This is a genomic window from Comamonas sp. FG99 (genome assembly GCF_057808605.1).
Window position 1 is genome coordinate 1 of the sequence record NZ_JBMDII010000008.1, and the last position, 114279, is coordinate 114279.

The 114279-nt window shown below is 67.4% G+C and carries 100 protein-coding genes (1 of these 100 only partly in view); 51 read left to right on the top strand and 49 right to left on the bottom strand.

The genetic code is table 11. The annotated features are described in order from the left end of the window. On the bottom strand, nt 1-3052 hold a 3052-nt coding region (locus tag ACODRX_RS07205; RefSeq protein WP_488870559.1), incomplete at its 3' end, for a YhdP family phospholipid transporter. A gap of 96 nt (nt 3053-3148) precedes the next feature. Here ACODRX_RS07205 and glnE point away from each other — a divergent pair. Then, entirely contained in the window at nt 3149-5869 is a 2721-nt protein-coding gene (gene glnE / locus ACODRX_RS07210) for a bifunctional [glutamate--ammonia ligase]-adenylyl-L-tyrosine phosphorylase/[glutamate--ammonia-ligase] adenylyltransferase (RefSeq protein WP_488870560.1), read from the top strand. Between the two features lie 407 nt (nt 5870-6276). Here the strand turns inward: glnE and ACODRX_RS07215 are convergent, their stop codons facing one another. Beyond that, nucleotides 6277-6897, bottom strand: coding sequence for a glutathione S-transferase family protein (locus ACODRX_RS07215; RefSeq protein WP_488870561.1), 621 nt, complete (start codon nt 6895-6897; stop codon nt 6277-6279). A 126-nt stretch (nt 6898-7023) separates the two neighbouring features. Between ACODRX_RS07215 and purB the strand changes: the two genes are divergently transcribed. Next, nucleotides 7024-8403 carry an adenylosuccinate lyase gene (purB, locus tag ACODRX_RS07220; protein WP_488870562.1) on the top strand — a complete coding sequence of 460 codons (1380 nt, stop codon included), beginning with the start codon at nt 7024-7026 and terminating at the stop codon, nt 8401-8403. A gap of 102 nt (nt 8404-8505) precedes the next feature. Then, entirely contained in the window at nt 8506-9066 is a 561-nt protein-coding gene (locus ACODRX_RS07225; protein WP_488870563.1) for a YaeQ family protein, read from the top strand. On the opposite strand, the gene ACODRX_RS07230 is transcribed toward ACODRX_RS07225, so the two are convergent. Further along, nucleotides 9067-9480, bottom strand: a complete 414-nt coding sequence (locus ACODRX_RS07230; protein WP_488870743.1) for a DUF3717 domain-containing protein — start codon at nt 9478-9480, stop codon at nt 9067-9069. Between the two features lie 372 nt (nt 9481-9852). On the opposite strand from ACODRX_RS07230, the gene ACODRX_RS07235 reads away from it, so the two are divergent. The 3 genes from ACODRX_RS07235 (at nt 9853) to ACODRX_RS07245 (ending at nt 11737) form a co-directional block, all read left to right on the top strand. Then, nucleotides 9853-10596: a TerC family protein gene (locus ACODRX_RS07235; protein ID WP_488870564.1), complete on the top strand. Its 744-nt coding sequence runs from the start codon at nt 9853-9855 to the stop codon at nt 10594-10596. 77 nt (nt 10597-10673) lie between these two features. Then, nucleotides 10674-11108, top strand: a complete 435-nt coding sequence (locus ACODRX_RS07240) for a hypothetical protein (RefSeq protein ID WP_488870566.1) — start codon at nt 10674-10676, stop codon at nt 11106-11108. A gap of 272 nt (nt 11109-11380) precedes the next feature. Next, complete coding sequence (locus tag ACODRX_RS07245) at nt 11381-11737, top strand: phage holin family protein (RefSeq protein WP_488870568.1); 357 nt, start codon at nt 11381-11383, stop codon at nt 11735-11737. Here ACODRX_RS07245 and ACODRX_RS07250 read toward each other — a convergent pair. Then, nucleotides 11705-13444 (bottom strand): M48 family metalloprotease, encoded by a 1740-nt coding sequence (locus tag ACODRX_RS07250; RefSeq protein WP_488870745.1) that lies wholly within the window; start codon nt 13442-13444, stop codon nt 11705-11707. The genes ACODRX_RS07245 and ACODRX_RS07250 overlap by 33 nt on opposite strands. 66 nt (nt 13445-13510) lie before the next feature. Here ACODRX_RS07250 and moaC point away from each other — a divergent pair, with 66 nt between their 5' ends. The 3 genes from moaC (at nt 13511) to ACODRX_RS07265 (ending at nt 16609) form a co-directional block, all read left to right on the top strand. Further along, nucleotides 13511-13987 (top strand): cyclic pyranopterin monophosphate synthase MoaC, encoded by a 477-nt coding sequence (gene moaC, locus ACODRX_RS07255; protein WP_488870570.1) that lies wholly within the window; start codon nt 13511-13513, stop codon nt 13985-13987. Between the two features lie 212 nt (nt 13988-14199). Then, nucleotides 14200-15231 (top strand): UDP-glucose 4-epimerase GalE, encoded by a 1032-nt coding sequence (gene galE, locus ACODRX_RS07260; protein ID WP_488870572.1) that lies wholly within the window; start codon nt 14200-14202, stop codon nt 15229-15231. Nucleotides 15232-15280: 49 nt separating this feature from the next. Beyond that, a complete protein-coding gene (locus ACODRX_RS07265) occupies nt 15281-16609 on the top strand; it encodes a nucleotide sugar dehydrogenase (protein ID WP_488870573.1) in 1329 nt (442 codons plus the stop codon). A gap of 434 nt (nt 16610-17043) precedes the next feature. On the opposite strand, the gene ACODRX_RS07270 is transcribed toward ACODRX_RS07265, so the two are convergent. From ACODRX_RS07270 to sucC, 3 genes are all read right to left on the bottom strand, one after another. Continuing rightward, a complete protein-coding gene (locus ACODRX_RS07270; protein WP_488870574.1) occupies nt 17044-17724 on the bottom strand; it encodes a TerC family protein in 681 nt (226 codons plus the stop codon). 123 nt (nt 17725-17847) lie between these two features. Then, nucleotides 17848-18744, bottom strand: coding sequence for a succinate--CoA ligase subunit alpha (sucD, locus tag ACODRX_RS07275; protein ID WP_488870575.1), 897 nt, complete (start codon nt 18742-18744; stop codon nt 17848-17850). Nucleotides 18745-18760: 16 nt separating this feature from the next. After that, nucleotides 18761-19921, bottom strand: a complete 1161-nt coding sequence (sucC, locus tag ACODRX_RS07280; protein WP_488870576.1) for an ADP-forming succinate--CoA ligase subunit beta — start codon at nt 19919-19921, stop codon at nt 18761-18763. A 432-nt stretch (nt 19922-20353) separates the two neighbouring features. On the opposite strand from sucC, the gene argC reads away from it, so the two are divergent. The 3 genes from argC to ACODRX_RS07295 all read left to right on the top strand — a co-directional run bounded on the left by argC (nt 20354) and on the right by ACODRX_RS07295 (nt 22699). Beyond that, nucleotides 20354-21286 carry an N-acetyl-gamma-glutamyl-phosphate reductase gene (argC, locus tag ACODRX_RS07285; RefSeq protein ID WP_488870577.1) on the top strand — a complete coding sequence of 311 codons (933 nt, stop codon included), beginning with the start codon at nt 20354-20356 and terminating at the stop codon, nt 21284-21286. Nucleotides 21287-21437: 151 nt separating this feature from the next. Then, nucleotides 21438-22352 carry an aromatic amino acid DMT transporter YddG gene (yddG, locus tag ACODRX_RS07290; RefSeq protein ID WP_488870578.1) on the top strand — a complete coding sequence of 305 codons (915 nt, stop codon included), beginning with the start codon at nt 21438-21440 and terminating at the stop codon, nt 22350-22352. Between the two features lie 188 nt (nt 22353-22540). Further along, nucleotides 22541-22699 (top strand): hypothetical protein, encoded by a 159-nt coding sequence (locus ACODRX_RS07295; RefSeq protein ID WP_488870579.1) that lies wholly within the window; start codon nt 22541-22543, stop codon nt 22697-22699. Nucleotides 22700-22706: 7 nt separating this feature from the next. On the opposite strand, the gene ACODRX_RS07300 is transcribed toward ACODRX_RS07295, so the two are convergent. The 9 genes from ACODRX_RS07300 to ACODRX_RS07340 all read right to left on the bottom strand — a co-directional run bounded on the left by ACODRX_RS07300 (nt 22707) and on the right by ACODRX_RS07340 (nt 30968). Beyond that, a complete protein-coding gene (locus ACODRX_RS07300) occupies nt 22707-23543 on the bottom strand; it encodes an IclR family transcriptional regulator (RefSeq protein ID WP_488870581.1) in 837 nt (278 codons plus the stop codon). Nucleotides 23544-23568: 25 nt separating this feature from the next. Further along, nucleotides 23569-25095 carry a UxaA family hydrolase gene (locus ACODRX_RS07305; protein ID WP_488870582.1) on the bottom strand — a complete coding sequence of 509 codons (1527 nt, stop codon included), beginning with the start codon at nt 25093-25095 and terminating at the stop codon, nt 23569-23571. Further along, nucleotides 25092-26222 carry a mandelate racemase/muconate lactonizing enzyme family protein gene (locus ACODRX_RS07310; RefSeq protein ID WP_488870583.1) on the bottom strand — a complete coding sequence of 377 codons (1131 nt, stop codon included), beginning with the start codon at nt 26220-26222 and terminating at the stop codon, nt 25092-25094. The genes ACODRX_RS07305 and ACODRX_RS07310 overlap by 4 nt, the downstream gene beginning before the upstream one ends. Nucleotides 26223-26246: 24 nt before the next feature. Continuing rightward, a complete protein-coding gene (locus ACODRX_RS07315; RefSeq protein ID WP_488870584.1) occupies nt 26247-27053 on the bottom strand; it encodes a transporter substrate-binding domain-containing protein in 807 nt (268 codons plus the stop codon). Nucleotides 27054-27096: 43 nt separating this feature from the next. After that, on the bottom strand, nt 27097-27837 hold the full coding sequence (locus ACODRX_RS07320) for an amino acid ABC transporter ATP-binding protein (RefSeq protein ID WP_488870585.1): 741 nt from the start codon (nt 27835-27837) through the stop codon (nt 27097-27099). Continuing rightward, nucleotides 27821-28468 carry an amino acid ABC transporter permease gene (locus ACODRX_RS07325; protein WP_488870587.1) on the bottom strand — a complete coding sequence of 216 codons (648 nt, stop codon included), beginning with the start codon at nt 28466-28468 and terminating at the stop codon, nt 27821-27823. The genes ACODRX_RS07320 and ACODRX_RS07325 overlap by 17 nt, the downstream gene beginning before the upstream one ends. A gap of 13 nt (nt 28469-28481) precedes the next feature. Then, the gene (locus tag ACODRX_RS07330; protein WP_488870589.1) at nt 28482-29165 is read right to left on the bottom strand and encodes an amino acid ABC transporter permease; all 684 of its coding nucleotides are present in this window, start codon (nt 29163-29165) and stop codon (nt 28482-28484) included. A 120-nt stretch (nt 29166-29285) separates the two neighbouring features. Continuing rightward, nucleotides 29286-30143, bottom strand: coding sequence for a fumarylacetoacetate hydrolase family protein (locus ACODRX_RS07335; RefSeq protein WP_488870590.1), 858 nt, complete (start codon nt 30141-30143; stop codon nt 29286-29288). A 42-nt stretch (nt 30144-30185) separates the two neighbouring features. Next, nucleotides 30186-30968, bottom strand: coding sequence for an SDR family oxidoreductase (locus ACODRX_RS07340; RefSeq protein ID WP_488870591.1), 783 nt, complete (start codon nt 30966-30968; stop codon nt 30186-30188). Nucleotides 30969-31266: 298 nt separating this feature from the next. Between ACODRX_RS07340 and kdgT the strand changes: the two genes are divergently transcribed. Together kdgT and ACODRX_RS07350 are read left to right on the top strand one after the other, a co-directional pair. Then, nucleotides 31267-32244 (top strand): 2-keto-3-deoxygluconate transporter, encoded by a 978-nt coding sequence (kdgT, locus tag ACODRX_RS07345; protein WP_488870592.1) that lies wholly within the window; start codon nt 31267-31269, stop codon nt 32242-32244. 130 nt (nt 32245-32374) lie between these two features. Then, nucleotides 32375-33007 carry a LysE family translocator gene (locus ACODRX_RS07350; RefSeq protein ID WP_488870593.1) on the top strand — a complete coding sequence of 211 codons (633 nt, stop codon included), beginning with the start codon at nt 32375-32377 and terminating at the stop codon, nt 33005-33007. Between the two features lie 15 nt (nt 33008-33022). On the opposite strand, the gene ACODRX_RS07355 is transcribed toward ACODRX_RS07350, so the two are convergent. The 4 genes from ACODRX_RS07355 to recA form a co-directional block, all read right to left on the bottom strand. After that, a complete protein-coding gene (locus ACODRX_RS07355; RefSeq protein WP_488870594.1) occupies nt 33023-34084 on the bottom strand; it encodes a porin in 1062 nt (353 codons plus the stop codon). A 16-nt stretch (nt 34085-34100) separates the two neighbouring features. Beyond that, nucleotides 34101-35078 (bottom strand): Bug family tripartite tricarboxylate transporter substrate binding protein, encoded by a 978-nt coding sequence (locus ACODRX_RS07360; RefSeq protein WP_488870596.1) that lies wholly within the window; start codon nt 35076-35078, stop codon nt 34101-34103. A 96-nt stretch (nt 35079-35174) separates the two neighbouring features. Then, nucleotides 35175-35630, bottom strand: coding sequence for a recombination regulator RecX (gene recX / locus ACODRX_RS07365; RefSeq protein ID WP_488870597.1), 456 nt, complete (start codon nt 35628-35630; stop codon nt 35175-35177). A 9-nt stretch (nt 35631-35639) separates the two neighbouring features. Continuing rightward, on the bottom strand, nt 35640-36731 hold the full coding sequence (gene recA / locus ACODRX_RS07370; protein ID WP_488870598.1) for a recombinase RecA: 1092 nt from the start codon (nt 36729-36731) through the stop codon (nt 35640-35642). A 148-nt stretch (nt 36732-36879) separates the two neighbouring features. On the opposite strand from recA, the gene ACODRX_RS07375 reads away from it, so the two are divergent. Next, the gene (locus tag ACODRX_RS07375) at nt 36880-37380 is read left to right on the top strand and encodes a MarR family winged helix-turn-helix transcriptional regulator (protein WP_488870599.1); all 501 of its coding nucleotides are present in this window, start codon (nt 36880-36882) and stop codon (nt 37378-37380) included. Between the two features lie 5 nt (nt 37381-37385). On the opposite strand, the gene ACODRX_RS07380 is transcribed toward ACODRX_RS07375, so the two are convergent. The 4 genes from ACODRX_RS07380 to ACODRX_RS07395 form a co-directional block, all read right to left on the bottom strand. Next, the gene (locus tag ACODRX_RS07380; protein ID WP_488870601.1) at nt 37386-39011 is read right to left on the bottom strand and encodes a SpoVR family protein; all 1626 of its coding nucleotides are present in this window, start codon (nt 39009-39011) and stop codon (nt 37386-37388) included. Further along, complete coding sequence (locus tag ACODRX_RS07385; RefSeq protein ID WP_488870603.1) at nt 39008-40276, bottom strand: YeaH/YhbH family protein; 1269 nt, start codon at nt 40274-40276, stop codon at nt 39008-39010. Before ACODRX_RS07385 ends, ACODRX_RS07380 begins: the two co-directional genes overlap by 4 nt. Before the next feature lie 57 nt (nt 40277-40333). Beyond that, a complete protein-coding gene (locus ACODRX_RS07390; RefSeq protein WP_488870605.1) occupies nt 40334-42256 on the bottom strand; it encodes a PrkA family serine protein kinase in 1923 nt (640 codons plus the stop codon). A gap of 379 nt (nt 42257-42635) precedes the next feature. Continuing rightward, entirely contained in the window at nt 42636-43436 is an 801-nt protein-coding gene (locus ACODRX_RS07395) for an IclR family transcriptional regulator (RefSeq protein WP_488870606.1), read from the bottom strand. 281 nt (nt 43437-43717) lie between these two features. Here ACODRX_RS07395 and xsc point away from each other — a divergent pair, with 281 nt between their 5' ends. The 3 genes from xsc (at nt 43718) to pta (ending at nt 48281) form a co-directional block, all read left to right on the top strand. Then, a complete protein-coding gene (xsc, locus tag ACODRX_RS07400; RefSeq protein WP_488870608.1) occupies nt 43718-45526 on the top strand; it encodes a sulfoacetaldehyde acetyltransferase in 1809 nt (602 codons plus the stop codon). Between the two features lie 240 nt (nt 45527-45766). Beyond that, on the top strand, nt 45767-47224 hold the full coding sequence (locus tag ACODRX_RS07405) for an amino acid permease (protein WP_488870610.1): 1458 nt from the start codon (nt 45767-45769) through the stop codon (nt 47222-47224). Between the two features lie 70 nt (nt 47225-47294). Next, entirely contained in the window at nt 47295-48281 is a 987-nt protein-coding gene (gene pta, locus ACODRX_RS07410) for a phosphate acetyltransferase (protein ID WP_488870746.1), read from the top strand. 73 nt (nt 48282-48354) lie between these two features. On the opposite strand, the gene ACODRX_RS07415 is transcribed toward pta, so the two are convergent. Together ACODRX_RS07415 and ACODRX_RS07420 are read right to left on the bottom strand one after the other, a co-directional pair. Then, nucleotides 48355-50118: a cobaltochelatase CobT-related protein gene (locus ACODRX_RS07415; RefSeq protein ID WP_488870611.1), complete on the bottom strand. Its 1764-nt coding sequence runs from the start codon at nt 50116-50118 to the stop codon at nt 48355-48357. Nucleotides 50119-50145: 27 nt separating this feature from the next. After that, nucleotides 50146-51153, bottom strand: coding sequence for an AAA family ATPase (locus ACODRX_RS07420; RefSeq protein ID WP_488870612.1), 1008 nt, complete (start codon nt 51151-51153; stop codon nt 50146-50148). Nucleotides 51154-51340: 187 nt separating this feature from the next. Here ACODRX_RS07420 and ACODRX_RS07425 point away from each other — a divergent pair, with 187 nt between their 5' ends. From ACODRX_RS07425 to ACODRX_RS07465, 9 genes are all read left to right on the top strand, one after another. Beyond that, nucleotides 51341-52393: a YeiH family protein gene (locus tag ACODRX_RS07425; RefSeq protein WP_488870613.1), complete on the top strand. Its 1053-nt coding sequence runs from the start codon at nt 51341-51343 to the stop codon at nt 52391-52393. Nucleotides 52394-52530: 137 nt separating this feature from the next. After that, entirely contained in the window at nt 52531-54093 is a 1563-nt protein-coding gene (locus tag ACODRX_RS07430) for an aminotransferase-like domain-containing protein (protein WP_488870614.1), read from the top strand. A gap of 171 nt (nt 54094-54264) precedes the next feature. Further along, a complete protein-coding gene (locus ACODRX_RS07435) occupies nt 54265-54660 on the top strand; it encodes a nuclear transport factor 2 family protein (RefSeq protein ID WP_488870616.1) in 396 nt (131 codons plus the stop codon). Between the two features lie 39 nt (nt 54661-54699). Continuing rightward, complete coding sequence (locus tag ACODRX_RS07440) at nt 54700-56130, top strand: NAD(P)/FAD-dependent oxidoreductase (RefSeq protein WP_488870617.1); 1431 nt, start codon at nt 54700-54702, stop codon at nt 56128-56130. A 66-nt stretch (nt 56131-56196) separates the two neighbouring features. Then, the gene (gene tauA, locus ACODRX_RS07445; RefSeq protein WP_488870618.1) at nt 56197-57216 is read left to right on the top strand and encodes a taurine ABC transporter substrate-binding protein; all 1020 of its coding nucleotides are present in this window, start codon (nt 56197-56199) and stop codon (nt 57214-57216) included. 191 nt (nt 57217-57407) lie between these two features. Next, the gene (locus ACODRX_RS07450; RefSeq protein WP_488870619.1) at nt 57408-58187 is read left to right on the top strand and encodes a taurine ABC transporter ATP-binding protein; all 780 of its coding nucleotides are present in this window, start codon (nt 57408-57410) and stop codon (nt 58185-58187) included. A gap of 1 nt (nt 58188) precedes the next feature. Further along, complete coding sequence (locus ACODRX_RS07455; protein WP_488870620.1) at nt 58189-59052, top strand: ABC transporter permease subunit; 864 nt, start codon at nt 58189-58191, stop codon at nt 59050-59052. Between the two features lie 102 nt (nt 59053-59154). Then, complete coding sequence (locus tag ACODRX_RS07460) at nt 59155-59835, top strand: response regulator (protein ID WP_488870621.1); 681 nt, start codon at nt 59155-59157, stop codon at nt 59833-59835. Between the two features lie 3 nt (nt 59836-59838). After that, nucleotides 59839-61269, top strand: coding sequence for a sensor histidine kinase (locus tag ACODRX_RS07465; RefSeq protein WP_488870623.1), 1431 nt, complete (start codon nt 59839-59841; stop codon nt 61267-61269). 57 nt (nt 61270-61326) lie between these two features. On the opposite strand, the gene ACODRX_RS07470 is transcribed toward ACODRX_RS07465, so the two are convergent. From ACODRX_RS07470 to ACODRX_RS07485, 4 genes are all read right to left on the bottom strand, one after another. Next, entirely contained in the window at nt 61327-62895 is a 1569-nt protein-coding gene (locus ACODRX_RS07470) for a hypothetical protein (RefSeq protein WP_488870624.1), read from the bottom strand. 190 nt (nt 62896-63085) lie between these two features. Continuing rightward, the gene (locus ACODRX_RS07475) at nt 63086-63799 is read right to left on the bottom strand and encodes an SPOR domain-containing protein (protein WP_488870625.1); all 714 of its coding nucleotides are present in this window, start codon (nt 63797-63799) and stop codon (nt 63086-63088) included. Continuing rightward, entirely contained in the window at nt 63796-64647 is an 852-nt protein-coding gene (locus tag ACODRX_RS07480) for a biotin--[acetyl-CoA-carboxylase] ligase (RefSeq protein ID WP_488870627.1), read from the bottom strand. The genes ACODRX_RS07475 and ACODRX_RS07480 overlap by 4 nt, the downstream gene beginning before the upstream one ends. Nucleotides 64648-64661: 14 nt before the next feature. Then, entirely contained in the window at nt 64662-65183 is a 522-nt protein-coding gene (locus tag ACODRX_RS07485; RefSeq protein ID WP_488870628.1) for an SET domain-containing protein, read from the bottom strand. A gap of 124 nt (nt 65184-65307) precedes the next feature. Between ACODRX_RS07485 and ACODRX_RS07490 the strand changes: the two genes are divergently transcribed. Continuing rightward, nucleotides 65308-68220 (top strand): DNA topoisomerase III, encoded by a 2913-nt coding sequence (locus ACODRX_RS07490; protein WP_488870629.1) that lies wholly within the window; start codon nt 65308-65310, stop codon nt 68218-68220. 30 nt (nt 68221-68250) lie between these two features. On the opposite strand, the gene ACODRX_RS07495 is transcribed toward ACODRX_RS07490, so the two are convergent. Beyond that, nucleotides 68251-69810 (bottom strand): AMP-binding protein, encoded by a 1560-nt coding sequence (locus ACODRX_RS07495; RefSeq protein WP_488870631.1) that lies wholly within the window; start codon nt 69808-69810, stop codon nt 68251-68253. Nucleotides 69811-69821: 11 nt separating this feature from the next. Between ACODRX_RS07495 and ACODRX_RS07500 the strand changes: the two genes are divergently transcribed. From ACODRX_RS07500 to ACODRX_RS07510, 3 genes are read left to right on the top strand one after another with little or no spacing between them, the layout of a single operon-like run. Beyond that, nucleotides 69822-70109 (top strand): type II toxin-antitoxin system prevent-host-death family antitoxin, encoded by a 288-nt coding sequence (locus tag ACODRX_RS07500; RefSeq protein ID WP_488870633.1) that lies wholly within the window; start codon nt 69822-69824, stop codon nt 70107-70109. Further along, the gene (locus tag ACODRX_RS07505; protein ID WP_488870635.1) at nt 70109-70522 is read left to right on the top strand and encodes a putative toxin-antitoxin system toxin component, PIN family; all 414 of its coding nucleotides are present in this window, start codon (nt 70109-70111) and stop codon (nt 70520-70522) included. Before ACODRX_RS07500 ends, ACODRX_RS07505 begins: the two co-directional genes overlap by 1 nt. 45 nt (nt 70523-70567) lie before the next feature. Further along, on the top strand, nt 70568-71350 hold the full coding sequence (locus tag ACODRX_RS07510; RefSeq protein WP_488870636.1) for a tyrosine-protein phosphatase: 783 nt from the start codon (nt 70568-70570) through the stop codon (nt 71348-71350). A 280-nt stretch (nt 71351-71630) separates the two neighbouring features. Here the strand turns inward: ACODRX_RS07510 and ACODRX_RS07515 are convergent, their stop codons facing one another. Next, nucleotides 71631-72161: a GNAT family N-acetyltransferase gene (locus ACODRX_RS07515; RefSeq protein ID WP_488870638.1), complete on the bottom strand. Its 531-nt coding sequence runs from the start codon at nt 72159-72161 to the stop codon at nt 71631-71633. 145 nt (nt 72162-72306) lie between these two features. On the opposite strand from ACODRX_RS07515, the gene ACODRX_RS07520 reads away from it, so the two are divergent. The 3 genes from ACODRX_RS07520 to ACODRX_RS07530 all read left to right on the top strand — a co-directional run bounded on the left by ACODRX_RS07520 (nt 72307) and on the right by ACODRX_RS07530 (nt 74207). Beyond that, on the top strand, nt 72307-72693 hold the full coding sequence (locus ACODRX_RS07520) for a VOC family protein (RefSeq protein ID WP_488870639.1): 387 nt from the start codon (nt 72307-72309) through the stop codon (nt 72691-72693). A gap of 144 nt (nt 72694-72837) precedes the next feature. After that, the gene (locus ACODRX_RS07525; RefSeq protein WP_488870640.1) at nt 72838-73446 is read left to right on the top strand and encodes a class I SAM-dependent methyltransferase; all 609 of its coding nucleotides are present in this window, start codon (nt 72838-72840) and stop codon (nt 73444-73446) included. Then, the gene (locus ACODRX_RS07530; RefSeq protein ID WP_488870641.1) at nt 73443-74207 is read left to right on the top strand and encodes a tRNA-uridine aminocarboxypropyltransferase; all 765 of its coding nucleotides are present in this window, start codon (nt 73443-73445) and stop codon (nt 74205-74207) included. Before ACODRX_RS07525 ends, ACODRX_RS07530 begins: the two co-directional genes overlap by 4 nt. Nucleotides 74208-74215: 8 nt before the next feature. Here ACODRX_RS07530 and dinG read toward each other — a convergent pair whose 3' ends face one another. Next, nucleotides 74216-76483 carry an ATP-dependent DNA helicase DinG gene (gene dinG, locus ACODRX_RS07535; protein WP_488870642.1) on the bottom strand — a complete coding sequence of 756 codons (2268 nt, stop codon included), beginning with the start codon at nt 76481-76483 and terminating at the stop codon, nt 74216-74218. 272 nt (nt 76484-76755) lie between these two features. Between dinG and ACODRX_RS07540 the strand changes: the two genes are divergently transcribed. The 10 genes from ACODRX_RS07540 to ACODRX_RS07585 are packed head-to-tail and all read left to right on the top strand — an operon-like array spanning nt 76756 to nt 87994. Continuing rightward, complete coding sequence (locus ACODRX_RS07540) at nt 76756-77133, top strand: DUF2304 domain-containing protein (protein WP_488870643.1); 378 nt, start codon at nt 76756-76758, stop codon at nt 77131-77133. Then, the gene (gene rfbA / locus ACODRX_RS07545; protein ID WP_488870644.1) at nt 77130-78020 is read left to right on the top strand and encodes a glucose-1-phosphate thymidylyltransferase RfbA; all 891 of its coding nucleotides are present in this window, start codon (nt 77130-77132) and stop codon (nt 78018-78020) included. The genes ACODRX_RS07540 and rfbA overlap by 4 nt, the downstream gene beginning before the upstream one ends. Before the next feature lie 24 nt (nt 78021-78044). Further along, a complete protein-coding gene (locus ACODRX_RS07550) occupies nt 78045-79508 on the top strand; it encodes a mannose-1-phosphate guanylyltransferase/mannose-6-phosphate isomerase (RefSeq protein WP_488870645.1) in 1464 nt (487 codons plus the stop codon). Nucleotides 79509-79511: 3 nt separating this feature from the next. Beyond that, on the top strand, nt 79512-80693 hold the full coding sequence (locus ACODRX_RS07555; protein ID WP_488870647.1) for a glycosyltransferase family 4 protein: 1182 nt from the start codon (nt 79512-79514) through the stop codon (nt 80691-80693). Nucleotides 80694-80706: 13 nt separating this feature from the next. Beyond that, on the top strand, nt 80707-81630 hold the full coding sequence (locus tag ACODRX_RS07560) for a glycosyltransferase family 2 protein (protein WP_488870649.1): 924 nt from the start codon (nt 80707-80709) through the stop codon (nt 81628-81630). A 3-nt stretch (nt 81631-81633) separates the two neighbouring features. Further along, on the top strand, nt 81634-82818 hold the full coding sequence (locus ACODRX_RS07565; protein ID WP_488870651.1) for a glycosyltransferase: 1185 nt from the start codon (nt 81634-81636) through the stop codon (nt 82816-82818). Continuing rightward, nucleotides 82815-83726 carry a glycosyltransferase gene (locus tag ACODRX_RS07570; protein WP_488870653.1) on the top strand — a complete coding sequence of 304 codons (912 nt, stop codon included), beginning with the start codon at nt 82815-82817 and terminating at the stop codon, nt 83724-83726. Before ACODRX_RS07565 ends, ACODRX_RS07570 begins: the two co-directional genes overlap by 4 nt. Beyond that, a complete protein-coding gene (locus ACODRX_RS07575) occupies nt 83723-85471 on the top strand; it encodes an ATP-binding cassette domain-containing protein (RefSeq protein WP_488870654.1) in 1749 nt (582 codons plus the stop codon). Before ACODRX_RS07570 ends, ACODRX_RS07575 begins: the two co-directional genes overlap by 4 nt. After that, the gene (locus tag ACODRX_RS07580; protein WP_488870655.1) at nt 85468-86673 is read left to right on the top strand and encodes a glycosyltransferase; all 1206 of its coding nucleotides are present in this window, start codon (nt 85468-85470) and stop codon (nt 86671-86673) included. Before ACODRX_RS07575 ends, ACODRX_RS07580 begins: the two co-directional genes overlap by 4 nt. A 1-nt stretch (nt 86674) precedes the next feature. Next, entirely contained in the window at nt 86675-87994 is a 1320-nt protein-coding gene (locus tag ACODRX_RS07585) for a hypothetical protein (RefSeq protein WP_488870656.1), read from the top strand. On the opposite strand, the gene ACODRX_RS07590 is transcribed toward ACODRX_RS07585, so the two are convergent. Genes ACODRX_RS07590 through ACODRX_RS07605 form a run of 4 tightly spaced genes read right to left on the bottom strand, consistent with a single transcriptional unit; the run spans nt 87960 to nt 92937 of the window. After that, a complete protein-coding gene (locus ACODRX_RS07590) occupies nt 87960-89636 on the bottom strand; it encodes a glycosyltransferase (RefSeq protein WP_488870658.1) in 1677 nt (558 codons plus the stop codon). The genes ACODRX_RS07585 and ACODRX_RS07590 overlap by 35 nt on opposite strands. Continuing rightward, on the bottom strand, nt 89633-91603 hold the full coding sequence (locus tag ACODRX_RS07595) for a tetratricopeptide repeat protein (protein ID WP_488870660.1): 1971 nt from the start codon (nt 91601-91603) through the stop codon (nt 89633-89635). The genes ACODRX_RS07590 and ACODRX_RS07595 overlap by 4 nt, the downstream gene beginning before the upstream one ends. Nucleotides 91604-91641: 38 nt before the next feature. Continuing rightward, entirely contained in the window at nt 91642-92043 is a 402-nt protein-coding gene (locus tag ACODRX_RS07600; RefSeq protein ID WP_488870661.1) for a YkgJ family cysteine cluster protein, read from the bottom strand. Between the two features lie 45 nt (nt 92044-92088). After that, complete coding sequence (locus ACODRX_RS07605) at nt 92089-92937, bottom strand: LysR family transcriptional regulator (RefSeq protein ID WP_488870662.1); 849 nt, start codon at nt 92935-92937, stop codon at nt 92089-92091. Nucleotides 92938-93038: 101 nt separating this feature from the next. Between ACODRX_RS07605 and ACODRX_RS07610 the strand changes: the two genes are divergently transcribed. Both ACODRX_RS07610 and ACODRX_RS07615 read left to right on the top strand, forming a co-directional pair. Continuing rightward, nucleotides 93039-94535: a nitronate monooxygenase gene (locus ACODRX_RS07610; RefSeq protein WP_488870663.1), complete on the top strand. Its 1497-nt coding sequence runs from the start codon at nt 93039-93041 to the stop codon at nt 94533-94535. A gap of 72 nt (nt 94536-94607) precedes the next feature. After that, on the top strand, nt 94608-95831 hold the full coding sequence (locus tag ACODRX_RS07615; protein WP_488870664.1) for a class I SAM-dependent methyltransferase: 1224 nt from the start codon (nt 94608-94610) through the stop codon (nt 95829-95831). A gap of 124 nt (nt 95832-95955) precedes the next feature. On the opposite strand, the gene ACODRX_RS07620 is transcribed toward ACODRX_RS07615, so the two are convergent. The 3 genes from ACODRX_RS07620 to ACODRX_RS07630 all read right to left on the bottom strand — a co-directional run bounded on the left by ACODRX_RS07620 (nt 95956) and on the right by ACODRX_RS07630 (nt 97541). Then, complete coding sequence (locus ACODRX_RS07620) at nt 95956-96192, bottom strand: hypothetical protein (RefSeq protein ID WP_488870665.1); 237 nt, start codon at nt 96190-96192, stop codon at nt 95956-95958. Between the two features lie 4 nt (nt 96193-96196). After that, a complete protein-coding gene (locus ACODRX_RS07625) occupies nt 96197-96754 on the bottom strand; it encodes a ferritin-like domain-containing protein (RefSeq protein ID WP_488870667.1) in 558 nt (185 codons plus the stop codon). 136 nt (nt 96755-96890) lie between these two features. Continuing rightward, nucleotides 96891-97541 (bottom strand): DUF924 family protein, encoded by a 651-nt coding sequence (locus ACODRX_RS07630; RefSeq protein WP_488870669.1) that lies wholly within the window; start codon nt 97539-97541, stop codon nt 96891-96893. 159 nt (nt 97542-97700) lie between these two features. Between ACODRX_RS07630 and ACODRX_RS07635 the strand changes: the two genes are divergently transcribed. Then, nucleotides 97701-98792: a tetratricopeptide repeat-containing glycosyltransferase gene (locus tag ACODRX_RS07635; protein ID WP_488870671.1), complete on the top strand. Its 1092-nt coding sequence runs from the start codon at nt 97701-97703 to the stop codon at nt 98790-98792. Between the two features lie 144 nt (nt 98793-98936). Here the strand turns inward: ACODRX_RS07635 and ACODRX_RS07640 are convergent, their stop codons facing one another. The 3 genes from ACODRX_RS07640 to ACODRX_RS07650 form a co-directional block, all read right to left on the bottom strand. Continuing rightward, nucleotides 98937-100949 carry an exosporium glycoprotein BclB-related protein gene (locus ACODRX_RS07640; RefSeq protein WP_488870672.1) on the bottom strand — a complete coding sequence of 671 codons (2013 nt, stop codon included), beginning with the start codon at nt 100947-100949 and terminating at the stop codon, nt 98937-98939. A 58-nt stretch (nt 100950-101007) separates the two neighbouring features. After that, nucleotides 101008-101583 carry a hypothetical protein gene (locus ACODRX_RS07645; protein WP_488870673.1) on the bottom strand — a complete coding sequence of 192 codons (576 nt, stop codon included), beginning with the start codon at nt 101581-101583 and terminating at the stop codon, nt 101008-101010. Nucleotides 101584-102248: 665 nt separating this feature from the next. Next, nucleotides 102249-103328, bottom strand: a complete 1080-nt coding sequence (locus ACODRX_RS07650) for an acyltransferase family protein (protein WP_488870674.1) — start codon at nt 103326-103328, stop codon at nt 102249-102251. 439 nt (nt 103329-103767) lie between these two features. Here ACODRX_RS07650 and ACODRX_RS07655 point away from each other — a divergent pair, with 439 nt between their 5' ends. The 3 genes from ACODRX_RS07655 to ACODRX_RS07665 all read left to right on the top strand — a co-directional run bounded on the left by ACODRX_RS07655 (nt 103768) and on the right by ACODRX_RS07665 (nt 107130). Beyond that, nucleotides 103768-105783, top strand: a complete 2016-nt coding sequence (locus ACODRX_RS07655) for an acetoacetate--CoA ligase (protein ID WP_488870676.1) — start codon at nt 103768-103770, stop codon at nt 105781-105783. A gap of 144 nt (nt 105784-105927) precedes the next feature. Continuing rightward, nucleotides 105928-106416: a DUF1439 domain-containing protein gene (locus ACODRX_RS07660; RefSeq protein ID WP_488870678.1), complete on the top strand. Its 489-nt coding sequence runs from the start codon at nt 105928-105930 to the stop codon at nt 106414-106416. A 12-nt stretch (nt 106417-106428) separates the two neighbouring features. Next, nucleotides 106429-107130 carry a glutathione S-transferase N-terminal domain-containing protein gene (locus tag ACODRX_RS07665; RefSeq protein WP_488870679.1) on the top strand — a complete coding sequence of 234 codons (702 nt, stop codon included), beginning with the start codon at nt 106429-106431 and terminating at the stop codon, nt 107128-107130. On the opposite strand, the gene ACODRX_RS07670 is transcribed toward ACODRX_RS07665, so the two are convergent. Genes ACODRX_RS07670 through ACODRX_RS07695 form a run of 6 tightly spaced genes read right to left on the bottom strand, consistent with a single transcriptional unit; the run spans nt 107131 to nt 113830 of the window. Further along, nucleotides 107131-107568 carry a PaaI family thioesterase gene (locus tag ACODRX_RS07670; RefSeq protein ID WP_488870681.1) on the bottom strand — a complete coding sequence of 146 codons (438 nt, stop codon included), beginning with the start codon at nt 107566-107568 and terminating at the stop codon, nt 107131-107133. Next, on the bottom strand, nt 107565-107777 hold the full coding sequence (locus ACODRX_RS07675) for an acyl-CoA carboxylase biotin carboxyl carrier protein subunit (protein WP_488870682.1): 213 nt from the start codon (nt 107775-107777) through the stop codon (nt 107565-107567). Before ACODRX_RS07675 ends, ACODRX_RS07670 begins: the two co-directional genes overlap by 4 nt. Before the next feature lie 11 nt (nt 107778-107788). Continuing rightward, nucleotides 107789-109156 carry an acetyl-CoA carboxylase biotin carboxylase subunit gene (locus ACODRX_RS07680; protein WP_488870684.1) on the bottom strand — a complete coding sequence of 456 codons (1368 nt, stop codon included), beginning with the start codon at nt 109154-109156 and terminating at the stop codon, nt 107789-107791. Beyond that, the gene (locus tag ACODRX_RS07685) at nt 109153-111246 is read right to left on the bottom strand and encodes an acetate--CoA ligase family protein (RefSeq protein WP_488870685.1); all 2094 of its coding nucleotides are present in this window, start codon (nt 111244-111246) and stop codon (nt 109153-109155) included. Before ACODRX_RS07685 ends, ACODRX_RS07680 begins: the two co-directional genes overlap by 4 nt. 12 nt (nt 111247-111258) lie before the next feature. Beyond that, on the bottom strand, nt 111259-112257 hold the full coding sequence (locus tag ACODRX_RS07690) for a tripartite tricarboxylate transporter substrate binding protein (protein WP_488870686.1): 999 nt from the start codon (nt 112255-112257) through the stop codon (nt 111259-111261). Nucleotides 112258-112282: 25 nt separating this feature from the next. Beyond that, entirely contained in the window at nt 112283-113830 is a 1548-nt protein-coding gene (locus ACODRX_RS07695) for an acyl-CoA carboxylase subunit beta (protein ID WP_488870687.1), read from the bottom strand. 162 nt (nt 113831-113992) lie between these two features. Between ACODRX_RS07695 and ACODRX_RS07700 the strand changes: the two genes are divergently transcribed. After that, nucleotides 113993-114279: the 5' end (the start) of a sigma-54 interaction domain-containing protein gene (locus ACODRX_RS07700; RefSeq protein WP_488870688.1), read on the top strand. Its footprint extends 1402 nt past the window's final position; the window shows 287 of its 1689 coding nt (coding positions 1-287); its start codon is at nt 113993-113995; its stop codon lies off the right edge, out of view.

Here is a 114279-nt window from a genome sequence, read left to right on the forward strand (position 1 = left end):
CCCCGCCCCCCCCCCCCTCGGCCAGCTTCAGCCAATCGTCCACCTGCAGCCGAGCCAGGCGCAGGCGCGCCGCGACTCCCTGGGCCGGCAGTGGCAGCGCAGGGCCCTCGCCCACCCGGATCGCGCCCTGCAGCACCTGCCCGGCGCCCGCCTGCGCGCCGCCCTGGCCGGCCGCCAGCACATAGGCAACCGCGCCGTGCGCGCCCAGATCCAGCTCGATGCGCTCGCGCTGCCCGGTCTCGCCCTCGCTGCGCTGCACGAAGCGCAGCGGCCAGGCTTCGGCCGCGGGCTTGGCCAGCGGCGCGGGCAGCCGCCAGGCCAGGCCCTGCATGTCGCTGTTCACCTGGATCTGCGCACGGCCGTGCGCCACCCCCAGCTGCAGCTCGTAGCGGGCCTGGCCGTCGGCCCACTGCGCCAGCTGCGTCAGCGGCGCCAGCTGCGGCGTCTGCCGCAGGCCCTGGGCGGTGGCCAGGCCGGTGGCGCGCAGATCCAGCCTGTCGGCCGGCGGCCTGGATACATCCATGCCGCCGCTGAGCAGCACTTCGCCGCCCATCGCCTGCCCTTTCAGGTTCTGCAGCGCAAAGCCTTTTTCCGAGAAGCGCACCGCGCCGCTGACCGCCGCCACCGCCGGCGCATCCGGATGGAAATGGATGTCGTTGCCGGCCAGCTGCACCGTGCCATCGACCTTGGCGTCGTGCATGCGGTGCACCGGCAGGTCCAGGCGCAGCTGCAGCTGGGCGTTGCCGGTGGCAACCGTCTGCGCCATGGCATCCTCGGTGAGCGCCGCGATCTCCGAGCGCTTGACCGTGGCCAGCATGTCGGGCAGCGGCCCGCGCGCCTGGGCCGAGACGATCACCCGCGTGTCCTCCAGATCGGCGATGCGCGCCTGGGTCTGCTCCACGCGGATCTTGTCGTTGCCGTCCAGGATGCCGCGGGCATTCTTCACCTCCATCGAGGCCCCCTCGAACAGCAGCTCGCCCGAGAGCTGGGACAGCGCCGGCCAGGGCTTTTCGCCTGGCAGGAGCAGCGCTGCCGGCACATAGGCGTAGTGCACGCCCTGCACCTGCGCCGCAATGCGGAACCCCCCCGAGCCGGGCTTGCGAAACGGCATGTCGTGCAGGTCGCCCTTGAGCTGGAAGCGCACCGCGCTGGCGTCGCCGGCGCTGATGGCATCGCGCACATAGTGGCGCGCATCGGCCGGGATGGTGAGTGGCAGGTAGCGGTGCACCCGGTTGCCCTTGGCGCGGCTGAGCTGGCCGGACAGGTCGAGCACGCCCGGAAAGCGCGAGCCGCTGGACGAGCGCTTCTCGTCCGCGGTATGCCAGGCAAAGCGCGCCTGGCCCGCCGCATCGGCGTTGGCGAAGCTGAGCTTGTCCGATTCGAGCCGGATGGCATCGCCCGCCACCGTCCAGCGCAGCTCGCCATCGAGCTGGTCGAGCGGCAGCACCGCCTCTTCGAACACCGTGGGCAGGTACAGCGCCCCGGCCGCGCCGCCCGAGCCCATGCGCAGCCGCGCCTGCCCACCGGCCGCCGAGGCTTCTAGCGTGGCATCGAGCCCCTGCAGGCCCCACTGTGCAGGCGTTGGCGTGGAGCTTGGCGCCGACGGCGCGGGCCTGGCCCTGGCATGGCCCGCGCCCATGCCCATGGCGAGCTGCGCGACCTCGGCCTTGGCGCGCCAGTCCTGCGGCGCATCCATGTCGCCGCGCCAGTGCGCCGCCGCCTGCCGCACGGTGCCCGAGGGGGTGTAGTCCGCCAGCCAGCGCCGCAGCGCGGCCGGCAGCGGCAGGCCGCGGGCCAGCGCGCTCACCGCGGCGATGTCGATGCCGCTCAGCTGCACATCGGTCTCGCTGGGCAGCTTGCCCTGCGTATCCTGGGCATAGGCATGCTCCACCTGCAGCCGCCCGCCCGGCCAGTGGCGGCCATCGCCCATCTCCAGCGCCAGGTGTTCGGTGAAGAAGCGAAAGCCCTGGTCGCTGGTCTGCCCGCCCAGCCGCCCCTGCACCGAGCGCAGCGCCAGCGGCTCCTGCGGCAGCCAGGCTGCCTGCGACTTGGCATCCACGCAGGCCTCGACGGCGGCGGCATCCGGCCGGCTGCCTTTCTGCGCGCCCCGGGCACCCGGCTGGCCTGCGCCGCCTGCACCGCCACAGGACTTCTTCAGTATCTGCTGCGTGGGCCACTGGGCCAGCACGTCGCGCAGCGCCAGGTCGACCGTGCCGTCCTTGAGCTGCGCCTGGGCGATGTCGAGCCAGATGCGGGCCGAGCCCTGGCCCTGCTTGAGCGGCACCCATTCGGACAGGTAGGGCGCCATGCCGGCCGCATCGAGCCGCGTGGCCTCGGCAAAGAGCTGGCCCGACCAGCGCCGCACATCGCCGCCATGCAGCGCCAGCAGCGGCTGGCGAAAGCGCCCGCGCAGCACCATCTGCTCGCCCCAGGCCGCAGGCGGCGTGACGGAGACCTGCCATTCATGGCGCAGGCCGCTGTTGCGCAGCAGCAGCTGCAGCTGGCTGAAATCCACCGGCGGCAGCTGGCGCTGCGCGTCGGTCCAGGTGAGCTGCCCGCCCTCGATCACGATCTCGCGCTGGCGGAACAGCCAGTCGGCGGCGGCGCTGCCGCCGCCATCGGGGGCGGCAACCAGCGGTATGCCCGCCACGCGGATGCCGCCGTCGGCCTCGCGCCGCAGCTGCAGCCGGGGGGCGCTGATCGCGATCTGCTCGGCGCGCAGCGCCAGCAGCGAGCGCACCGACAGCGCGATCTGCACCCGGTCGAGCTGCAGGCCGGGATCGCCCTCGGGCCCCAGGCTCACCCCATGCGCCTGCAGCAGCGGCACCAGGCCGTTGCTGCTGCTGGCCTCGAGCCGCGCGATGCGCACCGGCACCTGCAGCGCCGCGGACAGCCGAGATTCCACACCCGGGCGAAAGTCATTGATACGGGGCACAATGCCCCAATGCAGCACCGCCACCAATGCCGCCAGAATCACGGCCCCTGCCGCCAACAGGCGCAGGGCCCAGGGCATCAGCCAGGCCAAAAGCTTGAGCGGGCGGGGCAGATGCACAGTCGATTCGAGCCTACAGCGTAAAAACAAAAAGATTATGACCCGCGGCCCCGGCGGAAGTTTGCCATCGGCCCTGGTGCAAATGTGACGATTTGAATGATGACCGGATCCAACGATACCACCCTGGCCGAACATTCCCGCTTCTTCCAGCGCCTGCATCGCCGCTATGAGGACCAGTTCGCGCTGCTGCCGCCCGGCGAGCCCAGCCGCGCCAGCATGCAGCAGACGCTGCAGGCGCTGCTGCAAAAGGGCCAGCCGCTGCCGGCGGCGCTGCGCATCCTGCGCCAGCTGGTGATGGAGCGGCTGATCCGCCTGGACTGCGACGCACAGGCGCCGCTGGCCGCCATCACCCGCGGCGTGACCGAGCTGGGCGAGCTGGCGCTGTCGGCCGCCTGCGACGCCGCCCGCGCCGAGCTGGACCAGCGCCACGGCGCACCGCAGGACGCGGATGGCCAGCCGGTGCAGCTGTGGGTCGTCGGCATGGGCAAGTTCGGCGCGCGCGAGCTCAATGTCTCCAGCGACATCGACCTGATCTACGTCTACGAGCACGACGGCGAGACCGCCGGCCTGCCCGACGGGCGCGGCCGCATCTCCAACCATGAGTACTTCTCGCGCGCGGTCAAGCTCATCTACCAGCTGATCGGCGAGACCACCGAGCACGGCTTCGTGTTCCGGGTCGACCTGATGCTGCGGCCCAACGGCAGCTCGGGCCCGGCCGCGATCTCGCTGCCGGCGCTGGAGGAGTACCTGCAGATCCACGGCCGCGAATGGGAGCGCTTTGCCTGGCTCAAGAGCCGCGTGGTCGCGCCGCGCGACTGCATCGCGCAGCCGCAGGTGCAGGCGCTGCGCGGCGTGGTGCTGCCCTTCGTGTTCCGCCGCTACCTGGACTACAGCGTGTTCGACTCGCTGCGCTCGCTGCACCGGCAGATCCGCGAGCATGCCTCCAAGCGCAGCGCCGGCCACCCGGAGCGCGCCAACGACGTCAAGCTCTCGCGCGGCGGCATCCGCGAGGTCGAGTTCACGGTGCAGCTGCTGCAGGTGGTGCGCGGCGGACAGTTCCCCGAGCTGCGCTGCCGCCCCACGCTGGAGGCGCTGGAGCGCCTCGCCCGCGCCAACCTGATGCCGCAGGACACCGCCCAGGCGCTGGCCGAGGCCTATACCTTCCTGCGCCGCGTGGAGCACCGCATCCAGTACCTGGACGACCAGCAGACCCATGTGCTGCCCACGCGCGACGACGACCTGCGCTGGATGGCGCAGACGCTGGGCTATGCCGACTGCTGCGCCTTCCTGCACCAGCTCGACGCCCACCGCGAATTCGTGGCCCAGGAGTTCGACAAGCTGCTGGGCGGCAAGCCCGGCTGCAAGCATGGCCAGTGCGGCGGCCCCAAGGCCAGCGCGGCCGCGGCGCCCGATTTCGACGGCGTGCTCAGCCGCCTGCCCGAGGCGGTGCGCGAACGCGTGCTGCAGTGGCAGAGCAACCCGCGCTTTTCCTACCTGAGCGAGTCGGGCCGCAACCGGCTGATCCTGCTGGTGCAGCGCACCGGCCAATGGCTGGAGCAGGGGCAGGTGAGCGAGATCGCCGCGCTGCGCCTGGCCGACTGGATGGAGCCGCTGTTGCGCCGCGAAAGCTATCTGGCGCTGCTGCTGGAGCGCCCGGCGGTGCACGAGAAGCTGCTGCACCTGCTGGGCGCCGCCAAATGGCCGGCGCGCTACATGCTGCAGCACCCCGGCGTGATCGACGAGCTGGCCAGCGACGCGCTGATGCACGAGCGCTTCAGCGCCGCGGATTTCGAGACCGAGCTGGAGCGCCGCCGCGAATCGCTGCAATCCACCGGCGAGGACGATGACGAGAACCTGCTGAACCTGCTGCGCCGCGCCCACCATGCCGAGACCTTCCGCACGCTGGCGCGCGACGTGGAGCGGCAGATCAGCGTCGAGCAGGTGGCCGACGACCTCTCGGCGCTGGCCGACGCGGTGCTGCGCATCACCTCGCGCTGGTGCTGGCAGCGGCTGAAGAGCCGCCACCGTGAAGAGCCGCAGTTCGCCATCATCGGCTATGGCAAGCTCGGCGGCAAGGAGCTGGGCTACGGCAGCGACCTGGATATCGTCTTCGTGTTCGACGACGAAGACGAGCGCGCGCCCGAGGCCTACTCCGCCTTCGTGCGCAAGCTCATCAGCTGGCTCACCGTCAAGACCGGCGAGGGCGACCTGTTCGAGATCGATACCGCGCTGCGGCCCAATGGCAATTCGGGCCTGCTGATCACCAGCTTCGAGTCGTATGCCAACTACCAGCAGCAGCGCGGCAGCAACACCGCCTGGACCTGGGAGCACCAGGCGATGACGCGGGCCCGCTGCGTGCTCGGCGCGCCGGGGCTGGCGCAGCGCTTTGACACCGTGCGCGAGGCGGTGATCACCGCGCCGCGCGATGCCGCCGCGCTCAAGAGCGAGATCGTCGCCATGCGCGAGCGCGTGCGCGCCGGCCACCCCATCGCCGCCGGGCGCTTCGATGTGAAGCACAGCGTGGGCGGCATGATGGATGCCGAATTCGCGGTGCAGTACCTGGTGCTGCTGCACTCCGGCCAGCACCCGGAGCTGATCGCCAACCTGGGCAATATCGCGCTGCTGCAGCGCGCCGAAGGCGCCGGCCTGCTGCCCGCGGGCATGGGCCACGCCGCCGCCGACGCCTACCGCGAACTGCGCCGGGTGCAGCACATGGCCCGGCTCAACGAAATGCCCACCCAGGTGCCCAATACCGAGCTGCTGGCGCAGCAGCAGGCCATCCAGGCGCTATGGAAACAGGTGTTCGGGCAAGCATAGGCGCAGGAGTTGCCTTGTGGCACAATACTCTCAATAACTCACAAATCCAAAAATTCGTAGCATGCGACACTTGTAGAGCAAGCCATTCCAGCCAGCACCACGGCCAGATTTTACAATTCTTCATAGTGCAGGCGGTGGAACTTTCGAGAAATGGACCTACTCTACTCGCAACGAATGCATGGCTTTGAAGGATTTTGAAGGAACCGAAACCGCCGCATTGCCGAATCAGTTTATTGCTGCGAAGCCTTTCACTGCGTGACTGCAAGCCTGAAGTGCTTCTCCTCCCTCCCTCTCTATCATTCGCTTCGGGACGCTTCGCAGCATTTTTCCACCCCAGACCCAGCCTTGCGCTGGGTTTTCTTTTGCCGGCAGCGCTCCGGGGCGGGCGTGGGCGCAGCGGCCCGCGCTCAGTCCGGACGGGTGGAGGCGAAGCTCGGCCGCTCTTGCAGCCGGTGCAGCAGCTGCTCCAGGTTGGGATAGGGGCTGCGCCAGTCGAGCTCGGGAAAGCGGAAGTCCAGCCAAGCCAGGGTGCAGCCCACCGCCAGGTCGGCCAGGCTGATGTGGATGCCATTGCCCACGCAGTACGGCTTCTTGCCCAGGCCGTTACCCATGAACTCCAGCCCGGCGCGGATCTTGCCGGTCTGCCGCTCTATCCATGCCGGGCTGCGCTGCTCGGGCGCGCGGCCGTCGAAGGTGTTCTCCAGGCGCACCAGCACCGCGGCATCGAGCACGCCGTCGGCCAGCGCCTCCCAGGTCTTGACCTCGGCGCGCTCGCGGCCCACGCCGGGAATCAGCCTGCCCACGGGCGACAAGGTGTCGAGGTATTCGACGATCACGCGCGAATCGAACAGCGCCTCGCCGTCGTCCAGCACCAGGCAGGGCACCTGGCCCAGCGGATTGACCTGGCCGACCCGGGCATCGGCCGACCATACGTTGTCCAGCACCATCTGGTAGTCGAGTTTCTTTTCCGCCATCACCACGCGCACCTTGCGCACATAAGGGCTGGCCTTGCTTCCAATCAGTTTCATGATCTGGGGGCTGGATCGTAGGGCTTGGCAGTCGCTGCTCCAAAGGCGACGGCCTGGATGACGATTCTACCGATGGATGGCCGTGCGCCTGCGTCAACCTGGGGTCAGCACCTACAATAGCGGGCCATGAGCCTCACGTCCCTTACCGCCCTTTCCCCGCTGGACGGCCGATATGCCGCCAAACTCGCCGATCTGCGCCCCATCATGAGCGAATTTGGCTACATGCATCGCCGCGTGCAGGTGGAGATCACCTGGTTCATCGCGCTGTCCGATGCCGGTTTCGCCGAGTTCCCGCCGCTCTCCGAAGGCGCTCGCAGCTACCTGCAAGGGCTGGTGAGCCATTTCTCGGAGGCCGACGCCCAGGCCATCAAGGACATCGAGAAGACCACCAACCACGACGTGAAGGCGGTGGAGTACTGGATCAAAGCCAAGTTCGACGCCCGCCCCGAGCTGCTCAAGGCCGCCGAGTTCGTGCACTTCGCCTGCACCAGCGAGGACATCAACAACACCAGCCATGCGCTGCAGATCCGCGCCGGGCGCGACCAGGTCGTGCTGCCGGGGCTGGACCGCATCAGCCTCAAGCTGCGCGAGATGGCGCACCAGTACGCCGCCGTGCCCATGCTCAGCCGCACCCACGGCCAGACCGCCAGCCCCACCACCGTGGGCAAGGAGGTGGCCAACGTGATCGCCCGCCTGCAGGGCGCGATGGACCGCATCGCCGGCGTGAAGATCCTGGCCAAGATGAACGGCGCGGTGGGCAACTACAACGCCCACCTGTCCGCCTGGCCCGAGTTCGACTGGGAGGCGTTCAGCCAGCGCGTGGTCGAGACCCATGAGCCCGCGGGCCTGGGCCTGGGCTTTCAGCCCTACTCCATCCAGATCGAGCCGCACGACTACATGGCCGAGCTGTTCGACGCGGTGGCCCGCGCCAACACCATCCTGATCGACCTGTCGCGCGATATCTGGGGCTATGTGAGCCTGGGCTACTTCAAGCAGCGGCTGAAGGCCGGCGAGATCGGCTCGTCCACCATGCCGCACAAGGTCAACCCCATCGACTTCGAGAACGCCGAGGGCAACCTGGGCCTGGCCAACGCGCTGCTGCGCCACCTGGCCGAGAAGCTGCCGCTCAGCCGCTGGCAGCGCGACCTGACCGACTCCACCGTGCTGCGCAACATCGGTGTGGCGCTGGGCTACGCCGCGCTGGCCTACCACTCGCTGATGACCGGCCTGAACAAGCTCGAACTCAACGAAGAGCGTCTGGCCGAAGACCTGGACCACGCCTGGGAAGTGCTGGCCGAGCCGATCCAGACGGTGATGCGCCGCTACGGTGTCTCCGGCGCCTACGAAAAGCTCAAGGAAGTCACCCGCGGCAAGAGCGTGCGCGCCGAAGACCTGCACCGCCTGATCCAGAGCCTGGAGATCCCCCAGGCCGACAAGGAGCGCCTGCTCGCCATGACACCCGCGAGCTACACCGGCAAGGCCGCCGAGCTGGCCCGCCGCATATAAAAGCATAGCTGCCAGCGCTTGCTGGCAAACAACCCTAGATATAAAGAGCTGCCAAAACAAGCAATGGCTTGCGCGGGCAGCTCTTGTTTTTGAGAACACCGCATGGCGCTCAAGTCCACCATCTTCAAGGCGAACCTCGCGATCGCCGACATCGACCACGGCTACTACGCCGACCACGCGCTCACGCTGGCGCGCCACCCCAGCGAAACCGACGAGCGCATGATGGTGCGGCTGGTGGCGCTGGCCTTCAACGCCCACCAGCTCAGCGACATGTGCAACGGCGACGGCACGCTGGCCTTTGGCGCCGGCCTGTCCGACCCGGACGACCCGGACGTCTCGCTCACCGACTTCACCGGCGCCAAGCGCCTGTGGATCGAGGTGGGCCAGCCCGAGGAAAAGCCGCTGGCCAAGGCCTGCGGCAAGGCCGACAGCGTGGTGGCCTATGCCTTCCACCATGCGGCCGAGGTCTGGTGGAAAGGGCTGGAGAACAAGGTCAGCCGGCTGGACAAGCTGCAGGTCTGGCGCATTCCCGCCGAAACCTCGCAGGCCCTGGCGCAGCTGGCCGAGCGCAGCATGCAGCTGCAGGCCACGGTGCAGGACGGCGCGCTGCTGCTCAGCAGCACCCGGGGCGACGTGCACATCGAGCCCCTGCGCTGGAAGTGACTACCGGCCCAGCTCCCGCGCCCGCTCCGCATAGCGGTTGAAGCGCCAGGCCGTGCCTGATTCGGTGATGCGCCGCCACACCATGCGCTTTTGCACCGGCGTGTAGGCCAGCCAGTGCTGCACCTCCTCGAAGCTGCGCCCGCAGCCCTTGCAGTCGGCGTCCCCCTGGCTGGTGGAGCAGATCGCGATGCAGGGCGTATCGGGCGTGGTCTCGTACCAGGCCAGCCAGGCCCACATGGCCTCATCCGGCATCCCGGACTCGGGCCAGGCATCGAGCCGCAGATGGACCATGCGGGCATACACCTCGGCCAGCGCGCCGACCTCGGGCGCCAGCGCCAGGCCCGCGCCGGTGGGCGCGCGCGCGCGCCAGTGGTTGATGGCGGCCTCGATATCGGTGATGTGGATGCTGGGCATGGCGAAGCCCTTGATCATAACCACGCCGCCATGCCAGCCCTGGAACACCTAGGGGTTTTTACCAGCGGCCAAACGCCCGTTGTGTGTTCCAATCCTGACTTGCGAAGGGGAGTAGTTCTCGCTTGGCAGCGCCAGCCACCTGGCTCCGCCAAGATGTCATGGGTCGTCAATCCGTAGCCTTGATGGCTTCCGGCCCATGAAGTCCGCCGCCCGGCGAGCTGAACAAGACCTTCGAAAACCCGTTGTGCTGAATGCAGGGTCTTTCGAAGCCGCTCCTCCACGGCCTGTTTGCTATGCGATACAGGCGTGTCCGCAGCCTCCACAGCCCCTCGTCCAGCCCTGCATACATAGCATTGGTTTCGAGGTGTTTCGATGGACCTGGATTTCTTGACGCATGCCCCCTTCTGGATCGCACTGGGGCAGATCATCATCATTGACATTCTGCTCGGCGGCGACAACGCGGTCGTGATTGCGCTGGCCTGCCGCAGGCTGCCGCCAGACCTGCGCAAGCGCGGCATCATCTACGGCACCGCGGGCGCCATCGTGCTGCGCATCATCCTGATCGCATTCGCCATGTACCTGCTGGCGCTGCCCTTCCTCAAGTTCGTCGGCGCCATCTTGCTGATCTGGATCGGCGTCAAGCTGCTGGTGCCCGAGGAAGACGGCCACGGCAACATCGAGGGCAGCGAGAAGCTGCTGGCGGCGATCAAGACCATCATCGTCGCCGACCTGGTGATGAGCGTGGACAACGTGATCGCCATCGCCGGCGCCGCGCAGACCGCCGGCCAGGACCACCAGATGCTGCTCGTGGTGCTGGGCCTGCTGATCAGCATCCCGATCATCGTCTGGGGCAGCCAGCTGGTCATCAAGCTGATGGAGCGCTACCCCCTCGTCATCACCGCCGGCGGCATGCTGCTGGGCTGGATCGCGGGCGGCATGCTGGTGACCGACCCGGTCTTCGCCAACCCCGACAAGTGGACCTGGATGTTCAAGCTCGACCAGAGCAAGGCCCTGCACTACGGCGCGGCGATCGCCGGTGCGCTGCTGGTGCTGGCCCTGGGCAAATTCGCCGCTGCGCGCAAGGCCCGGGAACTCCCGGCCGGCGGCGGCGCCTAAGGCTACTGGGGAAAACCGGTTCGACCCGAATGGGCCGAACCGTTATCCTCTCTACACCCCGCTCCAGGATTGGACCCATGCAAGTAAAAATTGTCTTCGTCGACGACTCGGCCCACGCCCTCCAGCACTGGAGCGCGCTGCCCGCGCAAGCAGACACCCACTGGGTCCTGGTGGCCTGCGCCCCCAAGATCACCCGGCGCGCCAGTCGCTGGGGCAACCGCAGCACGCTGGACAAATGGCGCAACAAATGGGCCAAGAACCTGTTCGATGACCTGCTCGGCCGCAGCCAGCACCTGCAGCGCGGCCGCGTCACCACCCAGGTGGCCGAGGCCGCGCTGCAGCAGATCGTCATGCAGCTGCATGCCGACTACCCCGATGCCGAGCTGCTCGACTGGCGCCGCCCCAAGGCGATCTCGGCCCCGCCGGACGCCACGCCCCAGGGTGGGGGCCGCCTGGCCTCCGCCCTGGCAGGCCTGTTCGGCCTGTGCCTGACGCTGGGCTGGGATGGCTAGGGCCTGTTCACACCAATACGGGGTCGCGCAAGCCCGACAGGGCTGTCAATGCTAGGCACGCGACGCCGTGCGTGTGCCCACCCACACAAGGAGCGCAACGACGCAGTGGCGGCCCTGCCGCACTTGCCCGAAGGGTTGCCGTCTGCTGCGTTGCTGCCCCTCCCAAGAGGACTCAACGCGATCCCCGTGCTTTGTGTGAACAGGCCCTAGAATGGCTCGCATCACCAACCAAGATTGACTGCGCTGGCACCCTGGCGCAGTCTCGCTGCACCATGAACCTGCTCATCAAATGGCTGCTTTCCGCGGTGGCGCTGCTGTGCGTTGCTTACCTGTACAACGGCGTCGAAGTGCACAGCTTTGGCGCGGCGCTGCTGGCCGCGCTGGTCATCGGCCTGTGCAATGCCATCGTGCGGCCGGTGCTGGTGGTGCTGACGCTGCCGGTCACGCTGATCACGCTCGGGCTGTTCCTGTTCGTCATCAACGCGCTGATGTTCTGGGCCGCCGCCTCGCTGCTGGGCAGCGGCTTCCAGGTGCACGGCTTCTGGGCCGCGCTGATCGGCTCCATCCTGTACTCGCTGATCTCGCTGGTGATCGAATCACTTCTCGGCCGCCTGCTCCTTCGCCAGTAGCTGCATCTCGCGCAGCCGCGTGTCGATGATCGAGGCCTCGAAATAGTCCCCCGGCCCGCCCTTGCGGGCCAGATCCTGCCCGGCCTTGAGCCGGTCCACCGCCGCCGCGTAGTCGTACTGCGCGGCCCGGGCCTCGGCATCGGCGCGTATCGCGCGCAGCGGCTGGCCCTGCAATTGCCACAGCGCCGCGAGCGCCTGCCAGGCCGGCGCATCGCGCTGCTGCGTGGCGGTGATGGTCTGCAGCCCGCTGGTCAGCGACTTGAGCAGCGCCTCGTGCTGCGCCGCAGCGCCAGGCCCGATCCGCACCAGTGCCTGGGTGGCCAGCAGCCAGTCGGTGCGGCGCTGGCCGCCGCCTGCGGCCGGAGCCGAAGCGGCCGCCGCAGCCGTCGGCGCCCTGGGATCGGTGTCGGAGATCGACAGCGACTGGTCCGCCCCGCGTGAAATCACCGCGGAAGACACCGTGCCGGTCATCGCGTTTTCCACCGCCGTCACCTGCACCCCCGCCACGGCCGGGCTGGCCGCATCGGCCTGCACCATGGACTCCAGCGCCTGCAGCGCGTTGGCCGGCTGGCCGGCGGCCAATGCAATATCGGCCTGCAGCAGCTGCACCTGGCGCAGCGCCGCCGGCTGCGCCTGCACCAGCGGCTGCAGCCGCGCCCAGCTGGCCTGGGCCTGCAGGTGCTGCCCCAGCTGGCTGTAGGACAGCGTGGCCGCATACAGCTCGGCTGCCTGCTGGGCCGGTGGCTTGCCGGCAAAGCCGATCGAGCCCGGCAGGGCCGTCCATTGCCGCAGCACATCCGGCCCGGGACGCGAGAGCACGCGCGCCCGCGCGCCCATCATCTGCGCCACCATGCCGATGTCCTGCCCCTGCATCGTCGCCCGCACGCCCGGCGGCAGGCGCGACTGCATGTCGGCGATGCGCTGCGTGGTCAGCGGGTGGCTGCGCAGGTAGGGCCAGCTGCCGTTGTCATTGATGCGGTTGGCCTGCTCCAGCTTCTGGAACATGGTCACGAAGCCACTGGGCGCGAAGCCGCCGGGCTGCATCAGGCCGAAGCCGGTGCGGTCGGCCTCGCGCTCCATGTCGCGCGAGAAATTGAGCTGCGACTGCACCACCGCCGCCGAGCCGCCAATGGCCAGCGCCTGCGCGGCGGCCGGATTCCTGCTGGCCGCCAGCGCGCCCAGGATCATGCTGCCGATCATCAGCGGCGTCATGCGCTTTTCCTGCGCGATCATGCGCGCGATATGGCGCTGGGTGATGTGGCTGAGCTCGTGCGCCAGCACCGAGGCCAGCTCGTCGCGGCTGCCCACCACGCCGATCAGCCCGGTCTGCACTCCCATGAAGCCGCCGGGCAGCGCAAACGCATTCACCGTCGGGTCGCGGATCAGCAGCACCTGCCAGGCAAAGCGCTCGGCCTGCTCCTCGCCCAGGTTGCCGCGCTGCTTGGCCGCCGCCACCAGGTGCTGCCAGACGCCGTTGACATACTCGTACAGGATCGGATCGTCGATATAGTCCGGATCGCGGTAGATCTGCTGCATGATGCGGTTGCCCAGGCGGCGCTCGTCGCTGGTCGTCATCTCCGCCCCCTCGCCCATGGCCGGCAGATTGGCCTGCGCATGCGCGGGCCACACGCCAACCGCCGCACACGCTCCTAGAAAGAGAGCTGCAAGTGATTTCTGCAATTGGGTTTGATGGCGCTTTTTCATCATATCCATAAGAATCGGGATGCTCCCTTATGATGCACCGCACCGGCAACAGTTTCGCAGTGGATACACATGAACACCCTTACCCATTTTGATGCCCAGGGCCAGGCCCACATGGTCGACATCGGCGCCAAGGCCGCCACCCACCGCATTGCCGTCGCCCAGGGCCGCATCGAGATGCAGCGTACCACCCTGGACATCATCGCCGGCGGCTCCGCCAAGAAAGGCGATGTGCTCGGCATTGCCCGCGTCGCCGGCATCATGGCCGCCAAGAAGACGAGCGAGCTCATTCCACTGTGCCATCCGCTGGCGCTCAGCAAGGTGTCGGTCGAGTTCGAACTGCTGCCCGAAGCCTGTGCCGTGCAATGCACCGTGCGCACCGAAACCACCGGCCAGACCGGCGTGGAAATGGAGGCGCTGACCGCAGTGCAGGTCGCGCTGCTCACCATCTACGACATGTGCAAGGCGGTCGACAAGGCGATGGCGATGACCGGCGTGCGGCTGCTGGAGAAGCACGGCGGGAAGTCGGGGAGCTTTGTGGCGGAATGAGCAGGCCTTGAACCCAGCTTGAGCGCCCGGGACGGCCGCTCAGCCTCGCCCCGATAGCAAAGTCCTCGCGGGCACAAAGCCCTGATACGGCCTCTGCTCACGCCATTCTCACCATCTGCTTTGCAACAAACTCACAAAAATATACGCTTTCATTCGAGTTTGCTCGCATAATTCGCTCGCTCTAACACTACCTCACCGAGAGTGGGCGACACATGCATGTGCTTGTGACCGGAGGGGCTGGCTATATCGGCTCGCACACCAGCCTGCATCTCCTGGAAAACGGGATCGACGTCAGCGTCATCGACAATTTCTGCAATAGCTCGCCCCAGGCGCTGCGGCGCGTGCAGGAGCTTGCCGGCCGCAAGCTGCGCGTGATCGAGGGCGATGTGCGTGATGCGGCTGCGCTTGACGGCGCTTTTTCCGGGCCGGCCCCCATCGATGCGGTACTGCATTTCGCCGGCTTGAAAGCCGTGGGTGAATCGACTGCCGCGCCCATGCGCTATTACGACAACAACCTGGGGGGCACGCTCAGCCTCATCCAGGCCATGCAGCGGGCCCAGGTGCATACCTTGGTGTTTTCCTCCACCGCCACCGTCTATGGCGATCCGGTGCCAGAGCACCTGCCGCTAACGGAAGCCGCCCCTTGCGGCCACACCCGCAGCCCCTACGCCACCAGCAAATGGATAGTGGAGCGCTGCCTGGCCGACCTGCATGCAGCCCACCCCCACTGGCGCATAGCCCGCCTGCGCTACTTCAATCCGGTGGGCGCCCACTCCAGCGGCCGCATCGGAGAGGACCCGCGCGGCACACCGAACAACCTGATGCCCTTCGTCAGCCAGGTGGCATGTGGCGCCCGCCCCATGCTGTCGATTTTCGGCGGGGACTACCCCACGCATGATGGCACCGGTGTACGCGACTACATCCACGTCATGGACCTTGCCGCAGGCCATGCGGCCACGCTGCAATACCTGGCACGCAAAGACAATGGCGAACTGCTCACGCTGAACCTTGGCACCGGGCAGGGCCACTCGGTGCTGGATGTGGTGCGCAGCTTCGAAGCCGCCAGCGGCCGGGCCGTGCCCTACCAGATCGTGGCCCGCCGCGCCGGCGACGTGCCGGCCTACTACGCCGACGCCACCCTGGCCAGGAAATTGCTTGCATGGCAAGCCACCCGCACCCTGCAAGACATGTGCGCAGACACCTGGCGTTGGCAATCAGCCAACCCCTGGGGCTATGCGCAGTGAACATGTCCAGCAGCTCCGCGCCCGCGCCAAACCGACCCTTGCCTCGCCCATGCCCTCAGACACCGTACCCAACGATCCGCTTGCCGCACTGGAGGAACGCATCGCCAGCCGCCAGGCCACCGTGGGCATCTATGGCCTGGGCTATGTGGGCCTGCCGCTGGCGCTGCGCTTTGCCGAAGCGGGCGTAAAGGCCCTGGGCTTTGATATCGACCCGCGCAAGGTGGAACTGCTCAACGCAGGGCAAAGCTACATAGAGCGGCTGACGCCCGCACGAATCCAGGCGGCCGCCGGCCAGGGCTTTGAAGCCACCGGCGACTTTGCCCGCAGCCGCGAGGTGGATGCGCTCATCATCTGCGTGCCCACGCCACTCGATGCCCACCGCGAGCCCGACCTGAGCTTCATCATCAACACCATCGAGGCCGCGCTGCCCCACATGCGCGCCGGCCAGCTCGTCAGCCTGGAAAGCACCACCTGGCCCGGCACCACCGATGAGGTACTGGCCCCGCGGCTGCGGGCACGCGGGCTGGAGCCGGGCAAGAGCTGCGCACTGGTCTTCTCGCCCGAGCGCGAAGATCCCGGCAACCCCCACTACGGCACAGAGAATATTCCCAAGGTCATCGGCGGCACCACGCCACGCTGCCTGGGGCTGGGCCTGGCGCTGTACCGCCACGCCATACAGACCATGGTACCGGTCAGCAGCACCCGGGCAGCAGAGATGACCAAGCTGCTGGAGAACATCCACCGCAGCGTCAATATCGGCCTGGTCAACGAGATGAAGATCGTGGCCGACAAAATGGGGATCAACATCCATGAGGTGATCGATGCCGCCGCGACCAAGCCCTTCGGCTTCACGCCCTATAGGCCAGGCCCAGGCCTGGGCGGGCACTGCATTCCCATCGACCCGTTCTACCTGGCCTGGAAAGCCCGCGAATTCGGCGTGAACACCCGCTTCATCGAGCTGGCCGGCGAAATCAACCACTACATGCCCCACTGGGTCGCGGGCAAGGTGGCCGACGCGCTCAACGACCGGGGACGGGCGGTCAAAGGCAGCCGCATCCTGGTGCTGGGGCTGGCCTACAAGAAGAACATCGACGACACGCGCGAGTCTCCGGCCGTCGAGATCATGGACCTGCTGCAGGCCAAGGGCGCGCACATCGACTACAGCGACCCGCATGTGCCGGTGTTCCCGCGCAAGCGCAACTACCACTTTGAGCTGCAATCGGTGCCGCTGAATGCGCAAACACTGGCAGCTTACGACTGCGTGGTGCTGGCCACCGACCATGATGGATTCGACTATGGCCTGCTGCAGGCGCATGCAAGATTGCTGGTGGATGCACGGGGACGCATGGCGCCCGGACCAGGCATCGTCGCCGCCTGAGTGCGCATGGCAGGCTCAATGCCCCGCAAACGCATGCACGATCCCGGCTCGCCGTGGCGCAAGGGCCGGGTTTCGATGCCCAGCTGACATTTGCCTGCCCGCGGGGCGGTGCGGGGCATCCGGCAGGGGAAAGCAAAAAAAGCCCCCCACGCTTGCTCACTGCGTGTAGCCGCTGCCCCCCCCAGGGGGGCGCTTTTTGCCTTGGGGCGGCCCGGCGGCAAAAAAAGACCCCCACGCTTGCTCACTGCGTGTAGCCGCTGCCCCCCAGGGGGGCGCTTTTTGCCTTGGGGCGGCCCGGCGGCAAAAAAAGACCCCCACGCTTGCTCACTGCGTGTAGCCGCTGCCCCCCAGGGGGGCGCTTTTTGCCTTGAGGCGGCCCGGCGGCAAAAAAAGCGCCCGAAGGCGCTTCCCCACTGGAGAGTGAAGGCTTTGCGCTAGGCGGGCTGGGCGTGGCGCTTCTTGAGCATATTGCCCACGACGATCACCAGGATGGCGCCCACGGCCGCGGCCACGTAGTGCAGTATCGGGTAGGACTGCAGCGTGCCCTGCAGCAGCCGGTCGCTCATGATGGTTTCGCCGGCCACCCAGCCGATCAGCGCCGCGCCCAGCGTGACGATGACGGGGAAGCGCTCCATCAGCTTGATCATCAGCGTGGAGCCGAAGATCACCAGCGGGATGCTGATGGCCAGGCCCAGGATGAGCAGCACCATGTTGCCTTGGGCCGCGGCGGCCACGGCGATCACGTTGTCCAGGCTCATCACCAGGTCGGCGATCAGGATGGTGCGGATGGCGACCATCATGCTGCTCTGGCCCTTGGAGGCGCCTTCGTCCTCCTCGTCGCCGGTAAGCAGCTGCAGGCCGATCCACAGCAGCAGGCAGCCGCCCACGATCTGCAGGAAGGGCAGCTCCATGAGCTTGGCGGCCACGACGGTGAGCACGATCCGCAGCACCACCGCCGCGCCCGAGCCGAACATGATGGCCTTCTTCTGCTGCTCGGGCGGCAGCGAGCGCGCGGCCAGGGCGATGACCACGGCGTTGTCGCCCGAAAGAATGATGTTGATCCAGATGATCTTGACCAACCCGATCCAGAAGTCGGGAGTACTCAGAAACTCCATATTTGCTCTCCGCTGTTATCAGAATACAAAGACGCCAGCATCCGAAGACCTGGCGTCTTTTTTTATGCAGATCCGCAGTGTAGCGAGGCGGCCTGCCTCGCGCATGCGTAATTCCGCGTATCTTTACTTCAGCAGCGCTTGCAGCAGGCGGCCCATCTCGGACGGGTTGCGCGTGACCTTGAAGCCGCACTCTTCCATGATGGCGAGCTTGGCATCGGCCGTGTCGGCGCCGCCGGAGATCAGCGCGCCAGCATGGCCCATGCGCTTGCCGGGAGGCGCGGTCACACCGGCGATGAAGCCGACCACGGGCTTCTTCATGTGTTCCTTGCACCAGCGGGCGGCTTCGGCCTCGTCGGGGCCGCCGATCTCGCCGATCATGATGACCGCGTCGGTTTCCGGGTCGTCGTTGAAGGCCTTCATCACGTCGATGTGCTTGAGGCCGTTGATCGGGTCGCCACCAATGCCGACCGCCGACGACTGGCCGATGCCCAGCTCGGTCAGTTGCGCCACGGCTTCATAGGTCAGCGTGCCGGAGCGGCTGACCACGCCAACGCGGCCCTTCTTGTGGATGTGGCCGGGCATGATGCCGATCTTGATCTCGTCGGGCGTGATCAGGCCGGGGCAGTTGGGGCCCAGCAGCAGGGTCTTCTTGCCGCCGGCGGCTTCCTTGGCCTTCATCTTGTTGCGCACTTCGAGCATGTCGCGCACCGGAATGCCTTCGGTGATGCAGATGGCCAGGTCCAGGTCGGCCTCGACGGCTTCCCAGATCGCGGCGGCAGCGCCTGCCGGGGGCACGTAGATCACCGAGACGGTGGCGCCGGTTTCCTTGGCTGCGTCCTTGACCGAACCGAAGATCGGGATGTCGAAGATCTTCTCGCCCGCCTTCTTGGGATTCACGCCGGCCACGAAGCAGTTCTTGCCGTTCGCGTATTCCTGGCACTTCTCGGTGTGGAACTGGCCGGTCTTGCCGGTGATGCCCTGGGTGATGACCTTGGTGTCTTTGTTGATGTAGATAGACATGTTGCTGCTCCTGGGCTTACTTGACGGCGGCGACGATCTTGGTGGCCGCTTCGGCCATGGTGTCGGCGCTGATGATGGGCAGGCCGGATTCGGCCAGCATCTTCTTGCCCAGTTCCTCGTTCGTGCCCTTCATGCGCACCACCAGCGGCACGCTCAGGTTCACGGCCTTGCAGGCGGTGATCACGCCGGTGGCGATGGTGTCGCACTTCATGATGCCGCCGAAGATGTTGACCAGGATGCCCTTGACCTTGGGGTTCTTGAGCATGATCTTGAAGGCTTCGGTGACCTTCTCGGGGGTGGCGCCGCCGCCCACATCGAGGAAGTTGGCCGGCTCGCCGCCAAACAGCTTGATGGTGTCCATGGTGGCCATGGCCAGGCCCGCGCCGTTCACCAGGCAGCCGATGTTGCCGTCCAGGCTGATGTAGGCCAGGTCGAACTTGGAGGCTTCGATTTCAGCCGGGTCTTCCTCGTCCAGGTCGCGCAGGGCCACGATCTCGGGGTGGCGGAACAGCGCGTTGGAGTCGAAGTTGAACTTGGCGTCCAGCGCAACCACGTTGCCCTTGGAATCGCGGTTGAGCGGGTTGATTTCCACCAGCGATGCATCGGTGTCCATGTAGCACTTGTAGAGCTTCTGGCAGATGTCGATGAATTGCGCGACCGAGTCCGCGGGCATGCCGATGCCCTGGGCCAGGGCTTCGCCGTTGGCCTGGGTGAAGCCCTGCAGCGGGTCGACCATCACGGTCACGATCTTCTCGGGCGTGGAGTGGGCCACTTCCTCGATGTCCATGCCGCCTTCGCTCGAGGCGATGAAGGCCACCTTCTGGGTGGCGCGGTCGGTCACGGCGGACAGGTAGTATTCCTTCTGGATGTCGGCACCGTCCTCGATGTACAGGCGGCGCACCTTCTGGCCTTCGGGGCCGGTCTGGTGGGTGACCAGCTGCATGCCCAGGATCTGGCCGGCCAGCGCCTTGACGTCGTCGATGCTCTTGGCAACCTTCACGCCGCCGCCCTTGCCACGGCCACCGGCGTGGATCTGCGCCTTGACCACCCACACCGGGCCGCCGAGCTTCTGTGCGGCTTCTACCGCCTCTTGCACAGTGAACGCGGGAATGCCACGCGGCACGGGCACACCGAACTGACGCAAGATTTCCTTGCCTTGGTATTCATGAATTTTCATGATTTCTCTCTCAAACGATGGGGAAAACCTGGCGGGGCCATGGCTGCGAAAACCTGCAGCACACAGGGCGCAGTGGCCTGGCAGTGCGCGAATTTACCATGTTGCACCGCGCCAACGCCGGCGGCTGCCGCATCGCCGGCCCGCCAGCACCTGCCGCCTTGCAAGGACATTTACGTAATTACTATCTTATTGATAGCTATATGCACTGATCTTCATTAAGAATGAGGCCCATTCCATACAGGAATATGGCAATCACGGCGGCCTGCGCCTACTGCAGTCCCGGCCATGCGAATGCCCCACTAAACCACGAAGCCATGCAGGGACTTTGGCAGCATCGCAACAGCGATCCGTGGCAGCGCGATACGGCGGTAACGCATTTGCCGCACAATAAGCGTTTACTTCGGCAACAGGTTGTCCCCCAGGAGCGTAGCAATGGCAAAAGTGTTCATCGACGGCGAAGCAGGCACCACCGGTTTGCAGATCCGCGACCGCCTGGTCGATCTGCCCGGCGTGGAGCTGGTGAGCATCGCGCCCGAGCTGCGCAAGGACCCGGCCGCCAAGCGCGCGCTGATCGCCGGGGTCGACCTGGTCATCCTCTGCCTGCACGACGACGCGGCCCGCGAAACCGCTGCGCTGGTCGACTCCATCGAGCAGGAAACCGGCCGCGGCATCAAGATCATCGACGCCTCGACCGCGCACCGCACGGCCGACGGCTGGGTCTACGGCTTTCCTGAGCTGGGCGCCGGCCAGGCCGATGCGGTCAAGAGCGCCCGCCGCGTCTCCAACCCCGGCTGCTACGCCACCGGCGCGATCGCCATCCTGCGCCCGCTGGTGGATGCCGGGGTGCTCGCGGCCGATGCGGCGGTGTCGCTGCCCTCGGTATCGGGCTATACCGGCGGCGGCCGCAGCATGATAGAGGCGTACGAGGCCGGCACTGCCGCGCCCTACGAGGCCTATGCGCTCACACTCACGCACAAGCACATTCCCGAGATCCTGAAGTACACGGGCCTCAGCCGCCGCCCGGTGTTCATCCCGGCCGTGGGCAACTTCGCGCAGGGCATGCTGGTGCAGCTGCCGCTGCACCTCGAGCTGCTGCCCGGCGCGCCCACCGCCGGCGCGCTGCACGAGCTCTACGCGCAGCACTACCGCAAGACCAACCTGCCCGAGCAATGGGTGAAGGTGCTGCCGCCCACCGACGACGGCAAGCTCGCCGCCGACACGCTGGCCAACACCAACAACCTGGAGATCCGCGTCTTCGCCAACGAGCAATACCGCCAGGCGGTGGTGATCGCCCGCCTGGACAATCTGGGCAAGGGCGCCAGCGGCGCCGCGGTGCAGAACCTGAAGCTGATGCTGGGGCTTTGAGCAGCGCCCTGCATCTGCCCGGAAGCGGCCTGCTGGCCGATTTTTATTGATAGCATTTAGTGCCCGTCATACAATGATTTCAGATAGTTTTATATTTGAAAACGTTTAAAACAAAGCGCTTACAGCTCCTATTTTTGATAACCCTGCCGCCATGACCGCCGCCGACCGCACCCCCGACGCGATGCGCCGCGCCACCGCCATCGGCCTGGTGGCGGTGCTGTGCTGGAGCAGCACCGTGGGTTTGATGCGCTCGGTCTCCGAATCGCTGGGCGCGCTCGGCGGCGCGGCCGTGCTCTTCAGCGTGAGCGCCACCCTGGTGCTGCTGGTGCGCGGCCTGCCGCCGATGCAGCGGCTGCGCCAGGCCTCGCGCATCTACCTGCTGGGCTGCGGGCTGCTGTTCGCGCTGTACGAGATCTGCCTGTCGGTGGCCATCGGCCTGGCGCACGACCGCCAGCAGACCATGGAGCTGGGCATGATCAACTACCTCTGGCCCAGCCTGACCATCGTGCTGGCCGTGCTGTGCCGCCAGCAGCACGCCCGCTGGTGGCTGTGGCCCGGCGTGCTGCTATGCCTGTGGGGACTGTCGCTGGTGCTGGGCGGCGACGCCGCTCCCGTGGCCGCCGATGTGGCCGCCCACATGGCGGGCAACCCGCTGGCCTATGCGCTGGCCGCAGGCGCGGCGCTGATGTGGCCGGCCTATTCGGTGCTGGCGCGCATGCATGGCGGCGGCCTCAACGCCGTGGGCCTGTTCCTGCTGCTCACGGCCGCGCTGCTGTGGCTGCAATGGCTGGCGCTGGCGCCGCCGCCCATGCGCTGGAGCTGGGGCGTGGCCGCCCAGGTGCTGGCCGTGGGCGCCAGCACCGCGCTGGCCTATGCGTGCTGGGAGCATGGCATCCAGCACGGCCACCTGGCGGTGCTGGCGGCGGGCTCGTACTTCACGCCGGTGCTGTCGGCGCTGTGGGCCAGCCTGTGGCTGGCGGTGCGCCCGGGCTGGAGCTTCTGGCAGGGCGTGGCGCTGGTCACGCTGGGCTCGCTGGTGTGCTGGTGGGCCACGCGGCGCCAGTGACGCAGGCCGCCGTGTAGGAGAGATCCGGACAGCCTGCGCGGCGGCAAATTGAGCTGGCGCCGCCAAGACCTGCCATGGCGGATGGGCATGGGCCGCCGTGCCTGCGCCGCGGCCGGCGCCTGCGCTACAGTCGCAGCACGCTGCGGCATCCGCCGGCCGGCCGACCAACGACCAATGGAGACAAGAACATGGATTACACCCGCCCCAACCACATCCCCACGCCCGAGGAAGAGGCCGCCGAGGAGCAGACCGAGTACCTGATGCTCAAATGGTTTGCCGTGGTGGCGGTGATCATCGTCGTGGCCACCTCGCTGATGTTCGGCGCCAAGATCTCGGGCGCGGCCTGAGGCCGCGTCACGCCATGGTGCCGCCGTCGAAGCTGCTGTAACCCATCAGCCCCGAAATCCGGGCCGCGATGCTGCTGACGATGGCCTTGACCTCTTCCTGCGGCGGACTGGCCTGCTCGTCGATCCGCTCGATGTAGGGCACGTTGAGCGCCGCGATCACCTGCCCCGCGCTGCCCATGACCGGATAGGCCACATTGGTGACGCCGCGGATCTGGCGGCTGGCCATGACCGCATGGCCGCGCTCGCGCACCTGGCGCAGGATCTCGAACAGCTCGCCCGGGTCCAGCGCCAGCTCGCCATCGACCTTGATGTGCGCCGCCAGCATGCGGGCGCGCTCCACCTCGTCGCGAAAGGCCAGCAGCACATGGCCGGACGAGGTATCGGTCAGCCCCATCATGACCCCGACCTTGAGCCCGAAGGACCAGCGCTCGGGGCTGTCCACCTGGGCGATCACCACCACGCGGCCGCCCTGGTACATGGCCAGGTGGCAGGACTGGCGCGCGCGGTGCGCCAGCTCGCGCAAGAGCGGCAGCGCCACCGCGACCAGCGAGCGCAGCGGGCGCTGGCGGTGCGCCAGCTCGAACAGCTTCAGCGACAGGCTGTAGCGGTCGTTGACATCCACCATCACATAGCCGCGGCGCTCCAGCGTCACCGCCATGCGGAAGATCTCGCTCACGCTGCGCCCCAGCTTCTGGGCGATCTCGTTGAGGGTATGGCCGTCGAGCGAGTCGGACAGCACCTCCAGGATGTCCAGGCCCTTGTCCAGCGCCGGCGCGCTGTAGCGCGGGCTGCCGCGCTCGGCGCCCGGGTCTTCGTCTGCGGAGTCTTTGGCGGGTGTAGTCATGCAGGGGGCGATGATACCCGCGCGCCTACATCACCGCGCCGATCTGCCACGGCACGAATTCGCTTTGGCCGTAGCCGTGGCGCTCGCTCTTGCTCTGCCGGCCCGAGGCCGTGGCCAGCACCAGCTCGAAAATGCGCCGGCCCATCTCCTCGATCGAGGCCGTGCCGTCGACGATCTCGCCGCAGTTGATGTCCATGTCCTCCTGCTGGCGCTGCCACAGCGCGCTGTTGGTGGCCAGCTTGAGCGACGGCGAGGGCGCGCAGCCATAGGCGCTGCCGCGCCCGGTGGTAAAGCAGATCAGGTTGGCGCCGCCCGCCACCTGGCCGGTGGCGCTGACCGGATCGTAGCCCGGCGTGTCCATGAAGACGAAGCCATGCGCGGCCACCGGCTCGGCGTACTCGTAGACCGCCTCCAGGTTGGTGGTGCCGCCCTTGGCCACCGCGCCCAGCGATTTTTCGAGAATCGTGGTCAGGCCGCCGGCCTTGTTGCCGGGCGAGGGGTTGTTGTTCATCTCGCCGTCGTGGATAGCGGTGTAGTGCTCCCACCAGTGGATGCGGTCCACCAGCTTCTGGCCCACGGCGCGCGAGACCGCGCGGCGCGTGAGCAGATGCTCCGCGCCGTAGACCTCCGAGGTCTCGCTCAGGATAGCGGTGCCGCCGTGCGCCACCAGCAGGTCGACCGCCGCGCCCAGCGCCGGGTTGGCGCTGATGCCGCTGTAGCCGTCCGAGCCGCCGCACTGCAGGCCGATGGTCAGGTGCGCCGCGCTGCAGGGCTCGCGCCGCACCGCGTTGGCGCGCGGCAGCATCTCGTTGATCAGGGCGATGCCCTTGTCCACGGTCTTCTGCGTGCCGCCCGCGTCCTGGATGTTGAAGACGCGCAGGTTCTCGCCCTCCGCCAGCTGCCCGGTGGCCAGCCAGGCATTGATCTGGTTGGCCTCGCAGCCCAGGCCCACCACCAGCACGCCGGCGAAGTTGGCATGCGTGGCATAGCCGGTGAGCGTGCGCGACAGGATGTCCATGCCCAGCCCTTCGGCGGCCATGCCGCAGCCCGTGCCATGCGTGAGCGCGACCACGCCATCGACATTCGGGTACGCGGCCAGCGCGGCCGGGTTGGTGCGGCGCGAGAAATGCTCGGCGATGGCGCGCGCCGCGGTGGCCGAGCAATTCACGCTGGTCAGTATGCCGATGTAGTTGCGCGTGGCCACGCGGCCGTCGGCGCGGCGCAGCCCCATGAACACGGCCTCGCGCCGGGCAGGCGCGGGCTTCAGGTCCGCGCCAAAGGCATAGTCGCGCGCGAAGTCGCCCTTGTCGGGGCCCATGTCCAGGTTGTGCACATGCACGTGCTCGCCGGCTGCGATGGGCTGGCTGGCGAAGCCGATGATCTGGTTGTAGCGCCGCACCGGCTCGCCCGCGGCAATGGCGCGCACGGCAATCTTGTGGCCCGGCGGGATCAGGCCCCGGCTGGTGACGGATTCGATGGGCGTGCCGCCGACGAGCTGGCTGCGGGCGATGACCACGTCATCGGCGGGGTGGAGTCGGATGAAAGGAGTCATGGTGGGAAAGTCTTTGCTCGGTTCTTGACGATCAGGGGGCTGAATTTCCGGCGCGCGCGCAGCATGTCGTGGTCCCAGGCAATGCCCAGCCCGGGAGCGGACGGTGCCAGTGCATGGCCATCCTCGATGCGCAGCCGGCTCGCGGCCACCTCGTCGAGCTGCGGGATGAACTCGACCCAGCGCGCATTCGGCACGGCCGCGCACAGGCTCACATGCAGCTCCATCAGAAAGTGCGGGCAGATGGCGATGTTGTGCGCCTCGGCCAGATGCGCGATCTTCAGCCACGGCGTGATGCCGCCGACCCGCGCCACGTCGGCCTGCACGATGGAGCAGGCATCGCGCCTGAGGTATTCGGCGAACTGCGCCAGGTGGTACATGGACTCGCCCACCGCAATGGGCAGCGTGGTGCTGGCCAGCAGCTGGGCATGGCCCTGCACTTGCTCGGCGGGCATGGGCTCTTCGAACCACGCGAGGTCGAAGGCCTCGTACTGGCGCGCCCGCCGGATCGCCTCAGACAGCGTGAAGCCCTGGTTCGCGTCCACCATCAGCTCGAAGCCGCTGCCCACCGCCTCGCGCACCGCCGCCAGCCGGCGGACATCCTCGGCCACATGCGGCTTGCCGACCTTGAGCTTGGCACCCAGAAAACCCTCGGACTGCGCCTGCAAGGTCTGCTCCACCAGCTGCGCCGGCTCCAGGTGCAGCCAGCCGCCCTCGGTGGTGTAGACCGGCACGCGCGGCTGCGCGCCGCCGGCCAGCTGCCACAGCGGCAGCCCTGCCACCACGGCATTGCGGTCCCACAGGGCGGTGTCGATGGCGGCCAGCGCCAGGCTGGTGATCGCGCCCACGGCCGTGGCATGCGTGTGAAAGAACAGGTCGCGCCAGATGGACTCGAGCTGCTGCGGATCGCGGCCTATCAGGCGCGGCGCCAGATGGTCGTGCAGCAGCGCCACGACGGACGAGCCGCCGGTGCCGATGGTATAGCTGTAGCCCACGCCTGTGGAGCCGTCGTCGCAGCGCAGCGTGACCATGACGGTCTCCTGCGTCACGAAGGACTGGATGGCGTCCGTGCGGCGGACCTTGGGCGCGAGGTCGACTTGCGACAGCTCGACTTGCTCGATGCGGCTCATGGCGGCGGCCCGTTTCCGTGGTCTTCAGTTGGCGTTGGCCAGCACATCGGGTGGCAGATCCGCGCCATGGAACTTGCGGTAGATGGCGTTGAGCTCGCCGGACTTGAGCCGCGCCTTGATCACCTCGTCCAGCCTGGCCTTGAGCCGCGGCTCGTTCTTGCGCAGGCCCACCGCCAGCATGTTCACCTTCATGGTGAACTTGGGCTCCATCTGCTTGGCCGGATTGCGCTCGTTGATGGCCTTGAGCAGCGGCGGCGCCGTGGCGAAGATCTCGGCCTGGCCACTCACCACCGCGGTGATCGAGGTGGCGTCGTCGTCGAAACGGGTGATCTGCGTGCCGGCAGGCGCGATCTTGGTCAGCTCCTGGTCGTTGGTCGTGCCCCGCGTGGAGATGACTTTCTTGCCCGCCAGATCGGCCGGCCCGGCGATCTTCATGCCCTTGGGCGCGCCGACCACCGCCAGGATGGCCGCATAGGGAATGGAGAAATCGACCACCTTCTCGCGCTCGGGGGTGACCGAGAGGCTGGAGACCACGATGTCGGCCTTGTCGGTCTGCAGGAAGGGGATGCGGTTGGCGCCGGTGGTGGGCACGATCTCCAGCGCCAGCCCCAGGTCCTTGGCCAGCAGCTGGGCGGTCTCCACGTCGGAGCCGGTGGACTGGAGCTTGTCGTCCTTCATGCCATAGGGCGGCACGGCCAGGTCGATGGCCACGCGCAGCTTCTTCGCGGCCAGGATGCTGTCGAGCTGGTCCGCGTGGGCCGCGCCCGCGCACAGCGCTGCCGCGCCCAGCAGCACAGCGCCAAGCCGGCGGGGAATGAAAGAGGTATGCATGTCTCGCTCCTTGTTCAGGTGGGTGGTGGTTGTGGTATCGGCTTCAAAGCCCGCTGCCGACGAACTGGCACAGCTCGGGCGTGGCTGGTGCCTGCAGGATGCCCGGGCCGCCCTGCTCCCAGACCTGGCCCTGATGCATGAAGATGACCTGGTGGGCCACGTTGCGCGCAAAGGCCATCTCGTGCGTGACCAGAATCATGGTCATGCCTTCGGCGGCCAGCTTTTCCATGACCTTGAGCACCTCGCCGGTCAGCTCCGGGTCCAGCGCCGAGGTCACCTCGTCAAACAGCATCACCTTCGGCTGCATGGCCAGCGAGCGGGCAATCGCCACGCGCTGCTGCTGGCCGCCCGAGAGCTGTTCGGGATAGGCATCGGCCTTGTCCGCCAGGCCCACGCGGGCCAGCACTTGCAGCGCCAGCGCGCGCGCCTCGCCGGCCGGCATGCGCTTGACCGAGGTCGGCCCCAGCGTAATGTTCTGCAGCACCGTCAGGTGCGGGAACAGGTTGTAGCTCTGGAACACGATGCCCACATCGCGCCGCAGCGCACGCAGATCGAGCTGCGGGTCGTGCACCGCATGGCGGCAGACCTGGATCGTGCCCTCGTCCACCCGCTCCAGCCGGTTGATGCAGCGCAGCGCCGTGCTCTTGCCCGAGCCGCTCTTGCCGATGATGGCCACCACCTGCCCTTTGGGAACGGAGAAAGACACCCCGCGCAGCACGTGCAGCGCACCGAAGCGCTTGTGCACCGATTGCAGCTGGACGACGGGGTCAACGGCGGCTTGCATGGAGTTTCCTTTCGAGCGCCAGGCTCCAGCGCGACAGCGGGTAGCACAGGGCGAAATACAGCAGCGCGGCGCTGCCGAAGTAGACGAAGGGCTGGAAGGTGGAGTTGTTCAGCACCTTGGCGTTGTAGGAAAGCTCGGCAAAGCCGATCACCAGCGAAGCCACCGAGGTGTTCTTGACGATCTGCACCGCAAAGCCCACGGTGGGCGGCGTGGCGATGCGCAGCGCCTGCGGCAGCACCACCTGGCGCATGCGCTGCCAGCGCGTCAGGCCCAGGCATTCGGCCGCCTCCCACTGGCTCTTGTGCACCGACTGGATACAGCCGCGCCAGATCTCGCCGAGAAAGGCGCTGGCATAGATGGACATGGCGACAGCCGCGGCCAGCAGCGCCGGCACCGAGCCCAAGCCCGCGATGCTGGGGCCATAGAAGCACAGCCCCATCAGCACCAGCAGCGGCGTGCCCTGGATGAGCTGGATCCAGGCGGCCGCGGCCATCCGCAGCGGCCGGGCCGGCGAAATGCGCGCCATGGCCAATGCCAGCCCCGCCAGCCCGCCGGCCACGAAGGTCAGCGCGGACAGCAGCAGCGTGCCCCAGGCACCCTGCAGCAGAAACGACAACTGTTCTTGCGACATGCGGCCAGCCCCTTCACAACGGCGTGCCGAGCTTGCGCCGGCGCGTGAACACCATCTGCCCCAGCAGCCAGAAGCCGGCACGCATCAGGTAGGACAGTGCCAGGTACACCACCCACAGCACCAGGAACACCTCGAAGTTGCGGAAAGTGTCGGACTGGATGCGGTTGGCCACGCCCAGCAGCTCCTCCGCCCCCACCGAGGACATGATGCTGGAGGCCAGCATCAGCAGCACGAACTGGCTGGTCAGCGCCGGCCACACGCGCTCCACCGCCGGGCGCAGCACCACATGCCACAGCACCTGCGCCCGCGACAGCCCCAGGCACTCGGCCGCCTCGATCTGGCCGCCATGGATGGACTCGATGCCCGCGCGGATGATCTCGCAGGTGTAGGCGCCGATGTTGATCACCAGCGCCAGCACCGCGCCCGCCATGATCGGCATGGTGACGCCCACCGACGACAGCCCGAAGATCAGGAAGTAGCTCTGGATCAGCAGCGGCGTGTTGCGGATGGCCTCCACATAGGCGCCCACCAGGCGGCGCAGCCAGCCAAGGCGGCTGCCGCGCCCCACGGCGCACAGCGCCCCCAGCACGAAGCCCAGCACCGTGGCCAGGAAGGACAGCTGCACCGTGGTCCAGGCGCCATCCAGCAACAGCGGCCATTGCGCCAGCACCGCTGCGAAATCGAATTGGTATTTCATGAAAACAGCCTGTCTCCATTGCGTAGCATGCGCTGGCCGCTACGATTTTTATTCTGTTCTCGATGATGCGGCGCCCGCCATGGGCGCCGCCCCCGGCGGCCCGGCCGCTCGGGGCTTGGCCTAGGCCAGCTCGCGCGACCAGGCGCGCGTGGCCTGCTGCTGCTCGCCCAGGCCCTGGATGCCCACGCGCATGGTGTCGCCGGCCTTCAGGTACAGCGGCGGCTTCTGGCCCAGGCCCACGCCGGGCGGAGTGCCGGTGCTGATGATGTCGCCCGGCAGCAGCGACATGAACTCGCTGATGTAGCTCACCAGCTTCGCCACCGCGAAGATCATGGTGCGGGTGCTGCCGTCCTGGAAGCGCTTGCCGTTCACATCGAGCCACAGGCCGAGGTTCTGCGGATCGGCCACCTCGTCCTTCGTGACCATCCACGGGCCGATGGGCGAGAAGGTGTCGCAGCCCTTGCCCTTGTCCCACTGGCCGCCGCGCTCAAGCTGGTATTCGCGCTCGGACACATCGTTGACGATGGTGTAGCCGGCCACGTAGTCCAGCGCCTCGGCTTCGGTGACGTACGAGGCCTTCTTGCCGATCACCACGCCCAACTCCACCTCCCAGTCGGTCTTGACCGAGCCGCGCGGGATCACCACCGTGTCGTCGGGCCCGATGATGGACGAGCTGGGCTTGAGGAACAGGATGGGCTCGGCCGGTATCGGCGCGCCGGTCTCGGCCGCGTGGTCGGCATAGTTCAGGCCCACGCAGATGATCTTGCCCACGCCCGCGACCGGCGGGCCATGGCGCACCGGGCCGCTGACCGCGGGCAGGCCGGCGGCATCGATGGCGGCGAGCTTTTGCAGCGACGCGGGCGACAGCGCGGCGCCGTCGATGTCCGCCACCTGGGCCGACAGGTCGCGCAGCTGGCCCTGGGCGTCGATCAGGCCCGGTTTTTCCTGGCCGGGCTGGCCGTAACGTACCAATTTCATGTTCAATCTCCTGGAGCAATCGGGTGAATCAGGCTGGCGGCCTCAGTTGGACCAGCCGCCGTCGATCATATGGATGGTGCCGGTGGTGAACGACGATTCGTCGCTGGCCAGGTAGACCACCAGCGCCGCCACTTCCTCGGCGCGGCCCACGCGGCCGATCGGCTGGCGCGCGACGAAGGCGGCGCGCACCGCAGCCTCGTCGGCGCCAGCCTGCTCGGCCTGGGCGCGGATGCGGCCCTGCAGCGAAGGCGACTCCACGGTGCCGGGGCAGATAGCGTTGCAGCGTATGCCCTGCTGCACGAAGTCGGCCGCCACGGCCTTGGACAGGCCGATCACCGCCGCCTTGGATGCGCCGTAGACGAAGCGGTTGGGCACGCCCTTCACGCTCGACGCGGCCGACGCCATGTTGATGATGGAGGCGCCGCCGCTGCCCGGGCCGCCCGCCAGCATGGACGGCAGGTAGGCGCGGATGGTGCGGTACATGGCCTTGGCATTCAGGTCGAAGCTGAAGTCCCAGTCCTTTTCCTCGCAGTCGAGGATGCTGCCATGGTGCACGAAGCCAGCGCAGTTGAACAGCACGTCCACCTTGCCGGTGCGCTCGGCAAAGGCCTGCACCGCAGCGCCGTCCAGCACATTCAGGCGGGCCGTCTTCAAGCCGGCCAGCCCCTCTGCCTGCGCCGCGGCGGCCAGCTCCGCCAGCGCCTGCTCATCCACATCCGTGGCCCATACCGTGGCGCCCTCGCGCGCCAATGCCAAGGCACTGGCACGGCCAATCCCCTTGCCCGCGGCGGTGACCAGGGCCAGCTTGCCTTCTACACGCTTCATTGCTGCTCCTTTGGCATCTGCGATTCATCACACATGAAAATTACTTTTTTAAGTGAAATCATATTTCATCCAGATCACGACTCTACTCACGCAAAAAATCGTGCAAATCAGTGATTTCCCTTATATTTATCAGCCACATACATGCATACAAGGGTAAATACTGTTATTTCTATGAGTGAAAAATGATTTCATATAAAAAATAAACCAACTGCGCAACATTGCGACCTGCATCGCCGCACCATGTGGCAAATCACAGGCTCGGTACGCGCTGCATGCATTCCATCCATCGGAGACTGTTATGAAAATCAAACGCACCATTGAAAATATACCGGGCGGCCTGATGCTGGTGCCTCTGCTGCTGGGTGCGGTACTGCACACCTTCTGGCCGGGCACCGGCAAGTACTTCGGCTCGTTCACCAACGGGCTGATCACCGGCGTGGTGCCCATCCTGGCGGTCTGGCTGTTCTGCCTGGGCGCATCGATCCATATCCGCGCCACCGGCACGGTGCTGCGCAAGTCGGGCTCGCTGATCGGCGCCAAGATCGGCATGGCCTGGCTGGTGGCCTTCCTGCTGTCGCGCTGGCTGCCGGTGGAGGGGATCCAGGCCGGCTTTTTCACCGGCCTGTCGGTGCTGGCCGTGGTGGCGGCCATGGACATGACCAATGCCGGCCTCTATGCATCGCTGATGGAGGAATACGGCAGCAAGGAAGAGGCCGGCGCCTCGGTGCTGATCGGCATGGAGTCCGGCCCGCTGGTGACCATGCTCATCCTGGGCTCCACCGGGCTGGCCGCATTCGAGCCGCACCTGCTCGTCGGCGTGCTCATCCCCTTCCTGCTCGGCTTCGTGCTCGGCAACCTCGACGAGGAGCTGCGCGAATTCTTCGGCAAGGCCACGCGCATCCTGATTCCGTTCTTCGCGTTTTCGCTGGGCAATACCATCGACCTGGGGGTGATCGTGAACACCGGCCTGCTGGGCGTACTGCTGGCCGTCGCGGTGATGGCCGTCTCGGGCCTGGCGCTGATCGTGGCCGACATCGTGCTGGGCGGCGGCCGCGGCACGGCCGGCATCGCGGCCTCCAGCACGGCGGGCGCCGCGGTCGCCACGCCCCATCTGGTGGCCCAGGCCGCGCCGCAGTTCGCCCCCGCCGCCCCGGCCGCCACCGCGCTGGTCGCGGCCTGCGTGGTGGTGACCGCCATACTCACCCCCATCGTGACCACGCTATGGGCATCGCGCATGGCGCCCGCCCTGGGGCGCGGCGCCCGCATGCCCGGGTAATCGCCGGCGACTACCCTGCGCCCGCATCACTGCGCTGCGGAAATTGCATCAAGCCCGGCACCAGGGAATGGAACAATCCCAGGTGTCGGACGCCACCTGGGCGTCCCCGTCCCTCTGGAATGCTCCAACCATGGCATACGCCGCTTCGCTCCTGCTCATCGCCGGCATCTACCTGGCCGTGCTCGCCAGCCCGGGCCCCAACTTTTTCATGCTGAGCCAGATGGCCATGGAAGGCCGCCGCCTGCAAGCGCGCCATGTGGTTCTGGGGCTGGTGACGGGATCGATTTTCTGGGTCACGGTGGCACTGGCCGGGCTGTCCACGCTGCTGGGGCAGCACCCCTGGCTAACCGCCGGCGTGCGCATGCTCGGGGCGGCCTATCTGGTGTGGTACGGCATGCAGCTGCTGCGCTCGGCGATGGCGCCACGCCCCGTCGCCGCGAGCACCCCCGACAGCGGCGGCCGGCACGTATCGCCGCTGGCGGCCTACCGCATGGGCTTGTTGACGGGCATGACCAATCCCAAGGGCGCCGCATTCTGGACCAGCGCTTTTGCCGCCGTCTTTCCGGTGGCCGCGCCAGCCTGGTTTTATGCGGCAACCATCGTGCTGGTCGCGCTGCTGTCCCTGGGCTGGCATTGGGGCATCACCGCCGTGTTTGGCACCCAGGCTCTGCGGGCTGGCTACCTTCGCGTGCAACGCGGCGTCAACGCCCTGGCGGGCACGGCCTTGATTGCGCTGGGCATCCAGCGCTGCCTGGCCCGTTGACGCCTCACTTCACCATCAGAAACGATGGCGTATGCCGGCGCCTATGCTGCCTGCCGCATCGTGGCCCGAGAGCCGGTCGCTGAGGTAGACGGCATACAGGTCGGTGCGCCGGGACAGCTGATGGTCGTAGCCCACGGCCCAATCGGTGCGGCGGCTGCCCGCAGCACCCGCGATGTCGCGCCTGGTATGCGCCACCGAGGCCATCAGCTTGCCTGCCGCGCCCACCGGTATGCCCACGCCCAGCTGCGCGGTGTCGGCCCGCATGTCCAGGTCCGGCGTGCGCGCCCGCTGCCACTGGCCATAGAGCTTGGCGACCCCCAGGTCGTAGGAGGCCGCCGCGAGCACCGCCGTCTGGCGGGTGATGGCGGTGCCGTCCAGGCCCGGCCCATACTGCACGCTTTGCACTGCCAGGGCAGCCGCGAACGGCCCCTTCGCGTAGTTGACGGCCAGGCTTTTGTTGCCGTGGCCGCCGTGGCCCGCCTGCTCGCCGAAACCATAGGAAACATCGGCGCGCAGCCCGCCGACGGTGGGCGTGGTGTATTGCAAGGTGTTGTTCCACACACTGTCGCCCAGCACCGCGCGGTCGTATGACGCCTGCCAGGTCTGGAGCATGACGGGAGAGAACTGCAGCGAGCCGCCGAACGGATCGAACTGGCCGCTGGCCACGAACAGCCGGTTGGTCTGGCGCCCGGCGGATACCTGGCCGAAGCCGCCCGCCAGCCCCACCCAGGCATTGCGCGACAGGAAGGGGTCGGTGCTGTTGCGGCCGTTCGATCCGGTATCGGTCTGGAAGAAGCTTTCCAGCACGAATACCGCCTTGAGGCCGCCACCCAGGTCTTCGCTGCCGCGCAGGCCCCAGTACGAGGTGGTCATGCCGTTGCTGTTCACGGCCGTGGTGCGCGCCGGCTGGTCGCTGCGCCGCATCGAGCCGGCATAGGCATCCACCAGGCCGTAGAGCTGCACGCTGCTGCCAGCGGTGGCCTGGGCCTGCGCGGGGCCCGCAGTCGCGCAGCCGGCCATGATGGCGAGGGCGGCTGCGTATGCGCGGCGGGGTGGTGCAGTGAGAGAGATTCGCATGGACATATGCGCCTCTTCACTGCTTGGGGATGCCGGCGCGCTGGATCACGGCGCCCCAGCGCTTGATCTCGCTGTCCAGCAGCGCCGCCTGCTGCTCGGGCGTGCTGCCGCGCGCCTCCACACCCAGGCTTTGCAGGCGCTGCCTCACGTCGGGCGCGGCCAGCGCGGCATTGGCGGCCTGGCTGAGCCGGGCGATGATGGCCGGCGGGGTTCTGGCCGGCGCGGCCAGGGCATTCCACGAGGCAACACCAAAGCCCTTGGCGGCCGGATCGCTCTCGGCCACCGTGGGCACCTGCGCCAGCCCGGGCGCGCGCTTGTCGCCCATCACCGCCAGCGCGCGCAGCACTTTGCCGCTGACCTGCGCCATCACCGGCGCGAGAATTTCCACCGCCGCATCCACCTGCTTGCCGCGCAGCGCATTGAGCACCGCAGGCGAGCCGTTGAAGGGCACGATCTGCACGTCGATGCCCAGCGTGGTCTTGAGCAGCTCGGCCGCCAGGTGCTGGGTGCTGCCGATGTTGATGGTGCCGATGTTGAGCTTGCCAGGCCGCGCCTTGGCCTGCGCGACCAGGTCCTGCAGCGAGCGGATGGGGCTCTCCTGCGCCACCAGCACCGCCAGGTCGAAATAGCCCAGCATGGAGATCGGCGCGAAATCCTTGGCCGCGTTGTAGGAAAGCGACTTGAACAGTCCCTCGGCCACCGCATTGGCGTTGGACATGAGCAGCAGCGTGAGCCCGTCGGGCGCGGCCCGGGCCACCTGCTCGGCCGCCACCACGCCGCCCGCGCCGGGCTTGTTGTCGACGATGATGGACTGGCCGCCCATCAGCTCGGTCATTTTCTGCGCCACCATGCGCACGGTGAGATCGGCCACGCCACCGGGGCCGAACGGCACCACGATGCGGATGGGCTTGGAGGAAAGTGCCTGCTGCGCGCCCGCGGCCAGCGGCATGGTTCCCAGCGCCAGCAGGGCGCCGGCGAACTGTCGTCTTTGCATGTGAAGTCTCCTGTGGAGCCCACACTGTGGCTGCAATCGGCGGCGGCCGGCACTGCCGCAGGCATCTAGCAGCTATGCCGCTGCGGCATGGAGGCGCTACGCATCCTCGTCGCCGGCCCCGCCCAGCACCTTGCGCACCACGTCGCCGCCAAAGCCGCGCCCGAACAGAAAGCGCATCTGCCGCGCCCGCTCCTGCGGCGTGGCCGGCGGCACATCGAAGCGGCGGCGCCAGACCTCGCGGGCGCGCTGCAGCTCGGTGGCGCGCAGCTGCTCGAGCGCATCGCCTATGAGCTGGGCATCCAGCCCCTTGCTGCGCATCTGCTGCGCGACGCGGGCCGCGCCGTAGCGCTGCGCCTTGCTGTGCACGATGGACTCGGCCACGCGCCGCGGGTTGATGAAGTCGCGCGCCTCAAGCTCGTCGAGCAGGGCCGGCAGGTCCTCGCCCTCCTGCACATGCGGCGCCAGCTTGGCCTGCAGCTCGCTGCGCGAGTGCTCGCGCAGCGCCAGCAGGCGCAGCGCGCGGCCCTTGAGCGAGAGCCTGGCAAACGACATGCGCGGGCCTTACTTGGACTTTTCCTTCTCTTGCGGGTCGGGAATGACGCCGTCGGTGGGCATCAGGGCAATGCCCAGGCTGTCGCGCACCTTGTTCTCGATCTCCACCGCCAGGTCGCGGTTCTCGCGCAGGAATTCGCGCGCATTGTCGCGGCCCTGGCCGATCTTCTCGCCGCCATAGGCGTACCAGGCGCCGCTTTTTTCGATGATGCGCGCATTCACGCCCATGTCGATGATCTCGCCCTCGCGCGAGATGCCCTCGCCGAAGAGAATGTCGAACTCGGCGGTCTTGAACGGCGGCGAGACCTTGTTCTTCACCACCTTGACCTTGGTTTCGTTGCCGATGGCCTCGTCGCCCTTCTTGATGGTGCCGGTGCGGCGGATGTCCAGGCGCACCGAGGCGTAGAACTTGAGCGCATTGCCGCCGGTGGTGGTTTCGGGCGAGCCGAACATCACGCCGATCTTCATGCGGATCTGGTTGATGAAGATGACCATGCAGTTGGTCTTCTTGATGGTGGCGGTGAGCTTGCGCAGCGCCTGGCTCATCAATCGGGCCTGCAGGCCGGGCAGCTGGTCGCCCATCTCGCCCTCGATTTCGGCCTTGGGCGTGAGCGCGGCCACCGAGTCCACCACGATCAGGTCCACGGCGCCCGAGCGCACCAGGCTGTCGACGATCTCCAGCGCCTGCTCGCCGGTGTCGGGCTGGCTGATCAGCACCTCGCCAAGGTTCACACCCAGCTTCTGGGCGTAGCCGGTGTCGAGCGCGTGCTCGGCGTCGATGAAGGCGCAGGTGCCGCCCTGCTTTTGCATTTCGGCGATGACCTGCAGCGTCAGCGTGGTCTTGCCCGAGGATTCGGGGCCGTAGATCTCGATCACGCGGCCACGGGGCAGGCCGCCCACGCCGAGCGCGATGTCGAGGCCCAGCGAGCCGGTGGACACGACCTGGATGTCCTGGATGGCTTCGCCTTCACCCAGGCGCATGATCGTGCCCTTGCCGAACTGCTTTTCGATCTGGGCCAGCGCGGCCTGCAAGGCCTTGGCCTTTTCGCTGTTGTCGGTGGATTTATCGGCGGATTTGGCGTTCTTGGTGACGGCGTCCATGGAAGCACTCCTTGTAGGCTGAGACTTGAGAGGGTTTGCATGCCACCTGAATGGATAACCAGGCTGGATGCTTGAACAGTAGTTTATGCGACCCATACTTTTCCAGGAACCCTGTTTTTAGTCAGTTTAGCTGACTAAAATCAGCTCCATGCAAGCATTGCAAGCCACCGCGCCGGCCTCGGATGCCTGGCGCCAGACCCACCTGGGCCGATTGCTCGGCCATGCGATGCGCCGCTTCGACGCGCGGGTGCTGCAGCTGATGGCGCACGATATCGATGTGCCGCTGGCGCTGTCGAACCTGGCGGCGCGCGACCAGGTGAGCGCCGCGCACATCCACATCACGCGGCATTTATCGCTGGCCGGCGACCGGCTGAGCGCGCTGGCCGCCCGCGCGGGGATGAGCAAGCAGGCCATGGCCAGCCTGGTCGAGCAGTGCGAGGCCTGGGGCCTGGTGACCAAGGAGCCCGATCCGCACGATGCGCGGGCGCGGCGGGTGCGCTTTACCAAGACCGGGCTGCTGTGGCTCAAGGCCTTCGAGCTGGCGGTGGCACAGGCCGAGGCCGAATTCCGCGCCGAGGTGGGCGGGGACGTGGCGGCGGTGGTGGCCCTGGGGCTGGAGGCCTATGCGGGCGGCGCGCCCGGCTTTTGAACCGTTCAGGATGGTGGCGGCACCGCGTGCAGCAGCACCGGCGCCTCGCCGTCGGCATTGACGGTTTCGAGCTGCACGCCAAAGCCCCACAGGCGCGCGGTGTGCTTGAGCACTTCCAGCGCATCGTCGGCCAGCGGGCGCCCCTGGTACTGGGTGTGGCGCAGCGTGAGGCAGCGGTCGCCGCGCAGGTTCACGTTCCAGACCTGGATGTTGGGCTCGCGCACGCCCAGGTCGTACTGCTGCGACAGGGTCTGGCGCAGGCTGCGGTAGCCGTCCTCGTCGTGGATGGCGCTGACCAGCAGCTCGCGCTCGCGCGCATCGTCGTGGATGGCGAACAGCCGCATGTCGCGCATCAGCTTGGGGCTGAGGTACTGGCCGACGAAGCTCTCGTCCTTGAAGTTCTGCATGGCATGGTGCAGCGCCGGCAGCCAGGGTGTGCCGGCCATGTCGGGAAACCAGCGCCGATCCTCCTCGGTAGGCTGCTGGCAGATGCGCCGGATGTCGCGGTACATGGCAAAGCCCAGCGCATAGGGGTTGATGCCGCTGTAGGCGCGGTGCCCGGCCGGCGGCTGGTAGATGACATTGGTGTGCGAGGACAGCCACTCGATCATCACCCCGTCGGTGAGCCAGCCTTCGTCGTATAGCGTGTTGAGCAGGGTGTAGTGCCAGAACGTGGCCCAGCCTTCGTTCATCACCTGGGTCTGGCGCTGCGGGTAGAAGTACTGGGCGATCTTGCGCACGATGCGCACGATCTCGCGCTGCCAGGGCTCCAGCAGCGGGGCGTTCTTCTCGATGAAGTACAGCAGGTTTTCCTCGGGTTCCTTGGGAAAGCGCTCGCTCTCCGGCACCGCGCTGTCCTTGCCCGGGCGCGCCGGCAGGGTGCGCCACAGCTCGTTGACCTGCTGCTGGGCATAGGCTTCGCGCTGCTCGCGCTCGGCGCGCTCGCGCGCCAGGGTCTTCTTGGACGGGCGGCGGTAGCGGTCCACGCCCAGGTTGGCCAGCGCATGGCAGGAGTCCAGCCATTGCTCCACCGTCTCGATGCCGTGCCGCTCCTCGCACTGGGCAATGAAGTCGCGGGCATAGACCAGGTAGTCGATGATGCTGCCCGCATCGGTCCACATGCCGAACAGGTAGTTGCCCTTGAAGAAGCTGTTGTGCCCGTAGGCCGCATGGGCGATCACCAGCGCCTGCATGGCGGTGGTGTTTTCCTCCATCAGGTAGCTGATGCAGGGGTTGGAGTTGATCACGATCTCGTAGGCCAGGCCCATGTGGCCGCGGCGGTAGCGCCGCTCGGTCGCGAGGTATTCCTTGCCGTAGCTCCAGTGGCGGTAGCCCACGGGCATGCCCACGCTGGCGTAGGCATCCATCATTTGCTCGGCCGAGATCACTTCGAGCTGGTTGGGGTAGGTGTCCAGGCCATAGCGCTCGGCCGTGGCGGCAATCGCGCCGTGGTAGCGCTCTATCAGCTCGAAGGTCCAGTCGCTGGGGTCGGGCAGCGGGCGCGTCGGGCGCTTGCCGGCCGGCAGCGGATCGGGCGGCACGCCGCGCGGCGCGCGCTCGCCGGCGAAGGGCGGCTTCTTGTGGTGCCCGCCCGCGCGGCGCGCCAGCACGGGGTATTGGGAGGGATTCATACCGATACGCCCTCTTTCTTGAACAGGTCGCGGAACACGGGATAGATGTCGCCCGGCCCAGACACCTTGCGCATGGCGAAGTGCGGGAACAGCGGCACCAGCTGGCTGTACTCCTGCCACAGGCTTTGCTCGTCCTGCACCACCTGCACATAGGCGAAGTAGCGCACCAGCGGCAATATCCGGTCGGCCAGCAGGTTGCGGCAATTGCCGCCGTCGTCGCCGAAGTTGTCGCCATCGCTGGCCTGGGCCACGTAGATGTTCCAGTCGGCCACCGGGTAGCGCGCGCGGATGATCTGCTCGAGCAGCACCAGCGCGCTGCTGACCACGGTGCCGCCGCTCTCCTGGGAGTGGAAGAATTCGTCCTCGCCGACCTCGGCGGCCTGGGTGTGGTGGCGGATGAAGACGATGTCGATCTTCTCGTAGTGCCGCGTGAGGAACAGGTACAGCAGGATGAAGAAGCGCTTGGCCAGGTCCTTGCGCTCCTGGTCCATGGAGCCGGAGACATCCATCACGCAGAACATCACCGCCTGGCTGCTGGGCTCGGGCACCTTGGTGCGGCTGCGAAAGCGCAGGTCCAGCGGATCGAGGAAGGCGACCTTGCCCATGCGCGCCTGTAGCGCCTCTATGCGCTGGCGCAGCTCGGCCACGGCTTGGCTGCTGCCGTCTTCGCCCTTTTGCAGCAGGGCCGCGAGTTCGGCCTCCAGGGCGGCGAGCTCGCGGTGCGGCGCCTTGGTCAGCGCGATGCGCCGGCCCAGGGCGCCGCGCATGGTGCGCAGCACCGCCAGGTTGTGCGGCGTGCCGTCGTGGCTGTAGCCGGCGCGGCGCGTCTTGTACTGCAGCGTGCTGGCGATGTGGGTGCGCAGCAGCCGCGGCAGGGCCAGGTCCTCGAAGAAGAGTTCCATGAACTCTTCCTTGGACAGGGTGAAGCTGAAATCGTCCTCGCCCTCGCCGCTGTCGCTGGCCTGGGAGCCTCCGCCCGCGCCGCCCTGCGGCCGGGCGATGCGGTCGCCGCGCACATGCTCGCTGTTGCCCGGGTGCACGGTGTCGCGCACGCCGCCGGAGCCGTGGTGGAACACCGGCTCGCGGATGTCCTTGCGCGGGATGGTGATGTTCTCGGCCTCCTCGATGTGGCGGATGTCGCGCTGGTTCACGGCGCGGCGCACCGCCTCGGCGATTTGCTCCTTGTAGCGGCGCACGAAGCGCTCGCGGTTGCCCACCGACTTGTTCTTGCCGGCGAGCCTGCGGTCGATGATTTGCAATGCCATCTGTGCCCCCCATGCATGGCGCGGCGCGCCCGATGCCGGCGCGCCGCGCCAACTGCCTCAGCTGCTCTTGCGCACGCGCAGGTACCACTCGCACAGCAGGCGCACCTGCTTAGGCGTGTAGCCCTTGGCTTCCATGCGGGTGACGAAGTCCTCGTGCTTGCGCGCGTCCTCGGCGCTGGCCTTGGCATTGAAGCTGATCACGGGCAGCAGCTCCTCGGTGTTGGAGAACATCTTCTTCTCGATCACCAGGCGCAGTTTCTCGTAGCTGGTCCAGCTTGGGTTCTTGCCCTGGTTGTTGGCGCGCGCGCGCAGCACGAAGTTGACGATCTCGTTGCGGAAGTCCTTGGCATTGGCGATGCCGGCGGGCTTCTCGACCTTCTCCAGCTCGGCATTGAGCGCATTGCGGTCGAACACCTCGCCGGTGTCGGTGTCGCGGTACTCGCTGTCCTGGATCCAGTAGTCGGCGTAGGTGACGTAGCGGTCGAAGATGTTCTGGCCGTATTCGCTGTAGCTTTCCAGGTAGGCGGTCTGGATCTCCTTGCCGATGAACTCGGCATAGTGCGGCGACAGGTATTCCTTGATGTAGCTGGTGTACTTGGTCTCGAGCTCGGCCGGGAACTGCTCGCGCTCGATCTGCTGCTCCAGCACGTACATCAGGTGCACCGGGTTGGCCGCCACCTCGGTGCTGTCGTAGTTGAAGACCTTGGACAGGATCTTGAACGCGAAGCGCGTGGAGATGCCCGACATGCCTTCGTCCACCCCCGCATAGTCGCGGTACTCCTGGTAGCTCTTGGCGCGCGGATCGGTGTCCTTGAGGCTTTCGCCGTCATAGACCTGCATCTTGCTGAAGATGCTGGAGTTCTCGGGCTCTTTCAGGCGCGTGAGCACCGCGAACTGGGCCATCATCTTGAGCGTGCCGGGCGCGCACACCGCGCTGGCCAGCGAGGATTCGCGGATCAGCTTCTCGTAGATCCGCACCTCCTCCGACACGCGCAGGCAGTACGGCACCTTGACGATGTAGATGCGGTCCAGGAAGGCCTCGTTGTTCTTGTTGTTGCGAAAGGCCTTCCACTCGCTTTCGTTGCTGTGCGCCAACACCAGGCCATCGAAAGGTATCGCGCCAAAGCCCTCGGTGCCCTTGTAGTTGCCCTCCTGCGTGGCGGTGAGCAGCGGGTGCAGCACCTTGATCGGCGCCTTGAACATCTCGACGAACTCCAGCAGGCCCTGGTTGGCCAGGCACAGGCCGCCCGAGTAGCTGTAGGCGTCGGTGTCGTCCTGGGCGAAGTTCTCCAGCTTGCGGATGTCCACCTTGCCCACCAGGCTGGAGATGTCCTGGTTGTTCTCGTCACCCGGCTCGGTCTTGGCGATGCCCACTTGCTTGAGGATGCTGGGGTAGCGCTTGACGACGCGGAACTGGCGGATGTCGCCGCCCAGCTCCTCCAGGCGCTTGACGGCCCAGGGCGAGAGCACGCGGCTCAGGCAGCGGCGCGGAATGCCGAACTGCTCCTCCAGGATCGGCCCGTCTTCCACCGGGTCGAACAGGCCCAGCGGCGACTCGTTGACGGGCGAGCCCTTGAGCGCGTAGAACGGCACCTTCTGCATCAGGTACTTCAGGCGCTCGGCGATCGAGCTCTTGCCGCCGCCCACCGGCCCCAGCAGGTAGAGGATCTGCTTGCGCTCCTCCAGCCCCTGGGCCGCATGGCGAAAGAAGCTCACCACCTGCTCGATGGCGTCTTCCATGCCGTAGAACTCGGCGAAGGCGGGGTAGCGGCGGATGACCTTGTTGGCGAACAGCCGCGACAGGCGCGGATCGTTGCGCGTATCCACCATCTCGGGCTCGCCTATGGCCGCCAGCATGCGCCGGGCGGCGCTTTCGTAGACCATGGGATCGCTCTGGCACAGGGCGAGATATTCGTCGAGCGACATCTCTTCTTCGCGCAGGCGAACGTAGCGGGCAGCGGAGTTGCTGATGACATCCATACGACCTCCATGGCGGCACCCAAAGCGAACAGTGCCGCAAAATTAGTTGCAAGGCATACGTTATCGTAGAGTTCGTTGTAGCACCTTAGGCCAGGTTTGAACAGACCAGCAGTCCTACATCCACACTGCGCGTGCAGGTGCACAATAAGAGGGTTGCGGCGCGTGCGCGGGTACAGGCGCCGCTTATGTGCCCCTTACTCGCATCCCTTTCAAGGTGTTGTGCCGTTGCGAGTGCCCATGGCGCTGCAGGCAGTTGAGCGTTGAGGGTTGTGCGTTGAGCGTGAAACCCGCAAAACCCAAAACGCACAACGCACAACGCACAACCTCTTCACTGGGTACAGGGCGCCTATTCAACTCAAGACCTTGAAAGGGATGCCCCTTACTCGCCCTCCAGCCGGGCCAACGAGCGGGCCGCCTTCTGCAGCGCGGGCAGGTACTTGTCCACCGCATCGACCGGCAGACGCATCGACGGCCCCTGCATCGCCACCCCCAGGTGCGACAGCCCGCCGGGCGCCGGCACCAGCACCGCAAAGCACACCAGGCCGGGCAGGAACTCCTCGTTGTCGATGCCGTAGCCGCGCTTCCTGGTGCGGGCCACCTCCTGGTACAGCGCCTCGGGCGTGACGATGGTGTTGGCGGTGTAGCGCTCCAGCGACGCCGCCTCGATCAGGTGCTTTTGCTGGCGCGGCGGCAGCTGCGACAGGAACAGCTTGCCGGTGGCCGAGCAGTGGGCCGGCACGCGCGAGCCCTGCTGCAGGAAGAAGCGCAGCGGCGCCATGGTCTCCACCCGGTCCAGGTACAGCACCTCGCCGCTCTGGAACGCGGTGAGGTTGCAGCTCTCGCCCACCGCCTCGCGCAGCTCGCGCAGCACCGCATGGCGCGCCGCATAGAGGCTGTCGCGCGCCAGCAGGTCGTGGGCGATGCGGCGCATGCGCGGTGCCAGCACGTAGTGGCGCTCGTCGCCGTCGCGCTGCACGATGCCGGCCGACTCCAGCTGCTGCAGCACGCGGTGCACACTGGGCTTGGGCAGCCCGGTCTCGTTGACGATCTCCTGCAGCGTGAAATAGCAGGACATGCGCGCTATGGCCTCCAGGAACAGGAAGATCCGCACCGTCGGCGTCGCGTTGTAGGAGCCGTTGTCGTCGTCGCTGTCGTCCCTGGCCATCTCTTGTCTTTTCATGCGGTGTTGCCTTTTCGGGGTTGATCGTTGCACACAACTCCAAAATCGTAGCTGCCTGCGCTCTAGATTCGTCGATCTCACATGGTTTTATACCCAAAAACCTTGCCCATCAAGCGCTGGCAGCTCTCAAAAATTGCGCCTCGCCGCTGCCGCCGGATACGCCTGGGCACTGGTTCCTAGGATGCAAGCGTACTGGTTCTAGACAAGGCCCTGCATCTTCGTAAAAATGGCTTTGCATGCAAAATGCAGAACATTTTGTTCCATTTTTTAAAGGAGATGCCATGAGTCAAGACCAGCGCAGCGCCGTGCAGGGCGTACAGAAGATGACGCCTTCCGAGGCTTTTGTGGAAACCATGGTGGCCAATGGCGTCACCGACATGTTCGGCATCATGGGCTCGGCCTTCATGGATGCGATGGACATCTTCGCGCCGGCAGGCATCCGGCTGATCCCGGTGGTGCACGAGCAGGGCGCGGCCCACATGGCCGACGGCTATGCGCGCGCCAGCGGCCGCCACGGCGTGACCATCGGCCAGAACGGCCCCGGCATCAGCAACTGCGTGACCGCGATCGCCGCCGCCTACTGGGCCCACAGCCCGGTGGTGATCGTGACGCCCGAGACCGGCACCAACGGCATGGGCCTGGGGGGCTTCCAGGAAGCCAACCAGCTGCCGATGTTCCAGGAGTTCACCAAGTACCAGGGCCATGTGTGCAACCCCAAGCGCATGGCCGAGTTCACCGCGCGCTGCTTCGACCGCGCCATGAGCGACATGGGCCCGACCCAGCTGAACATCCCGCGCGATTATTTCTACGGCACCATCGAGTGCGAGATTCCCAAGCCGATCCGCATCGAGCGCGGCGCGGGCGGCGAAGAGAGCCTGAACGCGGCGGTGGAGCTGCTGTCCACCGCCAAGTTCCCGGTGATCCTGGCCGGCGGCGGCGTGGTGATGGGCGATGCGGTGAAGGAGCTGCAGGCCCTGGCCGAGCGCCTGGGCGCGCCGGTGGCCACCGGCTACCTGCGCAACGACGCCTTCCCCGCCAGCCATCCGCTGTGGGCCGGCCCGCTGGGCTACCAGGGCTCCAAGGCGGCGATGAAGCTCATCGCCCAGGCCGACGTGGTGATCGCACTGGGCTCGCGCATGGGCCCGTTTGGCACGCTGCCGCAGCACGGCATGGACTACTGGCCCAAGAACGCCAAGATCATCCAGGTCGAGGCCGACCATACCAATATCGGCCTGGTCAAGAAGATCACCGTCGGCATCCATGGCGATGCCAAGGCAGTGGCCAAGGCGCTGGTCGAGCGCCTCGCCGGCAAGACCCTGGCCGCGGACGCGACCAAGGCCGAGCGCGCCCAGGCCATCAAGGCCGAGAAGGACGCCTGGGAGCAGGAGCTGGACGGCTGGACGCACGAGAAGGACCCGTACAGCCTCGACATGATCGAGGAGGCCAAGGGCGAGAAGCCCTTCAGCGGCGGCGAGTACCTGCATCCGCGCCAGGTGCTGCGCGCGCTGGAGAAGGCGATGCCGCCGCGGGTGATGGTCTCCACTGACATCGGCAACATCAACTCGGTGGCCAACAGCTACCTGCGCTTCGAGGAGCCGCGCAGCTTCTTCGCGCCGATGAGCTTCGGCAACTGCGGCTATGCGCTGCCGACCATCATCGGCGCCAAGCTGGCCTGCCCCGACCGCCCGGCGGTGGCCTATGCCGGCGACGGCGCCTGGGCCATGAGCATGGTGGAGATCATGACCGCGGTGCGCCATGACATCCCGGTGACCGCGGTGGTCTTCCACAACCGCCAGTGGGGTGCGGAGAAGAAGAACCAGGTCGACTTCTACAACCGCCGCTTCGTCGCCGGCGAGCTGGACAACGAGAGCTTCGCCGCCATCGCCAAGGCCATGGGCGCCGAGGGCATCGTGGTCGACCGGCTCGAGGACGTTGGCCCCGCGCTGCAAAAGGCCATAGACATGCAGATGAACGAGGGCAAGACCTGCGTGATCGAGGTCATGTGCACCCGCGAGCTGGGCGACCCCTTCCGCCGCGACGCGCTGGCCAAGCCGGTGCGCATGCTCGAAAAGTACAAGGACTACGTCTAAGCCGTAGCGGGGCGCCCGCAGCCGGCGCCCCCATCCGAGCCGCCGGGCGCCTGCCGCCCGCGGGGCCGCCCCGACCCCGGTGCATTCCCCTTCCCTTCGAGCGCCCGCATGCGCCATGCCGGGCGCCGGGAGGGGTTGTGCCCCACACTTGCGCGCCTGGCCGAGCACGGCCGCGCGGATGCGACCCGCCAGCAGCCCCAGGCACAAGAGCTGCAGCGAGGAAAAACCTAGGAGACTCCCATGCAAGTCGATTCCTCGACATCGAAACAAGAAGGCTCGGGCGACGCGCTCAAGCACACGCTCAAGCAGCGCCACATGAGCATGATCGCGCTGGGCGGCGTGATCGGCGCCGGCCTGTTCGTGGGCAGCGGCGTGGTCGTCAAGTCGGCCGGCCCGGCGGTGGTGCTGTCCTTCCTGCTCACCGGCTGCCTGGTGATCCTCGTGATGCGCATGCTCGGCGAGATGGCCGTGGCCCAGCCCATCGTCGGCTCGTTCTACCAGTACGCCCGCATCGCCTGGGCCGACCGGCCCAGGGTGGGCGACCTGGCGGGCTTTCTCACCGGCTGGATGTACTGGTACTTCTGGGTCATCGTGGTGGCGCTCGAAGCGGTGGCCGGCGCCGACCTGGTGCGCTTCTGGATGCCCGAATGGCCATCGTGGATCATCAGCCTGGCGCTGCTGCTGCTGCTGACGCTGACCAACCTGTTCTCGGTCAAGTCCTTCGGCGAATTCGAGTTCTGGTTCGCCTCCATCAAGGTGGCGGCGATCGTGGTCTTCCTGTTCCTGGGCACGCTCTACGTCTGCGGGCTGTGGCCCGGCGTCAGTGCCGATTTCAGCAACCTCAGCGCGCATGGCGGCTTCATGCCCAAGGGCATCGTGCCGGTGCTGACCGCGGCGGTGGCGGCCACCGGCTTTTACTTCGGCGCCGAGATCGTCACCATCGCCGCCGCCGAGACCTCCGAGCCGGAAAAGGCGGTGGCCAAGGCCACGCAGTCGGTGATCACCCGCGTGCTGGTGTTCTATGTCGGCTCGGTGCTGCTGGTGGTCTGCCTGATCCCCTGGAACTCGCAGGGCATCGCCACGCCCTACGTGAGCGCGCTGCAGTCCATGGGCATTCCCTATGCGCCGCACATCATGAACGCGGTGGTGCTGACGGCCGTGCTGTCGGCGCTCAACTCGGGCATCTACGCCTCGTCGCGCATGCTGTTCGCGCTCACCCAGCGCGGCGATGCGCCCATGGCCCTGGCCAAGCTCAGCAAGAACGGCGTGCCGGTACGCGCCACCTTGTTCGCCACCCTGTTCGGCTATGGCGCGGTGGTGATGTCCTATGTCTCGCCCGACACGGTGTTCGCCTTCCTGGTGAACTCCTACGGCACGGTGGCGCTGATGGTCTACATCTCGATCGCCATCGCCCAGCTGCGCCTGCGCCGCTACCTGGAGCGCACCGCGCCCGAGCGCCTGCGGGTGAAGATGTGGTGCTTTCCGTGGCTGACCTACCTGGCCATCGCCGGCATGATCGCGATCATGGTCGCCATGGCCTTCATCCCCGAGCAGCGCACCCCGCTGGCCCTGGGCTTCGTGAGCCTGGTGCTGCTGCTGGCGGCCTATGCCGTGCGGGTGCGCTGGGGCCATGGCGAGATGGCCCGCACGCGCCAGCAGGAAGTCCTGCTGGCGGGCCAAAGGAGCAGCCGTGGCTGAAGCGCTCTCCCTGCCCTACCCGGTGGCCGCCGGCACCGACCTGCTGCCGCCCGCGCTGCTGGCCAGCCCGCTGCTGCGCGGGCTGTTCGAGCGGGCCGCGCGGCAGCGGCGCCGCATCGTGCTGTGCGAAGGCGACGACGAGCGCGTGGCCCGCGCCGGCGCGCTGGCCCAGCAGGCCGGCGTGGCCGACATCGTGCTGCTGTCCACCCAGCGCAAGGACGCTGCCGACCCCGCCGGCCTGCAGCGGCTGCACCCCGCGGACCTGCCCGCGGATGAGGCCGAGGCGCTGGCCCAGGCCCTGTTCGAGCTGCGCCGCCACAAGGGCCTGGCGCTGGAGCAGGCCCGGCTGCAGGTGCGCGAGCCGCTGGTGCTGGCCAACCTGATGGTCGCCACGGGCCGGGCCGACGGCTGCGTCTCGGGCGCGGTGCACACCACGGCCGACGTGGTGCGCGCCGCGATCCAGATCATCGGCAAGCAGCCGCAGGCCAGCCTGGTGTCGAGCTTCTTCCTGATGATCACCCGGCCGGGCGCGCTGGCCGGCGCGGGCCAGCAGCCGCATGGGCTGATCTTCACCGACTGCGGCCTGGTGGTCAGCCCCAGCGCGAGCGAGCTGGCGGAGATCGCGCGCGCCGGCGCGCACAGCGCGCGCCAGCTGCTGGGCGAGGAGCCGCGCCTGGCCATGCTGTCGTTCTCGACCAATGGCAGCGCCAGCCACCAGCTGGTCGACAAGGTGCGCGAAGCCACCGCGCTGCTGCATGCCAGCGACCCCGCGCTGAAGGCCGACGGCGAGGTGCAGCTTGACGCCGCGCTGGTGCCCGACATCGCGCGCCGCAAGGTGCAGGGCAGCGCCGTGGGCGGGCATGCCAACGTGCTGGTGTTTCCCGACCTGAACGCCGGCAACATCGGCTACAAGCTGGCCGAGCGCATCGGCGGCGCCACCGCCATCGGTCCGCTGCTGCAAGGACTCAGGCGGCCGGCCAACGACTTGTCGCGCGGCTGCAGCATGGAGGATGTGCTGTGCGCGATTGCGGTGACGGCATTGCAGGCGGGGGAGTAGGAACAGGCTCCAGGGCGGCGGTTTTCGGCAGCTCTTTCCCGATGGCAGGGGCCGGTTTTCGGCCCCTGCCTTTCTATCGCCTTCTGCCGCCTTGCCGCATGAGCCGCATCAGCTCCACCAAGGTGCGCGTCTTGAGCAGCGCATCCGGCTCCACCGGCAGGTTGAGCGGATAGAACGGCGACAGATCCAGCGCAATCCCAATGCCGATGATGTCCACCCCGCCCCACTCCTGCCGGGCCACCACCTCGCGCAGATGGTGTTCGAGGTAGTGCGGTGCATTGAGCTGGTGGGTGGCGGTCTCGGTCGGGCAGCCGTCGGACATGACCAGCAGCACACGCCGCGCCGCGCCTTCACGGTGCAGGCGTTCGCAGGCCCATTCGATGGCTTCGCCATCCAGCCCTTCCTTGTAGATATCGGCCTTGAGCAGGGCCGCGATCTCGCGCCGCGCCCGGCGCGCGCGCATGCCGGCGGGCTGCAGCACCAGGTGCAGCCGGTCGGCCACGCGGCCCGGCTCCGCATCCCGCTGCTTGCGCCACAGCGCCCGGGCCTTGCCGCCGTTCCAGCTCGATGTGGTGAAGCCCAGCACCTCGAAGGGCAGTTGGGCCAGCTCGGCCATGCGGCCCAGCACCATCGCGAACAAGGCCGCCTGTTCGGCATGCGCCTTCATGGAGCCCGAGCAGTCGATGAGCAGCGTGAGCGCGGCATCCACCCGGGCCTGCTCGGCCTCCTGCTTGAACAGCCGCCTCTCGTGCGGCGAGGCCACGATGCGCGGCAGCTGCCGCCCGTCGATGCGGCCCGCCTCCTGGTCGAACAGCCAGCCGTCGCGCTCTTGGCGCTGCAGCGTGAGCGCCAGCTCGCGCGCCAGGCGGCGCACCGGCAGCTGCCAATGGCGCAGGCTGTGCTCCAGCTGCTGCAGGTAGCCGTCGAGCGCGGCGGCGCGCACCAGCTCCGAGGCCACCCGCTCCTGGTCGAAGCGCTGCGTGAACACGCGGTAGCGCTCGGCATCCGCGGCCAGCAGGCGCTGCGCGCCGGCCGGCGCCAGCGGCAGCGCGTCGTCATCGCGCGGCGAAGGATCGAACCAGAGGTAGAACGCGGAAGACCAGCTGCCGCGCCGCGCCTTGCCTGCGTTGCGCTCGCCGCCCTCCTGCGCGGCAGCGGCAGCGAGCGCGGCCACCTCGCGCGCCAGCGCCGCCGAGGCCGGAGCGAACAGCGCCGGCGCGCGCAGGTGCCGGCTCATCGCGTAGAGCGGCCCGCCCAGCAGCGGCGCCAGGCCGGCGCGCGTGCTCTCCATCGTGTCCTGCAGCGGCTCGTCGGGCGCCACGCGGCACAGGCGCGACCATACCGATACGCTCACCGAGAACAGCAGCAGCCCGAGCCGGGTTTCGATGAGCGGCGAATCGTGGTAGCGCCGGCTCCATGCCTCGAAATGGCGTCGCAGGTTGTGTGCGCTGCCGGGCAGGGTCTCGGGCGCCAGCGCTTCGACCCGCAGATGCTCGAACCATTCGTAGAGCATGCGCGCCAGCACGGTGTCGGACGTGGCCTCGGGCGCATGCCGCGCATGGGCCGCCGGATCGCCCAGGCGCTCGCGCAGCGCCAGGCTGTCGGCAATCGCGCGGTAGGTGAGCAGGCCGTCTTCCTCGCCGCTGAACAAATGCGGCGGCAGCCAGGCGATGGGCTCGCCGCCGCGCCAGGCATGGGGCGCGCGAAAGCCCAGCGCCGGGTTGCCGGCCAGCGCGCGCAGGGCGGCGGCGCTGAGGTGATCGAGCTTTTGCTGGCGGCGCGCGCGCGCCGGCGGGCTCAGCGGCGGTGCGGCCGCGGCAGTGGTGGATTCAGACATGCATGCCTCCTGCGTATGCGCGGCCCGTCAGGCCGCCGCCGGCAAGCGGCCGCTGTGCGGGCCGTGGGCGCAGGATTCGGCCAGCTCCGCATCGAAGCAGCGCTGGAAATACTCCGCCACCACGATGCGCTCCTCCTCCTCGCATTTGTTGAGGTAGGTGAGGCGAAAGGCCTGCGCCACGTCCTGGAAGAAGCGCAGGTTCTCGGCCCAGGTGATCACGGTGCGCGGCGTCATCAGCGTGGACACGTCGCCGGCGGCAAAGCCCGCGCGGGTGAGCGCGGCCAGCGCGATCATGCGCTGCACCGTGAGGCGGCCGCGCTCGTCACCCAGCTCGGGCGCATGCGCCAGCACGATGCGCTCCTCGACCTCGGGCCTGAGGTAGCTCAGCTGCACCACCAGGCTCCAGCGGTCGAGCTGCGCCTGGTTGAGCCGCTGCACGCCGTGGTACAGGCCAGTGGTGTTGCCCAGGCCCACGGTGTTGGCGGTGGCGAAGATGCGGAACTGCGGGTGCGGCAGCAGCACCCGGTTTTGCTCCAGCAGCGTGAACTGGCCGTCCTTCTCCAGCAGGCGCTGGATCACGAACATCACATCGGGCCGGCCGGCGTCGTATTCATCGAACAGCAGCGCCATCGGCTGGCGCAGGGCCCAGGGCACGATGCCGTCCTGGAAGCGGGTGACCTGCTGGCCCGCGTCGAGCACGATGCTGTCCTTGCCCACCAGGTCCATGCGGCTGATGTGGCCGTCCAGGTTGACCCGCACGCAGGGCCAGTTCAGGCGCGCCGCCACCTGCTCGATATGGGTGGACTTGCCGGTGCCGTGCAGTCCCTGGATGAGCACGCGGCGGTTGTGCTCGAAGCCAGCCAGCAAGGCCAGCGTCACCTCGGGATCGAACTGGTAGTCCGGGTCCGGCGTAGGCGTGAGATCGCTGGGCTGCGCCAGCGCGTGGACCTGTAGCGAAGAGGCAAAGCCGAACACTTCATCCACTCGGACGAGTTGCACGGGCGAAAGGCTGGAGCAGTGGGCGGGGGCGGTCATGGGCAGGGGCCGGGCGTAACCGGTGTGGCGTCGACAACAAAGGCGCCTCAATCGAGGACGGTTTTAATTTTAAAAAAACGAGACAAAAAAGTCCAATAAATGTATTATTCAACCCATCGAAGCCTTGCTTCACCAGCCACAGGCCATCCGCCGCCGCACGCCCCACACCTGTTTCACGAGGCCCCCTATGCCGACTTCCGCCGCCACCCCGTCACGCCTGCCCGCCTGGATGCAGGCCTGGACCGCCCTGATTCCCGGCCTGATGCTGGCCGTCGTCGTGGCGCTGGCGGCCACCTTCGTGTCGGACCACTACGGCGGCCCCAAATTCCTGTATGCGCTGCTGCTGGGGGTGGCGTTCCACTTTCTGTCGGACAATGAGCGCTGCAAGGACGGGGTGGAGTTCGCCGCCAAGAAGCTGGTGCGTTTCGGCGTGGCCCTGCTGGGCTGCAAGATCGTGATGGCCGACGTCACCGACCTGGGGCTGGCCGGCATCAGCGCGCTGGCCTGCGCGGTGGTGCTGACCATAGGCTTCGGCCTGTTCATGGCGCGCGCGCTGGGCCTGCCCTACAAGCTGGGGCTGCTGTCGGGCGGCGCCACCGGCATCTGCGGCATCTCGGCCGCCATGGCCATCTCCTCGACCATGGTGCAGGATGACGAGAACGAGCGCTACACGCTGATGACCGCGATCGGCATCGCCAGCCTGTCGACCACCGCGATGGTGCTCTATCCGCTGTGGGTCAAGACCATGGGCCTGAGTGCGGCGCAGGCCGGCTTGTTCCTCGGTGGCTCCATCCACGACGTGGCGCAGGTGGTGGGCGCGGGCAACATCGTCTCGCCCGAGGTGGCCAAGCTGGCGACGCTGGCCAAGATGTTCCGGGTGGCCATGCTGGTGCCGGTGGTGCTGGTGCTGGCGCTCTATTTTCGCGCCGATGTGGCGGCCTCGGCGGCCCGTGGCGGCAAGGCTGGGCAGAAGGCCAAGCGCCCGCCGGTGCTGCCCTTCTTTCTGGTGGCCTTCATCCTGCTGGTGATCGCCAACAGCCTGGGCTGGGTGCCGCCGGTGGTGCAGCATGCGGCCAACGAGACCTCGGGCTGGGCGCTGGTGATCTCGATCGCCGCGCTGGGTGTCAAGACCTCGTTCGAGAAGATCGTGCAATTGGGCTGGCAGCCGATTGCGCTGCTCATCAGCGAGACCGTCTTTATCGCGGTGTTCATGGCGCTGGTGAGCTGGCTATTGAGGTGAGGCACCCTCGGTGCGGGGCGGCCCTTTCTCGGTGCCCGCACATGGGGCTGCGCCAGTTTCATGGAACATGGGCTGCGCTCGGCGAGGTGAAACAACTGAGATGGGGAGTCCCCTGCGAGGCGCCAAGGAGAACTGAAATGACGGAATACGGGAAGATCGACGGGGCGCTGTGGCCGGCCCTGTGGGCGCCCTACCGGGACCCTTCGCAGTCGCTGCAGACCCAGGTGCGCCGCATGCTGGTGGCGGCCATGCTGGACGGCATGCTGCCGCCTTCCACCTACCTGCCCTCCACCCGCGACCTGTCGCGCGCGCTCAAGGTATCGCGCAACACCGTCATCATCGTCTACCAGCAACTGGTGGACGAAGGTTACCTGTGCGCCGAGCCCCGCATGGGCTACTGGGTGGCCGAGACACTGCCAGGCAAGGGCGCGGGCGCGGCGGCCGCTCCCGCGGCAGCGCCGCCACCGCCGGCCGCCGCCATGCCTGCGCCGGGCAACGGCCAGCCCGACTGGGACACGCGCATCCGCTTTCGGCCCAGCACCCAGCGCAATATCGAAAAGCGCAGCAACTGGCGCAACTACCGCTATCCCTTTCTGTACGGCCAGTTCGACGCCCGCCTGTTTCCGCTGGCCGACTGGCGCCTGTGCTGCCTGCGCACGCTGAACCTGCTCGAATCCTTCGAATGGGGGCAGGACATGTTCCTGCGCGACGACCCGGCGCTGATCCAGCAGATCCGCACCCGGCTGCTGACCATGCGCGGCATCCACGCGCAGGAGGACGAGATCATCGTCACCGTGGGCTCGCAGCAGGGGCTGTACCTGCTGGCCGACCTGCTGATGGAGCCGGGCGTGTGCGTGGGCATGGAAGACCCGGGCTACCCCGATGCGCGCAACATCTTCGTGCAGCGCCGGGTGCACCTCACCGGCCTGGCGGTCGACGAGGAGGGCGTGGTGGTCAACGAGCGCATGCGCGGCCAGCAGTATGTGTACGTCACGCCCAGCCACCAGTGTCCCACCTCGGTGACGCTGAGCATGCCGCGGCGCCAGGCCCTGCTGGCCATGGCGCGCGAGTCCGACTTCGTGGTGATCGAGGACGACTACGAGACCGAGGACGGCTGGGCCGGCGAATCCATCCCCGCGCTCAAGAGCATGGACCAGAGCGGCCGCGTGATCTACATCGGCAGCATGTCCAAGAGCCTCGCGCCGGGCCTGCGCATCGGCTACGTGGTCGCGCCGGCCGAGCTGGTGCAGGCGCTGCGCGGGCTGCGGCGGCTCAACATCCGCCACCCGAATGCCTATGGCCAGCGCGCGCTGGCCCTGTTCATCGGCCTCGGGCACCACAACACCTTGCTGCGCAAGCTGGCGGCCGAGCATGCGCTGCGCGCCGCCGCGCTGATACAGGCCATGCAGCGCCACCTGCCCGACTGGCATGCCGGCGCGGTGAGCGGCGGCTCGGCGCTGTGGGTGCAGGGGCCGCCCGGCCTGGACGCGCGCCGCCTCAGCGAGGTGGCCGAGCGCCATGGCGTGCTGATCGAGCCCGGCGACGTGTTCTTCATGAGCCCGCTCGAAGGCCACTGCAGCGCAGACCATGCGCGCTTTTTCCGCATGGGCTTCACCTGCATCAGCGTGGCCGACATCGAGCCAGGAGTGCAGGCGCTGCGCTGCGCCTACCTCGAACTGCAGGGCAGCGGCGGCCGCTAGCCAGGGCCTCTGGGCGGCCCGATGGCGGGCCGCGGCGCATGCCATGGTTTACCAGCAGGCCGCGCAGGTGGTACCAAAAATTGCAGAAGGCTGGACCTAAGCGTATTGCAGGCCAAGGCATACGCTGGCAGCCATCGCATTTTCATTTACCACCGCACGGAAGACACGCATATGCCATCGAACCAATCCCCCGAAATCCAAATGCTGGTGGCCTTCAACCAGGCCTGGAACGATCACGACATCGAGGCGCTGATGGGCTTCATGGCCGACGACTGCTCGTTCCACGCCGTGGGCGGCCCCGACCTGCTGGGCCTGACCTACACCGGCCGCGACGAGGTGCGCAAGGGCTTCGAGGCCGCCTGGCTCAACTTCCCCGATGCGCAGTGGCTGGACGGCGACCACTTCATCTGCGGCAACCGCGGCGTCTCCGAATCCACCTTCGTGGGCACCGCCAAGGACGGCAGCCGCGTCGAGGCCCGCATGGTGGACGTGTTCACGTTCCACAACGGCAAGATCGCGATCAAGAACGCCTTCCGCAAGAGCCGCCCCGCGCAGCCCGCCCGCTGAGGCCGCATCGCCCTGCTCCAACGCCACGAGAACCGCGCGATGCCCGACTACACCACCTCCCCGTCCCAGGCCACGCCGGCCCGGGACAGCTACGACCCCGCCTATGATCCGCTGCTCGACCCGTCCCCGGGGCGCGGCCGCGACTATGCCCCGACCTACTGGATCGGCACCGCCGGCGAGCCGCCGCCGGACGACGGCCCGGTGCAGGGCGACATGGATGCCGACGTGGTCATCATCGGCTCGGGCTTCACCGGGCTGAACGCAGCCATCGCGCTGGCCCGCGACCACGGCATCAAGGCCGTGGTGCTGGAGGCCAACCGCGCCGCCTGGGGCTGCAGCACCCGCAACGGCGGCCAGGCCCAGTGCGCCTCGGGCCGCCTGTCGCGCTCGCAGTGGATCGCGCGCTGGGGCATGGACACCGCCCAGCGCATGCACCAGGAATGCGTCGATGCGATGGACTATTTCAAGCAGATGATCGCCGACATCGACTGCGAGCAGCAGCCCGGCGGCCACTGGTACATCGCGCACAAGCCCAGCGTGATGCCCAAGCTCGAAAAGGAAGCCAGGCTGCTGCGCGAGACCTTCAACTACGACGCCCGCATCTACGACGCCGCCACCGTGCGCCGCGACTGGGTGGACGATCACGAATGCGCGGGCGCGATGCACGAGCCCGAGGGCATCGGCATCCACGCCGCCAAGCTGGCCTTCGGCTACCTGAAGAAGGCGCGCGCGCTGGGTGCCCGGGTGCATCCGGCCAGCCCCGTCATCGGCTGGGAGACCAAGGGCGGCATCCACCACCTGAAGACCCCCGGCGGCACGGTGCGCGCCCGTGCGGTGGGCGTGGCCACGGGCGGCTACACCTCGCAGACGCTGCACAAGGAGCTGAAGAACCGCCTGCTGCCCATCCTGTCGAACTCCATCGCCACGCGGCCGCTGACCGACGCCGAGATCCGGCAGGCCGGCATCCGCACCACGCAGTTCTTCACCGACACCCGCGTGCTGCGCCACTACTACCGGCTGATGCCCGACCGCACGCTGCAGATCGGCAGCCGCAGCGCCATCACCGGCCGCGCCGCGCCCGAGCGCAAGTACGAGGACATGCTGGTGCGCGACCTGCACCGCAAGTTTCCCTCGCTCGCCCATGTCGAGGTGAAGTACTCGTACTGGGGCTGGGTGGACGTGAGCCACGACATGATGCCGCGCATCGTGCAACCCGACGGCCGGCAGTCCATCTACTACGCGCTGGGCTATGGCGGCAACGGCGTCATGTACTCGGCCCAGGCCGGCCGGCGCCTGGCCATGCTGATAGCCGGCAAGCCCGATGGGGCGTTCGACCTGCCCATCTTCCAGGACCGCCTGCCCTTCCCGAACGTGCGCGAGATGGTGACCTCGGAAGTCTTTGCGCCCTTTCGCCGCTTCGGCCAGCGCTTTCTCTACAAGTGGTACCACCTGAAAGACGAGGTGCTATGACAGCTACGCCCTGAGCTCCCGCCCCCCGTTTCAATCATCCCCCTATTCATACATCAGGAGACAAGCATGGGATCGACCAAACGCAATCTGTTGCAAGCCATGGCCGCCGCAGCCGCCATCACCCTGGCCGGCGCGGCGATCGGCACCGCGCATGCCCAGCCCAAGACCGTGACCTTCGCGCACCAGGACATGCAGGTGCCGCTGCGCCTGGTCATGGAGTCCGGCGAAGTCGAGAAGGCCACCGGCTACAAGATCAACTGGCGCATGTTCTCGGGCGGTGGCGACGTCATCCGCGCCATGAGCTCGGGCGACGTGCAGATGGGCGAGGTGGGCTCCAGCCCGCTCACCGCCGCCGCCAGCCAGGGGCAGGACATCAAGATGTTCTGGGTCTCGGCCGACATCGCCGATGCCGAGGCGCTGGTGGCCCGCAACGGCACGGGCATAGCCGCCATCAAGGACCTGGTGGGCAAGCGCGTGGGCGTGCCCTTCGTCTCCACCGCGCACTACCAGCTGATCGCGGCGATGAACAAGGAAGGCGTGGACGCCCGCAAGGTGGACGTGCTGAACATGCGCCCGCCGGAAGTGGCCGCGGCCTGGGAGCGCGGCGACATCGACGCCACCTTCATCTGGGACCCGGTGCTGGCCAAGGTCAAGGCCAAGGGCAAGGTGATCGCCACCTCGGGCAGCATCGGCAAGATGGGCTTCCCCACCTTCGAGGCCATCGCGGTCAACGCCAAGTGGGCGGCCGAGAACGAGGCCTTCATGGTGGCCTTCGTCAAGGCGCTCAACCGCGCCAGCGCCCAGGTGCGCGACAACCTGGCCCGGTGGACGCCCGACTCCCCCGAGATCAAGGCCGTGGCCAAGTGGACCCGCGCCGACCCCAAGGACGTGCCCGCGGCCATGGCGCTGTACCGCTTTCCCAGCGCCGAGGAGCAGCTGACGGCCACCTGGCTGGACGGCGGCGTGGCCCAGGCCATGGGCAACACCGCGGCGTTCCTCAAGTCGCAGGGCCGTATCCAGGAGGCCAAGCCCAGCTACGCCGGCAACGTCACCGACATCTACGTGCGCAAGGCCCTGGGCCAATAAGAGCCGCTAACACAACCCTTGATACGTCGTTGCTCCGCCTTGTCGTACTAGCGTACTGCCTGCGGCTTCGCGCCTCGTCTCAACCGCAAATCTTCGATTTGCTGGGTTGTGTTAGCAGCTCTAAGGCCCGCATGTGGCGGGGCCTCGCGCCCCGCCTCCCGATCCCCATTTTTGGAGAGGAGGCTAGCACCGTGCCTCAACTGGAAATCCGCGACCTCACGGTCAACTACGAAGTCAAGGGGGGCACGCTGCAGGCGCTCGCCCCGGTCAACATGAGCATGCAAAGCGGCGATTTCGTCGTCGCCCTGGGCGCCTCGGGCTGCGGCAAGACCACGCTGCTCAACTGCATGGCGGGCTTTCTGGCCCCGTCCACCGGTGCCATCCTGCTGGACGGCCAGCCGGTGAGCGGCCCCGGCGCCGATCGCGGCGTGGTGTTCCAAAAGCATGCGCTCATGCCTTGGCTGAATGTGCGCGACAACGTGGCCCTGGGCCTGCGCCTGCGCGGCGTGGACGCCAGCACGCGCCATGCCATCGCCGAGGAAAAGCTTGGCCTGGTGGGGCTGCAGAAATATGCCCAGCGCGCCGTGTACGAACTGTCGGGCGGCATGCAACAGCGCGTGGGCATTGCGCGCGCGCTGGCCAACGACCCGGCGCTGCTGCTGATGGACGAGCCCATGGGCGCGCTCGACGCCTTCACGCGCGAGCAGGTGCAGGAGATTTTGCTGCGCGCCTGGAAGGCGACGCAGAAGATGGTGTTCTTCATCACCCACTCGGTGGAGGAGGCGCTGTTCCTCGCCACCCGGCTGATCGTGATGAGCCCCAGCCCCGGGCGCGTCTCGCATGTCTACGAAGACCTGCCCTTCTCGCACGAGTTCCTGGACACCAACGACGCGCGCGCCGTCAAGTCGCGCCCGGACTTCATCCGCCTGCGCGAGGAAGTGCTGGGCCTGATCCACCACCGGGAGAAGTGACATGGCCAACACCACCACGACCGCCACCGCCGCCAGCACAGGTGCCATCCCGGCCGCTGCGGCCGGCCCCGTCAAGACCAGCAAGTTCAAGGTGCCGGGCGAAGGCTCCAGCCTCACCATCAGCATCGTCACCGTCGCCGCACTCATCGTGCTATGGTTCGCCGCCACCAACCTGGGCTGGATCAAGCCGCTGTTCCTGCCCAGCCCGCAGGCGGTGTTCCAGCAGTTCTACGAATACCTCACCGGCCAGACCAACGACAAGCCGCTGTGGCAGCACTTCTCGGCCAGCCTGCTGCGCGTGACGGCCGCCTTCTGGCTGGCCTTCGTCACCGCGGTGCCGCTGGGGATAGCCATGGGCATGTCGCGCGTGGTGCGCGGCATCTTCGATCCGCCAATCGAGTTCTACCGCCCGCTGCCGCCGCTGGCCTACCTGCCGCTGATCATCATCTGGTTCGGCATCGACGAGCTGCCCAAGATCCTGCTGATCTTCCTGAGCTGCTTCGCGCCGCTGGCCCTGGCCGCCCGCGCCGGCATGCGCAGCGCCGCGCAGGAGCAGATCAACGCCGCCTACTCCATGGGCGCCAGCTATTGGCAGGTGATACGCCACGTGATCCTGCCGGCGGCCATGCCCGACATCCTGATCGGCATGCGCATCGCCATCGGCTTCGGCTGGACCACCCTGGTGGCCGCCGAGATGGTGGCGGCCAACGTGGGCCTGGGCCAGATGGTGCTGAATGCGTCGAACTTCCTGCGCACCGACATCGTCATCATGGGCATCGTCGTCATCGGCGTGGTGGCCTATGCCTTCGATCTGTTCATGCGCTGGGTGGAAAGAAAGCTGGTGCCGTGGAAGGGCCGGATGTAGGCCGGCCGCGCGGGAACCCCAGCAAAACCCTCGGCGCATAACGCACGAAAGCCCGGGCCCGCCGTCCTAGAATCTCTCACCACGAGATCCTAGGAGACACCGATGCGCATCCTGATAGCCGAAGACGACCAGGTGCTGGCCGATGGCCTGCTGCGCAGCCTGCGCGGCTCGGGCGCGGTGGTGGACCATGTGGCCAGCGGCACCGAGGCCGACGCGGCGCTGATGACCAATACCGAGCTGGACCTGCTCATCCTCGACCTGGGCCTGCCCCGGCTGCACGGCCTGGAGGTGCTCAAGCGGCTGCGCGCGCGCGGCTCCAGCCTGCCAGTGCTGATCCTCACCGCCGCCGAAAGCATCGAGGAGCGCGTGCAGGGGCTGGACCTGGGCGCCGACGACTACATGGCCAAGCCATTCGCCCTGTCGGAGCTGGAGGCCCGGGTGCGGGCCCTCACGCGCCGCGGCATGGGCGCCACCAGCAGCACCATCCGGCACGGGCCGCTGGTGTACGACCAGGCCGGCCGGGTAGCCAGCATCGATGGCAAGATGCTCGAGCTGTCGGCGCGCGAGCTGGGCCTGCTCGAAGTGCTGCTGCAGCGCGCGGGCCGCCTGGTGAGCAAGGACCAGCTGGTGGAGCGCCTGTGCGAATGGGGCGAGGAAGTGAGCACCAACGCCATCGAGGTCTACATCCACCGCCTGCGCAAGAAGATCGAGAAAGGCCCGATCCGCATCGCCACCGTGCGCGGCATCGGCTACTGTCTCGAACGCATCCAGAGCCCGTCCTGAAGCATGTTCCGCAGCGAGCAGCGCTCCCTTTTCGGCGAGATCCTCGACTGGATGCTCACGCCGCTGCTGCTGCTGTGGCCGGTTTCGCTGGCGCTGACCTGGCTGGTGGCGCAGAACCTGGCGAACAAGCCCTTCGACCGCGCGCTGGAATACAACGTCCAGGCGCTGGCCCAGCTCATCAGCGTGCGCGGCGGCCAGGTCCACTTCAACCTGCCGCAGCCGGCCAGCGAGATCCTGCGCGCCGACGACTCCGACGCGGTGTACTACCAGGTGCTCACGCCTTCCGGCCAGTTCCTCTCGGGCGAGGCGGCGCTACCGCCGCCGCCCGAAGACGGCAACCACCTGCCCGGCGAGGTACAGCTGCGCGACGCCGACATGCGCGGCGCCGACCTGCGCGTGGCCTGGCTATGGGTGCGCCTGTCGCTGCCCGAGCCCAACCTGGCGCTGATCCAGGTGGCCGAGACGCGCGAGAAGCGCAGCGTGCTCGCCACCGAGATCATCAAGGGCGTGATGCTGCCGCAGTTCGCCATCCTGCCGCTGGCGGTGCTGCTGGTGTGGCTGGCGCTGGTGCGCGGCATCAAGCCGCTGCACCAGCTCGAAGAGCGCATCCAGGCACGCAAGAGCGACGATCTCTCGCCCATCAACCACCGCGGCGTGCCGCTGGAGGTGGTGCCGCTGGTGGACTCGGTCAACGGCCTGCTCGAACGCCTGCAGGATTCGCTGGCCACGCAAAAGCGCTTTCTCGCCGATGCCGCGCACCAGCTCAAGACCCCGCTGGCCGGCCTGCGCATGCAGGCCGAGATCGCGCAGCGCGAAAGCGCCAGCGCCGACGACCTGAAACAGTCGCTGCAGCAGATCGGTCGCGCCAGCATCCGGGCCACGCACACCGTCAACCAGCTGCTGTCGCTGGCCCGCGCCGAAAGCCGCGGCGGCACGCTGCACAGCAGCCGCTGCGACATGGCCGCCATCGTGATCGACGCGGTGCACGACTGCGTGGACCGGGCACTGGCCCGCGGCATCGACCTGGGCTACGACGGCCCCCAGCCCGGCGACGGCCAGGCCGCCGTGGACGGCAACGCCACGCTGCTGTCCGAGCTGGTGCGCAACCTGCTGGACAACGCGGTCAACTACACGCCTTCGAGCAGCGAGTCGCCCGGCGTGATCAATGTGCGCCTGCTGGCCGACCCCTTCGGCCATGTGCTGGCGCTGCAGGTGGAGAACACCGGCCCCGGCATTCCCGAGGGCGAGCGCGAGCATGTGTTCCAGCCCTTCTACCGCGTGCTCGGCACCGGCGTGGACGGCTCGGGCCTGGGCCTGCCCATCGTGCAGGAGATCGCGCGCCAGCACGGCGCCAGCGTAGTGCTCGAAGACGCTTTTGCACAGCGCAGCCAGCGCGGCGTGCTGGTGACAGTAAGGTTTCGCAGCGCGGCGTAGTGACACCAACCCAATCAGCTAGGCGCGCTTTCTTTCTAAGCGCCAGCGTCTATGACTTCAGCGCAGCGGCCCCAGCCCGGTCTGCACGCCATGCTGGTCCACCACACGCAGCCCCTGCAGCGACTCTGCCTCGATCTGGGAATCATCAGCTGCCATGCCGTTTTCGGGCACCTGCCAACCCTTGGGCATGGCCTTGCCCAGGGCCAGGTCTCGGTCCACCACGAAGCGATAATCCTTGGCATACACTTCGGTACCACCTTCCAGAGCAACGGTCTGGGTACAGCGCACCTTGCGCGCTGCAGCGTCCATATAGCTACACCACACACCATCAGCCGACGCAGCCCCATCGCCCGCCAATTGGCTCAGTCTGAGCGTCACCGCTTGCTGATTGGTCGCATCGTACAAAGCCCAAGTTCCCAGCAGACTCGTGGGATCGGGTGCCTGCGCGCCGAAGCGATAGCGCTGGATAGTGCGAGGCTCTTCACCCGGAAAGCGCAGCACGCCCCTGGTGGGCGTATCGAAGGCCAGATAGACCATACCCGCATCCGAGATCTCGGTTCCCGAGCGTGGACCACTGCCAAAATAGCGCCCCCCTACATAGCTCTTTAGCGCGCCCGCGGCCTGAACGTAGGCATAGGGACTCATGGCCAGATGGAATGTGGCGTCACCAGTGGAATCGTAGTTGTACACCTGCATCATCAGCGTGCCGCCTTGCGTATCTATGGCCATGCCTCGGCCCGGTTTACCATCAAGCTCGGCACTGACGATCCAGGTGCCGTCGTCCGGAGCATAGCTCAGCACATCGGAGCTGAGGCCGATATCGGTGTCCAAGCCGCCATTCTTGTAATCGCTTAGGCGCAGCGCCACCATACGGTAGGTTTTGCCGCCCCATTGCAGCGTACCAGTCAACTGGCGCACATATTCCTTGAACTCGCCGGCTGCTACCGTACCTCCTACGCCTTGGCAGCGGAAGGTGTATGACGCCAGCGCGTACTGGCATCCCAGCGCCAGGTCTTCCTGCTGTTGGGTCTGAATGTTCAGTGCCTTGATTTGCAGTCCGGTGCCCCCTCCAAACAGGGCACTGCTTTGCGGTTCATCGGAACCGGTAAGCGCGATACCCACCGATGCGGTATCGCCGTTTTCGTCAAGCAGTGCGAGCATCCAGCTCTTGGGGTTCAGCTTGCCCTCGGGCGCATTCTCGAAACGATAGCGCTCCATCTTCACTGGCTGCTCACCAGGAAATTGGACCATTCCCGTGCTTCCGCTCGTGAAAGTGATGTTCACGGGGCCAGCGTCATCTACCTCATCTCCCGAGCGTGGGCCACTGCCAAAATAACGGCCGCCACGGTACTGCTTGAGCGGAGCGCTCACCTGATTGTCCACCACGGTACCAGTAGCGGCATGGAAGGTCGCGGCACCATCGGCACGGTAGCTGTAGACCTGCATCACCATGATGCCGTCCTGTACGTCGATAGCCATGCCACGGCCGGGCCTCCCGTCCAGTTCTGAGCTCACTATCCAGGTACCGCTTTGCGGGGTGAATCCAGTGTCGGCATGAGCAGCCAGGCCGCATGCCAGAGCCACGGCCGTGACGCCAGCGCGTGCGTGGTGGTAGATACGCTGCATGAAGATCTCCTCTCTGGGTGGTTGACATTGCCTCGCCGCTCTGTACTACGGCAGGCCGGGGTCGCGACCTTTCGATATAGCCGCTTTTAATGACAAATGTTGCAAGGGCACTGATGGGAACCCGCACAAATTGCTATGGTTTATATAACAAACCAGCACCCACTCCAAGCACCAATGCGCACCAACCGCTCTACGAACAGCGCTCCAACTCCCGACCCTGCATCACACGCCAGCTGTTCACGCGCTTGCTGACGGCGCTATCGGCTTGGGGCAGGCGCAGGGTGTAGCTGGAGACCGCGGGGCGTTCGACCACCACCTTGGCGCTGACGCCCTTGCGCGCCAGCATGGCCTGCTGGCGCCCGGCGGCCTCTTCGCTGGAAAAGCGGCCCAGCGAGATGCCTGGCTCCAGCGCCGCCAGGCGGGCGCGGTCGGTGGGGATGTCAAGCGCGCGCAGCTCTTCGCGGCGCCTGGCCAAGGCCTCGGGGCTGCTGAACTTGCCCAGGTACACCATCCAGCGCCCGGCCGAGGCGCTGGACTCAAGCTGCCACGAGCCTTCGGGCAGCCCGGCCAGCTGCAGCCGCAGCGCCTCGGCCTGCCGGGCGTCGAAGCCGCCGGCCTGCAGGCATTCGCGCCGCTCGGGTTTCTCGGGCCGGCTCTGCTGCGCCGCGGCGACGGGCGCCGGCGCCTCTGCCCCGATGGGCTCGGGCGCCGCTTGAGGCGCGGCCTCGGCGGCCGCCTCCTGCGGGGACAGGAGGCGCAGTTGCCCGGCCCGCACCTGGCGCTGCATGCGCTCGGGCTCGGACGGGTCTGCGGGCGCCCAGCCCAGGCTGCGCAACATGCCCTGCGAGAAAGCGTAGTAGCCCAGGTTGGCCAGCAGCAGCACGAGGATGGCGACGCGGATCACGGCTGGGCCTGGGCGGGCCGCACGCTGACCTCTGAACTGGTCACCGCCACCATGCCCTGCGCGCTGCGCACCAGCAGCGCGCCGTCGGCGCGCAGGCCCTCGGCCATGCCGGCCGTGCCATCGCTGAGCGTGACCGGTCGCCCCAACAGCGCATCGCGCTGCGCAAAGCGCGGCAGCAGCGGCGCGAAGCCCTGCACGGCAAAGGCCTGCAGCGTGCCGACCAGCGGCGCGGCGATCGCGGCCAGCGCCTGCGGCGCATCCCAGCGGGCATCGAGCATCTGCAGGCTGCCGGGCGTGGTGGACAGCCCATGCGCTGCCGGCGCGCGCACATTGATGCCGATACCGATCACCACGTAGCGCTCTGCAGGGTTTTGCGCTGCAGCGCCCACGCCATCGGTGCCAGCCGCCACAAAGCTCGCAGTCTCGACCAGGATGCCCGCGAGCTTGCGGTCGCCGCTGAGCCACAGGTCGTTCGGCCACTTGAGGCCGATGCGCGGCGCGGCGCTGCCCGGCTCGGGCGGCACGGGCTGCAGGCTTTCGGCCACGCTCACGCCCACGGCCAGCGACAGGCCGGACCAGTCCCTTGGTGCCAGCGGCAGGCCCAGCGAGAAGGTGAGCGCATCGCCCACCGCGCCGTGCCAGGGCCGGCCCAGGCGACCGCGGCCAGCGGTCTGCCGCTCGGCCACCAGCAGGATGGGCTCGGTGCGGCCGGCGCGGGCACGGCGCATCAGCTCGGTGTTGGTGGAGTCGACGCTGGGCAGCACCTCGACGGTGAAGCCGGGCAGCCGGAGGCAGAGCGCCTCCCAGATGGCCTCGGCGGGCCAGCGCAGGGGTGTGGAGTCGCGCATGGTTTTATCGGGGGTCATCGGCCGCGGGAGTTGTTGCTGTCGCCCGGCATCGGCGGCCGCCAGCCGCGCTTGGGCGCCAGCATGGTGCCGCGGCAGCCGGCGTTGCCGCAATAGCAGGCGTACTCGGCCTTGAGCTGCTTGGTGTAGCGCTCCTCCACGATCAGGCCGTAGTCGTAGTTCAGCTCCTCGCCGGCCCCGATGTTGCGCAGCGCGGTGATGAAGATGCGGCCGTCGCGCTCCTCGGCATAGCAGTTGGGCGCGCAGCTGTGGTTGATCCAGCGCGCCGCGTTGCCCCGGTCGCCGCCGTCGATCACGCGCTCGCCGTCGATCTGGAAGAAGAAGGTATGGTTGGGGTTGGCCGGGTCGTGCGGATGGCGCTCCTGGCTCTCCTCCCACGAGATGACCTGGCCCTTGTACTCGATGACGGTCTCGCCCTCGGCAATGTCCTGCAGCGCGAACACCCCCTTGCCGTGCACGCCCGAGCGGCGCACCTGGATGCGTCGGCCAGGGGAAAAACGAGGGACATTGCTCGGCATGGCGAAATCTCTGCTAAGTTAAATAAGCACACGTGTGCGCGTAGGCGCGCGCACGCGAAGAGACGCATTGTAGAAGCGCCAGCCCCGCGTAGGGGGCGGCACCACGAATGAGACGAGTCCGTTCATGACAAAAACCCTGGTAATTGCAGAAAAACCTTCCGTCGCGCAGGACATCGTGCGCGCACTCACGCCGGTGGCCGGCAAGTTCGACAAGCACGAAGACCATTTCGAGAGCGAGCGCTATGTGGTCACCAGCGCCGTCGGCCACCTGGTGGAGATCCAGGCGCCCGAGGAGTTCGACGTCAAGCGCGGCAAGTGGAGCTTCGCGCACCTGCCGGTGATCCCGCCGCATTTCGACCTCAAGCCGGTGGACAAGACCAAGAGCCGCCTGAACGCGGTGGTCAAGCTGGCCAAGCGCAAGGATGTGGACGCTCTCATCAACGCCTGCGACGCGGGCCGCGAGGGCGAGCTGATCTTCCGCCTGATCGAGCAGTACGCCGGCGGCGCCAAGGGCACGCTGGGCAAGCCGATCAAGCGCCTGTGGCTGCAGAGCATGACGCCGCAGGCCATCCGCGACGGCTTCGCGCAGCTGCGCAGCGACCAGCAGATGCAGGGCCTGGCCAATGCGGCGCGCAGCCGCTCCGAGGCCGACTGGCTGGTGGGCATCAACGGCACGCGGGCGATGACGGCCTTCAACTCGCGCGATGGCGGCTTCTTCCTGACCACCGTGGGCCGGGTGCAGACGCCCACGCTGTCGCTGGTGGTGGAGCGCGAGGAAAAGATCCGCAAATTCGTCAGCCGCGACTACTGGGAGATCCATGCCGACTTCGCCGCCCAGGCCGGCCACTATCCCGGCAAGTGGTTCGACCCCCAATGGAAGAAAGGCGAGGACCCTGAGGCCCGCGCCGACCGCCTGTGGAACCTGCGCGACGCCGAGGCCATCGCCAACGCGGTGCGCGGCAAGCCCGCCACCGTCAGCGAAGAAAGCAAGCCCACCACGCAGGCATCGCCGCTGCTGTTCGACCTGACCAGCCTGCAGCGCGAGGCCAACGGCAAGTTCGGCTTCTCGGCCAAGACCACGTTGTCTCTGGCCCAGGCCCTGTATGAAAAGCACAAGGCGCTGACCTACCCGCGCACCGACTCGCGCGCGCTGCCCGAAGACTATTTGCCGGTGGCGCGCCAGACCTTCGAGATGCTGGCCAGCAGCGGCATGCAGCAGCTCGCGCCATTCGCGCAGCAGGCGCTGGGCGCGAACTACATACGGCCGTCCAAGCGCATCTTCGACAACAGCAAGGTCAGCGACCACTTTGCCATCATCCCCACCACGCAGGCGCCGGGCGCGCTGTCCGAGGCCGAGCACAAGCTGTACATGCTGGTGGTGCGGCGCTTCATGGCGGTGTTCTTCCCCAGCGCCGAATACCTGGTGACCACGCGCATCAGCCAGATCGAGCAGCACCACTTCAAGACCGAGGGCAAGGTACTGGTCAAGCCCGGCTGGCTGGCCATCTACGGCAAGGAGGCCGCGCACGAGGTCGAAGACGCCAAGGACGGCGACAAGGGCCAGAACCTGGTGCCGGTGCAGCCCGGCGAGAAGCCGCCGGCCGAGCAGGTTCAGGCCAAGGGCCTCAAGACCAAGCCGCCGGCCCGCTACTCCGAAGCCACGCTGCTCGGCGCCATGGAAAGCGCCGGCAAGCAGGTGGAGGACGACGAGCTGCGCGAAGCCATGCAGGAAAAAGGCCTGGGCACGCCGGCCACGCGCGCGGCCATCATCGAAGGCCTGCTGACCGAGAAATACATGCTGCGCGAAGGCCGCGAGCTCATCCCCACCGCCAAGGCCTTCCAGCTGATGACGCTGCTGCGCGGCCTGCAGGTGGAAGAGCTGTCCAAGGCCGAGCTGACCGGCGAATGGGAGTACAAGCTGGCGCAGATGGAAAAAGGCCAGCTCTCGCGCGATGCCTTCATGGCCGACATCCAGGCCATGACCGAGCGCCTGGTCAAGAAGGCCAAGGAATACGACCGCGACACCATTCCCGGCGACTACGCCCAGCTGTCGACGCCCTGCCCCAACTGCGGCGGCGTGGTCAAGGAAAACTACCGCCGCTACGCCTGCACCGGAGCCGACGGCAACGGCGCGGGCTGCGGCTTCTCGTTCACCAAGTCGCCCGCTGGCCGCACCTTCGAGACCGCCGAGGCCGAGGCCCTGCTGCGCGAGCGCCGCATCGGCCCGCTGGAGGGCTTCCGCTCCAAGGCCGGCTGGCCCTTCACCGCCGAGGTGGCCATAGCTCGCGACGAGGACAGCAACAACTACAAGCTCGAATTCGACTTCGGCGACGACAAGGACGAGGAGGACTCCGGCGAGCTGGTGGACTTCGGCAGCCAGAACCCGCTGGGCGCCTGCCCCAAGTGCGGCGCGCCGGTGTTCGAGCATGGCGCCAACTACGTGTGCAGCCGCGCGGTGCCCACCGCGCAGCAGGCCAAGCCCAGCTGCGACTTCAAGAGCGGCCAGGTCATCCTGCAGCAGCCGATCGAGCGCGAGCAGATGGCCAAGCTGCTCAAGGACGGCAAGACCGACCTGCTCGACAAGTTCGTCTCCAACCGCACGCGCCGCAGCTTCAAGGCCTTCCTGGCGTGGGATGCGGCGGCCGGCAAGGTGGGCTTCGAGTTCGAGCCGCGCGACTCCAAGTACCCGCCGCGCAAGGGCGCTGCCAAAACTGCAGCCGCTGGCGCTGGCACCACGGGCACCGCGGCCAAAAAGGCCACCAAGACCGCGAGCAAGACCACCGCCAAGGCCCCGCGCAAGACCAGCGCCGCCTCGGGCAAGACACCCAGCGCCGCGCTGGCCGCGGTGATTGGCAGCGAGCCCGTGGCCCGCCCCGAGGCGGTGAAGAAGATGTGGGAGTACATCAAGGCCCACAACCTGCAGGACCCCAAGGACAAGCGCACCATCCTCGCCGACGACAAGCTGCGCCCGGTGTTCGGCAAGGACAGCATCGGCATGTTCGAGCTGGCCGGCGTGCTGGGCGGGCATCTGGGCTGACACAGCGGGCGCAGGCCCCTGCGCCGGCGCTCACCCCACCTGCCGCGCCTGCCCATCCCAGAAGCGCGCGCGCAAGGCCTTCTTGTCGATCTTGCCCAGCGAGGTCACCGGCAGCTCGGCCTCCAGCCACAGCTGCTTGGGCGTGTTGACCGCGCCCTTGCGCGCCTGCACGAAGTCGATTAGCTCCTGCGCCTCGGCACTGGCGCCGGGCTTGAGCACCACGACGGCGGCCACCGCCTCGCCCCACTTGGCATCGGGCACACCGATGACGGCGGACTGCGCCACGGCGGGGTGCAGCGCCAGGCAGCCCTCGACCTCGCTGGAATACACGTTGAAGCCGCCGGTGATGATCATGTCCTTGGCCCGATCCACCAGGTACAGGTAGCCCTCGGCATCGCAGCGCGCCAGATCGCCGGTGTGCAGCCAGTCGCCGGCGAAGACCTTGGCGGTCTCCTCGGGCCGGTTCAGGTAGCCGGCCATGGTCAGCGGGCTGCGCACGCACAGCTCGCCCACCTCGCCCACGGCGACCTCGCGGTGCTGCCCATCCAGCAGCCTGACCTGGTTGCCCAGCAGCGGCCGGCCGCAGGACTGCAGCCGCTCGGGCCGCGCCGCATCGTGCTCGTGCTTGCGCAGGTAGCTGATGGTCATCGGCGATTCGGCCTGGCCGTAGAGCTGGCCGAAGATGGGGCCCAGGCGCCGCACCGCCTCGGCCAGCCGCGCCGGCGCAATGGGCGAGGCGCCATAGAGCACGTATTCGAGGCTGGACAGGTCCCACTGGTCCAGCCCGGCGTGGTCCAGCAGCCCGTAGATCTGCGTGGGCACCAGGAAGGTGGCGGTGATGCGGTGCTGCTGCACGGCCTGCAGGAAGGCCTCGGGCCGGTACTGCTCCAGCAGCACCAGCGTGCCGCCGCGCAGCAGCGTGGGCAGCACCATGGAGCCGCCGGCATGCGAGATCGGCGTGGCGATCAGAAAGCGGGTCTCGGCCGGCCATTCCCAGCCGGCGAGCTGCTGCAGGGTCATGGTCAGCGTGGTGCGCTGGCGGTGGATCACGCCCTTGGGGCGGCCGGTGGTGCCGCCGGTGTAGCTGATCTTGACGATGTCGTCCGGTTGCGCCGCGATGGGCAGCGCCCCGCCGTCGAAGGCAGCGCTGGCCGAGATCACGTCCGCGCCCAGGTCCGAAGGTCCGATGCTCAGCACCTGCCGCACCAAGCCGCGCGCCTTGAGCTGCGCGCCGCGCTCGGCGAAGCGCGCGCCCACCACCAGCGCGGCAATGCCCGCGTCCTGCAGCACGAAGGCCTGGTCGTCCAGCGCGCCCATGGGGTGCAGCGCGGTCTGGCGCAGCCCGAGAAAAGCGCAGGCGATGATGACGGCCAGCGCCTCGGGCTGGCTGCCGGTGAGCACGGCCAGCCCGTCCTGGCGCTTGAGGCCCAGCGACGCCAGGTAGCGCGCCATGCGGTGCACGCGCTGCTCCAGCTCGGCATAGGTCCACGAGCTGCCATCGGGCATCACCAGCGCCACGCGCGCGGGAAAGGATTGGAAAGCCGAGCGATAGGCGTCGGCCACGGTGCTGCCTGCGTAGAGTTCTGTCATCGGGATTCCCAGTGGAGGATGCCCTTGATGATCCCCGGCCCGAGCCCCAAGCGAAAGCCTGGCATGTAGCTATCGCGACAAGGGCAGCGGAATGTCGGCATGACAGCATCGTCATCAACAAGGATGGCAAACCCGTTGCCGCCCTGGTGGATGCCGAATTGTTCGCCCGCATCCGGCGCATGCAGGAGCGCTTTGACGCGCTGAGCCAGCGCATCGCCGACGCCTATGCCACGGTGCCTGCCGATGCCGGGCTGGCCGAAATCGACGCGGCCGTGGCGGCAGAGCGTCGCCAGCGCTGATGCCCGCGCTGCGCGTGGTGCTCGACACCAACGTGCTGGTATCGGGCTTGGCCTACCCCGGCAGCATGCCGGGGCGCATCGTCGGCGCCTGGCGCCAAGGCGGTCTGGACGTGGTGCTGTCGCGCCACATCCTGGATGAGCTGGCCCGGGTATTGCCGCAGCTGCCCCGCATCGGCATGACAGCCACCGAAATCCGCGACCTGGCCGACAGCCTCATGCTGCTGGCCGATGTGGTCGATCCGCAAGGCATACCGGACGCCGACCTGCGAGACCCGGCCGACCAGCCCGTGCTTCTCACGCTGCTGGCGGCCCGTGCCGACTGGCTCATCACCGGCGACAAGGATTTGCTGGCACTCGCGGGCCGCTATCCCATCGTGGCTCCGGCGCAATTCTGGGCGCGCCACGGCCATTGAGGGCAAGACACAGGGGCGAAGCATGCATAGGCTATAACCCTGCTCATGTCTCTCACCACTCTGGCCGCTTCGGCCGACCACGCCATGCCGCCGCGCCACATCGCGCTGCCCGGCACCACCAACTTCCGCGACCTGGGCGGCTACCAGGGCCATGGCGGGCGCAGCGTGCGCTGGCGCAAGCTGTTTCGCTCCGACCACCTGGCGCATCTCACCGCGCAGGGGCAGCAAAGCCTGCTGGGCCTGGATGTGCGCCGCTCGGCGGATTTTCGCGGCGCGCGCGAACAGGAGCAGGACCGCTACGCCATCGACGGCCTGCTGCACCATTCGCTGGCCATCGAGCCTACCGTGGTGCAGCGCGCCTTCACGCTGCTGCGCGAGGGCGCCGAGCTGACGCCCGAGCACACGGTCACGCTGATGCAGGACACCTACCGCGGCTTCATCCACGACAATGCCGCGCAGTTTGCGCGCTTCTTCGAGATGCTGCTGCAAAGCGATGCGCCCATCGTGTTCCACTGCACCGCCGGCAAGGACCGCACCGGCTGGGCCGCCACCTTGCTGCTGATGACGCTGGGCGTGCCGCGCGAGGTGGTGCTGCAGGACTACCTGCTCACCAACCGCTACTACGAGCGCCCCGCCGAGGCCCGCGCCGCGGCCAGCCACATCCGGCCCGAGATCCTCGATGTGCTGTGGCGCGTGCAGGAGCCCTTCCTCACCGCCGCCCTCGATCCGGTGCTGGCCGAATACGGCAGCGTGCCCGCCTATATGGACCGGGTGCTGGGTGTGGACGCCAAGGCTCAGCAGCGGCTGGGGGAGATGTATCTGGAGTGAGCGCCGGCGGCCCCCTAGGGTGTGTCATCAATTGCTTACCCGCGCGCTGGCGCGGCCATGCGGATGGATGCGCGAAGCGTGGCGCAGCCCATAGTCATCTATGGGCAAGCCGCGCGACAAAGCAGACGCCGCATGGCCGCCCAGCCCGAAGGGAAAGCCCTGCGAGCGGCGCATTGCGGCGTTGCCCCTCGCTCATGTAGCAGGGCTACACCGCGCTCAGGGCGCCTTGCACTGCACCGCCCGCAGAGCTTTCGCGCAGGCAAGCAATTGATGACACACCCTAGTCCGGCACCAGCGAGAACACCGACGCCGCCACCGCGTGCCCGTGCAGGTTCAGCCGGTTGCGCGCCACGCATTCGAGCAGGGCGCCGTACTTGCGGGCCAGGTTTTCGCTGGCGGTATTGCCCACGGCCACCACGATCTCCACGCGCTGCAGGCCCAGGGTCTGGAAGGCATAGGGCACCAGCGCCTGCACGGCGCGCAGCGCAATCCCGCGGCGCTGCGCCGACTGCCGCACCCAGTAGCCCAGGTTGCCGTACCGGTGGCCCTGCTCGATGGTATTGAGGCCGGCGCCGCCCAGCAGTTCGCCGCTGCCGGAGAAAATGCCGAACTCGTGCGCGCTGCCACTGGCGAGGCTTTCACGGCAGGTGGCAAACCAGTCCAGCGCCGTCTGCTCGCAAAAGCCGGCGTGGCACCAGGGCAGCCAGCGGCCCACGGTTGCTATCGACTCCAGCACGGCGGCGGTCATGGCCGGCGCATCGCGGTCTTCGAAAGAGCGCAGGCTCAGGTCTTCAAATGCAATGCTCGGCATGCGATGGTCCCTCCTTTTCTTGTGATGAATGCACTGGCTGGCGATGATATAGGGGCATGGGCATAAGTGACAGGGATGCGGGCAAAGGCGGATACCATGGCAGCCGCAGTCTTTGCCTGATGGCAGGCGATCCAAGGAGGATGCGATGTTCAGCCATATCATGCTGGGTGTGAATGATCTGGAGCGCGGCAAGCGCTTCTACGACGCGCTGCTGGGCCAGTTGGCCATTGCACCGGGCGTTGCCAACAAGAACCGCTATTTCTACCGCAGCCCCACGGGCACCTTCGCGATCAGCACGCCCATCAACGGCCAGCCGGCCACCCACGCCAATGGCGGCACCATCGGCTTCGCCTGCGCCTCGCCCGAGCAGGCCGATGCCGCGCATGCGGCCGGCGTGGCCGCGGGCGGCCTGAGCTGCGAAGAGCCGCCCGGCTGGCGCGGCGAAGGCGCGATGCGCCTGTACCTGGCCTATCTGCGCGATCCGGACGGCAACAAGATCTGCCTGGCGCATCGCCCGCCCAAGGCCGGTTGACCTAGCAAAAAACATAGCTGGTAGCGCTTGCTGCTATTGAATTTTCATATGATTTATATTCAAAATCATTTGCAGGCAAGCGCTGGCAGCTACTGTTTTTGATGACTGCGCATTGCGCGATACTCCCTAGTTTCAGGAGCATGCGTGCAATCAGCGAGTGAACAGTGGTTCGACGAGGCGTATTACCAGCGCTATTACTTCGACAAGAAAACCAGCGTGGTGGATGCCGCGCATGTCGAGCGGCTGGGCGCCTTCGTCTGCTCATACCTCGGCTACCTGCGGGTGCCGGTGCGGCGCGTGCTCGACATGGGCTGCGGCATCGGGCTGTGGCGCGACACGGTGGCGCGGCATTTTCCCGGCGCCAGCTACCACGGCGTGGAATACAGCGAATACCTGTGCCGGCGCTACGGCTGGGAGCGCGGCTCGGTGGTGGACTACAGCTGCGCCGAGCCGTTCGACCTGGTGATCTGCCAGGGCGTGCTGCCTTACCTGAGCCCGTCCGATCTCAAGCAGGCACTGCACAACCTGGCCCGCCTGTCGCGCGGCGGCCTGTATGTGGAGGCCGTGGCGCGCGAGGACTATGAGCGCGACATCATCGACGACCAGCTGACCGACCCGCGCCTGCTGCGCCACCGCGCCGAGCTGTACCGGCGCGGCCTGCGCCCGGCCATGCGCGAGCTGGGCGGCGGCGTGTGGCTGAGCCGCGATTGCGCCGTGCCGCTGTTTGCGCTGGAAAGCGTGGATGCCGGATGACGGCGCCCGCCACCCCCGCGCTGGCGCCCCACGCCGTGGCACGGCTGCGCGCCCAGCGCCTGGCCCGCAGCACGCGGCCGTTCCTGGCGCGCGGCGGCCCCAAGGGCGAGCGCTGCGAGGGCTGCCGCCTGCGACCCTCGCACTGCATCTGCCAGTGGCGGCCGCAGCTGGCCACGCAGGCCGGCATATGCCTGCTGATGCACGACGCCGAGCCGCTCAAGCCCAGCAACACCGGCTGGCTGATCGCCGATGTGGTGGCCGACACCTTTGCCTTCGGCTGGGCACGCACCGAGGCGGATGCGCAGCTGCTGGCCCTGCTCGATGATCCGCAGTGGCAGCCGTATGTGGTTTTTCCCGGCGAATTCGTGCAGCCGCCCGAACGCGTGGTGCACACGTTGGCGCCGCAGCCCGGCAAGCGCGCGCTGTTCGTGCTGCTGGACGCCACCTGGTCCGAGGCGCGCAAGATGTTTCGCAAGAGCCCGTACCTGGAGCGCTTTGCAGTGCTGAGCCTGCACCCCGAGCAGATCTCGCGCTACCGGCTGCGCCGCTCGTCACGCGGCGATCATTTCTGCACCGCCGAGGTGGCGGCGCTGTGCCTGGAGCTGTCGGGCGATACCCGGGCCTCGGCCGCGCTGTCGGCCTGCCTGGATGTGTTCACCCACCACTACCTGCAGGCGCGCAACCAGCTGCCGGCGGATGTGGCCAGCCCCGCGCACCGGCAATTGCAGGCGCTGCTGGGCCAGGCGCAACACCACGAATGACGCCGGTCTCAGGAATGATGGGCGGCAGCCCGGCGCTGCAGCGCAAACGGCGGCAGGCTTTTAAGCAGGCGCTGGCCGTAGCTGGTGCGCACCAGGCGCCGGTCGTAGCAGTAGACATGGGCGCGGTCGGATTCGGTGCGGATCGCCCGGCCCACCCATTGCGCCAGGCGGATCGCGGTGGCCGGGATCACCAGCTCCACGAACGGGTCGCGCCCGCCCCCCTTGAGCCATTCGGCCCGCGCCTCGCCCACCGGGTCGTCCGGCGGCGCGAACGGCAGCTTGGTGATGAACAGCGATTCGCACAGCGCGCCGGGCAAATCCAGCCCCTCGCCAAAGGACTGCATGCCGAAGATGATGGACGGCAGGCCGGTGAGCACGCGTTCGCGGTGGGTCTGCAACAGCTGGCTGCGCGGCAAGGTGTTTTGCACCAGCACCACGCTGCGCATGGCGGTGGGCAGCGCATCGACGGCCAGGCGCATCTGCTCGCGCGAGGTGAACAGCACCAGCCCGCCGGCCTCGACCTGGGCCAGGTCGGCGAGCAGCGCATCGATCATCTCGGCATTGAACTGCTGCGGCTGGCGCGGGTCGGCCATGGTCTCGGTGGCGATGAGCGCGCCCTGCGAGGCATAGTCGAAGGGGCTCGCGACCGCCAGCGTGCCGACCGCGGCATCTCCCGCCAGGCCGCTCTCGCGCAGGAAATAGTCGAACGGGTCGGCGCCGCCGGCGCCCCCACCGGCACCAGTACCTGCGCCCGCACTCGTGAGCGTGGCCGAAGTCAGCACCGCGCCGCGCACCTTGCTCCACAGGTGGTGGCGCAGCGTGGCGCCGGGCAGCACCGGGCTGGCATGGGCCTTGATCACGGCCAGCTCGCCCGACACCTCCAGCGTGAACCACTTGGCCGCCGGCACGCCGTCCTCACGGCTTTGCGGCGGCGCGGACAGCAGCAGCTGCGTGGCATCGTGCACCGCCTCGAGCCGCGGCGCCAGCATGCCCACCTGGGCATAGAGCGTGGACAGGCGCTTGGCCTCGTCGGGCTTGTCGCGCATCTCGGCGCGCAGCGCTTTCGATATGGCCTGCAGCGCCTGCAGAAAACCCGACGCATGGTGCGCGGCCTGCGCCAGCGGCTCCTGCATGGCCGGCGGCAGCTCGCCCCGCGGCAGGCGCACGCGGGCCGGCAGCGCAGCGGCATTGCGGCTTTGCTGCAGCTGCTGGCGCAGGCCTTCGCCGTATTCGTCCATCACCAGGCGGGCCGCATCCTGCAGGTGCTGGCGCAGCTGGCTGGCGTGCGTGGCGATATCGGCCACCTCGCCCACTTCCATCAGCGTGCCGACGCGGGTGGCGCGGCTGGCAAGCTTGTCGATCCAGCCCAGGCGGCTCAGGTCCATCTCACTGGCGAACTGGTCGAGCGCGGTGCCGGGCAGGTGGTGCGCCTCGTCGAGCACCAGCAGGCAGTTGTCCAGCTCGGGCAGCAGGCGCGCCCCCAGCGACGACAGCAGCAGATCGTGGTTGGCCACCACCACCTGGGCCTGCACCAGCTCCTTGCGCCGGTCGTAGTAGGTGCAGCTGCCGAACAGCGGGCAGTGCTTGCCGGTGCAGGAGCTGGACTCGGCGGCGATCGGGCTCCAGACCTCGGGCTCGGGCGGCGAGTCGAGGCTGTCGCGGTCGCCGTCCCAGCGGCGCGTGGCCAGCGCATCGGCCATGCGGGTGTAGAACTGCAGGCGCGCCGCGCTCAGCTGCTTGCTGCGCGCGGCCTGCTGGGCATCGGCCATCTCGTCGGGAAAGAAATCGTCGAAGGCTTCGCCGTCGGCATCGGCTGAATCGCCGCCATGGCCTGGCCCCACGCCCGCCAGCCGCTCCAGCTTGAGCTTGCACACATAGCGCCCGCGCCCCTTGGCCAGCGCGTGGCGAAACGGCGCCCCGCCCTCGCCGGCCATGCGCGCCGCCAGCGCTGGCAGGTCCTTGTTGACCAGCTGCTCCTGCAGCGCCACGGTGGCGGTGGAGATCAACACCCGGGTGCCGCGCGCCAGCGCGATCGCAATGGCCGGCACCGCATAGGCCAGCGACTTGCCCACGCCGGTGCCGGCCTGGATGACGGCTATCGCCCGCCGCGGCTGCCCTGCCTCGTCCTCGAGCTTGCCCAGCTCGGCGGCGGCAAAGGTCTCGGCCACGCGCGCGGCCATGTGGCGCTGCCCCTCGCGGCTGCGAAACCCCTCGGTGGCGCTGACGACGGCGTCAAAGGCAAGCAGCGCATCCTGCGCCCAATGTGGTTCTGGCATAGGTTGCTAGTGTGGCACGGCAATCGGGGAGCATGGCGGCCATCGGCCCGGCAACTGGCGGAATAATCCCCCATCCACAAGCAGCGCCCATTCATCCAATAATATGCACAACTCACCAAAATACATAAAATGCACCAATAACATCCTATTTAGTGCACAACTTAAGAGTACTCCATACAGCCCGCAGGCTGCCGGGACCGCCCATGCAACAGCGGGCGTCATTGACTGGCTGATCCAGTGCCGGGTGCCATGGCGCCGCGGGCAATGTACCTATGGCTCCCTACCAGATCACGACCACCGTACTAGGCATAGGCTTCGCCGCCGCCATCCTGCTGCTGATAGCCCGCGATCGGCTCAACGTGCGCCACGGCCTGTTCTGGTTCATGCTGGCCCTGCTGGCCATCGTGCTTGGCGTCTGGCCCAGGATAATCGACGGTTTCGCCAACCAGGCCGGCATACGCTATTCACCCGCGCTGCTGCTGGTGGGGGCGGTCATCATCCTGTTCGTCAAGGCGCTGCATGCCGACATCGTCAACACCCGCATCGAGCGGCAGGTGCGCCGCCTCAACCAGAGCCTGGCCTTGCTGTACCTGAAGGAATCTTCAGCCGCGGCACCACCTGAAACCATTTCCTCTTCCGAGCATTCATGACCAAAGCACGCAAAGGCATCATCCTCGCCGGTGGCTCCGGCACCCGCCTGCACCCGGCCACGCTGGCCATCAGCAAGCAACTGCTGCCGGTGTACGACAAGCCGATGATCTACTATCCGCTCAGCACACTGATGCTGGCGGGCATCCGCGACATCCTCGTCATCAGCACGCCACAGGACACGCCGCGCTTCCAGCAACTGCTGGGCGACGGCAGCCAGTGGGGCGTCAACCTGCAATACGCGGTGCAGCCCAGCCCTGATGGGCTGGCCCAGGCCTTCCTGATCGGCGAGGATTTTCTGGACGGCGCGCCCAGCACCCTGGTGCTGGGCGACAACATCTTCTATGGCCACGACTTCGAGCATCTGCTGGCCAGCGCCGACCAGCGCGCGCAAGGCGCCTCGGTCTTCGCCTACCATGTGCACGACCCCGAGCGCTATGGCGTGGTGGCCTTCGACCGTGAAGGCCGGGCCGTCTCCATCGAGGAAAAGCCCGCCAGGCCACAGAGCAACTACGCGGTCACCGGCCTGTATTTCTACGACAGCCAGGTGGTGGACATCGCCAAGAGCGTCAAGCCCAGCCCCCGCGGCGAGCTGGAGATCACCGCGGTCAACGACGCCTACCTGCAGCAGGGCCAGCTGAACGTGCAGATCATGAAGCGCGGCTATGCATGGCTTGACACCGGCACGCACGACAGCCTGCTCGAAGCCAGCCAGTTCATTGCGGTGCTGGAAAAGCGCCAGGGCCTGAAGATCGCCTGCCCCGAGGAAATCGCCTTCCGCAAGGGCTTCATCGGCGCGCAGCAGTTGCAGCAACTGGCCGAGCCGCTGAAGAAGAATGGCTATGGGCAGTACCTGCTGCACATTCTGGCGACCGAAGCCACGAAGTAGGCCGACGCAGCCCCCAGTACTCCCATGCCTGCACTCACTCCCGTCATCCTGTGCGGCGGCAGCGGCACGCGGCTGTGGCCGCTCTCGCGCGAGCACTACCCCAAGCAGTTCCTGGTGCTCCAGCGCAGTGGCCTGTCCATGCTGCAAGACACCGCCAAACGCATGGAGGGGGTGGGCCGCCACATAGCGCAGGCCGCGCCCATCGTGGTGTGCAATGCCGAGCACCGCTTTCTGGCCGCGCAGCAGCTGCAGGAGGCGGGCATCGCCGGCGCCCGGCTGGTGCTGGAGCCGGCGGGCCGCAACACCGCGCCGGCCCTCACCCTGGCGGCCCTGGCGGCCGAGCCGCAGGCAGTGCTGCTGGCCATGCCCGCCGACCACGCCATGAGCCGGGTGGCCGAGCTGCACCGCGCGGTGGACATCGCCTGGCCCCTGGCGTGCGGCGGCGCCATGGTCACGTTCGGCATCGTCGCCAACCGGCCCGAAACCGGCTATGGCTATATCCAGAAAGGCGAGGCAGCTTGGGATGGCGGTGCATTCGCCATCCAGAGCTTTGCAGAAAAACCCAGCCTGGAGCTGGCACAGAGCTATCTGGCCAGCGGCCGCTACCTGTGGAACAGCGGCCTTTTCATGGTGCGGGCGGACCAGTGGCTCCAGGCCATGCAGGCCTTGCAGCCCGAGATGCTGCAGGCCTGCCGCCAGGCCATGGAGCAAAGCCGCACGGACCTGGATTTCATCCGCCCCGACGACGCTGCCTTCGCCCGCTGCCCCGCCGACTCCATCGACTACGCGGTGATGGAGCACCTGCCCCGCCGCAGCGAACTGGGCATTCCCGCGCGCGTGGTGCCGCTGGACGCCGGCTGGTCCGACCTGGGCGCCTGGGACGCGCTGTGGGACCTGCTGCCGCGCGACGCGCAAGGCAACGCCACCGCCGGCCAGACGCTGGCCGTGGATACGCGCGACAGCCTGCTGTTCTCGCAGACCTGCCTGGTGGCCACGGTAGGCGTGGACAACCTGGTGGTGGTGCAGACCCCGGACGCGGTGCTCGTTGCCCGCAAGGACAGGACGCAGGACGTGAAGAAGATCGTCGCCGAACTCAAGGCGCAGAACCGCAAGCTCACAGCCTCCCACCGCAAGGTGCACCGCCCCTGGGGCTGGTACGACAGCATCGACGGCGGCGAGCGCTTCCAGGTCAAGCGCATCGTGGTCAACCCCGGCGCCCGGCTCAGCCTGCAGATGCACCACCACCGCGCCGAGCACTGGATCGTGGTGAAGGGCACCGCCGAGGTGACTACCGGCGACAAGACCTTCTTGCTGGCCGAAAACGAATCCACCTTCATCCCGCTGGGCCACATGCACCGCCTCGCCAACCCTGGCAAGGTGCCGCTGGAGATCATCGAGGTGCAATCGGGCAGCTACCTGGGCGAAGATGACATCGTGCGCATCGAGGACACCTACGGCCGCGCCCCCGGGCTGCACACCGCGGGGTAGCGCATGGCCGCAGCCGCTGGACTCGACGTCATTCTCGCAACCGATGCCCTGCGCCCCCCGTTGACCGGCATAGGGCGCTACACCTACGAGCTGGCCAAGCGGCTGGCGTGCGATGAAAACATCGCCCGGCTGCGCTATTTCTCCATGGGGCGCTGGGTGGCCGCGCCGGCGGACGCGCTGGAGCGGCCCATGCCAGGCAACGCGCCCGCGCTTGCGCAACCGATCTCGCTGCGCGACCGGCTGGCGGGCAACCGCCTGGCCGTGCGCCTTTACACCGCGGCCGCCCCCACGCTGCTTGGCTGGCGCCTGCGCGGCAACCGGCAATCGATCTACCACTCGCCCAACTACATCGTGCCCCCGTTCAAGGGAAAAACGGTCGGCACCGTGCACGATCTCTCGCATATCCAGTGCCCGCAGTTCCATCCGCAAGCGCGGGTCGACTACCTCAAGCAGGCACTGGCCTCCAGCCTGGCCCGCACCGGCCATGTGATCACGGTGTCCGAGAGCGTACGCCGCGAAATGCTTGAATACGGCCTGATGCCGCCCGAGCGGATCACCGCCATCCACCTCGCGGCGGACACGATTTTCCGGCCCCATGCGCCGCACATGCTGGCGCCGGCCATGCAGGCGCTAGGACTGCGGGCCGGCCAATACAGCCTGTTCGTGGGCACGATGGAGCCGCGCAAAAACGTGGCGCGGCTGGTCCAGGCCTACGAGATGCTGCCCGAAGCCTTGCGGCGCGAATGTCCGCTGGTGGTGGCCGGCGGCCGGGGCTGGAACTCCGCGGCCGTCCATGAGCGCATGGCCCGGGCGCAGGCACAGGGTTGGCTGCGCTACCTGGCATTCGTCGACCAGCGTTGGCTGCCTGCGCTGTATGCTGGCGCCCGATTGATGGCCTACCCCTCGCTCTACGAAGGCTTCGGCCTGCCGATCGCCGAGGCCATGGCCAGCGGCACGCCGGTGCTCACCTCCAATACCTCGTGCATGCCGGAAGTCGCGGCGGGTGCCGCCCGGCTGGTCAATCCGCTCGATGTGGAAGAACTTGCCCAGGCCTTGCGCGAGTGCCTGGCCAGCGAGGCCTGGCTGGCCGAGGCCCGGGCCAAAGGGCTGGCGCGCACGGCAATACTGTCATGGGACCGCTGCGCGCAACAGACGGTCGCGGTCTATCAACAGCTGGTGGCCTGATCGCCGGACATGCTTGAACATACAGCAACCGCCGTTTCAAACTCTCAACACAAAGACGACTTCGATGGCCTCTGGAATTTACATTTCCCTGATTATTGCGACTTTGCAGGATGAAGGGGACTTGCGGCTATGCCTCGAAAGCCTCTGCCAGCAAGATAATGCTCCCGATTTTGAAGTCATACTGGTTGACCAGAACAAGGCTGGCTATCTGGATGGAATTGTGCAGGATTACCGCACGCGGCTGCGCCTGATCCACCACCATGTTGATTTCCAAGGCGCATGCCGTGCAAGAAACCTGGGTGCGGATCTGGCCCAAGGCGAGTGGCTTGGCTTTCCAGATGATGACTGCAGGCTCCTGCCCAATACGCTGGCATTGGTGGAGAAATTCTCCCGGGATCTTCCCGATGTGAAGGTCATCACCGGCAGAACCGTCAATGACGAAGGAAAATCAAATGTATTGCGCTGGTCCGAGCAAGATCGCTTCTTCAACCGCAAGAACATGTTCGGCTCGCTGACCGAAGCCACCTTCTTCGTGCATCGCGCCGTTTTCATGGAATCTGGTGGCTTTGATATCCTCTTTGGCCCAGGCAGCCAATTTCCCGCCGCCGAAGGCGTCGATCTGATGAACCGGATTTTCAACCACATCCAGGTCGGCCAGGCATATTACAACCCGGGCATCATGATGCTCCACCCGACCAAGATACCCCCTTGGAACCGCTGGGCCGTGTCTCGCTTTCACAGCTACGCCATCGGTGACGGGGCACTCATTGCCAAGAGTCCGCAACCACATATTCTCAACTGGGGCTTCAGGACCCTGGCGGTTGCAATGCTCTACATGTGCAGTTTCCGTGGCTGGCAGAGCCTGGCCTATGGAGCGCGGTTCATCGGCTTGTTTCGCGGATTTACATCCTACCTTCTGCGCGGCACAAAGCGATAGCAAATGCGTGGTCTAAAATATATTTCCTGGGGTGATACCACCGGCTATGCAACTGCGGCGAAGTCCTATGTCGCAGCACTGGCCGATGCGGGTGCCAACATCAGCTGGTCTCCGATGGTTCCCGGCCCTCGTCTCTATGAGCCGGCTCTCGGCAAGGCGTCTCCAGCCCCTTCGCTGCAAAACATTTATCACCGCGATATTGAATACGACCGCGTCATTATTCACACCGTACCGGAATACTATCCAGAATGGTTGGAGCGCGAAAGAAAACCTGGCCGGCGCATATATGGATATACTGTTTGGGAGCTGGAAAGGCTTCCACGGCATTGGCCGGAAATATTGAACCAGCTCGACGGAGTAATCGTTCCTTGCCAATGGAATGTATCCGTCTTCCGCGATAGCGGCGTCCATGTTCCCATTCACGTCGTGCCGCATCTCTCCCAATTCGAAAGCATGCCCGAACCGTCCCCTGCGGATAGAGGCCGCCTTCTCGACCACCTGGGGGATTACCGAAAAAGCATCGACAACCGGTTTGTTTTCTATACGATTGGTTTCTGGTCACATCGCAAAGCCCCCTATTTGGCAATAGAGGCATATTGGAAAGCCTTTGCGCATGACGATCCAGTCTTGATGGTCGTCAAGACCTCGAACAAAGATATTACATGCTGGCATCGCAGCTGGCGCAATGGGTTTCGCCTGCGCCACCCTTCTCCGGCGCTCAGCATAGAGCGGATGATACAGAAATCCGGCGGCAAGCTGGCGCCTATCGCCCTGATTGCCGATGAGCAGCTCAGTGACGGAGAAATGCAATCGCTGCATGCCTTGGGCGATTGCTTCGTCTCATTGACCCGAACCGAAGGCTGGGGCCTGGGTGCTTTTGAAGCAGCCCGTCTGGGAAAGCCCGTGGTCATGACGGCCTATGGCGGGCAACTGGATTATTTGGCGGGTAACAGAAGCAAGCTGATCGACTATAAAATGATTCCGGTGCATGAGCCCACCTGGGCTTCCAGCTATACCCCCCAGGATTACTGGGCAAACCCAGATGTCAACCAGGCCGCGGCATGCATGCGAAATATATTTGACAAGCCAGATGCAGCGAGAGCCGATGCAGCACAGCAAGCGCTGCATATTGCACAGAAATTCCCACAAGACTCCATCGTTCGCCTTCTGTTGGAGATCCTGAATTGACCCGCAGCTCCATCCCCAATATTTTTCATTTTGTCTTTGGCTTAAGAGTACAGGATGAGCCATTTCACCTGATGTACTACCTTTGCCTGGCTTCGTGCATAGAGGTCAACCAGCCCGACGAAGTTCATTTTCACTACCACAACGAACCCTATGGCCCTTGGTGGGAGAAAATCAAGCCCAAGCTTGTCCTAAGAAAATTCAACCCAGACTACGCCATATCCAACTACCAATACAGCGATCCGGAAATTGCCAAGTTCCGCTATGCGCATCTTTCGGATTTCGCCAGGCTGGAGATACTGCTCAAGGAAGGCGGCATCTATGCCGACATAGACAGCCTTTTCCTTCGCCCCATTCCCAAGGATTGGCAAAGATCCCAATTCATTCTCGGCCATGAGAAGCCTACTCCCGAGGCGCCCGAGGGCGGCTCGCTATGCAATGCCTGGATCGCCAGCGCGCCGGATTCGGATTTCTGCCGCCTGTGGCTGGAAGAAATGGAAACCGCCTTCGATGGCAGCTGGAGCGCGCACTCCACTTTTCTGCCCTATCGCCTGGCCCGGCAGCATCCCAGCCTGATCCAGGTGCAGCCAGCCAGCTCGTTCTATGCACTGGACTGGAGCGCAGGCAATATCGCGGATCTCTTCCTGCGCGAAGTGGAGCTGCCTGCCGATGCCTACAGCCTGCACCTCTGGAATCATCTGTGGTTCGATCCCAAGCGCCTTGACTTCAGCCATTTCCATGCCAATATGCTGACGCCTGACTATGTAGCCTGGGCCCGGACCACGTATGCCCATTGGGCCAGGCCGTTCCTTCCCGCAGAAGCACCCACCAGCCGCGCCCGCTATCTTGCGCAGCGGGGCTGGAATGCGCTGCGCCACCCGCTGTGCAGCCTGCGCAGCTTTCTGAGATGAAATTTCCTGTTCCCGGCACCATCCAAAGCAGCATGAAGGAGCTGTACCGGCTGATTCAGGTCATGCGGCAGCTTCTGTCTGCGGAGCACAAGAAGAAGCTCTGGCTGGTCTCCATCTGGGCCTGCCTTTTTTCGCTGCTGGAGATGGGCGTGACCGCTGCCTCCGTGCCCTATGTGCAGTGCCTGGGCGGAACCTGCCCTGCGCCGATGGTCCGGCTGTCCGCACTCGCCGGCATCCATGTCATTGCGCTTTTCAGCATCGCCCTGTTCGCGCTGGTGGCTGTCAAGCTGCTGATGGAGGGCACTTTCAACTGGTTTGCCGGCAGCCTGCACCAGCAGGTGCAGCGCGACCTCGTGGTCCAGTTGCTGAAAGGCTATTTCCACATGGATTGGCAGGCGTTTCGGGGGCAGCACCACACGCATTACATGCACCGCTGCACCATCACCGCAGTGGACGCGGCCTATGTCAGCCAGCAATGCGTCGTCTTGATATCGACGACATTGCAGATTCTCTTCATCGCCGGGCTGATGCTGCTGCAATACCCTACCGCCTCCATACTGCTGGGCATAGGATTCCTGGTTTTCAATTTCATCGTCTACCGGATCGTCGACATCCCGCAAAAGCATACCTCGGCGGTGCGCGAGCGGGCCTTGAAGCGATTGAGCCTGGGCATGTCGGATTTCTTTGGCTCGTTCCGGGAGCTGCGCATCTATGGGATCGAGGATTTCTGCCTCAGAAACCTGAATGCGCCCATTCACCAGATAGCGAAGGCAAACAAGCGGATCGGCTTTCTGCCATCCCTGCCCCGGCTGCTGCTGGATTTTTTTGTTTTCGGCATCATCCTGGTTGCGGTCACCGCATGGCTTTATTTTGACAAGCCGATCAAGGACCTCATTCCCTATCTGATCTTCTATGCGATTGCGGCCCGGGCCATCTTGCCTGCGATGATGAAGCTGCTGAGCACGCGCTCCATCATCTTTGGCTCCATCATCAATGTGGAGCTGATACTGCAAGAGCTGCAGTGGGCCAGGTCCAACAGGCGCGACAGCATTCATATCCCGGTGCAGCCCAGCGACCAGCCCTCCTTCACGATAAGCAATGTGTCGTTTGCGTATGAGCCGGCAGCGCCATCGATCCTGGACGATGTCAGCCTCGCGCTGCCGCATCCCTCCTGGATGGCGGTGGTGGGCCCATCCGGCGCCGGCAAAAGCACCTTGCTGGAGCTGATGTGCGGCATCAGCCGCCCACAGTCGGGGCAGGTGCTGCATCTGTGGCCGGCAGACTCGGCCCGCCCACGCCCGCGGATCGCCTATCTGCCGCAGCAGGCCTCGTTCCTCGACGGCACGGCCATGGACAACGTGGTGTTCGGCTTTGACGCAGGCGACGAAGAGCGTGCCGCGCGCGCGCTGCAGCTGGCCCATTTGCCGGCTGGCGGACGCGCGCTGCCCGATGGACTGCAGACCCAGGTGGGTGCGGCGGGCAGCCGCCTGTCCGGTGGCGAGCGCCAGCGGCTGGCGCTTGCGCGCGTGCTCTACCGCGAGCCCGACCTGCTGCTGCTGGACGAGGCGACCTCCGGACTGGATGCGCAAACCGAGGAGCGCATCCTGCATGCGGTGCGCCGGGCCCGCCCCGACATGAGCGTGCTGTTCATCACCCACCGGCATGGCAGCCTGCGCCATGCCGATGCGATCGTGCAGCTGCAGGATGGCAAGCTGCTTGCCATGCAGCCCCCACAGGAGCCATGAGCACGCAGCACCAGCCCGTCGCGGTACTGGTCACCCCGGTATGGCCCAGCCCCGGCGGCTCCGGGCGGGCGCTGCGCGCCTGGGACTGGCTCCAGACCCTGGGCAAGGACCACCGGGTGCATATCGTCGTGTGCGCCACCAGCCCCGACACGGCCGCCCATGCGCCTTTGCACCCCGCGGTGCTTGCCCATACCTTCGTCGAGGTCCAGCCCGGCGCCCGCAACCGCTGGCTGCGCTGGCTCGGCCTGCTGCTGCCGCTGGGCGCCGTTGGCTGGCGGGCCTGGATGGCCGACTGGGCCCTGCCCACGGCCCGCGGCCGGCAGGCGCTGCAGGCACTCTTGCAGCAGCTGGCCAGCCCGGCGCCGAGCCGAATCGTCGTATTCCGGCTGGGCCTGCACGACGCGGCACGGCCGCTGCTGGCTGCCTTCCCGCAGGCGGTTCAGGAGCTGGACATGGATGACCGGGAATCCCACACCAGACTCAGCGTCGCGCGCGGCCTGCTGCGGATGGGCCGCATGAGCGAATCCTTGTATTGCGCCCTGGTCGGCATCCAGTACTGGCTGGTGGAGCGCCGCGCCCAAGGCCGCTACCGGCAGCTGTGGCTGGCCGCGGCACAGGACATCGCCGGCATGCGGACCCCGCTCGGCCAGCACATCGGCTGCCGGCCCAATCGCTTTCCCGCGCCGCATCCGGCCACGCGCAGGCAAGCGGCCGCGCTGCGCCTGCTGTTCGTGGGCACGCTCGACTATCCACCCAACGCGGAGGCTGCGAGATGGCTGGCCCTGCAGTTGGCGCCGCAGCTGCATGCTGTGCTGAAGGTGGCCTGGCAGCTCACCGTCGTGGGCCGCAATCCATCGCGGCAGCTGCAGCAGGTGCTGGCGGACGCCGGCATCCAGCTGCTCGAAAACCATCCACGCATTGAGCAGGCCTACGCAGACGCGGACCTGGTGCTGGTGCCGCTGTTCAGCGGCGGCGGCACCAAGCTCAAGACGCTCGAAGCCTTTGCGCATGGCCTGCCGGTGGTCTCCACGCCGCACGGCATCCGCGGCCTGGGCGCGATCGATGGCCAGCATTGCCTGGTGGCGGCCAGCGCCGCTGGCATGGCCCTGGCCGTGCGGGAACTTGCCGGCGATGCCGCATGGCGCCAGCGCCTGGGCGCCGCCGGGCAAGGGCTGTGGCGCGCGCAATTCCAAAGCCGCTGAGATGAGGCGCGAGACACTTCCCCCAGCCTCCCGGCTCGGCGCCGGCGCCACCGCGCTGGCCTTCGCACTGGCCTTTGCTCTCTTGGCCTGGCTGCTGCGGGCCTACGCCGGCTATCCCGCATGCAACTACGATGAAGCCCACTGGGTGGAGATTGCCCGCAGCGTGGACGAAGGGGTGGACTGGCCGGTTTCCGGCCCGGCCTTCCTCTATCTGATCCGTACGCTTGCCGCCGGATCCGGCCTCGGATACCCGGCCCTGTTCACCGCCGCCGGCGTCGGCGGCGTGCTGGCGGCCATCCTGGCGCTGCTGTGGGGCTATCGCAGGCTTGCGCCCACGGGTGCCGGCATGGTGCTGGCGGCCCTTGCGCTGTCGAGCTATTTCTGGGCCCCGCTGCTGGAGGCGCGGCCGCAGCAATGGGGGCAGGTACTGGTCTTGTGCGGCGCCCTGGGCTGCTGGCTGTGGCTGCAGCGGCGCGGCGGCTGGTTCTGGTTTCTGCTGCTGCCCGTGACCGCGCTCACCCACATCCTGAGCCACGCCATCTTGCTCTGGCTGTGCAGCGTGCTGGTGCTGGCCGATTACTTCGAAGGCAAGCCATTCACCCGCCGCCAGGCGGCTGCAGGCCTGGCGCTGCTGTCGAGCCTGGCGGTATACCTGTGGCCCCAAGGGCCCTACTCGGCCATGCTGTTCGATATCGTGCATGTCCACCTGCGCCGCATGCTGGGCTTCATCCCTGCGCTTGGCGCCGCCGCGCTGGCGGCCTGCCTGCTGGTGGCGGTGCTGCGGCGGCGCTGGCATTGGCGTGCCGAATGGTCGCAAAGCGCCGGCCAGCTGCTGCTGCGGCACCGGGCCGCGGCCCATGCCTGCGCACTGCTGCTGATCGCGGCCGCGCTGGCCCTGCAGGCCTGGCTCCTGCCAGCGCACGCTTGGCAGCCCTATGGCGGCTCCGCATGGCGCTTCCTGCTGTTCCAATCGGGCAACCTGCTGTTCGCGGGCTTTTTTGCGCTGGGCGTGCCGCCCTTCATCACCCTGCTGCTCGAAGGGCGCGGTGTGCCGCTGATGGGCCGGTTCCTGGTCTGGTGCCTGCTGGCATTCGGCATGCTGTGCACCGCCGCCATCATCGCGTCCGCATGGCTGCTGGACACCAACTGGTTCCTGCGCCTGCTGAACTATGGCCTGCTGTTCGCCGGCCCCATCGCCGCGATGGGGATCGCGCAGGCCATGGCGTCGCCCCGCACGGCATGGACTATCTTGCTGATTCCCCTGGGTGGCCTGGCCAGCCTGCTGTTCACCGTGCGGCCGCTCGGTATTCTGGGCTGCTGAGCCCGGCAGATCGCCGCAGCAGCAGGCATGAGCCCAGTACCTGCACGGGCGCCTGCAGCCATTGCTGCAGCGCCGGCCCCTCCAGCTCCAGGCTGTCGCGCCGCAAGTCAACCCCCTGGCGCCGAAACCATGCGGCGGCATGCTGCAGCCAGCTGCGCCGGGGCTGCGCGGGCGCGGGGGCTGCAGCGCCGGACCGCATGGGGCGGATGCAGACGCCTGCCGCCCCCTGCTCCAGCGCCAGGAGCTTGATGACTTCCAGCGCATCCGCCAGCGCCAGCCCCGGCTCCAGGTCGATGGCCATGAGGCCGGCCCGGCCCGAAGGGCGCTTGAGGCCGGTGGCATTGACCACCACCGTCTGCGCACGCTCGTGCGCTGCCGCGGCGGGCTCGCTCCAGTCCGCCGGGGAAAAAGCCATCAGCACCCGCAAGCGATGCCCGGCAGGGCCAGCTTCATGGCCTGCGGGCGCCATCAGCGGCCGAGGAGCGCCGCTGATTTCGCGGTACAGATGGTCGATGCGCTGGGCACACTGCGCAATGGTGAAGCGGCTTTGCGCGGCCGCTTTCGCAGACTGCCCCATCGCCGCCAACTGCGATTTGGAGGCCATGCACTGCGCGATCGCGCGCTTCCATGCCTGCACCTGCTCGGGGGCGTAGCAGCGGCCGCCGCCGGCCTGGCTCACCACCCACGACATGCCCGAGCCCTCCAGGTCGGACACGATGCAGGGCTTGCCGTGCTGCATGGCCTCGACCAGCACCAGGCCAAAGGCCTCGGTGCGCTCGCGCGAGGCCAGCGCGAACACGTCGCAGCTGTTGAAGAGCGCGTGCTTTTCCTCTTCGGAGACCGCGCCCAGCAGCTGCACGTTGGCGCAGCCCTGCGCGGCGCGTTCTTGGACTATCAGCTCCTGCAGCATGGCGCGCTGCTCGCCTTCGCCCGCGATGAGCAGCCGCACCTGCGGATACCCCGCCACCGCGGAAATCAGCGTGTCGAAGCCCTTGTAGTAGGTGAGCCGCCCCACCGACAGCACGCGCAGCGCGGCATCGCCCCAGGCCGCCGCCGTTGCGGGCGCCGCCGCGGCCGCATGCTCCTGCGCCAGGGGCTTGAGCCCCAGCGGCACCGCGATGGTCTTGTACAGCCAGCGCTGCAACGGCTGGCTCGCCGCCATATAGGGCGGCGAGGTGGCCAGGATCGCCTCGCTGGCCTGCAGCAGCTTGTACTCGAACGGCCGGTAGAGCTGGTAGCAGGCCGACAGCAGCCAGTCCCAGCGGCTGATGAGCACATCGGAATGCCAGTGCACCACCCACGGCACCCGGCGCGCGCCTGGCACCGCCAGCGCCCAGAAGGCCGCGTTGTTGGGCATGTGCAAGTGCATCACGTCGGGCTTGAAGCGCCGCAGCGCCCGCCACAAGGCCAGCGGGAAACCCAGCGCAATCGGCGCGAACACCAAGGTGATCTGCACCGGCACGCGGATGATCCAGGGCGGGTCGTGCGGCTGCGGATCGCCATGCACGATGGCCCGGGCATCGATGCCGCTGGCGCGCTGCTGGTTGACCAGGTCGGCCAGAAACGACTCCATGCCGCCGCGATGCGGCGGATAGTACTTGCCGATGTGCAGCACGCGCAGCGGCCGGCCGCCGGCGCTCATCGGCCACCGCCGCGCAGCTGCTGCAGCATGCCCTGGTACAGCGGATTCGCCGGATCCATGGCGCTGGCCTTGGCCATGTTTTCTATCGCGGCGGCGGTATCGCCCTGCTCGCGGTATACCAGCGCCTTGCCGTAGTAGGCGGGTGGATTGGGCTGCCTGGCGAGCGAATCGTCGAAGATGCGCATGGCCTGCGCATAGTCCTTCTTGCCGATGTGCGCAATGCCCAGGCCGACCACATAGCGCGTATTGCCGGGCTGGGCCTGCAGCAGCTGCCGGTAGTTGGCAATCGCCACATCGTAGTGTCCGGTGGGAATCGCCACCTCGGCCTGCTGCGCCAGGATCAGGCTGCGCATCTCGGCGGACGGGTTCAGGGCCAGCGCGCGGGCGTAGTTCTGGAATGCGGGCTCCAGCTGGCGCAAGGCCTGGTACGAAACCGCCTGGTGGTAGGGCAGCGTGGCATCTTGGAAGCCCTGCTTTTCCGCGGTGGCAAAGGCCTCGATGGCCTCGGGGTAGCGCTTGAGCAGCTCCAGCGCCATGCCGCGGTTGAACTGCGCCGCGCCCAGCGGCTCGCCCAGCGCCACCGCGGTGTCGAAGTCTGCCAGCGCCTGCTCGTAGTTCAGCTTCTCGAGCCGGTCCACGCCCCGGTTCAGGAAGGGCCGCCAGCGGCCGAAGGCATTGAAGGGCGCTTGCATGTCCACCTTGGCAGCGGCATCGCCCCAGGCGGTCTCGGGATTCTTCAGCGACATCACCCGCTCGGCGGCCAGGGCCGACAGCAGCAGGCACAGCACGCAGGCCAGCGCCACCATGATCCGGCGCGAGAGCAGCAGCAGCGCCAGCGCGAATAGCGCGGGCAGGAACATCGCCCAGAAATAGCTGCGGTACAGCACGAAGGGGTCCTGCAGCCAGGTGGTGATGAACTCGGTGGCATACATCATGGCCGCGCACACCAGCACCAGGCCAGCCAGCCCCCAGGCATCGCGCCGGCGCAGCAGCAGCGCCGCGCCTGCCAGCGCCAGCACCACGAAGCCCAGCGCTCCCGCGGCCTGCGGCATGGCGCTGAAGGCGAGCGGGAACACCGGCCGCATGTCCATCGACATCCACTGCACATTCGGCAGCCACCACAGCAGGCCATAGTGGAAGAACTGCGCCGCCTGGCTCATCACGCTGAGCGGGTAGACCCGCGCCGCAATGCCCGGATAGGCCTGCTCCAGCTGGTGCAGATAGGCGCCCGAGGTTTCGTCGAACGAGGCCGCGCCCACCAGCACGCCAAAGCGGCTCCACAACAGGGCGGCCGCCACGGCGACCACCGCCAGGGCGACGAGCGTCACCCCCGCCACCGTGCGCGCACCCGGGCGCCGCGCATAGACATACAGCGGCAAGGCCAGCCCCGGCAGGACGACCGCGTACTCCTTGCACATCAGCGCCAGCAGCACACAGGCCAGCGCGGCCGCGCCCCAGGCCCAGCTGCGCCGGGCCAGCGCCCGCAGATACGCCCAGCAGGCCAGCGCGCCGAACAGGGTGAGCATGACGACGCTGCGCTGCATCAGGTACCCCACCGCATACACCGCCACCGGATGCACCGCAAACAATGCCACACCGCAGAATACGGCGATGCGCCGGTTGCATGCGAAGTCCTGGTCGGCCAACGACTCCTCGGACCATTGCACATGCCTGAACAGCTCGGTCGTCAACAGCCAGATGGCCCCGCAGCTTGCCAGGTGCAGCAGCACGTTCAGCACCCGCTGGCCCGCGTAGCTGTCGCCCAGCAGCGGCTGCAGCCAGGCAAAGGTGCCGTAGGGCAGCATGCGCGTCTGCAGCCTCAGGTTTTCATACTGGCCGATGATGGTGCCGTCGGTCAGGCGCGCATCGTCGAACACCAGGGCATTGGACAAACCCAGGCCGTAGATGACGCCGACGCAGGCCAGCACGCATGCGATGCCAAGGGCAGGAAGCAGTTTGGATTTCATGGGCAGGGGAAAAATCGCTGTCGAATTCTATCGAATCCTCACTTCCTCCCTCTGGCGCCATAGGCGCAGTACCCCGGCCGCGGGCCTTTGTGCGGATGCAGGCGGCAGGTTTCGGGGCGCCGCTCGTAGACCGTGCAGCGGCGCGTCTGCGCATCGAGAAAGCAGCAGTCGCCGCTGGCGCGGCGCGCCATCGTGAAGAGGCTGTGCTTGTGGTTGAAGTGGTCGATCAGCCCGGCCTTGAGCAGGCGCCTGGCGATGCGCTTGGGCTCTTCGTGCTCTGCCTCGAAGGCATCCACCAGGCCGAGCCGCACCAGGTCGGGCAGGCGCACTTCCAGCGGCATGGTGCAGCAGTTGGCGGCGCAGCTGTCGCACAGGCCGCTCCTGTACTTGCTCCAGGTGTCCAGGCGGTCGACATCGACGATGCTGATGGAGGATTTCATGTCAAAACAATGGTTGGTCTGTAGGCAGCAAGCGCATATCGATCTTCAGGCCATGCCCTGCGCGGCCAGCGCATGCAGGCCCTCGCGGGCGCGCAGCAGCACCGCGCCGTCGTGCGCCGCCGCGTAGACCACCGAGGCCGCGTGCGAGAACTGCGGCGCGCCCGGTACCGCGAACAGCCGGCCCTGCTGCAGGTAGGGTGCCACCGTGCCGGCGCGGAAGTAGCCCGCGCCGCCCACGCTCAGCACATGGTGCAGCGCCAGCGGCCCCAGCGAGATGGCGACCGGCGGGTTGGACAGCTCGGCGAACGCCGCCTGGTGGTTGACCGCGAAGCTCGGTCCCCAGTCCACGTACACGTAGCGCTGCGCATCGAGCCGGCCGTCGGCCGCGCTGGTGACCAGCACCAGCTTTTCCTCCAGCAGCAGCTCGCACACCAGGCCCGAGCGCTGCTGCGGGTTGTAGAGCACGGCCATGTCGAGCGAGCCGTCCTCCACCCGGTCGAGCAGGCGCGCGGGCGCATCCACATCGGCGCGCAGCGCGACCGCGGGGCAGGCATGGTGCATCCAGCCGAGCCAGTCGGCCAGCAGCGGCTGCCAGAGGCTGGGCTCGGCCCCCACGCCCAAGCCATGCTCGCGCCCCGGCGGCAGCGCCACCTGCTGGCGGGCGCGCTCCCAGCCCTGGACCAGGCTGGTCGCATGGCGCACGAAACGCTCACCGGCCGACGTGAGCCGCGCGCCGGCCTTGTTGCGCACGAACAGCGGGCGGCCCAATTGCTGCTCCAGCGCCCGCACCCGGGCGCTGACCGCGGTCTGGGTCAGGTGCAAGCGCTCGGCAGCAGCCACGAAGCTGCCGCTGTCGGCGATTTCGAGAAAGGTGCGCGCCAGGTCGACGTCCATTTCAGTGCAATATTTTTGCTTTCAACAAGAATAATATTTCGTTTGCATGCATTCAAATCGATGCGCATCATAAAGGCCTGTCCACCGCGAGCCTGCCGCCCATGTCTGATACCCCCACTTCCGCCCTGCCCACCACCGCGCTGTGCGAGCTGCTGGGCTGCCGCCATCCGCTGATCCTGGCCGGCATGGGCGGCGTGGCGCGCTCGCAGCTGGTGGCGGCGGTGACCGAGGCCGGCGGCTTCGGCTTTCTGGGCATGGTGCGCGAGCCCGTATCGCTGATCCGGGCCGAGGTGCAGCATGTGCGCCAGGCCAGCAGCCGGCGCTTCGGCGTGAACCTGATCCCCGCGGCCACCGAGGCGCGCCTGCTGCGCCAGCAGGTGGATCTGTGCATCGAGCTGGGCGTGCCGGTGGTGGGCCTGTTCTGGGACGTGGCGCCGCAGGTGATAGCGCGGCTGCGCAGGGCGGGCATCCTCGTGGTGCACCAGGTGGGCTCGGCCGCCGAGGCGCTGCTGGCGCAGGAGGCCGGTGCCCACGCGCTGATCGTCCAGGGCGTCGAGGCCGGCGGCCATGTGCGCGGCCGCCAGCCGCTGGCCGAGCTGCTGGCCGACGTGCTGCCGCTGGCGCAGGTGCCGGTGGCCGCCGCGGGCGGCATCGCCGACGGCCGGCGCGTGGCGCAGCTGCTGGCCCAGGGCGCGCAGGCCGCGGTGCTGGGCACCGCGCTGCTGGCCACGCAAGAATCCTTTGCCCATGACTACCACAAGCGCCGCATCGTCTCGGCCCAGGCCGGCGACACGGTGCTGACCGAGGCCTTCCACATCAACTGGCCGCCCCATGCGCCCGTGCGGGTGCTGCAAAACAGCGTGACGCGCGGCGAGCGCGGCGACCCGCAATCCGCCGGGCCAACCCAGATCGGCGACGAACAGGGGCGCCCGATCTACCTGTTCAGCACCGATTCGCCGCTGCGCTCGATGAGCGGCGATTTCGAATCGATGGCGCTGTATGCCGGCCAGGGCGTGGATCAGATCACGGCCATAGAGCCAGCGGCCGTATGCCTGGCCCGCATCGTGGCCGAGGCCGAGGCGCACATGCGCACCCTGCCCCCGGGCATGCGGGCGGCGGCCCCGGTGGAGCTGAGTTCGCCGGTGTGCTATGCCGCCGAATTCGAGCGCGAGCGCAATGCGCCCATCATCGCCCGGCTGAACGAGCTGCTTGAGGCCGAGCGCGCCGGCGTGCGGGTGACGGTGCAGACGCTGGCGCAGATCCAGCAGCCGCAGCAGCCCGCGCTGCACGCGCTGCTCGAGGCCATTCACCACGATGAGGCACAGTGGTGCGTGCTGCTGGTGCATGCGATCCGCGACCTGGGCAGCAAGGCCGGCACGCGCACCGGCGACTTCCACGCCCAAGCCATGGCCATCCCCGATCTGCACGAGCGCCTGCGGTTTCTCAACCGCGGCCAGGGCTGGGTGGCCCGCAAGCTGCGCGAGCTGCTGCCGCTGGTGGAGGACGACCCGGCGCTGCACCGCGGCCTGGCACGCATGTTGCTCTCGCACGAGCAGAACCTGGACAAGGTGAACCAGGCACTGGGCGCCGTGCACTGACGCAAAACCGTCATCCGGCGGCGCGAAACTTTCACCTCACCTGCCCGCGCCGTGCGGGCCACGGAGATTGCCATGCTCTGGGAAAAGAAACTATCGCAATGGGTGGACGAGCTGCGCGCCCAGGCCGACCTGCCGGCACGCCTGGTGCTGTGGAACGGCCAGCAGCTGGATTTCGGCAGCTTTGCCCAGCCCGAGGTCACGCTCAAGGTCAACCAGGCAGCGGCGCTGCCGCTGCTGCTCGCCCCCAGCCTCGACAACCTGGGCGAGGCCTATGTCAAGGGCCAGATCGACTTCGAGGGCAGGCTGCCCGACATCATCAGCCTGGGCTATGCGCTGGCGCGCCGCAGCGTCGGCAGCAACAGCGCCAGCGCTGGCAAGCTGGCCCGGGTGGCACGCTATTTCACCCATACCAAGACCAGCGACCGCAAGGCGATCCAGTACCACTACGACGTCTCCAACGATTTCTACCGCCTGTGGCTGGACCCGGGCCTGGTCTATTCCTGCGCCTATTTCGAGAACGGTGACGAAGACCTGGCCAGCGCACAGCGCAAGAAGATCGACCACATCCTCACCAAGATCGAGCTGCAGCCCGGCCAGCGCCTGCTGGACATCGGCTGCGGCTGGGGCGCGCTGGTGCTGCGCGCAGCTGAGAAGTTCGGCGCGCACTGCGTGGGCGTGACGCTGTCGCAGAACCAGTTCGACCTGGCCAGCGCGCGCGTGCGCGCCGCCGGCCTGTCGCAGCGCGTGGAGATCCGGCTGCAGGACTACCGCGATGTGCAGGGCCGCTTCGACCGCATCACCAGCGTGGGCATGTTCGAGCATGTGGGCCGCAAGAACCTGCCGCAGTACTTCTCGCGCGTGTGCGAGCTGCTGGCCGACGACGGCGTGGCGATGAACCATGGCATCACCTCCACCGACCCCGGCAGCGGCGACACCGCGCTGGGCGGCAGCGAGTTCATCGACCGCTATGTCTTCCCCGACGGCGAGCTGCCCCACATCAGCCTGACGCTGGAGGCCGCGCAGCGCGGCGGGCTGGAGGCGGTGGACGTGGAGAACCTGCGCCGCCACTATGCCCGCACGCTGGAGCTGTGGACGCAGAACTTCGAGGCGCGCACGCCCGAGATCCGCGCCCAGGTCGACGAGGAGAAATTCCGCATCTGGCGCGTGTACCTGGCCGGCTGCGCCTATGCCTTCGAGCACGACGACGTGTCGCTCTACCAGATCGTCTGCCGCAAGGCCGGGCGCAGCGCCAGCACCCTACCCTGGTCGCGCAGGTACATGTACCAGAGTCGGTGAATGCCAGGGAGTCGAGATACTAAAAAGATAGCTTAAACCACTTACCAGTCAATGTATTCAATATGTTTTCATATTAAAACCATTACACAGCAAGCGCCAAAAGCTCACTTTTTTGCAACAGCGCTCAATCGACCGCGAACCCGGTTTCGGTGAGCTGCACCTCGCCATAGGGCCCGGTCTGCAGCCAGCCGCGCTGGTGCGCATACTCCAGCGCCGCCTGCTGCTCGGGCTCGCTGATCTGGTGGCGCGCCAGGTCTTCGAGCAGGTCGGCCGGGCTCATGCCGTCGCCGGCGCGCAGGCCTTGCTCGGTGACGAGGATGTACAGAATGCGCTTGGCGGTGGTTTCGGCGGCGGTGGTCATGGGGTCACTTGGCTTTCTTCATCCAGTCCGACAGCTCGTCGGCGTGTTCCTGTTCCTGCTCGAGGATCTGCTCGATCATGCGGCGCGTGGTGTGGTCCTTGTCGCCGATCAGGTCGATGACCTGCGTATAGGCCTCGATCGCCACGCGCTCGGCAATCAAGTTGGCGCGGATCATCGCATGCAGGTCCAGCTCGTCGTTGTAATCCGCATGCGAGCGCTTGGTCAAGCTGTCGGGGTTCAGGTCCGGCTCGCCGCCCAGCTGCACAATGCGCTGCGCAATGCGGTCGGCATGCGCCTGCTCTTCGTTGGCATGCACCAGAAACTCGCCGGCAATCGCCGGCGACTCCAGGCCGGTCGCGGTGAAATGGTGCCGCTTGTAGCGCAGCACGCATACCAGCTCGGTGGCCAGCGAGTCGTTCAGCAGCCGGATGATGTCTTCGCGCCAGGGCCCGAAATCCGGCGTCACCGCGCCGTCGTCCAGGCTCTTCTTGGCGGCGTCGAGGCGCTTTTGGTCAAGCACCAGCTTGGCTTGCTGGGAAGCGCTGCGGGTGGAATTGCTCATGGAAACATCCCTTTCATCGTGGTGTATAGGTTTGCTTCCAAGGTAACGCGCGGCCGGCGGCGCCGGTGTGAGACAGCTTCGCCAATGCGCGTACGCCTGCACTGCGGCCGCCGCCCCCAAGGCCAGCCGGCTCCGCTCAGAAACCGGCGCCCGGCTGCGCCAGGTAGGCCGCCTCCTCGGGCGTGCTGGCCCGCCCCAGGATCGCATTGCGGTGCGGAAAGCGGCCAAAGCGCGCCACCACCTCCTGGTGGCGCCAGGCGTAGTCCAGCGTGCCCTGCAGGAACTGATGCACATCCGCATCGCCTGCCGGTGCCACCGCCTGCGCCAGCGCCGCAAACGCCAGCACGCTGCGCCGCTGCATGGCGGGGTCTTCGGCATGCTCCAGCGGCAGGTAGACGAAGATGCGCAGCACCTCGGGCAGCTGCAGCTCCAGGCCCTTCTCCATCGCCGCCACGGCCAGCGCCAGCGCCTGTCCATCCCCGGCAATGGCCAGCGGCGTGCCGCGATGGATATTGCGGGTGAACTGATCCAGCAGCAAGATCAGCGCCAGCCGGCCCCAGGGCTCGCCGGCCCAGCCATCGAGCCGCCCGTGCAGCGCCGCCTGCAGCGTGGCGCCAAAGCGCTGGCGCATCTCGGCATCGAAGGCCTCGGATTTGCCGAACCACTGCTGGCGCCGGCCCAGCGCCTGGGCATTGTCCGGGCGGGCGGCGCCCAGCCAGAAGCGGAGGATGTCGTCGGCGCCCACGGTGGCAGGCGCGCCCTGGGGGCTGGATGCGAAAGTATTCATGACCATCAGTTATATACCCAATCGATAAAAATAACGCGCTGCACGCTGTGCGGACCGCCCCAGGCGCCGCCTGCTGTTGCACAATGTTTCGGGCTGCGCCGCCGCTGCGCGAAGCCTTCTGCCCAGCCATCGCGCTGCCACCTTTTTCAAGCTATATCCATGGTGTCCACAGCCTCCCGAGCCCGGCGTATCTGCCTGAACATGATCGTCAAGAACGAAGCGCCGGTGATCGAGCGCTGCCTCGCCAGCGTCCGCCCCTGGGTGGACCACTGGGTCATCGTCGACACCGGCTCCACCGACGGCACCCAGGAGCTGGTGCGCAAGGCCATGGAAGGCGTGCCGGGCGAGCTGCACGAACGCCCCTGGAAGAATTTTGCCCACAACCGCAACGAAGCGCTGCGGCTTGCCCGCCCGCAGGCCGACTACCTGCTGTTCATCGACGCCGACGAGCAGCTGAGCGTGCCCGAGGGTTTTGCCTGGCCCCCGCTCAGCGCCGACGGCTACTTTCTCACCTGCCGCATGGCGGGCACCGAGTACCAGCGCAACGGCCTCATCGCCACCCGCCTCGACTGGCGCTGGGTGGGCGTGCTGCACGAGTATCTCGACGCCCCCCTGGCCCGGCCCTGGCAGCAGCTGCCGGGGCCGCGGATCGACGTATCGCACGATGGCGCCCGCGCGCGCGACCCCGGCACCTACCTCAAGGACATCGCGGTGCTCGAACAGGCCCTGAAGGACGAGCCGGGCAACACCCGCTATGTCTTCTATCTGGCGCAGAGCTACCGCGATGCGGGCCAGCACGAGGCCAGCATGCGGCAGTACCAGCGCCGCGCCGCCATGGGCGGCTGGGAGGAAGAACGCTGGTTCGCCCAATACCAGGCCGCCGCCATGCTGGAGCGCGGCGGCGCCGCCCCCGAAGCGGTGCGCGAAGCCTATCTGGCCGCCTACGCCGCCCGGCCGCAGCGCGCCGAGCCGCTGCACGCGCTGGCGCGCTACTGCCGCGAGCGCAAGGACTTTGCGCTGGGCGCCCTGTTCGCGCTGCAGGCGGCGCGCATTCCAATGCCCGGCGACATCCTCTTCGTCGACGCCGAGGTCTACCGCTGGCGCGCGCTGGACGAGCTGACCGTCAACGCCTTCTACACCCCCCACCAGGCACAAGGGCGCGAGGCCCTGCGCCAGCTGCTGGCCGAACAGCACTATCCGGCCCACGAAAAGCAGCGCATCGAGGCCAACCGGCAGTTCTACGGACTGTGAGCGCGCAGCGCTGCGGCATGCGTTGATCGGCATGCCGCGGGGCTGGGCGGAAAGCTGTGCGAGAGCGCAAAAAGACAGAGCCCGCGCAAGCGGGCTCTATTCTTATGCCAGTCCGAGCGTATCGGACTGGCGCTTGGCCATGGTTTAGTCGATTGCCAGGCCTGCGCTGATATACCCAGTCACGGTGTTGACCAACGTCAGTCCGGTAGCCGTTGCAGAGGTAACGAACAACAGCCGCTCTCCTGCCGCCACGGGAATATTGAGCCCGGTGAGGATGCCAGATGATGTGTCGCCAATAGACAAAAGTCCTGTCAAAGCCGGCGCCAGTGTTACCACCGTACCGGGAACCGGAGAGAACGTATTGTTTCCTGAAGCTTTATAGACCTGCCCCGTCACGGTAACCGTCGATCCGATCAAACTCAACGCAAGCACGTTGCTGTAGAAGACGGAGATGGACTTGATGGTCCCACTACGAGGTACCGAGAATGCCGCGTTCAACGCCAGTCCCGGCCCTCCGGTGAGATCAATATTCGCTCCCAACAACGATACCCCGGGGGAAGAGAAGCCAAAACCCACCGCAGTGCTGGTCCCGACCAAGCCTCCGAGAATCGTTGTCATGATGGCTGGGGTACCCGATGCAAACGGAATGATCGCACCAGCACCCGTGGCGCCGGTAGCACCCGTATTGCCGGTGGCACCCGTAGCACCCGTTGCGCCAGTCGGCCCCGTGGCTCCAGTGGCGCCGGTTACCCCCGTCTCACCACTGGATCCCGCTGCGCCAGCCGCACCAGCAGGGCCCGTGGGGCCGGTGACGCCCGTCACGCCGGTGGCGCCCGTTGCACCGGTCGCGCCGGTGGCGCCGGTCACGCCGGTGGCACCGGTCACGCCTGTTGTTCCCGCCGCGCCCTGCAGACTCGTGCCGGAACCCCAATTGCCACCCGTCTTGGGCCCGAAGATCTGGTTGTTGGTGGTGTTGATGTAGAAGTCGCCGTCCTGGCCAACGCCAGCATCGGGATCAGCCGTGCCATTCAACACTGCAGCGCCCGTTGCGCCCGTGGGTCCGGTCGGGCCCGTGGCACCTGTGGCGCCAGTAGCTCCAGTAGCGCCGGCAGTACCCGTGGCACCTATCGTGCCGGCCGCACCAGTCGAGCCCGTGGCTCCAATCGCACCAGTGGGGCCTGTGGCGCCAGTAGCACCGGTTGCGCCAGTCGTACCCGTCGCACCAACCAGATGCGTGCCAGGCGTCGGCCAGGCACCGCCAGCCCTGGGCCCGTAGATGGTGTTGGTGGTGGTATCGATGTAGAAGTCGCCATTGCGGCCGGTGCCCGCATCAGGCTCGCCGGTGCCGTTCAGCACCGCATTGCCCCTGGCACCGGTGGGCCCGGTCGGGCCCGCGGCACCGGCGGCACCCGTGGCGCCATTCAGGCCATTCACGCCATTGGAACCCGTCAGACCCGTCGCGCCGGTAGCGCCAGTCGCGCCAGCGGCACCCGTGGCGCCGGTGGCACCCGTCGCCCCCACAGCGCCCTGCAGGCTGGTGCCCGGCCCCCAATCGCCACCCGTCTTGGGGCCATAGATGATCTTGGTCGTGACGTCGAAGTAGAAGTCACCGTCGTTGCCCTGCCCACCCGTCGGGCCAGAGGGGCCGGACAGAATGTTCGAGCCAGAGGCACCGGTGGGGCCGGTACTGCCCGTGGCGCCAATCGGACCCGTGGCGCCGGTAGCACCGGTTGCGCCTGTCGCACCACTGCCACCAGAAGCACCCGCGGCGCCGGTCGCGCCCGTGGCACCGGTTGCGCCCGTGGCACCGGTTGCGCCCGTCGCACCGGCGGGCAAGGCACCGCTGCCATCGGCGCCGGTGCCCGCATCGGCACGGCACGGCCCGACCTGGCCCGAGGCGTCGAAGCAGCTCAGGATCTTTTGCAGGTTGGATGCCGGCAGCGTCGGCAGCAGCACATTGTTGTTGGCTCCTTCGCCAATGCGCATGCGGGTGGCCGAGCCGGCGCTGTCCTGCACCGTGAAGCCGCCGCCTGCGGGGGGCTTCACGGTGATGTCGTCGGCCAGGGCCAGCGAGGTGGTTGCCAGAAGACCCAGGCCCAGGCCCCCGGTCAAAGCCATATGCAAACGAGAACGTGCAAACCGTGATGCGACGGACATAGAAAATCCCTTCCTGAAAATTCGACTCTGTTCTGTAAAAAATCAATGCCTGCCCGGCTCAAGCCTGGCGGCGCCCTCCGCGTGCACGGCGCCTGCCCCAGGCCAGCGCGCCACCCAGCAGCAGCGACAGCAGGCCCACGCCTTGCGCGCCAAGGCCTGGCACGGGCACTGCCGACTGCGAAGGATTGCCACCCGCACACTGGGCCGGCGCCTGCCGGGCAATCCAGATCCCCGGCCCCAGCGTGACGTTGCTCAGATTGGGCGCTGGCGCCTGGGGCCCGAGCAAGATGCCGGCGCAATACGGGCCGGCCACGGTGACAGCGCTGCGGTTGCCGTTTCCAAAAGTCAGCTGCCCGTTGACTCCGGTGGTCTGTGTCAATTCGGGCAGCGTGACGGTGATGGAGGAAGACTCCTGGCCTGAGACATCCAGGTTGTTGAAGGTGGTCGAGCCAATCAGCGCGATATTGCTGGTGCCGCACCGGTTGGTGAGCTTGACCGTGCTGCCGCCGGCGATGAAGCTGCCGGTATTGGTCCAGCTGTCGTTGACTTCCAGCAGGCCGCTGGGTGCGCCGTTGATGGTGCCGCCGTTGCGCACCTGCCTGATCTGGACCTCGGAGCCGGCGTTGAGATTCAACTGCCCAGTTCCGCTGGTGATGAGATCGGTACAGGACAGGGACTCCTCGGACCCAGAGGTCAAGGTCTGGGAGCCAGCGGGAATGTTCAGATCCGCCCAAACCGACGTGCCCTGCCACAACGTAAGCGCCATCACCGCAATGCTGCGAGCGTGTGAAGAAATCCTCATAGAGCCCCGTTCTTATTTAGTACAAATTAACTATTGGAGCTATTTGTATTTTTTTGCAGCAAACTACGCCAATTTGTAATGGATATCGCTATCAATTCGTCGATACATTTGCTCTCAAAAATTCACGCTCGTGCACAATTTAGGCGATTCCACAGGAAATCATGGTGTCATTGGATGATCTGGCATGCCGCCCACCCTGGCCACACGCCAATCCACACCGTATGAGAATGGATTTCTCAATAAATAGATGTTATTTTCTTATCGGTTATACCAATAAGAAAATTCGCTTGATTGCTGACGTTTTTTGATTTTTTGCAACACCGCGCCACCAAGGTGTTGGCGCGGCCGTGGACCGGGCGCGCTCGTTCCATGGCCTCCGCACGGCGCAGGCCAGCATGCCTGCGCGCGGATATCGGCAACGGCGGATGGGGGGAGGTCTGGGGTAGATGCCGCTGCGCCAGCAGCCGCCTGGCCCCGCGGGCGGCTGAGCGGTGCTCTTACAGCGCCGGGGCCGGAATACGCATGCCGCGCGCCGGCGTGGCAGCGCCGCGGCGGCCGTCGCGCCAACGCAGTGCCCAGCGTTCGATGGTGTGGAACGACAGCGCGGCCAGCGCCATCGACACCGGCAGGCCCACGGCCACCACCACCGGCCAGGAGTATTCGGCGCGCAGCCAGCGCACCACGGGGTAGTGCCACAGGTAGACGCCGTAGGAGATCTTGCCCAGCCAGACCAGCGGGCGGATGCTCAGCATGTCGAACACCACGCCGCGCTGGCGGTAGACCGCCACCAGCGTGGCCAGCGCCGCCAGCTCGGCCAGCGCAAAGCCCCACAGCAGGGCGCCGTTGTCATCCCAGCCCCAGGCCATCAGGAAGGGAAATACCGGCACCAGCCACAGCAGGTAGTGCTGCCTGGCCGCCAGCGCCTCGAACCACCCGCGGCGGTGGATGGCCAGCGTGGCCAGCAGGCTGCCCAGCAGCATGCCGGTGGCGCGGGTGTCGAAGCGGAAGAAGATCTGGTAGAAGGGCTGGCCCGCATCCACCCACCAGGCGCGCCACAGGAAGGCCAGCAGGTACATGAGCGCCACCGAGCCCCAGACGCGGGCGGGCGGCAGGCGGCGCAGCAGGTAGGCCAGCAGCACTGGCCAGACCAGGTAGTAGTGCTCCTCGACCGACAGCGACCACATGTGCAGCAGCGAATCGGGGCTGTCGAAGAAGGCGATGCCGTAGTCCGCCAGGTAGGCCATGGACACCAGCACGTCCTGCGTCACCGTGCCCTTGTCCTCGGGCCACAGCAGCGGCGCCACAACCCAGTAGGTGGCCAGGAAGAGCAACAGCGCGGGCATCAGCCGCAGGGCCCGGCGCAGGTAGAAGCGCGCATAGTCGATATGCCCTTCGCGCTGGTGCTCCAGCAGCAGCAGCGAGGTGATCAGGTAGCCGCTGAGCACGAAGAAGATGTCCACGCCCAAAAAAGCGCCGTCGAACAGCGGCACATGCGCATGCGACAGGAAAACCAGAATGATCGCGACGGCCCGCAGGCCGTCCATGGCGGGGTTGTACTTGAGCTGAAAACCTGACAAAACCAAGATCCTTCGACTGTGGCGGGCCACGCCCCGCCGCCGCGCAGACCAGAGAAAAGATCGCCCGCACGCGTTGTCACAGTGCCGTTGCAGCGCAGCGGCTCGCAGTTGCCTCACCCTTGCCGCTTGCCTTGAACAAGCCTTGCGGTCTTGCGCCGCGTGGGTTGGTGTGCACGAAACCGGAAAAGTTCGATGCCGATGTGCATTAAAAACTATAGCTCCCCATGCAGCACCGGCATGGCATAAGTCCGTGCGGAACACATGTCTTTGCAATTAAAGACATGCCGTCTCAAGATTGACGCAGCCAGCGCTGCGGCCGGCCTTACCGGCATCGAGCCCGGGTATCTACCGCTGAACGCCAAACGCACAACCGTTTCACGGCGGCCCACGGGATTTCCCTGACAGGCGGCCGCGCCTGTTTTGCCTAGGCTCGCAGTCCATGAGCCCGCATTCCCCCGCCCCCCACCGCCCGGTCGCCCAGATCCGCCTGTACCAGAACTGGCTGCAGGAGCAGCATGGCCTGCGCTTTGCCGACTATGCCGGCTTGTACCAATGGTCGGTCGACCAGCCCGAGGCCTTCTGGCAGAGCATCTGGGACTACCACGGCGTGGAATCCGCCGCGCCCGCCAGCGCCGTGCTGGCCGATGCGCGCATGCCCGGCGCGCAGTGGTTCCCCGGCGCCCAGCTGAGCTATGCGCGCCACATGCTCAGCCATGCCGATGCGGCGCATGCCCAGGGCCAGCCCGCCATCATCAGCGACAACGAACTCGGCCAGGTGCGCACGCTGAGCTGGCCCGAGCTGCGCCGCCAGGTGGCATCGGTGGCGCTGGCACTGCGCGCGCTGGGCGTGGAGCGCGGCGACCGCGTGGCGGCCTACCTGCCCAATATCCCCGAAACCGCCATCGCCATGCTGGCCTGCACCAGCATCGGCGCCATCTGGAGCGTATGCGCGCCAGACATGGGCGTGGCCGCGGTGAGCGACCGCCTGCGCCAGATCGAGCCCAAGGTGCTGATCGCGGTGGACGGCGTGTACTACGGCGGCAAGGCGCTGGACCGCGGCGCGGTGGTGAACCAGCTGCTGGCCGAGCTGCCCAGCGTGCGGCACCGGCTGATCGTGCACACGCCTTTTGCTACCATAAAGATAGCTGACAGCAAAGACTGGGAAAGCATTGCCTCCCGAAACGATGCTGAAACAGCCGCCTTCGAGCCCGATTGGCTGCCGTTCGACCACCCGATCTGGATCGTCTACTCCAGCGGCACCACCGGCCTGCCCAAGCCCATCGTGCACGGCACCGGCGGCATGCTGCTGAACCTGCTGGTGCAGGGCATGCATTTCGAAGTGGGCGCCAGCTACCGGGACAACAACCGCGATGAGCGCTTCCACTGGTACAGCTCCACCGGCTGGGTGATGTGGAACATGCAGGTGAGCGCGCTGCTGCGCGGCAGCACCATCGCCATCTTCGACGGCAACCCCTCAGGCAGCCGCGAGCAGGTGGACTGGGGCGTGCTGTGGCGCTTCGTGGCCAGGCACCGCATCACCACCTTCGGCGCTGGGGCGGCCTACTTCACCAACTGCATGAAGGCCGGGCTCGACGTGGCCCGCCTGCCCGGCCTGGCCCAGGTGCGGGCGCTGGGCAGCACCGGCTCGCCGCTGTCGGCCGAAGTGCAGCGCTGGGGCAGCGCGCAGCTCGCGCAGGCCGGCGCGCCGGGCGTCTACTGGTGCAACATCTCGGGCGGCACCGACTTCTGCGCCGCCATCATCGGCGGCAACCCCGAGCTGCCCGACGCCCCCGGCAGCATGCAGTGCCGCATGCTCGGCTACGCGGTCGAGGCCTGGGACGAGCAAGGCCGGCCCGTCACCGGCGAAGTGGGCGAGCTGGTCTGCCCCCGGCCCTTCCCGGCCATGCCGCTGTACTTCTGGAACGACCCCGGCAACCGGCGCTACCTGGCCAGCTATTTCGACACCTGGCCCGGCATCTGGCGCCATGGCGACTGGCTGAAGATCGCCGCCGACGGCAGCTGCGTCATCTACGGCCGCAGCGACGCCACCATCAACCGCCAGGGCCTGCGCATGGGCACCAGCGAGATCTACAACGCGATCGAGGCCCTGCCCGAGATCAGCGACTCGATGGTGATCGATCTGGAATACCTGGGCCGCGACAGCTACATGCCGCTGTTCGTGGTGCTGCGGCCCGGCGCCACGCTCGACGACGCGCTGCGCCAGCGGCTGGCCCAGGCCATCCGCCAGGCGCTGTCGCCGCGCTTCGTGCCCGACGACATCTTCCAGGTGGCCGAAATACCGCGCACCCTCACCGGCAAGAAGCTGGAGCTGCCGATCAAGAAGCTGCTGCTGGGCCACAGCGCCGCCCAGGTGCTGAACCCCGAGACCATGGCCAACCCCGGCAGCCTGCCCTGGTACGAGGCCTTCGCGGCGCAGCGCCCGCCCAACGCATGAAGGCTATCTTTACACTTCCGTCATATCTGGCAACGGGCGCGGCGCCCAATGCGGCATGCTCTGTTCTTACAATCGCGCATCATGCACCGCCGCTTACTTCTTTGCTCTACTTTATGCGTTGCCGCCTGGCTCTCCGGCTGCTCGATGGCACCGCGCAGCTACACCTTGTCGCAGCAGGAGCTGCAGGCGCTGGTGGCCAAGTCCTTTCCCCGCGAGTACCCGCTGCTGGGCCTGGTGACCATGGAGGTCTACGCCCCCGCGCTCAAGCTGCTGCCCGAGACCAACCGCATCAACGCCACCATGACCGCCAAGCTCTCGGGCAAGGTGCTGCCGCAGACCTACGACGGCGGCATGGACCTGGACTTCGCGCTGCGCTACGAGCCCCGGGACCACAGCCTGCGCGCCACCCAGGTCAAGGTCAACTCGCTGATGATGACCGGCCTGCCCGAAGGCATCGCCACCATGCTGCACGCCTATGCGCCGCGCGCAGCCGAGCAGGCCATGGACAACGTGGTGCTGCACCAGCTGCGCGACGAAGATTTGGCAAAATTGAAGAACCTCGCGCGCGAGCCGGCCACCTTCACCGTCACCAAGGACGGCCTGCGCATCGATTTCGCTAAGAGCAGCAAGTAAAGGAGAGAATCCATGAGCGCCCTGGCAAACTTCAGCGTCACCCGCAAATGGCCGGCCAAGCAGCCCGAGCTGCTGCAGCTGTATTCGCTGCCCACGCCCAATGGGGTCAAGGTCTCGATACTGCTGGAGGAGCTGGGCCTGCCCTACGAGGTGCACCTGGTCAACTTCGACAACAACGACCAGCTGTCGCCCGAGTTCCTCGGCACCTTCCCGAACAACAAGATCCCCGCGATCCTCGATCCCGATGGCCCGCACGGCCAGCCGATCGCGCTGTTCGAGTCGGGCGCGATCATGGTCTACCTGGCGGAGAAGACCGGCCGGTTCCTGCCGCTCGATCCGGCGCTGCGCTATCCCACGCTGCAGTGGCTGATGTTCCAGATGGGCGGCATCGGCCCCATGTTCGGCCAGGTGGGCTTCTTCAACATCTTCGGCGGCAAGGACTACGAGGACAAGCGCCCGTTGATGCGCTACGTGAACGAATCCAAGCGACTGCTCGGCGTGCTGGACAAGCACCTGCAGGGCAAGGACTGGGTGGTCGGCAGCGAGTACACCATCGCCGACATGGCCATCCTGCCCTGGGTGCGCAACATGATCGTGCGCTACGACGCCGAGGCGCTGATCGGCTGGGGCCAGTACCCCGAGGTGAGCCGCGTGCTCAGCCAATGGCTGCAGCGGCCGGCGGTGCAGCGTGGGCTGCTGATACCCGGGCGCTGATCAGCCGCCCAGCGCCACCAGCTTGAACACCGCGCGGGCGGTGCAGGCGATCCGGCCCGCGGTGTCGATGACATCGCCCTCGCAGAACACGGTGCGCGCGCCGCCGCGCAGCACGCGGGCCTCGATCAGCAAGTCCGTGGCCGCCGAGGCCAGGAAGTGGGTGTTCATCTCGATGGTGATGACCCCCAGCCCCAGCGGATCGTGCGAGCGCGCGGCCGCGCTCAGGGTGAAGTCCAGCGCGCTCATCATCGCGCCGCCGTGGCCATGGCCACGGCTGTTGACCAGCTCGGGGCGCAGCGGCAGGCGCGTGCGCGCCAGTCCGGGCTTCAGGCTGAGCGGCTCCAGGCCGATGTGCCGCATGAACGGCACGTCGATGCCGAAGTAGCCGCGCGCCAGGGCCAGGGCCTGCAGCGCGTCGCAAGGGGCGGCAACGCTCATTCGATCTCCGCCACCGCCTGGCCTTCGGCGATCTGCTCGCCCACGGCGACCAGCAGCTTGCGCACGATGCCGGCGGCTTGCGCCTCGACGGGGATTTCCATCTTCATCGACTCGACGATGATGAGGGTGGCGCCCGCCTCGATGGCGGCGCCTTCGGCGGTTTCGATGGCGGCAACCAGGCCGGCGATGGGACTTTCAATGGTGCTCATGGCGGACTCCTTCAAGCTTGGGATGCGGTCAGCACGCGCTGGGCGATGCCGGTGTCTATGCGGCCGGCCACGAAATCGGCGTGGGCCAGGATGCGCTGGATGAACGGGATATTGCTCTTCACGCCCTCGATGCGGGTCCGCGCCAGCGCCGCCTGCAGGCGCGCAATGGCCTCGCCGCGATCGCGGCCGCGGGCCACGAGCTTGGCGATCATCGGGTCGTAGAAAGGCGTGACGGAATTGCCCTGGGCATAACCGGTTTCCACCCGGATGCCGTCGCCCTCGGGCAGCTCGAAGCGCTGCAGCGGCCCCGGCGAGGGCAGGAAACGCAGCGGGTCTTCGGCATAGATGCGCGCCTCCACCGCGTGGCCCGCGGCCTGCGGCTGGCCGGGCAGCACCGCGTGCATGCGCTCGCCGGCGGCCAGGCGGATCTGCGCCTCGACGATGTCGATGCCGGTGATCTCCTCGGTCACCGCATGCTCGACCTGCAGGCGGGTGTTCATCTCCAGGAACACGAAGCCGTCCTGCGGCGTGTACAGCGTTTCCACCGTGCCGATCACGTCGTAGCCGATGCGCGCCAGCAGCCCTGCCAGCAGCTGCCGCATATCGGCCAGCTGCGCCTCGGGAATGCCCGCGGGGCGCGCCTCCTCCACCACCTTCTGGTGGCGGCGCTGCACCGAGCAGTCGCGCTCGAACAGGATGCGCACATCGCCATGGCGGTCGGCCAACACCTGGAACTCGATGTGGCGCGGCGCCTCGATCAGCTTTTCCAGATAGAGCTCGGCCGTGCCGAAGTATTTGGCGGCGATGCCGCTGGCCTTGGCCCAGGCGGCGGCCAGCTCCTGCGCGTCGCGGGCGGGCAGCATGCCGATGCCGCCACCGCCGCCAGCGGGCTTGACCAGCACCGGATAGCCGATGCGCGCGGCAGCCGCCAGGGCCGCGTCGCTGCCCGCCAGCACCGGCGAGCTGGCGGCCTGGGGCATGCCGTGCCCGGCCATGAACGCGCGCGCCTGGGTCTTGTGGCCGAGCGTGCGTATCCAGTGCGGCGAGGGGCCGATGAAGCACAGGCCCTGGCGCTGCACGGCCTCGGCGAAGTCCGCGTTCTCGGAGAGAAAGCCATAGCCCGGGTGCACGGCATCGGCGCCGGTCTCGCACGCCACCTGCAGCAGCCGCTCCTGGTTCAGATAGCTTTGCGCGGCGGGCGCAGGGCCTATGCACACGGCCTGGTCGGCGGCCTGCACATAGGGCAGCCCGGCATCGGCCTCGGAGTAGACGGCCACGGATGCCAGGCCCATGCGCCGCAGCGTGCGGATCACGCGCGCGGCCACGGCGCCCCGGTTGGCGACCAGCACGCGGCGGATGGGGCGGACGGCTCCGTTCATGCGCCCTCCCCGGACACCGCGACCACCGCATCGACGATCACCGGCGCCTGCGCGCCGCGCGCCACCAACACCGGGTTGGCATCCACCGACTGCACCTGGCCGGCCTGGGCCAGCATCCAATCGCCCAGGCACACCATCATGTCGGCCAGCAGCGCCAGCTCCACCGCCGGCATGCCGCGCACCGCGGCGAATGCGGGTGCGATGGCCAGCCTGCCGATGGCGGCCAGCGCCTGCACATGGCTGAACGGCGCGACCAGGAACTGCACATCCCTGAGCGCTTCGACGAGCACCCCGCCCTGGCCGATCATCACGGCCACGCCGAACTCGGCATCGACATGCGCGCCCAGCGCCAGCTCGAAATCCGCTTTGTGCTGCGCGCCCAGCAACAGGCCGCCATCCTGCGCGCCCAGGCCACGCAAGGTTACGGCGAAGTCATGGAAGGCCTGCACCGCCTGGTCCGCCTCGTGGATATTCAGCCGCACCAGGCCGTGTTCCGACTTGTGCGCCAGATCGGCGGACACCCCCTTGGCCACCAGCGGCGCCGGCAGCGCAGCCAAGGCTGCCCGCACCTGCTCCTCGCTGGTGGCGACCACATGGCGCATCACCGGCAGGCCGGCCGCCTGCAGCCTGGCAAGGCTGGAGGGTTCGTCCAGCGTGGCGAATGCGCCCACGCGCGGGGCGGGCGTGGACGCAGAGGCCTGCGCCGCCATCCCGCGATGCGCCGCCTGCTCGGCCAGCAGCGCCAGGCCGCGCATCGCGGCGCGCTCGCTCCAGAAGATGGGCACGCCCTGCGCCTGAAAGGCCTGGGCCACCCAGTCCTGGTTGACGCTGACCGCGATCGGCACGCCGGTCTCGCGTGCAAAGTGGCTGGCCTGGGCCGCGAAATCGGCGAAGTCATAGCCCTCGCCGCCTATCGGAAAACCTACGTGCACGAGGTCCGCCGCACCGCTGCCCGACAAGGCCCGCAGCGTGTCGCCAAAGGTCCGCGGCTTGCCCAGCAGGGCCGTGGTCATGTCGATGGGATTGCGCGCCGTCACATAGGATGGCAGAGCCTCGCCCAGGCCCGCGAGCGTGGGCGCATCGAACTGCTCCAGGGCCAGGCCGTATTCCTCGGCCGCATCGGCCGACAGCACGCAGGTGGCGCCCGAGTTGCTGATGCTGACCACGCGGCGCCCGCGCGGCGCGGGCTGGGACAGGAACAGCGGCGCGTAGTCGATCAGTTCGCGGAAGTCCGCCAGCCGGGGTATGCCGTGCTGGCGCAGGAAGGCATCGGCCAGCGCATCCTCCGCCGCCAGCGCGCCGGTATGCGAGCTGGCCGTGGCCTGGCCCGCGCTGGTGCGCCCGGCCTTCACCGCCAGGATGGTGACGCCGCGCCCCTGCGCCGGCCGCGCGGCCTCGGCCAGCCAGGCGGCTTGCCTCAGGGTTTCGATGTAGAGCACGACCAGGCGGATATGCTCGTCCTGCACCACGGCGCGCACCGCCTCGGCGGCGCAGACATCGGCCTCGTTGCCGGTGGAGACCATGTAGCGCACGCCGACGCCGGCGCGGCGCAGCCCGCCATAGAGAATGGCCGCGCCGGCGCCGCTTTGGCTGACGATGGCCACCGGGCCATCGCCCGGCGGGCTCTCGTTGATCATGGTCGAGAAATTGAGGATGGCGCCACTGGCGAAGTTGGCCACGCCCTGGCAGTTGGGGCCGAACAGGCGCAGCCCGCCGCCGTGCCCGGCCTGCCGCGCGCGGGCCAGCAGATCGGCCTGCTGCGCGCGGCCCGCCTCGCCCAGCTCGGCGAAGCCCGACGAATAGACCACCGCCGCCTTGGCGCCCACGGCCACGCAGTCGTCGATCGCGGCGGCAACGTCTTCGCCGGCCAGGCTGATGATCACCGTCTCGGGCGCCTCGGGCAGCGCCTGCAGCGATGCATAGGCGGGCAGGCCCTGCACCTCGCGGCGCTTGGGATTGATCGGGAAGATGCGGCCCGCATAGCCGTAGCGGCGCATGTAGTCGATCGGCCGGCCGCCGGCCTTGAGCGGGTTGTCCGATGCGCCGAGTATGGCCACGGCACGGGGGTTCAGTGCTTGCAGCAGCGTCATGCGTAGGCCCTTTCAGTCCAGCGAAATGGCTTCGCGCTGGATCACCTGCTTCCAGTCCGCCACTTCCTTGGCGATACGCTGGGCGAAGGGCTCGGGCGGCAGCATCACCAGCTCGCCCTGGCTGGCGAGCACGCTGCGCGCATGCTCGTCATTGAGCATGCCCTTCGACGCTTCGTAGAGCTTGCCGACGATGGCCGCCGGCGTACCGGCCGGCGCGAACAGGCCGGCCCAGAAGGTGACATTGAAGTCGGCATAGCCGGCCTCGGCCATGGTGGGCACCTGGGGCAGCTGCTGCATGCGCCGGGGCGCGGTCACCGCCAGCGGCAGCAGCTTGCCGGCGGCGATCTGGGGCAGTGCGCTCCAGGTGTCGAACTGGATGTCCAGCTCGCCGCTGAGCACCGCCAGCTGCGCCTGCGAGGCGCTCTTGTAGGGCACATGCGTGGTCTTCACGCCAGTGCGGTTGCTCCACGACGCGAAGGCCAGGTGGGCGATGTTGCCGGGGCCGGCCGAGCCATAGCTGATCTTGTCGGGATTGCGCTTGGCGAAGGCAATCACGTCCTGCGCGCTGCGGATCTGGTTCCTGGCGGCCCAGGCCGGATTGGCGGTGAGGATGAAGGGCGCGTCCAGCAGCATGGCGATGGGCGCGAAATCCTTGGGCTGGTAGCTGATCTTCCTGTAGATCTGCGGATTGATGGTGATGCTGCTGGAGTTGGTGACCAGCAGCGTATAGCCGTCGGGCGCGGCGCGCGCGGCCTCGCCCACGCCGATGGAGCCGTTCGCGCCGGGCTTGTTATCCACGATCACCGGCTGGCCGAGCTGCTTGGCCAGCCGGTCGGCCACCGCGCGGGCGATGGTGTCGGTGAACGAGCCGGCCGGAAAACCCACCACGATGCGCAGGGGGCGCGTGGGCCACTTGTCCTCCTGGGCCTGGGCCGCTGTCGTAGCCGACAGGGCCAGGCACAGGGCCAGGGCGGTACGGCGCGAGAGAGAGTGCGCTTGTCTAGCTGCCATTTTTGTCTCCTTGGGTTATATGCGATCAGGGGCGCATGCCGAAATGCGGCGCGCCCGCCTCGCGCAGCGGCGCGGCCAGGTTGGCGAACTCGCACAGCAGCCGGCGCGTGTCGCGCGGGTCGATCACCTCGTCGATGCCGAAGGCCTCGGCGGTGCGGAAGGGCGAAGTCAGGCTGCGCACGCGCTGCTCGATCTCGGCGCGCTTTTGCACCGGGTCGTCGGCGCCCTCGATCTCGGCCTTGTAGGCCACCTCCAGCCCGCCCTCGATGGGCAGCGAGCCCCAGTTGGCCGAGGGCCAGGCATAGCGGAAGTTGAAGCGCCCCATGTGCTGGTGGCCGGCCGCGGCCACGCCGTAGGCGCGGCGCACGATGATGCTGCACCAGGGCACCGTGGCCTGGTAGACGGCGGCCAGCGCGCGCACGCCGTAGCGCATGATGCCGGCCTTCTCGGCCTCCACGCCGATCTGGAAGCCCGCGATGTCCACCAGGTTGACCACCGGCAGGTGGAAGGTCTGGGCCAGGTCGACGAAGCGGGTGAACTTCTCGGCCGAGGGGCCGTCCCAGCCGCCGCCGTAGAAATACGGATCGCTGGCCACCACGGCCACCGGCCAGCCATCGATGCGCGCCAGGCCGGTGACGATGGCGCGGCCCCACTGCCGGCCCACCTCCAGGAACGAGCCCTGGTCCACCAGGCATTCGACGATGGGCCGGATCTTGTAGACCTTGCGGCCGTCGCGCGGGATGGCCGACAGCAGCCACTCGTCGCGCCGCGCCGCGTCGTCGCCCGCCTCTGCGCGCGCGGGCAGCTCGTACACCGACGAGGGCAGATAGGACAGGAAGCGGCGCACGCGCTCGAAGGCCTCTTGCTCGGTGGCCACCTCGTCGTCCACCACGCCATTGCGCGTGTGGATCTGGCTGCCGCCCAGCTCTTCCTTGGTCACGTTCTGGCCGATGCGCGCCACCACCGGCGGGCCGGCATTGAACAGCTGCGCCGTGCCCTTGACCATGACCGAATAGTGGCTGGAGGCCACGCGCGCCGCGCCCATGCCGGCCACCGAGCCCAGCGCCAGCGACACCACCGGCACGGTGGACAGGTTCTGCACCACCTGGCTCCAGACCTTCATGGTCGGCACGCTGGTATAGCCCTTGGTCTCGATGTTGCGCACCGAGCCGCCGCCGCCCGTGCCGTCGACCAGGCGCACCATGGGCAGGCGCAGGTCGTGCGCCATCTTCTCGGCAAAGATCAGCTTGTCGCCCACGGCCCCGTCGTTGGCACCACCGCGCACCGTGAAGTCGTCGCCCACCACCACCACCGGCCGGCCGCCCATGCGGGCACGGCCCATCACCAGGTTGGACGGCGTGAACTCCACCAGCCGGCCCAGGCTGTCGTACTGGCCCGAGCCGGTGAGCGAGCCCACCTCGGCGAAGGAATCCCCATCGGTGCAGGCCGCGATGCGCTCGCGCACCGTCAGCTTGCCCGCCGCCTTGTGGCGCGCCACCTTGTCGTCTCCGCCCAGCTTCGCCGCCAGCGCGCGGCGGTAGGCGATCTCATCCACTTCGGGTTGCCAGCTCATGTCATTGCCTCCTGTGCGAAGAGCAATGCACAAGCCATGCCAGATTGCAACACATTGATTTTGTTGTGATTTTTTCAGCCCAAAAAACATGTGTCCTCGCAGTAGACACATGCATGAACACCGAAGACAATGTGTCCACCACAAAAACACTGCTCTCTCGCCATGCACACAGCCTTTGTTTCCGACCAGCGCCTGGGCGCCCTCGTCTGGCGGCGCGGCGAACCCGCTCCCCTGGCGCGGCTCGGGCTGGCAAACGATCCGCTGCTGGGCGCCGCCGTGGCCGAGGCGCGGGCCGCACGCGCGCCGCTTGAACCGGCTGGGCTGGGTGGACCGAGCCCGGGCACGCTGTTCCATGTGGAGGTGCCGGGCGCGCGCGGCGCAAATGCACGCTATGCGGTGGTGACGCTGGGCGACGAGGCGCTGGAAATCGCCCTGGTGCGCCCGGCCGA

Bases quoted from the DNA above. Each gene is read 5' to 3' on its own strand.
- ACODRX_RS07230 (WP_488870743.1), bottom strand. From the start codon at position 9,480: ATGCCCAGCATCCACATCACCGATATCGAGGCCGCCATCAACCACTGG.
- ACODRX_RS07670 (WP_488870681.1), bottom strand. From the start codon at position 107,568: ATGAGCGTTGCCGCCCCTTGCGACGCGCTGCAGGCCCTGGCCCTGGCG.
- ACODRX_RS07565 (WP_488870651.1), top strand. From the start codon at position 81,634: ATGCGTGGTCTAAAATATATTTCCTGGGGTGATACCACCGGCTATGCA.
- ACODRX_RS07530 (WP_488870641.1), top strand. From the start codon at position 73,443: ATGACGGCGCCCGCCACCCCCGCGCTGGCGCCCCACGCCGTGGCACGG.
- ACODRX_RS07690 (WP_488870686.1), bottom strand. From the start codon at position 112,257: ATGGCAGCTAGACAAGCGCACTCTCTCTCGCGCCGTACCGCCCTGGCC.
- ACODRX_RS07520 (WP_488870639.1), top strand. From the start codon at position 72,307: ATGTTCAGCCATATCATGCTGGGTGTGAATGATCTGGAGCGCGGCAAG.
- dinG (WP_488870642.1), bottom strand. From the start codon at position 76,483: ATGCCAGAACCACATTGGGCGCAGGATGCGCTGCTTGCCTTTGACGCC.
- ACODRX_RS07610 (WP_488870663.1), top strand. From the start codon at position 93,039: ATGTCTGATACCCCCACTTCCGCCCTGCCCACCACCGCGCTGTGCGAG.
- ACODRX_RS07215 (WP_488870561.1), bottom strand. From the start codon at position 6,897: ATGAAACTGATTGGAAGCAAGGCCAGCCCTTATGTGCGCAAGGTGCGC.
- galE (WP_488870572.1), top strand. From the start codon at position 14,200: ATGCATGTGCTTGTGACCGGAGGGGCTGGCTATATCGGCTCGCACACC.
- ACODRX_RS07455 (WP_488870620.1), top strand. From the start codon at position 58,189: ATGGCCAACACCACCACGACCGCCACCGCCGCCAGCACAGGTGCCATC.
- ACODRX_RS07625 (WP_488870667.1), bottom strand. From the start codon at position 96,754: ATGAGCAATTCCACCCGCAGCGCTTCCCAGCAAGCCAAGCTGGTGCTT.
- ACODRX_RS07395 (WP_488870606.1), bottom strand. From the start codon at position 43,436: ATGAAAAGACAAGAGATGGCCAGGGACGACAGCGACGACGACAACGGC.
- recX (WP_488870597.1), bottom strand. From the start codon at position 35,630: ATGTCGTTTGCCAGGCTCTCGCTCAAGGGCCGCGCGCTGCGCCTGCTG.
- ACODRX_RS07480 (WP_488870627.1), bottom strand. From the start codon at position 64,647: ATGCGCGACTCCACACCCCTGCGCTGGCCCGCCGAGGCCATCTGGGAG.
- ACODRX_RS07375 (WP_488870599.1), top strand. From the start codon at position 36,880: ATGCAAGCATTGCAAGCCACCGCGCCGGCCTCGGATGCCTGGCGCCAG.
- ACODRX_RS07390 (WP_488870605.1), bottom strand. From the start codon at position 42,256: ATGGATGTCATCAGCAACTCCGCTGCCCGCTACGTTCGCCTGCGCGAA.
- ACODRX_RS07360 (WP_488870596.1), bottom strand. From the start codon at position 35,078: ATGCAAAGACGACAGTTCGCCGGCGCCCTGCTGGCGCTGGGAACCATG.
- ACODRX_RS07495 (WP_488870631.1), bottom strand. From the start codon at position 69,810: ATGACAGAACTCTACGCAGGCAGCACCGTGGCCGACGCCTATCGCTCG.
- ACODRX_RS07685 (WP_488870685.1), bottom strand. From the start codon at position 111,246: ATGACGCTGCTGCAAGCACTGAACCCCCGTGCCGTGGCCATACTCGGC.
- ACODRX_RS07605 (WP_488870662.1), bottom strand. From the start codon at position 92,937: ATGGACGTCGACCTGGCGCGCACCTTTCTCGAAATCGCCGACAGCGGC.
- ACODRX_RS07415 (WP_488870611.1), bottom strand. From the start codon at position 50,118: ATGTCTGAATCCACCACTGCCGCGGCCGCACCGCCGCTGAGCCCGCCG.
- ACODRX_RS07555 (WP_488870647.1), top strand. From the start codon at position 79,512: ATGGCCGCAGCCGCTGGACTCGACGTCATTCTCGCAACCGATGCCCTG.
- ACODRX_RS07490 (WP_488870629.1), top strand. From the start codon at position 65,308: ATGACAAAAACCCTGGTAATTGCAGAAAAACCTTCCGTCGCGCAGGAC.
- ACODRX_RS07320 (WP_488870585.1), bottom strand. From the start codon at position 27,837: ATGCAAGCCGCCGTTGACCCCGTCGTCCAGCTGCAATCGGTGCACAAG.
- ACODRX_RS07300 (WP_488870581.1), bottom strand. From the start codon at position 23,543: ATGACTACACCCGCCAAAGACTCCGCAGACGAAGACCCGGGCGCCGAG.
- ACODRX_RS07675 (WP_488870682.1), bottom strand. From the start codon at position 107,777: ATGAGCACCATTGAAAGTCCCATCGCCGGCCTGGTTGCCGCCATCGAA.
- yddG (WP_488870578.1), top strand. From the start codon at position 21,438: ATGACCGCCGCCGACCGCACCCCCGACGCGATGCGCCGCGCCACCGCC.
- argC (WP_488870577.1), top strand. From the start codon at position 20,354: ATGGCAAAAGTGTTCATCGACGGCGAAGCAGGCACCACCGGTTTGCAG.
- ACODRX_RS07330 (WP_488870589.1), bottom strand. From the start codon at position 29,165: ATGAAATACCAATTCGATTTCGCAGCGGTGCTGGCGCAATGGCCGCTG.
- ACODRX_RS07315 (WP_488870584.1), bottom strand. From the start codon at position 27,053: ATGCATACCTCTTTCATTCCCCGCCGGCTTGGCGCTGTGCTGCTGGGC.
- ACODRX_RS07385 (WP_488870603.1), bottom strand. From the start codon at position 40,276: ATGGCATTGCAAATCATCGACCGCAGGCTCGCCGGCAAGAACAAGTCG.
- rfbA (WP_488870644.1), top strand. From the start codon at position 77,130: ATGACCAAAGCACGCAAAGGCATCATCCTCGCCGGTGGCTCCGGCACC.
- recA (WP_488870598.1), bottom strand. From the start codon at position 36,731: ATGGACGCCGTCACCAAGAACGCCAAATCCGCCGATAAATCCACCGAC.
- ACODRX_RS07425 (WP_488870613.1), top strand. From the start codon at position 51,341: ATGCCGACTTCCGCCGCCACCCCGTCACGCCTGCCCGCCTGGATGCAG.
- glnE (WP_488870560.1), top strand. From the start codon at position 3,149: ATGATGACCGGATCCAACGATACCACCCTGGCCGAACATTCCCGCTTC.
- ACODRX_RS07440 (WP_488870617.1), top strand. From the start codon at position 54,700: ATGCCCGACTACACCACCTCCCCGTCCCAGGCCACGCCGGCCCGGGAC.
- ACODRX_RS07270 (WP_488870574.1), bottom strand. From the start codon at position 17,724: ATGGAGTTTCTGAGTACTCCCGACTTCTGGATCGGGTTGGTCAAGATC.
- ACODRX_RS07250 (WP_488870745.1), bottom strand. From the start codon at position 13,444: ATGATGAAAAAGCGCCATCAAACCCAATTGCAGAAATCACTTGCAGCT.
- ACODRX_RS07655 (WP_488870676.1), top strand. From the start codon at position 103,768: ATGAGCCCGCATTCCCCCGCCCCCCACCGCCCGGTCGCCCAGATCCGC.
- sucC (WP_488870576.1), bottom strand. From the start codon at position 19,921: ATGAAAATTCATGAATACCAAGGCAAGGAAATCTTGCGTCAGTTCGGT.
- ACODRX_RS07265 (WP_488870573.1), top strand. From the start codon at position 15,281: ATGCCCTCAGACACCGTACCCAACGATCCGCTTGCCGCACTGGAGGAA.
- purB (WP_488870562.1), top strand. From the start codon at position 7,024: ATGAGCCTCACGTCCCTTACCGCCCTTTCCCCGCTGGACGGCCGATAT.
- kdgT (WP_488870592.1), top strand. From the start codon at position 31,267: ATGAAAATCAAACGCACCATTGAAAATATACCGGGCGGCCTGATGCTG.
- ACODRX_RS07515 (WP_488870638.1), bottom strand. From the start codon at position 72,161: ATGCCGAGCATTGCATTTGAAGACCTGAGCCTGCGCTCTTTCGAAGAC.
- ACODRX_RS07430 (WP_488870614.1), top strand. From the start codon at position 52,531: ATGACGGAATACGGGAAGATCGACGGGGCGCTGTGGCCGGCCCTGTGG.
- ACODRX_RS07615 (WP_488870664.1), top strand. From the start codon at position 94,608: ATGCTCTGGGAAAAGAAACTATCGCAATGGGTGGACGAGCTGCGCGCC.
- ACODRX_RS07355 (WP_488870594.1), bottom strand. From the start codon at position 34,084: ATGCGAATCTCTCTCACTGCACCACCCCGCCGCGCATACGCAGCCGCC.
- ACODRX_RS07580 (WP_488870655.1), top strand. From the start codon at position 85,468: ATGAGCACGCAGCACCAGCCCGTCGCGGTACTGGTCACCCCGGTATGG.
- ACODRX_RS07460 (WP_488870621.1), top strand. From the start codon at position 59,155: ATGCGCATCCTGATAGCCGAAGACGACCAGGTGCTGGCCGATGGCCTG.
- ACODRX_RS07295 (WP_488870579.1), top strand. From the start codon at position 22,541: ATGGATTACACCCGCCCCAACCACATCCCCACGCCCGAGGAAGAGGCC.
- ACODRX_RS07240 (WP_488870566.1), top strand. From the start codon at position 10,674: ATGCAAGTAAAAATTGTCTTCGTCGACGACTCGGCCCACGCCCTCCAG.
- ACODRX_RS07310 (WP_488870583.1), bottom strand. From the start codon at position 26,222: ATGAGCCGCATCGAGCAAGTCGAGCTGTCGCAAGTCGACCTCGCGCCC.
- tauA (WP_488870618.1), top strand. From the start codon at position 56,197: ATGGGATCGACCAAACGCAATCTGTTGCAAGCCATGGCCGCCGCAGCC.
- ACODRX_RS07435 (WP_488870616.1), top strand. From the start codon at position 54,265: ATGCCATCGAACCAATCCCCCGAAATCCAAATGCTGGTGGCCTTCAAC.
- ACODRX_RS07485 (WP_488870628.1), bottom strand. From the start codon at position 65,183: ATGCCGAGCAATGTCCCTCGTTTTTCCCCTGGCCGACGCATCCAGGTG.
- ACODRX_RS07350 (WP_488870593.1), top strand. From the start codon at position 32,375: ATGGCATACGCCGCTTCGCTCCTGCTCATCGCCGGCATCTACCTGGCC.
- xsc (WP_488870608.1), top strand. From the start codon at position 43,718: ATGAGTCAAGACCAGCGCAGCGCCGTGCAGGGCGTACAGAAGATGACG.
- ACODRX_RS07575 (WP_488870654.1), top strand. From the start codon at position 83,723: ATGAAATTTCCTGTTCCCGGCACCATCCAAAGCAGCATGAAGGAGCTG.
- ACODRX_RS07340 (WP_488870591.1), bottom strand. From the start codon at position 30,968: ATGAAGCGTGTAGAAGGCAAGCTGGCCCTGGTCACCGCCGCGGGCAAG.
- ACODRX_RS07380 (WP_488870601.1), bottom strand. From the start codon at position 39,011: ATGAATCCCTCCCAATACCCCGTGCTGGCGCGCCGCGCGGGCGGGCAC.
- ACODRX_RS07470 (WP_488870624.1), bottom strand. From the start codon at position 62,895: ATGCAGCGTATCTACCACCACGCACGCGCTGGCGTCACGGCCGTGGCT.
- ACODRX_RS07620 (WP_488870665.1), bottom strand. From the start codon at position 96,192: ATGACCACCGCCGCCGAAACCACCGCCAAGCGCATTCTGTACATCCTC.
- ACODRX_RS07665 (WP_488870679.1), top strand. From the start codon at position 106,429: ATGAGCGCCCTGGCAAACTTCAGCGTCACCCGCAAATGGCCGGCCAAG.
- ACODRX_RS07540 (WP_488870643.1), top strand. From the start codon at position 76,756: ATGGCTCCCTACCAGATCACGACCACCGTACTAGGCATAGGCTTCGCC.
- ACODRX_RS07405 (WP_488870610.1), top strand. From the start codon at position 45,767: ATGCAAGTCGATTCCTCGACATCGAAACAAGAAGGCTCGGGCGACGCG.
- ACODRX_RS07510 (WP_488870636.1), top strand. From the start codon at position 70,568: ATGTCTCTCACCACTCTGGCCGCTTCGGCCGACCACGCCATGCCGCCG.
- moaC (WP_488870570.1), top strand. From the start codon at position 13,511: ATGAACACCCTTACCCATTTTGATGCCCAGGGCCAGGCCCACATGGTC.
- ACODRX_RS07590 (WP_488870658.1), bottom strand. From the start codon at position 89,636: ATGAGCGCCGGCGGCCGGCCGCTGCGCGTGCTGCACATCGGCAAGTAC.
- ACODRX_RS07585 (WP_488870656.1), top strand. From the start codon at position 86,675: ATGAGGCGCGAGACACTTCCCCCAGCCTCCCGGCTCGGCGCCGGCGCC.
- ACODRX_RS07505 (WP_488870635.1), top strand. From the start codon at position 70,109: ATGCCCGCGCTGCGCGTGGTGCTCGACACCAACGTGCTGGTATCGGGC.
- ACODRX_RS07595 (WP_488870660.1), bottom strand. From the start codon at position 91,603: ATGAAATCCAAACTGCTTCCTGCCCTTGGCATCGCATGCGTGCTGGCC.
- ACODRX_RS07680 (WP_488870684.1), bottom strand. From the start codon at position 109,156: ATGAACGGAGCCGTCCGCCCCATCCGCCGCGTGCTGGTCGCCAACCGG.
- ACODRX_RS07305 (WP_488870582.1), bottom strand. From the start codon at position 25,095: ATGACTCCTTTCATCCGACTCCACCCCGCCGATGACGTGGTCATCGCC.
- ACODRX_RS07225 (WP_488870563.1), top strand. From the start codon at position 8,506: ATGGCGCTCAAGTCCACCATCTTCAAGGCGAACCTCGCGATCGCCGAC.
- ACODRX_RS07660 (WP_488870678.1), top strand. From the start codon at position 105,928: ATGGCACCGCGCAGCTACACCTTGTCGCAGCAGGAGCTGCAGGCGCTG.
- ACODRX_RS07635 (WP_488870671.1), top strand. From the start codon at position 97,701: ATGGTGTCCACAGCCTCCCGAGCCCGGCGTATCTGCCTGAACATGATC.
- sucD (WP_488870575.1), bottom strand. From the start codon at position 18,744: ATGTCTATCTACATCAACAAAGACACCAAGGTCATCACCCAGGGCATC.
- ACODRX_RS07420 (WP_488870612.1), bottom strand. From the start codon at position 51,153: ATGACCGCCCCCGCCCACTGCTCCAGCCTTTCGCCCGTGCAACTCGTC.
- ACODRX_RS07235 (WP_488870564.1), top strand. From the start codon at position 9,853: ATGGACCTGGATTTCTTGACGCATGCCCCCTTCTGGATCGCACTGGGG.
- ACODRX_RS07640 (WP_488870672.1), bottom strand. From the start codon at position 100,949: ATGTCCGTCGCATCACGGTTTGCACGTTCTCGTTTGCATATGGCTTTG.
- ACODRX_RS07465 (WP_488870623.1), top strand. From the start codon at position 59,839: ATGTTCCGCAGCGAGCAGCGCTCCCTTTTCGGCGAGATCCTCGACTGG.
- ACODRX_RS07245 (WP_488870568.1), top strand. From the start codon at position 11,381: ATGAACCTGCTCATCAAATGGCTGCTTTCCGCGGTGGCGCTGCTGTGC.
- ACODRX_RS07335 (WP_488870590.1), bottom strand. From the start codon at position 30,143: ATGAAATTGGTACGTTACGGCCAGCCCGGCCAGGAAAAACCGGGCCTG.
- ACODRX_RS07630 (WP_488870669.1), bottom strand. From the start codon at position 97,541: ATGAATACTTTCGCATCCAGCCCCCAGGGCGCGCCTGCCACCGTGGGC.
- ACODRX_RS07550 (WP_488870645.1), top strand. From the start codon at position 78,045: ATGCCTGCACTCACTCCCGTCATCCTGTGCGGCGGCAGCGGCACGCGG.
- ACODRX_RS07600 (WP_488870661.1), bottom strand. From the start codon at position 92,043: ATGAAATCCTCCATCAGCATCGTCGATGTCGACCGCCTGGACACCTGG.
- ACODRX_RS07325 (WP_488870587.1), bottom strand. From the start codon at position 28,468: ATGTCGCAAGAACAGTTGTCGTTTCTGCTGCAGGGTGCCTGGGGCACG.
- ACODRX_RS07695 (WP_488870687.1), bottom strand. From the start codon at position 113,830: ATGAGCTGGCAACCCGAAGTGGATGAGATCGCCTACCGCCGCGCGCTG.